At 28.4% G+C, this 115343-nt stretch carries 116 protein-coding genes, 1 pseudogene and 3 riboswitches (1 of these 120 running past the window's edge); of the genes and pseudogenes, 13 read left to right on the forward strand and 104 right to left on the reverse strand.

Annotated elements, in window-relative coordinates:
• Window positions 1-458: 458 nt before the first annotated feature.
• Window positions 459-2846 carry a heavy metal translocating P-type ATPase gene (locus Q3223_RS10920; RefSeq protein ID WP_407811973.1) on the reverse strand — a complete coding sequence of 796 codons (2388 nt, stop codon included), beginning with the start codon at window positions 2844-2846 and terminating at the stop codon, window positions 459-461.
• Between the two features lie 22 nt (window positions 2847-2868).
• Window positions 2869-3234, reverse strand: coding sequence for an ArsR/SmtB family transcription factor (locus Q3223_RS10925; protein ID WP_407811975.1), 366 nt, complete (start codon window positions 3232-3234; stop codon window positions 2869-2871).
• A 199-nt stretch (window positions 3235-3433) separates the two neighbouring features.
• Between Q3223_RS10925 and Q3223_RS10930 the strand changes: the two genes are divergently transcribed.
• Both Q3223_RS10930 and Q3223_RS10935 read left to right on the forward strand, forming a co-directional pair.
• Window positions 3434-4300, forward strand: coding sequence for a hypothetical protein (locus Q3223_RS10930; RefSeq protein ID WP_407811977.1), 867 nt, complete (start codon window positions 3434-3436; stop codon window positions 4298-4300).
• A gap of 396 nt (window positions 4301-4696) precedes the next feature.
• Window positions 4697-5488 (forward strand): EFR1 family ferrodoxin, encoded by a 792-nt coding sequence (locus Q3223_RS10935; RefSeq protein WP_407811979.1) that lies wholly within the window; start codon window positions 4697-4699, stop codon window positions 5486-5488.
• 242 nt (window positions 5489-5730) lie between these two features.
• On the opposite strand, the gene Q3223_RS10940 is transcribed toward Q3223_RS10935, so the two are convergent.
• On the reverse strand, window positions 5731-6819 hold the full coding sequence (locus Q3223_RS10940) for a hypothetical protein (protein ID WP_054275697.1): 1089 nt from the start codon (window positions 6817-6819) through the stop codon (window positions 5731-5733).
• 124 nt (window positions 6820-6943) lie between these two features.
• On the opposite strand from Q3223_RS10940, the gene Q3223_RS10945 reads away from it, so the two are divergent.
• Window positions 6944-7672 (forward strand): HAD family phosphatase, encoded by a 729-nt coding sequence (locus Q3223_RS10945; protein ID WP_054268909.1) that lies wholly within the window; start codon window positions 6944-6946, stop codon window positions 7670-7672.
• Window positions 7673-7856: 184 nt separating this feature from the next.
• On the opposite strand, the gene Q3223_RS10950 is transcribed toward Q3223_RS10945, so the two are convergent.
• From Q3223_RS10950 to Q3223_RS11040, 19 genes are all read right to left on the reverse strand, one after another.
• Window positions 7857-8354 (reverse strand): hypothetical protein, encoded by a 498-nt coding sequence (locus Q3223_RS10950; protein WP_054268915.1) that lies wholly within the window; start codon window positions 8352-8354, stop codon window positions 7857-7859.
• 10 nt (window positions 8355-8364) lie between these two features.
• Window positions 8365-8805, reverse strand: a complete 441-nt coding sequence (locus Q3223_RS10955) for a hypothetical protein (RefSeq protein ID WP_074179321.1) — start codon at window positions 8803-8805, stop codon at window positions 8365-8367.
• The gene (locus Q3223_RS10960; protein WP_407811983.1) at window positions 8795-9634 is read right to left on the reverse strand and encodes a DUF5685 family protein; all 840 of its coding nucleotides are present in this window, start codon (window positions 9632-9634) and stop codon (window positions 8795-8797) included. Before Q3223_RS10960 ends, Q3223_RS10955 begins: the two co-directional genes overlap by 11 nt.
• 217 nt (window positions 9635-9851) lie before the next feature.
• On the reverse strand, window positions 9852-11237 hold the full coding sequence (locus Q3223_RS10965; RefSeq protein WP_407811985.1) for a M20 family metallopeptidase: 1386 nt from the start codon (window positions 11235-11237) through the stop codon (window positions 9852-9854).
• 162 nt (window positions 11238-11399) lie between these two features.
• The gene (locus tag Q3223_RS10970; RefSeq protein ID WP_054268906.1) at window positions 11400-12143 is read right to left on the reverse strand and encodes a glutamine amidotransferase; all 744 of its coding nucleotides are present in this window, start codon (window positions 12141-12143) and stop codon (window positions 11400-11402) included.
• Between the two features lie 19 nt (window positions 12144-12162).
• Window positions 12163-13425, reverse strand: a complete 1263-nt coding sequence (locus Q3223_RS10975) for a M20 family metallopeptidase (protein ID WP_407811986.1) — start codon at window positions 13423-13425, stop codon at window positions 12163-12165.
• Window positions 13426-13466: 41 nt separating this feature from the next.
• Entirely contained in the window at window positions 13467-14465 is a 999-nt protein-coding gene (locus Q3223_RS10980) for an ABC transporter permease (protein WP_407811987.1), read from the reverse strand.
• Window positions 14449-15960, reverse strand: coding sequence for a sugar ABC transporter ATP-binding protein (locus Q3223_RS10985; protein ID WP_054275692.1), 1512 nt, complete (start codon window positions 15958-15960; stop codon window positions 14449-14451). Before Q3223_RS10985 ends, Q3223_RS10980 begins: the two co-directional genes overlap by 17 nt.
• A 53-nt stretch (window positions 15961-16013) precedes the next feature.
• Entirely contained in the window at window positions 16014-16976 is a 963-nt protein-coding gene (locus tag Q3223_RS10990; RefSeq protein ID WP_054268902.1) for a substrate-binding domain-containing protein, read from the reverse strand.
• A gap of 47 nt (window positions 16977-17023) precedes the next feature.
• On the reverse strand, window positions 17024-17917 hold the full coding sequence (gene rbsK, locus Q3223_RS10995; protein WP_054268901.1) for a ribokinase: 894 nt from the start codon (window positions 17915-17917) through the stop codon (window positions 17024-17026).
• 41 nt (window positions 17918-17958) lie between these two features.
• Window positions 17959-18981: a LacI family DNA-binding transcriptional regulator gene (locus Q3223_RS11000; RefSeq protein WP_223195579.1), complete on the reverse strand. Its 1023-nt coding sequence runs from the start codon at window positions 18979-18981 to the stop codon at window positions 17959-17961.
• Between the two features lie 219 nt (window positions 18982-19200).
• A complete protein-coding gene (gene bioB, locus Q3223_RS11005; RefSeq protein WP_227832621.1) occupies window positions 19201-20178 on the reverse strand; it encodes a biotin synthase BioB in 978 nt (325 codons plus the stop codon).
• A gap of 206 nt (window positions 20179-20384) precedes the next feature.
• Window positions 20385-20648: a hypothetical protein gene (locus tag Q3223_RS11010; protein WP_054275688.1), complete on the reverse strand. Its 264-nt coding sequence runs from the start codon at window positions 20646-20648 to the stop codon at window positions 20385-20387.
• Window positions 20649-20717: 69 nt separating this feature from the next.
• Window positions 20718-21791, reverse strand: a complete 1074-nt coding sequence (locus tag Q3223_RS11015; RefSeq protein ID WP_074179325.1) for a DUF362 domain-containing protein — start codon at window positions 21789-21791, stop codon at window positions 20718-20720.
• Window positions 21792-22192: 401 nt separating this feature from the next.
• A complete protein-coding gene (locus Q3223_RS11020) occupies window positions 22193-22951 on the reverse strand; it encodes an ABC transporter permease (protein WP_054268896.1) in 759 nt (252 codons plus the stop codon).
• A complete protein-coding gene (locus tag Q3223_RS11025) occupies window positions 22948-23868 on the reverse strand; it encodes an ATP-binding cassette domain-containing protein (RefSeq protein ID WP_407811988.1) in 921 nt (306 codons plus the stop codon). The genes Q3223_RS11020 and Q3223_RS11025 overlap by 4 nt, the downstream gene beginning before the upstream one ends.
• Window positions 23865-24065, reverse strand: coding sequence for a PLD nuclease N-terminal domain-containing protein (locus tag Q3223_RS11030; RefSeq protein WP_054275685.1), 201 nt, complete (start codon window positions 24063-24065; stop codon window positions 23865-23867). The genes Q3223_RS11025 and Q3223_RS11030 overlap by 4 nt, the downstream gene beginning before the upstream one ends.
• Window positions 24066-24069: 4 nt before the next feature.
• Entirely contained in the window at window positions 24070-25164 is a 1095-nt protein-coding gene (locus Q3223_RS11035; RefSeq protein ID WP_407811989.1) for a helix-turn-helix domain-containing protein, read from the reverse strand.
• A gap of 224 nt (window positions 25165-25388) precedes the next feature.
• Window positions 25389-25823: a helix-turn-helix domain-containing protein gene (locus Q3223_RS11040; RefSeq protein WP_021382863.1), complete on the reverse strand. Its 435-nt coding sequence runs from the start codon at window positions 25821-25823 to the stop codon at window positions 25389-25391.
• Window positions 25824-26134: 311 nt separating this feature from the next.
• Here Q3223_RS11040 and Q3223_RS11045 point away from each other — a divergent pair, with 311 nt between their 5' ends.
• The 4 genes from Q3223_RS11045 to Q3223_RS11060 all read left to right on the forward strand — a co-directional run bounded on the left by Q3223_RS11045 (window position 26135) and on the right by Q3223_RS11060 (window position 29185).
• The gene (locus Q3223_RS11045) at window positions 26135-26701 is read left to right on the forward strand and encodes a sugar O-acetyltransferase (RefSeq protein ID WP_021382845.1); all 567 of its coding nucleotides are present in this window, start codon (window positions 26135-26137) and stop codon (window positions 26699-26701) included.
• 221 nt (window positions 26702-26922) lie between these two features.
• On the forward strand, window positions 26923-27234 hold the full coding sequence (locus Q3223_RS11050) for a DUF6442 family protein (RefSeq protein WP_243193876.1): 312 nt from the start codon (window positions 26923-26925) through the stop codon (window positions 27232-27234).
• Between the two features lie 4 nt (window positions 27235-27238).
• Window positions 27239-27448: a helix-turn-helix transcriptional regulator gene (locus Q3223_RS11055; RefSeq protein ID WP_054268891.1), complete on the forward strand. Its 210-nt coding sequence runs from the start codon at window positions 27239-27241 to the stop codon at window positions 27446-27448.
• A 366-nt stretch (window positions 27449-27814) separates the two neighbouring features.
• Window positions 27815-29185: an MATE family efflux transporter gene (locus tag Q3223_RS11060; protein WP_243193875.1), complete on the forward strand. Its 1371-nt coding sequence runs from the start codon at window positions 27815-27817 to the stop codon at window positions 29183-29185.
• A gap of 69 nt (window positions 29186-29254) precedes the next feature.
• Here the strand turns inward: Q3223_RS11060 and Q3223_RS11065 are convergent, their stop codons facing one another.
• Both Q3223_RS11065 and Q3223_RS11070 read right to left on the reverse strand, forming a co-directional pair.
• Window positions 29255-29461: a hypothetical protein gene (locus tag Q3223_RS11065; protein WP_054268889.1), complete on the reverse strand. Its 207-nt coding sequence runs from the start codon at window positions 29459-29461 to the stop codon at window positions 29255-29257.
• 401 nt (window positions 29462-29862) lie between these two features.
• On the reverse strand, window positions 29863-30258 hold the full coding sequence (locus tag Q3223_RS11070) for a pyridoxamine 5'-phosphate oxidase family protein (protein ID WP_074179328.1): 396 nt from the start codon (window positions 30256-30258) through the stop codon (window positions 29863-29865).
• Between the two features lie 140 nt (window positions 30259-30398).
• On the opposite strand from Q3223_RS11070, the gene Q3223_RS11075 reads away from it, so the two are divergent.
• Entirely contained in the window at window positions 30399-30791 is a 393-nt protein-coding gene (locus Q3223_RS11075) for a helix-turn-helix domain-containing protein (RefSeq protein WP_243193874.1), read from the forward strand.
• 120 nt (window positions 30792-30911) lie between these two features.
• On the opposite strand, the gene Q3223_RS11080 is transcribed toward Q3223_RS11075, so the two are convergent.
• On the reverse strand, window positions 30912-31877 hold the full coding sequence (locus tag Q3223_RS11080) for an aldo/keto reductase (RefSeq protein ID WP_243193873.1): 966 nt from the start codon (window positions 31875-31877) through the stop codon (window positions 30912-30914).
• A gap of 124 nt (window positions 31878-32001) precedes the next feature.
• Between Q3223_RS11080 and Q3223_RS11085 the strand changes: the two genes are divergently transcribed.
• Window positions 32002-32610, forward strand: coding sequence for a TetR/AcrR family transcriptional regulator (locus tag Q3223_RS11085; protein WP_054275679.1), 609 nt, complete (start codon window positions 32002-32004; stop codon window positions 32608-32610).
• Window positions 32611-32735: 125 nt separating this feature from the next.
• Here the strand turns inward: Q3223_RS11085 and Q3223_RS11090 are convergent, their stop codons facing one another.
• The 66 genes from Q3223_RS11090 to purE form a co-directional block, all read right to left on the reverse strand.
• On the reverse strand, window positions 32736-33152 hold the full coding sequence (locus tag Q3223_RS11090) for a DUF3788 domain-containing protein (RefSeq protein ID WP_407811990.1): 417 nt from the start codon (window positions 33150-33152) through the stop codon (window positions 32736-32738).
• Between the two features lie 17 nt (window positions 33153-33169).
• Entirely contained in the window at window positions 33170-34078 is a 909-nt protein-coding gene (locus tag Q3223_RS11095; RefSeq protein WP_243193871.1) for a helix-turn-helix domain-containing protein, read from the reverse strand.
• Between the two features lie 185 nt (window positions 34079-34263).
• On the reverse strand, window positions 34264-35286 hold the full coding sequence (gene splB, locus Q3223_RS11100) for a spore photoproduct lyase (RefSeq protein WP_074179331.1): 1023 nt from the start codon (window positions 35284-35286) through the stop codon (window positions 34264-34266).
• A gap of 199 nt (window positions 35287-35485) precedes the next feature.
• Window positions 35486-36616 carry an iron-containing alcohol dehydrogenase gene (locus Q3223_RS11105; protein ID WP_167639674.1) on the reverse strand — a complete coding sequence of 377 codons (1131 nt, stop codon included), beginning with the start codon at window positions 36614-36616 and terminating at the stop codon, window positions 35486-35488.
• A 299-nt stretch (window positions 36617-36915) separates the two neighbouring features.
• A complete protein-coding gene (gene htpG, locus Q3223_RS11110; protein WP_219673468.1) occupies window positions 36916-38856 on the reverse strand; it encodes a molecular chaperone HtpG in 1941 nt (646 codons plus the stop codon).
• Between the two features lie 114 nt (window positions 38857-38970).
• Window positions 38971-40371: a tetratricopeptide repeat protein gene (locus tag Q3223_RS11115; protein ID WP_223195574.1), complete on the reverse strand. Its 1401-nt coding sequence runs from the start codon at window positions 40369-40371 to the stop codon at window positions 38971-38973.
• 31 nt (window positions 40372-40402) lie between these two features.
• Window positions 40403-40777, reverse strand: coding sequence for a FliM/FliN family flagellar motor switch protein (locus Q3223_RS11120; RefSeq protein WP_054275673.1), 375 nt, complete (start codon window positions 40775-40777; stop codon window positions 40403-40405).
• Between the two features lie 2 nt (window positions 40778-40779).
• Complete coding sequence (locus Q3223_RS11125; protein ID WP_054268830.1) at window positions 40780-41661, reverse strand: FliM/FliN family flagellar motor switch protein; 882 nt, start codon at window positions 41659-41661, stop codon at window positions 40780-40782.
• Between the two features lie 22 nt (window positions 41662-41683).
• Entirely contained in the window at window positions 41684-42445 is a 762-nt protein-coding gene (locus Q3223_RS11130) for a flagellar hook-basal body complex protein (protein ID WP_167639670.1), read from the reverse strand.
• A gap of 20 nt (window positions 42446-42465) precedes the next feature.
• The gene (locus tag Q3223_RS11135) at window positions 42466-43239 is read right to left on the reverse strand and encodes a flagellar hook-basal body complex protein (protein WP_054275671.1); all 774 of its coding nucleotides are present in this window, start codon (window positions 43237-43239) and stop codon (window positions 42466-42468) included.
• Between the two features lie 40 nt (window positions 43240-43279).
• Window positions 43280-43444, reverse strand: coding sequence for a hypothetical protein (locus Q3223_RS11140; RefSeq protein ID WP_054268873.1), 165 nt, complete (start codon window positions 43442-43444; stop codon window positions 43280-43282).
• A 5-nt stretch (window positions 43445-43449) separates the two neighbouring features.
• Window positions 43450-43872 carry a hypothetical protein gene (locus Q3223_RS11145; RefSeq protein ID WP_054268827.1) on the reverse strand — a complete coding sequence of 141 codons (423 nt, stop codon included), beginning with the start codon at window positions 43870-43872 and terminating at the stop codon, window positions 43450-43452.
• Between the two features lie 15 nt (window positions 43873-43887).
• A complete protein-coding gene (locus Q3223_RS11150; protein ID WP_054268826.1) occupies window positions 43888-44589 on the reverse strand; it encodes a sigma-70 family RNA polymerase sigma factor in 702 nt (233 codons plus the stop codon).
• A 14-nt stretch (window positions 44590-44603) separates the two neighbouring features.
• Window positions 44604-45494 carry a MinD/ParA family protein gene (locus Q3223_RS11155; RefSeq protein WP_223195573.1) on the reverse strand — a complete coding sequence of 297 codons (891 nt, stop codon included), beginning with the start codon at window positions 45492-45494 and terminating at the stop codon, window positions 44604-44606.
• Complete coding sequence (gene flhF / locus Q3223_RS11160) at window positions 45491-46507, reverse strand: flagellar biosynthesis protein FlhF (RefSeq protein WP_054268824.1); 1017 nt, start codon at window positions 46505-46507, stop codon at window positions 45491-45493. The genes Q3223_RS11155 and flhF overlap by 4 nt, the downstream gene beginning before the upstream one ends.
• Window positions 46482-48557: a flagellar biosynthesis protein FlhA gene (flhA, locus tag Q3223_RS11165; RefSeq protein WP_054268823.1), complete on the reverse strand. Its 2076-nt coding sequence runs from the start codon at window positions 48555-48557 to the stop codon at window positions 46482-46484. Before flhA ends, flhF begins: the two co-directional genes overlap by 26 nt.
• A gap of 8 nt (window positions 48558-48565) precedes the next feature.
• Window positions 48566-50380 (reverse strand): fused FliR family export protein/FlhB family type III secretion system protein, encoded by a 1815-nt coding sequence (locus Q3223_RS11170; protein WP_219673464.1) that lies wholly within the window; start codon window positions 50378-50380, stop codon window positions 48566-48568.
• A gap of 11 nt (window positions 50381-50391) precedes the next feature.
• A complete protein-coding gene (fliQ, locus tag Q3223_RS11175; protein WP_054275666.1) occupies window positions 50392-50661 on the reverse strand; it encodes a flagellar biosynthesis protein FliQ in 270 nt (89 codons plus the stop codon).
• Between the two features lie 12 nt (window positions 50662-50673).
• A complete protein-coding gene (fliP, locus tag Q3223_RS11180) occupies window positions 50674-51339 on the reverse strand; it encodes a flagellar type III secretion system pore protein FliP (protein ID WP_054268820.1) in 666 nt (221 codons plus the stop codon).
• Window positions 51340-51714, reverse strand: a complete 375-nt coding sequence (locus Q3223_RS11185; RefSeq protein WP_054268819.1) for a flagellar biosynthetic protein FliO — start codon at window positions 51712-51714, stop codon at window positions 51340-51342.
• A 13-nt stretch (window positions 51715-51727) separates the two neighbouring features.
• The gene (gene fliL / locus Q3223_RS11190) at window positions 51728-52171 is read right to left on the reverse strand and encodes a flagellar basal body-associated FliL family protein (RefSeq protein ID WP_219673463.1); all 444 of its coding nucleotides are present in this window, start codon (window positions 52169-52171) and stop codon (window positions 51728-51730) included.
• 11 nt (window positions 52172-52182) lie between these two features.
• Window positions 52183-52878, reverse strand: a complete 696-nt coding sequence (locus Q3223_RS11195) for an OmpA family protein (RefSeq protein WP_054275663.1) — start codon at window positions 52876-52878, stop codon at window positions 52183-52185.
• On the reverse strand, window positions 52868-53686 hold the full coding sequence (locus tag Q3223_RS11200; RefSeq protein WP_407811991.1) for a motility protein A: 819 nt from the start codon (window positions 53684-53686) through the stop codon (window positions 52868-52870). The genes Q3223_RS11195 and Q3223_RS11200 overlap by 11 nt, the downstream gene beginning before the upstream one ends.
• Entirely contained in the window at window positions 53686-53889 is a 204-nt protein-coding gene (locus Q3223_RS11205) for a flagellar FlbD family protein (RefSeq protein WP_243193862.1), read from the reverse strand. Before Q3223_RS11205 ends, Q3223_RS11200 begins: the two co-directional genes overlap by 1 nt.
• Before the next feature lie 12 nt (window positions 53890-53901).
• The gene (locus Q3223_RS11210) at window positions 53902-54891 is read right to left on the reverse strand and encodes a flagellar hook-basal body complex protein (protein ID WP_243193861.1); all 990 of its coding nucleotides are present in this window, start codon (window positions 54889-54891) and stop codon (window positions 53902-53904) included.
• 26 nt (window positions 54892-54917) lie between these two features.
• Window positions 54918-55538 carry a flagellar hook capping FlgD N-terminal domain-containing protein gene (locus Q3223_RS11215; protein ID WP_243193860.1) on the reverse strand — a complete coding sequence of 207 codons (621 nt, stop codon included), beginning with the start codon at window positions 55536-55538 and terminating at the stop codon, window positions 54918-54920.
• A 17-nt stretch (window positions 55539-55555) separates the two neighbouring features.
• The gene (locus tag Q3223_RS11220) at window positions 55556-56758 is read right to left on the reverse strand and encodes a flagellar hook-length control protein FliK (RefSeq protein ID WP_407811992.1); all 1203 of its coding nucleotides are present in this window, start codon (window positions 56756-56758) and stop codon (window positions 55556-55558) included.
• Window positions 56759-56786: 28 nt separating this feature from the next.
• Entirely contained in the window at window positions 56787-57233 is a 447-nt protein-coding gene (fliJ, locus tag Q3223_RS11225) for a flagellar export protein FliJ (RefSeq protein WP_054275660.1), read from the reverse strand.
• Window positions 57234-57264: 31 nt separating this feature from the next.
• Entirely contained in the window at window positions 57265-58584 is a 1320-nt protein-coding gene (fliI, locus tag Q3223_RS11230) for a flagellar protein export ATPase FliI (protein ID WP_407811993.1), read from the reverse strand.
• 3 nt (window positions 58585-58587) lie between these two features.
• Window positions 58588-59328 carry a FliH/SctL family protein gene (locus tag Q3223_RS11235; RefSeq protein ID WP_407811994.1) on the reverse strand — a complete coding sequence of 247 codons (741 nt, stop codon included), beginning with the start codon at window positions 59326-59328 and terminating at the stop codon, window positions 58588-58590.
• A complete protein-coding gene (gene fliG / locus Q3223_RS11240) occupies window positions 59312-60382 on the reverse strand; it encodes a flagellar motor switch protein FliG (RefSeq protein WP_407811995.1) in 1071 nt (356 codons plus the stop codon). Before fliG ends, Q3223_RS11235 begins: the two co-directional genes overlap by 17 nt.
• Before the next feature lie 12 nt (window positions 60383-60394).
• The gene (fliF, locus tag Q3223_RS11245) at window positions 60395-61945 is read right to left on the reverse strand and encodes a flagellar basal-body MS-ring/collar protein FliF (protein WP_407811996.1); all 1551 of its coding nucleotides are present in this window, start codon (window positions 61943-61945) and stop codon (window positions 60395-60397) included.
• Between the two features lie 24 nt (window positions 61946-61969).
• On the reverse strand, window positions 61970-62287 hold the full coding sequence (gene fliE, locus Q3223_RS11250) for a flagellar hook-basal body complex protein FliE (protein ID WP_407811997.1): 318 nt from the start codon (window positions 62285-62287) through the stop codon (window positions 61970-61972).
• A gap of 9 nt (window positions 62288-62296) precedes the next feature.
• Entirely contained in the window at window positions 62297-62701 is a 405-nt protein-coding gene (gene flgC / locus Q3223_RS11255) for a flagellar basal body rod protein FlgC (protein ID WP_054268806.1), read from the reverse strand.
• Window positions 62702-62708: 7 nt separating this feature from the next.
• Window positions 62709-63026, reverse strand: a complete 318-nt coding sequence (gene flgB / locus Q3223_RS11260; RefSeq protein ID WP_054268805.1) for a flagellar basal body rod protein FlgB — start codon at window positions 63024-63026, stop codon at window positions 62709-62711.
• 407 nt (window positions 63027-63433) lie between these two features.
• Window positions 63434-63524: riboswitch (cyclic di-GMP riboswitch) on the reverse strand.
• A 182-nt stretch (window positions 63525-63706) separates the two neighbouring features.
• Window positions 63707-64834 (reverse strand): radical SAM protein, encoded by a 1128-nt coding sequence (locus Q3223_RS11265; protein ID WP_284181549.1) that lies wholly within the window; start codon window positions 64832-64834, stop codon window positions 63707-63709.
• 28 nt (window positions 64835-64862) lie between these two features.
• Window positions 64863-65636, reverse strand: coding sequence for a glucose-1-phosphate cytidylyltransferase (rfbF, locus tag Q3223_RS11270; protein ID WP_407811998.1), 774 nt, complete (start codon window positions 65634-65636; stop codon window positions 64863-64865).
• Between the two features lie 100 nt (window positions 65637-65736).
• A complete protein-coding gene (locus tag Q3223_RS11275) occupies window positions 65737-66885 on the reverse strand; it encodes a class I SAM-dependent methyltransferase (RefSeq protein ID WP_407811999.1) in 1149 nt (382 codons plus the stop codon).
• Window positions 66886-66977: 92 nt separating this feature from the next.
• On the reverse strand, window positions 66978-67520 hold the full coding sequence (gene rfbC, locus Q3223_RS11280) for a dTDP-4-dehydrorhamnose 3,5-epimerase (RefSeq protein WP_407812000.1): 543 nt from the start codon (window positions 67518-67520) through the stop codon (window positions 66978-66980).
• Window positions 67521-67531: 11 nt separating this feature from the next.
• On the reverse strand, window positions 67532-68449 hold the full coding sequence (locus tag Q3223_RS11285) for an NAD-dependent epimerase/dehydratase family protein (protein ID WP_407812001.1): 918 nt from the start codon (window positions 68447-68449) through the stop codon (window positions 67532-67534).
• A gap of 77 nt (window positions 68450-68526) precedes the next feature.
• Entirely contained in the window at window positions 68527-70950 is a 2424-nt protein-coding gene (locus Q3223_RS11290) for a glycosyltransferase (RefSeq protein ID WP_407812002.1), read from the reverse strand.
• 85 nt (window positions 70951-71035) lie between these two features.
• Window positions 71036-73237 carry a glycosyltransferase gene (locus Q3223_RS11295; RefSeq protein WP_407812003.1) on the reverse strand — a complete coding sequence of 734 codons (2202 nt, stop codon included), beginning with the start codon at window positions 73235-73237 and terminating at the stop codon, window positions 71036-71038.
• Window positions 73238-73262: 25 nt separating this feature from the next.
• A complete protein-coding gene (locus tag Q3223_RS11300) occupies window positions 73263-74336 on the reverse strand; it encodes a glycosyltransferase (protein WP_407812004.1) in 1074 nt (357 codons plus the stop codon).
• Window positions 74337-74450: 114 nt separating this feature from the next.
• Window positions 74451-76589 (reverse strand): glycosyltransferase, encoded by a 2139-nt coding sequence (locus Q3223_RS11305; protein WP_407812005.1) that lies wholly within the window; start codon window positions 76587-76589, stop codon window positions 74451-74453.
• A 95-nt stretch (window positions 76590-76684) separates the two neighbouring features.
• The gene (locus Q3223_RS11310; protein ID WP_407812006.1) at window positions 76685-77557 is read right to left on the reverse strand and encodes a flagellin; all 873 of its coding nucleotides are present in this window, start codon (window positions 77555-77557) and stop codon (window positions 76685-76687) included.
• Window positions 77558-77656: 99 nt separating this feature from the next.
• Window positions 77657-77992 (reverse strand): flagellar protein FliT, encoded by a 336-nt coding sequence (locus Q3223_RS11315; protein WP_407812007.1) that lies wholly within the window; start codon window positions 77990-77992, stop codon window positions 77657-77659.
• A gap of 2 nt (window positions 77993-77994) precedes the next feature.
• On the reverse strand, window positions 77995-79512 hold the full coding sequence (gene fliD, locus Q3223_RS11320; protein WP_407812008.1) for a flagellar filament capping protein FliD: 1518 nt from the start codon (window positions 79510-79512) through the stop codon (window positions 77995-77997).
• Window positions 79513-79514: 2 nt separating this feature from the next.
• Window positions 79515-79886 carry a flagellar export chaperone FliS gene (gene fliS / locus Q3223_RS11325; RefSeq protein ID WP_407812009.1) on the reverse strand — a complete coding sequence of 124 codons (372 nt, stop codon included), beginning with the start codon at window positions 79884-79886 and terminating at the stop codon, window positions 79515-79517.
• Between the two features lie 3 nt (window positions 79887-79889).
• Window positions 79890-80282: a flagellar export chaperone FliS gene (gene fliS / locus Q3223_RS11330; protein ID WP_407812010.1), complete on the reverse strand. Its 393-nt coding sequence runs from the start codon at window positions 80280-80282 to the stop codon at window positions 79890-79892.
• 22 nt (window positions 80283-80304) lie between these two features.
• Complete coding sequence (gene csrA, locus Q3223_RS11335) at window positions 80305-80517, reverse strand: carbon storage regulator CsrA (protein WP_407812011.1); 213 nt, start codon at window positions 80515-80517, stop codon at window positions 80305-80307.
• A complete protein-coding gene (locus tag Q3223_RS11340) occupies window positions 80511-80903 on the reverse strand; it encodes a flagellar assembly protein FliW (RefSeq protein ID WP_407812012.1) in 393 nt (130 codons plus the stop codon). Before Q3223_RS11340 ends, csrA begins: the two co-directional genes overlap by 7 nt.
• A 15-nt stretch (window positions 80904-80918) precedes the next feature.
• Entirely contained in the window at window positions 80919-81854 is a 936-nt protein-coding gene (gene flgL, locus Q3223_RS11345) for a flagellar hook-associated protein FlgL (RefSeq protein WP_407812013.1), read from the reverse strand.
• A 15-nt stretch (window positions 81855-81869) separates the two neighbouring features.
• Window positions 81870-83180, reverse strand: a complete 1311-nt coding sequence (gene flgK, locus Q3223_RS11350) for a flagellar hook-associated protein FlgK (RefSeq protein ID WP_407812014.1) — start codon at window positions 83178-83180, stop codon at window positions 81870-81872.
• 17 nt (window positions 83181-83197) lie between these two features.
• Window positions 83198-83614, reverse strand: coding sequence for a flagellar protein FlgN (locus Q3223_RS11355; RefSeq protein WP_407812015.1), 417 nt, complete (start codon window positions 83612-83614; stop codon window positions 83198-83200).
• 4 nt (window positions 83615-83618) lie between these two features.
• A complete protein-coding gene (gene flgM, locus Q3223_RS11360; protein ID WP_054268788.1) occupies window positions 83619-83894 on the reverse strand; it encodes a flagellar biosynthesis anti-sigma factor FlgM in 276 nt (91 codons plus the stop codon).
• A gap of 151 nt (window positions 83895-84045) precedes the next feature.
• Complete coding sequence (locus Q3223_RS11365) at window positions 84046-84360, reverse strand: FliM/FliN family flagellar motor switch protein (RefSeq protein WP_407812017.1); 315 nt, start codon at window positions 84358-84360, stop codon at window positions 84046-84048.
• A gap of 23 nt (window positions 84361-84383) precedes the next feature.
• The gene (locus tag Q3223_RS11370) at window positions 84384-84812 is read right to left on the reverse strand and encodes a YaaR family protein (RefSeq protein ID WP_407812018.1); all 429 of its coding nucleotides are present in this window, start codon (window positions 84810-84812) and stop codon (window positions 84384-84386) included.
• Window positions 84813-84820: 8 nt separating this feature from the next.
• A complete protein-coding gene (locus Q3223_RS11375) occupies window positions 84821-85492 on the reverse strand; it encodes a lytic transglycosylase domain-containing protein (RefSeq protein WP_407812019.1) in 672 nt (223 codons plus the stop codon).
• Between the two features lie 476 nt (window positions 85493-85968).
• The gene (locus Q3223_RS11380; RefSeq protein ID WP_407812020.1) at window positions 85969-89775 is read right to left on the reverse strand and encodes a phosphoribosylformylglycinamidine synthase; all 3807 of its coding nucleotides are present in this window, start codon (window positions 89773-89775) and stop codon (window positions 85969-85971) included.
• Between the two features lie 24 nt (window positions 89776-89799).
• Window positions 89800-91050: a phosphoribosylamine--glycine ligase gene (purD, locus tag Q3223_RS11385; protein ID WP_054268784.1), complete on the reverse strand. Its 1251-nt coding sequence runs from the start codon at window positions 91048-91050 to the stop codon at window positions 89800-89802.
• A 10-nt stretch (window positions 91051-91060) separates the two neighbouring features.
• A complete protein-coding gene (gene purH, locus Q3223_RS11390; RefSeq protein WP_284181525.1) occupies window positions 91061-92593 on the reverse strand; it encodes a bifunctional phosphoribosylaminoimidazolecarboxamide formyltransferase/IMP cyclohydrolase in 1533 nt (510 codons plus the stop codon).
• Window positions 92586-93179, reverse strand: coding sequence for a phosphoribosylglycinamide formyltransferase (gene purN / locus Q3223_RS11395; RefSeq protein ID WP_284181524.1), 594 nt, complete (start codon window positions 93177-93179; stop codon window positions 92586-92588). Before purN ends, purH begins: the two co-directional genes overlap by 8 nt.
• The gene (purM, locus tag Q3223_RS11400) at window positions 93173-94249 is read right to left on the reverse strand and encodes a phosphoribosylformylglycinamidine cyclo-ligase (RefSeq protein WP_054268781.1); all 1077 of its coding nucleotides are present in this window, start codon (window positions 94247-94249) and stop codon (window positions 93173-93175) included. Before purM ends, purN begins: the two co-directional genes overlap by 7 nt.
• A complete protein-coding gene (gene purF, locus Q3223_RS11405; protein ID WP_054268780.1) occupies window positions 94243-95610 on the reverse strand; it encodes an amidophosphoribosyltransferase in 1368 nt (455 codons plus the stop codon). Before purF ends, purM begins: the two co-directional genes overlap by 7 nt.
• Before the next feature lie 11 nt (window positions 95611-95621).
• Window positions 95622-96320, reverse strand: a complete 699-nt coding sequence (gene purC / locus Q3223_RS11410) for a phosphoribosylaminoimidazolesuccinocarboxamide synthase (protein WP_054268779.1) — start codon at window positions 96318-96320, stop codon at window positions 95622-95624.
• Between the two features lie 3 nt (window positions 96321-96323).
• On the reverse strand, window positions 96324-96800 hold the full coding sequence (gene purE, locus Q3223_RS11415; RefSeq protein ID WP_003425290.1) for a 5-(carboxyamino)imidazole ribonucleotide mutase: 477 nt from the start codon (window positions 96798-96800) through the stop codon (window positions 96324-96326).
• 559 nt (window positions 96801-97359) lie between these two features.
• Between purE and Q3223_RS11420 the strand changes: the two genes are divergently transcribed.
• Together Q3223_RS11420 and Q3223_RS11425 are read left to right on the forward strand one after the other, a co-directional pair.
• Window positions 97360-97575 (forward strand): hypothetical protein, encoded by a 216-nt coding sequence (locus Q3223_RS11420; RefSeq protein ID WP_003420960.1) that lies wholly within the window; start codon window positions 97360-97362, stop codon window positions 97573-97575.
• Window positions 97576-97580: 5 nt separating this feature from the next.
• Window positions 97581-97874, forward strand: coding sequence for a spore coat protein (locus Q3223_RS11425; RefSeq protein WP_054268777.1), 294 nt, complete (start codon window positions 97581-97583; stop codon window positions 97872-97874).
• Between the two features lie 192 nt (window positions 97875-98066).
• Here the strand turns inward: Q3223_RS11425 and Q3223_RS11430 are convergent, their stop codons facing one another.
• The 10 genes from Q3223_RS11430 to Q3223_RS11475 form a co-directional block, all read right to left on the reverse strand.
• Window positions 98067-98774 carry an HAD family hydrolase gene (locus Q3223_RS11430; RefSeq protein WP_284181523.1) on the reverse strand — a complete coding sequence of 236 codons (708 nt, stop codon included), beginning with the start codon at window positions 98772-98774 and terminating at the stop codon, window positions 98067-98069.
• A gap of 87 nt (window positions 98775-98861) precedes the next feature.
• Window positions 98862-100127, reverse strand: coding sequence for a class II D-tagatose-bisphosphate aldolase non-catalytic subunit (locus Q3223_RS11435; RefSeq protein WP_284181522.1), 1266 nt, complete (start codon window positions 100125-100127; stop codon window positions 98862-98864).
• Window positions 100128-100218: 91 nt separating this feature from the next.
• Window positions 100219-100527, reverse strand: coding sequence for a PTS fructose-like transporter subunit IIB (locus Q3223_RS11440; protein ID WP_054268773.1), 309 nt, complete (start codon window positions 100525-100527; stop codon window positions 100219-100221).
• 83 nt (window positions 100528-100610) lie between these two features.
• Window positions 100611-101666 (reverse strand): PTS fructose transporter subunit EIIC, encoded by a 1056-nt coding sequence (locus Q3223_RS11445; RefSeq protein ID WP_054268772.1) that lies wholly within the window; start codon window positions 101664-101666, stop codon window positions 100611-100613.
• 1 nt (window position 101667) lies between these two features.
• On the reverse strand, window positions 101668-102120 hold the full coding sequence (locus tag Q3223_RS11450; protein ID WP_284181521.1) for a PTS sugar transporter subunit IIA: 453 nt from the start codon (window positions 102118-102120) through the stop codon (window positions 101668-101670).
• Window positions 102117-104147, reverse strand: a complete 2031-nt coding sequence (locus Q3223_RS11455; RefSeq protein ID WP_407812021.1) for a BglG family transcription antiterminator — start codon at window positions 104145-104147, stop codon at window positions 102117-102119. The genes Q3223_RS11450 and Q3223_RS11455 overlap by 4 nt, the downstream gene beginning before the upstream one ends.
• A gap of 259 nt (window positions 104148-104406) precedes the next feature.
• Entirely contained in the window at window positions 104407-106650 is a 2244-nt protein-coding gene (locus tag Q3223_RS11460; RefSeq protein ID WP_407812022.1) for an EAL domain-containing protein, read from the reverse strand.
• Window positions 106651-106997: 347 nt separating this feature from the next.
• Complete coding sequence (locus tag Q3223_RS11465; protein WP_284181519.1) at window positions 106998-107579, reverse strand: sugar O-acetyltransferase; 582 nt, start codon at window positions 107577-107579, stop codon at window positions 106998-107000.
• Window positions 107580-108068: 489 nt separating this feature from the next.
• Window positions 108069-108635, reverse strand: coding sequence for a chromate transporter (locus tag Q3223_RS11470; RefSeq protein ID WP_074178099.1), 567 nt, complete (start codon window positions 108633-108635; stop codon window positions 108069-108071).
• Entirely contained in the window at window positions 108632-109198 is a 567-nt protein-coding gene (locus Q3223_RS11475; protein WP_407812032.1) for a chromate transporter, read from the reverse strand. Before Q3223_RS11475 ends, Q3223_RS11470 begins: the two co-directional genes overlap by 4 nt.
• Window positions 109199-109314: 116 nt before the next feature.
• On the opposite strand from Q3223_RS11475, the gene Q3223_RS11480 reads away from it, so the two are divergent.
• Complete coding sequence (locus Q3223_RS11480; RefSeq protein ID WP_284181518.1) at window positions 109315-110187, forward strand: LysR family transcriptional regulator; 873 nt, start codon at window positions 109315-109317, stop codon at window positions 110185-110187.
• Window positions 110188-110339: 152 nt separating this feature from the next.
• On the opposite strand, the gene Q3223_RS11485 is transcribed toward Q3223_RS11480, so the two are convergent.
• Window positions 110340-111731: a metallophosphoesterase gene (locus Q3223_RS11485; RefSeq protein ID WP_074178101.1), complete on the reverse strand. Its 1392-nt coding sequence runs from the start codon at window positions 111729-111731 to the stop codon at window positions 110340-110342.
• Window positions 111732-112201: 470 nt separating this feature from the next.
• Window positions 112202-112298, forward strand: a riboswitch (cyclic di-GMP riboswitch).
• 53 nt (window positions 112299-112351) lie between these two features.
• On the opposite strand from Q3223_RS11485, the gene Q3223_RS11490 reads away from it, so the two are divergent.
• Window positions 112352-112528: a hypothetical protein gene (locus tag Q3223_RS11490; RefSeq protein WP_021382611.1), complete on the forward strand. Its 177-nt coding sequence runs from the start codon at window positions 112352-112354 to the stop codon at window positions 112526-112528.
• Between the two features lie 305 nt (window positions 112529-112833).
• On the opposite strand, the gene guaA is transcribed toward Q3223_RS11490, so the two are convergent.
• Together guaA and larC are read right to left on the reverse strand one after the other, a co-directional pair.
• On the reverse strand, window positions 112834-114369 hold the full coding sequence (gene guaA / locus Q3223_RS11495; RefSeq protein ID WP_054268764.1) for a glutamine-hydrolyzing GMP synthase: 1536 nt from the start codon (window positions 114367-114369) through the stop codon (window positions 112834-112836).
• Window positions 114370-114590: 221 nt separating this feature from the next.
• Window positions 114591-114692: riboswitch (purine riboswitch) on the reverse strand.
• Window positions 114693-114751: 59 nt separating this feature from the next.
• Window positions 114752-115343, reverse strand: a pseudogene (larC, locus tag Q3223_RS11500) (nickel pincer cofactor biosynthesis protein LarC); it runs 592 nt beyond the window's last position.

The following is a 115343-nucleotide window of genomic DNA, read 5'->3' on the forward strand; positions in this document are numbered from 1 at the left end:
TTCATGTTTGCCCTTTTCTTAAGGACAAGTAATACTGTATCATCTTAAAAATAATTCGTCAACACTTTTTAAAATTATTTTTTAAAACTTTTTAATTCTTTATATTACGTATTTCGCTGAATAGTAGCTATATCATAGGATTAACGACTTTTTATACAGATATTTTCTTATAAATTTATAATTATCAATCTACACATTTATAATTATTATGATTCTTATTTCTTCATATAAGCTTAGTAATATACATGAATCATCTATATATAAGTAAAAAATATATACCACATAAGACCATTAAATCAAAATAATAGATATAGGTTTATATACAAAAGAAAAAGTATCAATAGATTAAAAATAAACTTATTGATACTTCTCTTTATAATTATATATTTCATTACTGTATTACTATACGTTTTTCTATAATAGTATATATTTAAATAGTATATGTTTATATTTATACTTTATCTCATAGCCCTCATAGCATTTATTACTGCTATAAGTGCTACCCCTACATCAGCAAATATAGCTTCCCACATAGTAGCTATTCCTCCAGCTCCTAATATCATAACTATAATTTTTACTCCTAAAGCAAATATTATATTTTGCCATACTATTTTATTAGTCTTATTTGCTATCTCAATTGCTTTAGATATTTTACTAGGCTCATCCGTCATAAGAACTACATCTGCTGCTTCAATTGCTGCATCTGAACCTAGACCTCCCATTGCTATACCAACATCAGCACGAGCTAGTACTGGAGCATCATTTATTCCATCACCTACAAAGGCTATTTTTTCTTTTTCAGTTCTTCCTTCATATAAAGATTCTAATCTATCAACTTTTTCATTAGGAAGTAAATTTGAATAAACTGTATCTAATTCTAATTCTTTAGCGATATTTTTTGCTACTTTCTCATTATCTCCAGTTAACATTACAACTTCTTTTATTCCTATTGATTTTAAACTTCTTATAGCATTTTTACTATCTTCTTTTACTTCATCTGATATAACTATATAACCTCTGTATACTTTATCAACAGCAATATAGACTACTGTACCCACTTCTTTAGCTGGTGAATAGGATATATTCTCCTTCTTCATAAGTTTCTCATTACCTGCTAATATAAGTTTTCCATTATGCTTTACTCTGATTCCATAAGCTGCTATTTCCTCATAGCTATCTATTGTATCTAAATCAATTTTTTTACTGTAGTAACTTAATATAGATTTAGCTATTGGATGATTTGAGTTTACTTCTGCAATAGCTGCAAATTCTAGTAACTCTTCTTCTGATATACCTTCAGGATTTAATTTAGTTACATTAAACACACCTTTAGTAAGTGTTCCTGTTTTATCAAATACTACAGTATCTACACTTCTTAAAGCTTCTAAATAGTTACTTCCCTTAATAAGGATACCATTTTTAGATGCAAATCCAATTCCACTAAAGAAACTAAGTGGTATTGATAAAACTAGTGCACAAGGGCAAGAAACAACTAAGAATATCAACCCTCTATACACCCAATCACTAAATACCTCACCAGAGATTACAAGTGGTGGCACAAATGCTATCAATAAAGCAGCTATTACTACTACTGGAGTATAATATCTTGAAAATTTAGATATGAAGTTTTCTGTTTTTGATTTTTTAATACTAGAATTTTCAACAAGGTCAAGTATTTTTGAAACTGTTGACTCTCCAAAACTCTTTGTAACTTCAATACTCAATAAAGCATTCTTATTTATAACACCAGATAAAATTTCATCACCTTTTTCAACTTCTCTCAGTACTGATTCACCTGTAAGTGCAGAAGTATCTAGCATAGAAACTCCATCCACTACTACCCCATCTAGTGGTACTTTTTCACCAGGTTTTACTACTATTATATCTCCCACATTTACTTCTTCTGGTGAAACTACCTTAACTTCAGAATTAACTTTCAGATTTGCATAATCTGGTCTTATTTGCATAAGTGAAGTTATAGACTTTCTGGACTTACCAACTGCAACACCTTGTAAATATTCTCCTATTTTATAGAATAGCATAACCCCTACTGCTTCTGATAATTCTCCTATTAATAATGCTCCTACTGTAGCCAGAGCCATCAAGAAGTTTTCATCAAATACTCTTCCTTTTGATATGTTTCTTATTGCTCTTAAAAGTACATCGCCACCTACTATTACATAAGCAACTATAAATACTATATTACTAAATTGACTTTCATAACCTGTAGCTGTTTGATATATACCAAATATATATACAAGAGCTCCAATTATAAGTGGAATTAATTCTTTCTTATTTGTATCATTTGCACTCACTGCTTTCTCAGAAGTTCTAGGTCCTGTTTTGTCCTTAGACTCCACTTGTATATCAAGTCCTGGTTCTGTTGAATCTATTATTTCTTTTATTTTGTTTATAACACTATCTTCTTCAAAGTCATTAAGTATATTTACTGTAAGTTTTTTATTTACAAAGTTTAAATTAGAAGATTCAACTTCTTTTAATTTAGAAACTTTATTGTTAATCTCTTCTGCACAATGTGCACAGTTTAATCCTCCTAATATAAGTTCTTTTTTAATTGATGTCCTATTAGATGTATTTTCTTTAGAACTTATTTTTATATCAAGACCTGGTTCTGTTGAATCTATTATGTCTATTATCTTTTCTATAGTATTATCTTCATTGGAACTATTCTCTATATTTACTGTAAGCTTTTTATTTATAAAATTCAAATTGGAAGACTTAACTTCTTGTAACTTAGAAACTTTATTGTTAATCTCTTCTGCACAATGTGCACAATTTAATCCTCCCAATATAAATTCTTTTTTAATTATATTATTTGCTTCCATATATATTCACTCCTCTCTGTTATCATTTATAAGTCTCTCTAATATGGTTTAATCCACAATCAAATATTTGGCTTATATGACTATCATCTAATGAGTAATACACTGTCTTTCCTTCTCTTCTAAACTTTACTAATCTTGCCTGCTTTAATACTCTAAGTTGATGAGATATTGCAGAGTGAGTCATATTTAATAAACTTGCTATATCACATACACACATTTCATTTGCAAATAATGCATACAATATCTTTACTCTAGTAGTATCACCAAATACTTTAAATAACTCTGCTAAATCATATAACATTTCTTCATCTGGCATAGTCGATTTAGCTTCTGTTACTATTTCTTCATGTATTACATTACAAATACAATCATTTATCTCTTCTCTCATTTTTAATCCTCCATTATTTTAATATATGAATAACTGTTCATATGTTCATTATATTCCATCACTTCTAAATTTGCAACAATAATTTTTATTTATTTAATAACAATTAGAATGCACATATTATCACCTTTTTTAATATATATATTATTAGAATAAGTTTTTGTAAACTTTTTTATAGTTTTCTAGGAGGTGCAAGTTTAATATGAGTAACAAGAAAAAAAAGGATTTAGACAATAGTTACATGCCTTACTTAGACCCAGCTAACTATGCAGATTATATTACTAATGAAGAAATTCCCCAAGATGAATTGAGAAATGACCCACAAATTTCTAATGGTTATACAAAGATACCTAATAATCAGAATGTAAATAATATTTATCCTAACAGCGCAAATAATTATCCTAAAAGTAGTAATTCTCCAAACAACTTGCCTAACACAAATAATACATCCGGAAATATGAATTACAACACATCTGCTTCAAATAATATGCCTAATAACATGAACTATAATGCATCTAATAATATGGGTATGCCTAACAATATGTCTGGCAATATGAATAATAGCATGGGCATGCCTAACAATATGTCTGGCAATATGAATAATAACATGGGTATGCCTAACAATATGTCTGGCAATATGAATAATAATAACATGGGTATGCCTAACAATATGTCTGGCAATATGAATAATAATAACATGGGTATTCCTAACAATATGTCTGGTAATATGAATAATAACATGGGTATGCCTAACAATATGTCTGGTAATATGAATAATAACATGGGTATGCCTAACAATATGTCTGGCAATATGAATAATAACATGGGATGGAATATGAACAATAATATGGGTATTCCTAACTTCTCATGTAATCAAAATATGCCTCCTAATGTACTTATGATGATACCAGGTGTCATATGTCATAATACAATGCAAGGTATGCCTGTAGTTATGCCTAGTACTATGCCTCCTAGTATATTTCCTACTCCTTATGGTTCTAGTAATATGACTATGCAAGGAATACCACAAAATACTAATATTGAGGAATTTGATGAGGAAGAAATGTAAAATATTTTTTAAGTAATTTTAAGTAAATTGTATAAGACATCAATAATTGGCCATAATAATAAATGTATTCCTCATAATATTCCCCCAATATTATTATAGGTATAGAGAGTTGACTGAATATACTTTTATTCGGTCAACAAATATTAACATAATCTAATAAAATAAATATAAAAAAATCAGATAAAATTAAATTTTATCTGATTTTTTTGCTTGTTGGCATTTTCTTCTTTTTAAATTATCAGTAATATTTAGGTAACAACCTCTATCATGATTACTTGGATTTTTCGGTTATTTATCAACTACAATACAAATCTTTTTGGCTTTCTATTAAGTTAATTAGTTATATGTTATAATGACTCTAACAAGCTACTATTATATTTAATAGGAGGTATCACTTTGAATAAATTATGTATGTTTTACTTCTCTGGAACTGGCATGACGGAATATATAATTAATAAACTAAAGCAAGAATTTGAAAATCAACAATTTTGTGTTGAGTGTACAAAAATAGAAAATATTAAAAAATCTAAAATTCATTTGACATCATATGATATGGTAGGAATAGCTTACCCTGTACATTCTTTTAATGCACCTCAGATTGTATTAGATTTTGTAAAAACTTTGCCTAACACACACTCTATGGATACATTTATAATACATACAGCAGGTGAAGACAATCATATGAATTATGCGTCCTCAAATTTATTAATCAAAAGATTAGATGCTAAAGGTTTCAAAGTATTTTATAATAAATTGTTTGCTATGCCATCAAATTTTATGGTCAAATATGATGATACAAAAACAAGAGAGCTTATTGATAAAGCAGATAAAGAAATATATAATACTGTACATAATTTAATTAATAGAATTTCATACCTTCCAAATAGTAGCACTTTAGTAAAAACACTATCCTTTATTGGTAGGTCAGAATGGTATGGAGCTCATATCTTAGGTAAGTTTTTTTATGTCAAAAATAATTGCATACACTGTTCTAAATGCGCCAATAATTGTCCTAAACACAACATAAATATTACAAAAGATAAAGTTAAGTTTAATTGGAGTTGTTGCTTGTGTATGAGATGTATTTATAATTGTCCTGAAAATGCAATTAATATACATCAACCATTTAAATTTATCCGTTTTAATAAATGGTATGATTCTAACCTATTCACAAAAAATAGAGATTAAAAAATAAAATGTATTTAATATCTTGCAAATTAACTCGTATATATAATACATACTAAAAATTAATATTGGTAAATAATATGAGAAGAATTATAAATTTTTTTATTTTTCTAATAAACTGTATAAAATTTTAATAATTGACCACAATAATAAATGTATTCCTCATAATATTCCCCCAATATTATAGAAATTAATTTAAGCGAGATTAAATTCAGTTAATCTCGCTTAAATAATGCCCAAAAATATTATTCCAAAAAATCATCAAAATCTATTGAACCTGATTCTGCAAAATCATATAACGCATTTTGTTCAAAGAAAAAATTCTCTTCAAACTTTATATATTTACTATAGTTAGCTTGACTTATCTCATTAATATAATTGCAATCATTTTCATTATAAGTGCCAATAAAAAGTTTATTTCCCATTAAGTAATATATAGCTTTCATATCATTATTTATTATATACACATTTTCTTTAACATGGTCATTATTAAAATTAAATCTAGTAAAAAATACACCTTCATTCATATAACTTTTTAATAAAAATGGATTATCTCTATAAAATACTTTAGCAAATTCTTCAGATGAGTTTACACTATAAACACTTACAAATTCATTCTTAGAAATCTCATCAAATACCTCAAAATCATACATTGCTTCTTTATCTGTTACCAATAAAGAATTAATCTTAAAACCAGTTTCATTACATTTACTTATACAAAAAGCAATTTTGCAGATATAATATCCATCATTGTCTTCATATAAGGCTTCACTTATATACCTACCTTGACCTTTACCATTTACCACATTTTTGAGCAATGTGCCATTTATATTTGTAATATGCATATTTGCAATCTCATCACTACCAGAAAAATATTTTAAACTTTCCCTATCCCATGCTATAAATCGCATAGTCATGTAGTTTATAAATTCAACTTCTTCATCAACTCTTTTACATATTTTGTTATATAATTTTTCTATAGTTAAATTTGTTTTATAATTTTTTATAATATCAATGTACTCAACTTTATCTCCTGGCAATAACTTGTCATAGTAAAGATTTTTATTCCCAAAATGAGAGACTAAAAACAAAGATTCATCCTTTGTTAATTCAACTCTATCTGAACCAAATCCGCCCATTAATCTTTCTTCTTCCATGTAAGCTTCTTCTTGTGTTGGATTTTTTAAACTTACATAATCTGCTAAACCTAATCCCTCTGCATCTAATAGAAAATATTGACAGAAGTGATTATTTTTATCATCTATCCAATTTATTATAAGACCTAAACTACCCATAAGTCTAGAATTCGTAACCTTTGCAAAATTAAAATTCATATAATCACACCCTTTAGACTTTAAAATATTTGTTTTTTAATATATAAATTATTATACATATATTTTAACAACTTAGATACAATTTATAATATAATATAAGGAAATGATTAATTGAGGTGGTCTTATGAAAAATATAGCAGCTTTTTTTGATATAGATGGTACTCTTTATAGAGACTCTCTTATGGTTGAACATTTTAAGAAATTAATTAAATACGATATAATTGACCAAAAAAATTGGTATAAACATGCTAGAGACACTTTTATGGATTGGGATAAAAGACAAGGTAATTATGATGATTATCTATTGGAAATATGTGACCTTTATGTCGATTCATTAAAAGGATTAGATAAAACTTGTATTAATTTTACAAGTGACCAAGTAATTAAATTAAAAGCAGATAGAGTTTATAAATACACACGTTCAAGAATCGATTGGCATCTAAATCAAGGTCATATAGTCATATTCATATCTGGTAGCCCTGGATTTCTGGTTGAAAAAATGGCAAAAAAATATAATGTAACTGATTTTCTAGGAAGTGACTATGTATTTGAAAATGATATATTTACAGGAACAGTTATTCCAATGTGGGATTCTATAAGTAAGAATAATGCTATAAACGATTTTGTTGTAAAGTATGATTTAGACTTATCAAACTCATATGCTTATGGTGATACTAATGGTGATATAAATATGTTAAAAAGAGTTGGAAATCCAATTGCAATAAATCCAACAAAGGAACTTTTAGCTCAAATATCACTTGATAATGAAATTTCTAAAAATGTTGAAATAATAGTAGAAAGAAAAGATATTATTTACTCTTTATCTACAGATGTAAATATAGTAGATATTTAATTTATATTATATCTTTTAAAATAAACCATTCTATCTAATATATAAAAAGCTTTGACTAAAAATCAAAGCTTTTTATATATTAATACCAAGTATATATTAAATTTAGTTTTAAATATAAATACATATTCAGATACATTATTTATATTTATTTAAATTACAATTCCATTAAAATTAAATATAAAAATCAACTCTTATTTTTAAATAGCATCTTTCTTAGCTTATTATTGTAATAACTTATAAAAGAGCTATAAACATAGTCATATACTATAAAGGCTACTTCAAATGAACCTATAATAAAAATATTTATTGGGATATAAACTATTGTTCTTAATAAAAAATACAATATAAGTATCATTATATTTGCAAATACTAACTTCATGAAATATTCAATATATATTGCCCTATCTTTTTCTATAAGATATTTTGCAATACCATATATTCCAAATGTAAGTGAATACACAATCCATTGAGACTTACTTACCATCACTATAAATCCCAAAACTATAGAACCTATATAAAAAGCAATTCCACTCTTAAATCCCCATTCCATTATTACAATTGATACTAAAAGTGATGCTACTCCCATAATGAACAATGTATTTACAGGAATAATATTTGTAAGAGTCAACAATATCACATTTAATGCTAATAAAACTCCTCCATAAGCAACTTTTATACTCATATTTATCATCCTAACAACAAGTTATTAAATCTCCTCCAAAGCATTCACAACATGAATCTAGACACCAAAGTTTAGCACAGTTTTCACAACAATCATCACCTAGACAACAGCAACAATCATCACAACAACAGCAACATCCACCTAAATCATTACGTCTTCTTCTATTATAGTTATCAGCTCTATTGTTATATTCATTTCTATATTCTGTATAACTTCTAAGTGCCTCACTATATTCATGATTTTCTGGCTCCATAAATTTTGCTCTTTTTAAGAAGTCTTCTCCTTCTTCATAATATCCTATGTTCATTGCAGAAAAACCAGTTAGATAATACCATTCTGCACACTTGTCACTCAACGACTTTAAAAAATCATATGCTTTTCTAAATTCACTATTTTCTATAAAAGCTCTTGCTCTCATAAAATTTTCATTATTATAAGTATTACTGTACATTCTTTCCACCTCTGCTTTCTAATATATTCATATATCTTAAATAAACACCAGAATAAATTATATTTTCTATTATCCTGACATTTGTATTTAGATTTAAATTATCAATTCCTCTAGCTAAAAATCCCAATGATGTTACAATTATTTTTTTTACCTTTTGTTTTAACTCATCGTTTTTATCTACATATTCTATAAAAGGATTGTATCTTCCTTTCTTAAAATCTTCATCTAAATCTTCATATGCATCTAGTAGATATATATACTTACCTATATTAAAGCCTATCATTCTTAAGTTTCTCTCATTTTCATCTTTTTTGTAGGCAAACACTTCACCCATTATATTTCCAAATGTATTAGATACTTCATCTATATTTATATTGTTTTCCTTTTCTAACTTATTTAATTCATTTAGCTGTTGTTTTATATACTCTGCTTTTTCGCGATACTTTTCATATGCTAAGTTTAATTTGTTTTTATATATATAATATGCTAATTTATCTTTTATGCGTTTATCATCCATTAAATTATCTTCCAATTTATAATATGTTAAAAGAATATTCATACTTGCTGCATATTCTGTAATATCATTTGTAATTACCTTTTTCTTTTTAAATGGATTAACTATACATGCTTCCTCTGTATTTATAGATTCTGGCTTATATACTGAAGTTAATAAAATAATTAAAAATGTTATATCGTAATTCAGAGAAAATCTAGAGATTTCTCCATGATTTCTTTTTAAATATTTACATAGACCACAGTAATAAGCTTTATAATGGTCATATTCTCTAAATGTTAAATCCATTTTGTTTATTTTAACATATCCAAACATAAATACTCCTTTTTGTACTACTTTTTATATAAATTATATATAGTATAACACTTTTTATCAAGATTATATAATTTACAGTATTCTAAGAAACTTTAAAAATACCTTCTAATCATTGTATCTTAGATTGAAAATAATTAGAAGGTTAAGTTAAAAATAATATTAAATTATATACTTATACTAATTCATGCACATAATCTTACTTACATTAACTTGATTTTTAGATAATTGGAATATATTCGAAATTGCCTATAGTATCCTTTAATTCCTTTTTTGCTTTACCTACAATAGATTCATCAAGCATTACATCACTTATTGAACATGCTATAGCTTTAGATGCTAATAACATTGCTTTAAATCCCATATTAGAACCTGCACTAGCACAAGATTGCCATGTATGAGCAGAAATGCCAATAGGCCAAACTGAGCAAGAGCATTGTGCTGTAGGAGTTATATAACTAACATCTCCAATATCTAATGATAATGATATACAGTTATTATGAGTAAAAGTATCATCTGTAATTTCATCATGTAAAGCCATTCTAGTAATATCTTTGTTTCCACTTAATACACTAGAAACACTAATTCTTTTATCTATAGAAACTGTTTTAGCTAATTCTTCTGCAAAATAGTAGTCATTTTCATCATAATTTTGAGTTCCTATCAATTTCATATTTTGTGATAGAATATCTGTTAATATTGTATTTGGAATATAGTCATATACTCCACTTATAATATTATATTCCATACTAGTATCTGTCATCAGTGCTGCTCCTTTTGCTATATCAACCACTCTATCAAATACATCTCTTACATGTTCCATTTTCACACCTCTTATGTAATACCATACTTCTGCGAAATCTGGGACTATGTTTGGCATTTTTCCACCATTAGTAGTTACATAATGTACTCTACAACTATCAAATATATGCTCTCTTAAATAGTTACAACCTATGTTCATAAGTTCTACTGCATCAAGTGCACTTCTTCCATTATAAGGAGCTTGTGCCGCATGAGCACTAATTCCATTATATCTAAATTTTACAGAATAATTAGCAAGGGTTGGAATCCTTATTGGAGTATTTATATCAAATGGATGCCAACTAAATGCACAATCTATCCCATCAAAAAAACCTTTTTTTATCATTAATACCTTTCCTGACAAATCTTCCTCTGCGGGACACCCATAGTACTTTATAGTTCCTTTAATCTTTTTTAGTTTGATTAGTTCTTTTATCGCAACTACAGCCCCCATTGAACCTGTACCAAGTAAGTTATGTCCACATCCATGACCTGCACCACTCTCTAAAATAGGTTCTTTTGTAATGGATATTTTTTGAGATAAACCATCCAAAGCATCATATTCTCCTAAAACTGCTATAACTGGTTTACCTTCTCCATAACTAGCTACAAATCCTGTATCCATACCTTCTAATTCATCTATATTAAAATCATACTTTCTTAAATATTCTTTTTGTAAGTTTGAAGCATAATATTCTTTATATTGAAGTTCTGGATTTTCCCATATCTTATCTGATATATCCCTTAACTCTTCTTGTATCTCATCTATATATTGCATTAAAAATTTTTTATTTAAATCTTCCATATTAATTGTATAATCCTCCTTAAATCAGATACTTTATACTTAACTAATTAAAATAGCTAATTTTAAAATATATTCTACTTTATAATCATTCTATAAAATAAAACCTCTTGACTTGTAAGCTTCACTTTATCAAGTAAGAGGTTTTCAAATTTTATAAAATTTTTAACATGTTAACCAGTCTAGCATGTTAACCCATAATTTATTATAGTACTTCCAATCAGTAAATTCTTTAGGTCCCCAATGAGGTGCACAGTCAGAACTAAATATAGCAGATTTTCCTTTTCCAAACTCCCCAACTGCTACAAATGGGTCTCCTCCAATTGTTGCTAATACAGGACAATTATCTCTGGCAACTGTCTTGTTATATCCTAAAAACTTCGGCCAGTCTTTTGGAATATCTTTCAATACTGGATGCTCAGAATCGACAACTACAGGAATTATTCCTGCTGGTTTTTCTACTCTATCATCTTTATCTATCATAGTTATTGGTAATACATCTTTTATAGCAGTTTCTCCAAATCTAGCTTTTGCATCTATACCTGTAAATGACATGTATCCACCTACCATAATTAATGCTCCACCATTATTTACATACTCTTTGATTAGTTCAAGTCTATCTGGATTACTATTACAATCTATAAAAGTGCTATTAGATAGTAAGAAAGTGTTAGAACCTATATCAGACAATATTATACAATCATACTCATCTAATTCTTCTAATGTATATGGGAAACTATCTGCTGCTACATGTGCAGGCATATGAACTGTCTCATATCCTCCAGATTCTATTGCTTCTTTTAACCACTTTACAGCTTCTTCGTAGTGAGTTGTAACAAATGTATCAAACCCTTTTATATGAGTTATATTTTTTACCCAAGATTCCCCTACTATTAATACTTTTTTCATTTATATAATCCTCCTACTTTTATAAGTTTAATATTAGACTTGCATACATAAGTATACTGTCTAAATACTCATTGATTTCAACATACTCATTTATTGAATGGCATTGTTCTATTGAGCCTGGTCCCAATATTAATGTTGGTATTTCAGCTAAGTTTTTCATCAATCTTGCATCATTCCCAGCTGTCGAACCTTTTATTTCTAATTTTTTCTCTAAAACATCTTCTAGTATTTTATGTGCATTCACTACAAAATCAGAATTTTTATCCATCTCAAAACCTAATCCTGATTGATATATATTTATATTTGGCTTATTGTCTTTAAGCCACAAATCTCCATTAGACCTTGTAATTATAACATCAGTCACATCATTTACAACTTGTTCATAGCTCATTATATTTGGTAAGAAGTGCACACACAAATTAAATACACACTTATCTGGCACAGTAGAGCCTGCTGTTCCACCGTTTATTACACCCAAATTTATTGTAGGCGAAGGCAATAGTGGATGCTTATATATCATAAGCCAGTTATGTTCTAATTCTTTTATATCTTGAAGCAGTAACATAGCCTTCTCTATTGCGTTTACACCCTCCCACTTACTACCACAGTGAAGAGATACACCTTTAACCTCGACTTCAAAGAATACAAATCCCATATGTGCAATTATTAAATTCTGTTCTGATGGTTCACAAATTACACAGTAATCTCCATCAATTCCATTCATAACTGCATTTATGGTCCCATTTCCTCCACCCTCTTCATCTACTACTGACATTACCTTTACATTACCAGGTACATTTAAACCACTATCTTTTATAAGTTTTATAGCTAATAGTGATGCTATAAGCCCAGACTTCATATCCGCAGTTCCAAGACCATAAATCTTACCATCATCTTCTGTACCACAATATGGATTGTATCTCCACTTACTTATATCACCTGGTGGCATAGTATCTACATGACCATTAAATACGATTGTCTTCCCAGGTAAATTATCACTGTATTTACAAATTAAATTATATCTATCTTTATAATTGTGACCTAGATTTCCTTCTTTATAGGTATCTTTTGCTTTTTTAATTAGCTCTTCACTCATGTCTTGTCTATCTACACTAAAACCTATGTTATTTGCAAGTTTCTCAATATATTCTTGTCCCTCTTTTTCAAATCCACCTAGTATTCCATGACCAATATCTTCAGTCTTTATACTTACAAGTTCTTTTAAATAATCTATGTATTCTTGTTTTTTATTATTTAATGTATCTAAGAGAATTTTTTTCATATTTCCCCCTAAGATTTATTTTTTCATTTAAAATATAACTATTATTTAGCTTTAGCTGATTTTTTTAATTTTATATTATTTATCCATATAGCAAATAGCATTACCAACCCTTTTATAATCATTTGATTATATGAAGATACACTCAATAGATTTAGACCATTTCCTAATATTCCTATTATCCCAACACCTATACATGTACCTACTATAGAACCAGAACCACCCATCATATTAGTACCACCAAGTACAACTGCTGCTATAGCATCTAACTCTGCTCCATCTCCAACAGTTGGGGAACCTGATGCTAAACGTGATGATAATATTATTCCAGCCAATGCTGTTAGTAATCCAGCTAGTGCATATACTTTTACTATTACTTTATTTACTTTTACTCCACATAATCTAGCAGCTTCTTCATTTCCACCTACTGCATGTACATGACGTCCAAAATTGGTTCTTTTTAATAGAAAATGGCCAGCTATTACAACTATAATCATAATTATAACTGGTATTGGTATTGGCCCAACATATCCTCTACCTAACATCTTAAATGCATCTGTATTTACTGATATAGGTCTTCCACCTGTAAATACAAAGCTTGCTCCACTTATTATTGTCAACATGGCTAATGTTACAATAAATGGTGGTAGTTTTTGTGTTGAAATAATTGCACCTTTTATAACTCCTAATATTGTTCCTATTGCCAAGGCAAGTATCATACCTATCCATATAGGTGCATTATAATTTACTACTGTTGTAGCCCAAAATGTACCCACTAGAGCAATTACTGCTCCTACACTTAAATCTATTCCTCCAGTAATTATTACAAATGTCATACCTACTGCAAGTATTGCATTTATTGATATTTGTCTTCCAACGTTAATTAAATTATCTAAAGTTAAAAAATTAGATGAAGCTACACTCATTATTATAAAAATTATTACAAGTCCTATAGCTGCACTCCCTTGGTCTCTAAATGCACTTGTTAATTTTGTTAATAATGGAGATGAATTATCTTCTCTATGCTTAGTTATTGAACTCATTAATTTTACCTCCGAAAGCCAATTTTAATACATTATTTTCAACCATTTCTTCACCTTCTAAAAATCCACTTATATGACCTTCTCTCATAACCATTATCCTATCACTCATTGATATTAATTCTGGTATTTCGGAAGATATCATTATGATACTTACACCACTCTCTACTAAATCTCCCATTAGATTGTATATCTCTGCTTTAGCATTTACATCTATACCTCTAGTTGGTTCATCCATAATTAATATGTCTGGCTGTAATAAAAGCCATCTTGCTATTATAGCTTTTTGTTGATTTCCACCACTTAAACTCTGTATAACTTGATTCATATGTGGTGTTTTTATCTTTAATGCTTCTATGTATTTTTCTAGTACTTCTTTTTCTTTTTTTCTGTCTATAACTGATTTAAACTTAGATATTTTCTTTAATCCAGCCATAGTTGTATTTTCTTTTACACTCATCTGCAAAAACAATCCAGTACCTTTTCTATCTTCTGTTATTAGTCCTAATCCATTTTCAATTGCATCTGATGGTGTTTTAAATTTAATCTCTTTATTATTTAAATATATTTTCCCATAATCATATGTTCTAAGCCCAAATATAGCTTCTACTATTTCACTTCTCTTACTTCCAACTAATCCACCTATTCCAAATATTTCACCTTTTCTTATGTTAAAACTTATGTTATTGAAGACGTTGTTCTTAGTTAAATCTTCCACTCTCATAACTTCTTCTTTTATCTCTACATCTCTTTTAGGGAAAAATTGGTCTAGCTTTCTATCTATCATTAAGTTAACTAATTCTTCCTCAGATGATACTTCTTTAGTATTTAGAGTCGAAATCGTTTTCCCATCTCGCATTATAGTTATTCTGTCACAAATTTCAAAAAGCTCTTCCATTCTATGAGAGATATATATTATACTAACTCCACTACATTTTAAATCATTTATAAGTCTAAAAAGTATTTCAGTTTCTTTTTTACTTATTGAAGATGTAGGCTCATCCATTATTAATACTTTGGTTTCTGATGATAAAACTCTAGCTATTTCTACCATTTGCTTTTGAGCTATACTAAGCTCTTTAACTAGACCATTTGGATTTATATCTATTCCCATATTGTCAAAAATCTTTTTAGCCTCTTCATTCATTTTTTTATCGTTAGTTAAGACTTTGCCATTTATTTCTTTTCCCATAAAAATATTTTGTGCTACTGTCAATTCATCAAATACTGTTAATTCTTGATAGATTGCATTTATACCTATCTTCTTAGAAACATCTGGTGATATATTCTCTATTTCTTTACCTTCAAAGACAAATTTGCCAGAAGTTTTTGGATGTGCACCAGTTAAAATCTTTATCATAGTTGATTTACCAGCACCATTTTCACCCAGTAGTGCATGAACTTCACCATGAAGTAACTCAAAATTAACATTATCTAATGCTCTGACACCAGGAAATTCTTTAGCAATATTACTTAACTTCAGAATTGTATTACTCATAATGACACTCCTTTTTAAATAGGATTTCTTTCAAATAATCTCATTTTATTTTACTAATTCTTAAAGTCTTTTATATTTTCTTTATCATAAAGTAAAGCTGGTACTGGTATATTTTTTTCTACTTTTTCACCTTTTATAGCTTTTACTACTGCTTCTACAGCTAAACGTCCCATTTCCTTAGGTTGTTGTTGAATCATAGCAAGAATAGTTCCATCTGTTATTCCACTTGCTGCTTCTTCAGTTAAGTCAAATCCTACAATCTTAACATCTTTATTCTTTGCAGATTCAAGTGCCGCTTTAGCTCCTAGTACACTATTTTCAGCTGTTGCGTATATTATATCTACATCTGGATTAGATTGAATTAAGTTTTCAACTGTATTAAGAGATTCTTCTCTATCATATCCTGGTTGTGAGTTTAATATCTTAACATTTGCTGAGCCTTTTAATGCATCTTTAAATCCATCTATTCTTTGCATTTGTATTTGAGATTTTAAATCTGTTACTATTGCTATTTCTGATTTCCCACCTAATTTTTCATCTATGTACTTTTTAGTGTATTCCCCTAATTTTTTACCAGCATCATAACTAACTGTTCCTACATAACTTGTAATATTTTCAGTATTTAATACAGCATCCACTGTCACTACTGGCATTTTTTCAAATGCTCCCTCTACAGCTGGTACTATAGCTGAGTTATCTGTTCCAAGTACTATCATTCCATCCACATTTTGTTGTATAAAATCTTCTATTGCTGATGTTTGCTTTGCCACATCTTGGTCTGGGTCATTTACTATGACTTTCACGCCTAGTTCTTTAGCTTTTTCTTTGATTCCCTCATCAATATCTATAAAAAATTGATGTTGAAGAGTTATTGTAGATACTCCTATAGTTAAATCTTTCTTATCTGAGCCACTTTTATTATCTGACTTGCTTGGCCCTTCCATTGAACATCCTGTTAACATTCCTATTGCTAGTGTTCCAGCAATTCCTAAAGATAAAATTTTTCTCACTCTCATAATTAACCTCCATTTTTAATAGTTTTAAATTTGAACAAATTGGATTTCTATTTATTAATATTTAAATATTTTTCAACATCTTCTTTATAAGGCATACCAGATTGAGCTCCCAACTTTGTTACAGAAAGACCTGATACTACTACTGCATATTCCACTGCTGTATATAGATTTTTACCTTCTGTTATAGCCACTGACAATGCTCCATTAAACGTATCTCCTGCTCCTGTAGTGTCTTGGACATCAACTCTTATGCAAGATACATGCTTGATTTCCTTACCATCATAAAATCTAGCTCCATTTTTTCCTTCTGTTATTACAAGTTTATTAGGATATTTTTTTAATACTTCCTCTATCTCTTCCTCTGTATCAAAAACTATTTTATATTCATGTTCATTTGGTGTTAAGTAAGTTGCTTTTTCTATTATATCTTCATCTAATTTTATTGCAGGTGCTGGATTTACCAAAACTTTTATCTTATTTTCAAAACAGAAATTTACCACATAATTTATTGTTTCTAATGGAATCTCTAATTGTAGTAATACTATGTCTGCATTCTTTATCTCTTCTTCATTCTTTTTAATTAATTCTATGTCTACTAATTCATTAGTCCCTGGCACAACAACAATACTATTATCATTTTCACATAGTGTTATGACAGCAACACCAGAACTTTTGTGCTTATTTCTAGATACTAAGCTATAATCAACTTTATTATCTCTAAAATTTCTTATTAACTCTTCTCCTAAGCTATCCTCACCTACACATGATATCATTTTCACATTTGCTCCTAGCTTAGATGCTGAAACAGCTTGATTAGCACCTTTTCCACCAGGTGACGTAAAAAAACTATTACCTAGTACTGTTTCTCCTTTTTCTGGTCTTTTATCTACAGAACATACCATGTCCATGTTTACACTTCCTATGACAACTATGTTTCCCATTACATTACTCCTTTACATATCTATTTATGTCTCGAATGTTGCTATTTATTATCTTTCGTTGAATCTCTTATAACTAATTCTGGCTTAAAAATCAACTCATCAAATGATTCTTTTTTATCTCCTCTTAAACAATTTATCAGTATCTCACTAGCCTTGTATCCTATGTCATAAGATGGCTGTCTCACTGTTGTAAGAGAAGGACTTATTAGGCTAGATGTCTGAATATCATCAAATCCTACAACATTTACATCATTTGGTATATTTAATCCTCTTTCTTTAAGCCCTCTTATAACACCTATTGCAATCAAATCATTTGCACAAAATATTGAATCAAAATCTATTTTTTCCAGTTTTTTTATAAATTCCTGTCCCCATTCAATTTTATACTTACCTTCAAATACATAATCAGGGTTGTAACTTAAATTACACTCAATTAATGCTTTTTTGTATCCCTCTAATCTATCTACTGCTATTTCATTTTGAAGAGGACCACTTAGGTATATTATTTTCTTACTCCCAATATCTAATAAATGTTTTGTAGCTATATATCCACCTTCAAAGTTGTTTATTTTAACTATTCCTTTTAAAGTTTCTTTGTTCATACTTATTTTCTTATCAATTAATACAGTTGGTATTTTTATGTCTTTATAATTTGCCTCTTTCCAATTTGTATTTGAAGAAGCCGCAAAGATAATTCCATCTATCATTCTCTCTGATAATGTTCTTATCCCTTCATATTCTTTTTTGGCATCTTCGTCTGTATTACATAAAATTATGTTGTAACCTTCTTCATTAGCCTTGTCTTCCACTCCTCTTGATACATCTGTAAAAAATGGATTTCGGATATCTGGTATAAGAAGCCCTATAGTGTTAGTTTTTTTAGTTACTAGGCTTTGTGCTAGTTTGTTTGGTACATAATTTTTTTCTTTCATTATTTTTAAAATTTTTTCTCTTGTTGCTTGACTTATATTTTCATCTTTATTATTAATGACCTTTGACACAGTTGTTTTAGAAACACCAGCCAATTCGCCAATTTCTTTTATAGTAATACTCAAGAAGTTCACCCCCGCAATTTAGGAAACCGTTTTACTTAACCGGTTACCTAGATATTAGCACATCCTTTTTTCCTTTGCAACTATTTTATATAAATTTTGATATTTTTCTCATTTTTCATAATATTGCAATTTATAATTCAAATTTAATATTTATATTAATATACAAAAAAAAATTAATATACTTTTATAATTATTTAAAAGTACATTAATTAATTTAAGTAATCTTTATTAAAGTTCAAGTCCTTGTTCTATAATCATTTTTTTATCATTTTCAATTCCATTTCCGACAGTTGTTAAATAATCACCCACAATTGCAGAATTTACACCACCATTAAATCCAATTTTGTCATACCCTTTTAAAGATAACCTTCCACCAGCATATCTTATGTATACATTGGGAATTATGAATCTAAATACTGCTGTTGTTTTTAATATTTCCATAGGCTCTAATATATCATAATCTTCCATAGGAGTATTCTTAATAGGGTTTAAAATATTTATCGGAATTGATTTGACATTTAATTCTCGTATTTCAAAAGCCATTTGTAGTCTTTGTTCTTTACTTTCATTCATCCCTATTATTCCACCTACACATACATCTAATCCAGCCCTTTTAGCTTCTTTAATTGTTCTTATTCTGTCTTGATAAGTATGTGTTGTACATATATTATCAAAATTATCTTTAGATGTCTCGACATTATGATGATATGTAGTCACACCTACTAATTTCAGCTTTTTAGCTTGCTCATAATCTATAATACCTAGAGATGCACATAATTTTAAATTAGTATTTTCTCTTAATCCTTCATAGATATTTAAAATATCATTAAACTCTTTTCCTGTCATACCTTTACCACTTGTAACTAAAGAGAATCTATGTACTCCTTTACTTTCCATTTCTTTAGCTCTCCTTAAAATCTCATTGTACTCGAGCAATGAATATTCATCTACCCCAGTTTTATAATGGGATGATTGTGCACAAAATTTGCAGTCTTCACTACATTTGCCAGACTTAGCATTCATTATTGTACATAAATCCACTCTTCTTCCCATAAAAGCTTCTCTTATTTCATTTGCAGATTTTAATAGTATATCAAGAATATTTTTGTTATTTGTATCAAGGCTTATTAAACTAAGAGCTTCGTCATAATTTATTTCTTTTCCATCCAAAACTTTATTTTTTAATTTAATTATGTATTTTTCCATATACCCTCCTATTCGTCAACCCATATTATTTATATAGTTTACTTATTATATATAGTATTACATAGGTATCATTTATTAGTCAACCTTGTGCTATATACAAGTTTACTATTAAACAAAAAATACTGCCTTAAAATAGTATTCGTATAATATATTTATACATATCACTATTAAAGCAGTATTTTTTATTAAATATTATTCTTATTAATTTACAAAACTATCCTTGTCTTAACTCCATCCAAGCTTTCCATTGTAACAACCTCTAAACCTTCATACTCTCTAAATAGCCATTTTAAATCCTTCATAGCTTGATTAACCTGATTTTTTGTTAGATTATTTATAAAATATTCTTTTCTAGTTTCCTCATACTCTTTGCTAGTTAAAAAGTTTCTTAGAAAATTAAATGCAAATACACTTGGGATATTGTTTACATTAGCTTTCTTGCTATTTTCTTTCTCATAGTAAATTTTCATAAATGCATACTCCTTTGATACTTTTAAATTTCTCTTACAATAATTATATGCATTTAAGTCCTACTATTCTTATAATTTTATTAATTCATATTCTTTATTTCCCATTCCCATTTCACATGCATAATCTATTATTCTAGTTCCATTTACATGAGGATGCTCATGTTTGAACACATCATGACCCATTTCCTTACAAACCAAATCATAGCATGCTTGTTCAATAGCTACTGGGTCTGTTGATGCTAATATTCCTATATCATGTGCAATCGGTCTACCTGACCAAGGCACGCAATCACAAAGTGGAGTTACATTCATGACAAAAGTTATATATCCTACCTTATCTTTTTTGTTTGATACTGCTCCATAAGCGTATTCTGCCATCTTTTCAACAAACACATCTGAGTCACTTTCCCATTGTATAGTTACTGCTCTAGTTGGACAGACAGTTGGACATTCTCCACATCCATAACACACATCAGAATCTATAATTGCCTTCTTATCTACTATACTTATAGCTTTTGTAGGACAAGAATTAACACACTTTCCACAACCTATACACTTCTTCTCCTTTACTACTGGAGTAACATCAGAATGTTGCATTTGCTTTCCTGCTGCACTTGCACATCCCATAGCTAAATTTTTTAATGCTCCTCCAAAACCTGCTGCTTCATGACCTTTAAAATGACTCATTACTATCATTGCAGAAGAATTATAAATTTCGCCACCTATTTTCACACTTTCAAAATGTTTTTTATCTATTTGTACATTTTCATAATTTCTACTGTACAATCCATCTGCAATTATTACTGGCGCATTTACCACTGCATAGGCAAAACCATTTTCTATAGCTGTTGTAAGATGGTCTACAGAATTTGTTCTACTCCCTGTATATAATGTATTTGTATCTGTCAAAAATGGCTTTCCTTCACAATCTTTAATCTTATCAACCACTTGTCTAACTGCTACAGGACTCATATATGTAGTATTTCCTTTTTCTCCAAAGTGAAGTTTGATTGCTACTTGGTCATTCTTTCCTATTAAATCTTTGAATCCTGCTGTATCAAATAATCTTCTTACATTGTTTGGCACATTTTTATTTTGCGAATTTGAGTATAAGTCACAAAAATATACTTTTGACTTTTCCATATCTACACCCCTTTAAAATATTTACTTGAATTAATTTTATCACTTTTAAAGTGATTTTTTAGTATATTTTACCACAATTAAAGATTCTTATCTTTATTTAATAAAAACAATATTATTTTAACTCCTTACTACACCGTTTTAACTTTTTACTAGTTAGGCTCTATATACTATAGCATATCTTAAATAACTGATAATCACTAGATTATAATCTAGCTATTTTTTATTTTTAAACAATTTCTTAAGGTAATAATTTAATTATTATAAAATAGAATGAGTAGAAGTAAAACAAAAAAAGACTTGAAACTTAAGTTCAAGTCTTTTTTGCTTAGATATATTCTTATACATTATTAAGTTTATTTCTACACAATATATTGCTATTTATATTTATAATGAAGATATCATTAAACTGGTTTTTTATTAAATAAAATAACAGCTGATAACAGACACACTGTTGAAATAATAATTGTTACAATGATTGGAATAATAAATTCTGGAGCTGTCACTTTACCTGAAATCAAATCTATATTTTTTGATAATATGAAATTAGGCGTATAAGGTGCAATCTGCTTAGGAATAGAAATTAAACTCAAAGCAAGGGTTACTACTAATACAAGTAATACACTTGCAAATGCTGGTCTAAATAATACACATCCAAGAATTAATATAGTAATATACATAATACCAATTATCCATAAGTTAAATGCTGAAAATACAACATGATTAAGATTTGCAGTTGGCCAAAAATACATTGTATAACCATAAGTACATAAAAAACTCAACCAGAAACCAATGGTCATAATAATTACTGCAATAGAAAATTTAGATAATACTACAGATGAACGTGACAATCCTTTAGTCAACATAATGACAAGTGTTCCTTTAGAATATTCGTTTGATAAAATATTACAAAAAATAATTAGAGTTAAACTCATTCCAAGACCAGAAATATTGCTAGAAAACTGTGTCCAAGAATCTAAAGCAGTTGGTAAAGCAGTAACTTTTAAAGTTGGGGCAAAATGAGCAATTATGTCTGGCATAAATTTAGCAGAAAGAGGACTCATTATTCCAAATATTAAAAATAAAGTAATCAGACTAAATAATTTGTAATTTCTTACGTTCTCTACAAATTCTTTTTTTGTAAATGCTATGTATTCTCTCACTTTACTACCTCCAAAAATAAATTTTCAAGTGACAATTCTATTAATTCCATCTTTATTGGACAAAGATTCATTTCTGCAAGTGTAGATATGACTGTTTGTTGTATTGATTTTATATCTTTACCATGGAAAATAATTTCCATATTAGTCTCTTCTGAATCTTTAAGTAAGGATTTAATCCTACTACTAGACTTAAATACTTGGATTTCATCATTACTTGAAAACTCCAATAAAAGTCTATCTTTTCCGTGCATACTTTTTATTTCTGAAAGTGTACCACTAAGAGCAATGCTTCCGTTATTTAATATAGCAACATGGTCGCAAATTCTTTCAACATCAGACAGTATATGTGTTGAAAATATTACGGTTGTTGAGTCTTTGATTTTAAACATAATATCTAATATTTCTTTTCTACCAACAGGGTCAAGTGCGCTTGTTGGTTCATCACAAATAAGTAATTTAGGGCGTGAAAGTAATGCTTGAGCTATCCCAAGACGTTGCTTCATTCCACGAGAAAATCCACCTATTCGTTTCTTTTCATTTCCAAGTCCTACAAGTGATAACAACTCTTCACTTCTTAACTTTATTTCTTGTTTTGAAAGCCCTGTGATTTCTCCACAAAGAGAAAGATATTCAAGTGGTCTCATATAGTTATAAAACTCTGGAACATCAGGTAGATAACCTACATGGCGATTAGAACTTGTTCTTCCATAGGTCACTTTCTCACCACAAACATTTATAGTTCCACTATCTGTTTCAAGTAACCCAAGCACCATTTTCATTGTTGTAGTCTTGCCTGCACCATTCTTACCTACAAAGCCAAAAACTGACCCTTCTGGTACAGTAAGATTTAGATTATCTATTATCTTTCGATTACCAAAACTTTTTGATAACCCATTTATTGAAACAATATTCATCATTCATCACCTCTCCCTATAGTGAAATATAAAATTGGGCCTATTATACTTATAAATAACACTAAAAGAATCCATATTGCCTTATTACCAATTTTATAATTTGGATGTTTTATTATATGAATAAGTGCAGTAATTACGAGTATTAAATTTAAAATAATAATAGGAAGTAACAGTGGTAAATTTTCCATTAAATTTTCCATAATTTTATTCCTCCAATAAAGATAATTTTTCTATAAGAAATCTGTATTCTTTGTTCTCATTTAATACAGAGAACATAGGATTATTCTTAATAGCAGCAACAATACCTGCCTTTACAATTGTATCATCACGTGTAATACCTGTTCCAATCTCAGAAATCCAGCCATCGATATGATTAAAAAAGTCATCACTATGTAGCATAATTGGATATATATCACTCATTGCCAAATCTACATATCTTTGTAATGACTTAATAGCTCCTTTAGTATTTCCATGTATTAAATTCATTTGTATCTGTGTTAAATATACAGAAAACATAATGCCAGGAGATAATGCATCAAGGTCAAAAGTATCTGAAATCATTAAAATACGTCTTTCTATTTCTTCAATTTGTGATTTATCTGAGTTTTGCAGAAGTCCCACTAAATCTTGAACTAACAACGTAAGATTCTGATATGCTCCTATCTGTAACGTTTCATTAGCTTCACTAATTTGACCATTCATCATTTGTCCCTGTGCAAGGAGTATGCTTTCATTTACCATGGGAAAATTGCTATCTTGAAATAAGTCGATAACTTCTATAGGTTGATTTAACAAGATATAACAGGTTGCCTCCATACCTTTTGACTGACGACAAATTTCTATATCATCACTTGTTTCTCGTATTCGAATAAAAATTTCTAATGCTTCACTAATTAATAGTTCACGTTTTTCTTCATCTACAAGGTCATAATGATTAATTATTAAAACACCCATCTGATAAATCAAAGGAAAGCATGAATAATATTTCTTTATGGTTTCTCGTATTTCATCCATAACTTCGTCAAATGGTTTAACAGTAAAATCTTTACACAATCGCTGATATAGTTTATTAATATCTTCCTTAATCATTTGCGGTTCGTAACAAATTAATTCATCAACTGTAATGTTGAAATATGTCGCGAGTTGTGGCAAAAAAGTGATATCAGGATAGCTTTGCCCAGTTTCCCATTTAGATACAGAGGCTTTAGAGATACCTATATAATTTGCAAGTTCATCTTGTGTAATTCCTTTTTCTTTACGCTTTAAAATCAGTGTTTTTGCAATGTTTAATTCATTCATATCAACGCCTCCTTTGTATAATTATATCCTTAAATCCATGAACCTAACAAGCGATTTAAAGTTGACTTTTGATGAAAAAATCAACCATAGAGAAACAAATAAGCAGGGATCTTAGATACCTGCTTAAATATATTTTTAAATTTAATTTATATAATTTTTTATTTATCCCAATTATTTCCACATTTTTATACAAAACCACAGATGAATATATCCAAATATAGTTTTTATTTATCATGCTTTTTAAACGCCTTGTATAAAATATCTTTTAATATAAGTACATTATTCTCATTGCTCATCTTGTATTCTTTTTCAAATCTTGAATATAATTCTTCAATAGCTATTTGATACTTTTCTATCCCCTCTATATCAACATATGCTTCTAAAATAGGATACTTAGAGCTCCATGCTTTTGTCCAGTCAACATCCTTACTAATATTATCAGTTATATCTTTAGAACATAAATTACTTTCATCAATCAAGTAATCATAAGTAATATTAAATAGCTTTGATATATTTTTTATATTTTCTAAGTCTGGCTTAGCTTGCCCTAATTCCCACTTGCTAATAGTTTGTCTAGATACATTTAGTCTTTCAGCCAACAATTCTTGAGAATAATTATATTTCTTTCTTAGTTTTGTAATCTTGTCTCCTAAATTCATATATTAAGCCCCTTTCAATTTAAAATAATTATATTTCAATTATAAAGTATTAAACTCAACTGTTCTACAAAGTAAGGTTTGAAATATGTAAACTTTAGTTTACATACATAATGAAACATTCTATATAAACAATATTAATATTTAATTATAGATTTTTTGATAAAAATTAATTATTTATTCTTAAATAATAAAAAAGGCTTGTGTTGTAGTTAACTCCAAGTAGTATACTCTATTTAAGAGTTGAGTAAACATAATGAGTTTTACATAGAGATATTGTACAGTTTGTAAGTAAAATCAATAGGAGGAAATTTATGAGTAATATAGATATATTTGAGAGAGACAAATCTGGCGAAGTAATTTCAGATTCTGACCCAGATATGGATAAAATAAGATATGTAATAGAAAGGGCTAAAAAAATAACTGCTGAGCTAAATAACTCGTATCATACTAAAAAAGAAATAAGAAAATTATTTTCTAAACTTACAGGTGTTGAAGTCGATGAAAGCTTATATTTAATACCACCATTTTACACAGACTTTGGAAAAAATATAAGAGTTGGAAAGGATGTATTTATTAATCATGCCTGTACATTTATGGATAGAGGTGGCATTACGATTGAAGATGATGTACTTATTGGACCTAAAGTAAATCTTATAACAATAAATCATCCTTTAGAACCATCTAAAAGGCATTCCACTGTGTCTACACCTATAGTTATAAAGAAGAATGCTTGGTTAGGAGCAGGAGCAATGATTATGCCAGGTATTACAATAGGTGAAAATGCTGTTGTTTCAGCAGGAGCAGTAGTCACAAAAGATGTACCTCCAAATACTGTTGTTGCAGGTGTACCTGCTAAGATAATAAAGAATATATGTTAGATTATTAGATTCTAAGTTGAAGTTTAGTTGTTGGATTAATAGAATATTATTATAGTGTTTCAATAAAAAAAGACATTCTTAATTTAATTAAGTTTGTCTTTTTTTATTGATTAATATCATATTTATGCCAAGTTTTATTGTCAAAGTTCTTGACAAGTAAACTTGGCATGATATAATTAAAATACCAAGTAAACTTGGCATCTAATTAGGAGGTGTCTCATATGAATAAAGAAGAAATCTTAAGTAAGAGTCGTCAATCCAATAAAGATGAAGGATTAGAGTACATTGAAAATAAAGGTAGAAAAATAGGATATTCAATTTTCACATGTGTCTTCGCTTTCATTGTAATATTTAACGCCTTTATTGGACAAAAGAGTGATGCAGTATCTGCTTTATTTTGGACATTTGGTCTTGCTGAAAATATAGCAAAATACCAATTCACATATGAAAAAAAGAATTTGATTTTGGCTATTGGTTTCTTAATTACAACTATATTCTCATTGACTAATTTTGTTTTATCATCATTGAGGTAAGCATATGAATGAAGAATTAATATTAAAAAATCACTTAAAAATAGTAAGAACAGAGAAAAAATTATCTCAAAGTCAACTAGCTGAAATGGTTGGTGTGTCAAGAAATACTATTAGTTCAATAGAAACAGGTCAATTTAATCCAACAGCAAAATTAGCACTTATCTTATGTATAGCTCTAGATAAAAAATTTGAAGATTTATTTTACTTTGAATAAAATCTATTGTAGCCATAAAATATAAAAGAAACTGTAGTCATTATATATATTATCAACTTCCAAAATTTAAAATAAAAAGATTTATATAAATAAATAAAAGAGTAAATGATTAGATATTTATTATCTTATCACTTTACTCTTTTATTTATTTTAAAGTCTCATCCATCTCCTTAATACCTTATATTCCATATTTATTAGAGCCTCTTCTGTTTTAAAAAAAACTCAATTTTAAGTCTATATATTACCCAAATATAGCGCAATTATACAGGTACCTTAAGAAATATGTTGCAAAATTGTTAAGGTACCTGTATAATATATTTCATAAGGTGCCTTATCATTATAATTTATATTATTTAGGAGGATAACATGGAAAATGAAAAATCAAATATTAAATATTTAAAAGAAGAACCAATAAAAAAAACTATTCTTTATTTATCTATTCCTATGATGATAGGAATGTCAGCTGGAACTATTTATAATGTAATTAATGCCTACTTTATAGGATTAGTTCATGACACAGCTATGCTTAGTGCAATAACATTGGGACTCCCTATATTTACAATTCTAATGGCTTTTGGAAATATGTTTGGTGTTGGTGGCAGTACATTCATAACTAGGCTAATTGCACAAAATAATAGTGATGAAGCCAAAAAAATTGCTGGATATACTTTTTATGCAAGTATTATAACGGGTCTATTAATAGGTCTAATTGGCTACTTACTAATGAATCCTATTGTTAAATTATTAGGTTCTGATATGGCTACATTTGAATATACAAAACAATATGCGATTACACTATTTGTTGGTGGATTCTCTATTGTATTGAACTTCTCTCTTGAGCAAATTGTAAGGTCTGAAGGTGCATCAAAAGAATCTATGTATGGTATGTTTGTAAGTGTAATAGTTAGTATCATATTAGATGTTTTATTTATACTAGTTCTTAATATGCATGTGTATGGTGCTGCATTATCAATGATACTTTCTAATATTGCATCTAGTGCTTATTATGTTTGGTATTTAAATGTTAAAAGCGAGAACCTTAGAGGATTTTTACATTACATAAAAATCAGCATAAATAGCCAAGTTGAAATATATAAAGTTGGTGTATCCCAATTAATCCAATGCTCTTTCTTAATTGTGACTACACTATTATCCAATAATTACTCTATGCAATATGGAAATAACATAGTTGCTAGTTTTGGTATAGCACTTAGAATTGCTCAAATTCCAGAATTCTTTGTTATGGGTATTGTTTTAGGTGTAATGCCACTTATAGCATATAATTTCTCTAATAAGAATATACCTCGTTTAAAAGAAAGTATAAAGTATTCTGCTTTATTCATATTTGTAATCGCAGTTGTATTTTCAGGAGTTGTTTATATATTTAGAACTCAAGTAATACAAACATTCTCAGTTGATACATCAGTTATTGAAATAGGAACTTATGTATTGGTAGCTATGCTAGTATCTGCCTTATTCAATGGAGTTACATCCTTATTTATGACAATATATCAAGCATCAGGAAAAGGCATCGAAACAGGTATAATGTCTATAAGCCAAGGTGGATTGTATATACCTATAGTAATATTGCTTAACTATTTTTATGGACTTGATGGGCTAATATGGTCTATGACAGTAACAGAAATTATAACATTTTTAATAGGTGCAGTTTTATATATACCTTATAGTATAAAACTAAAAAAAGAATCAACTAAAAATAAAGTAAGTCTTATATAAGATTTACTTTATTTTTAATTTTAATGTTAGTCAATACAAATTATTTTATTATATGTAATTATTAATATATTAATCAATTTTATTAAAAATAACAGTCTTCTCTTTTAAAGAGATTTTTCCTACTTGATATCCATATTCATTTAATTCTTTTTTATATTTCAAAAACGAATGGTCTATCTCTATCCCTGCAATATCTTTTATTTCTTCAAAATTTAATTTAAATGATTGATTACCAGATTTCTTGACATATTCCCATAAAGAACTATATTTACTCACTTCATATCACTCCTTTTAAAATTATATCTTATCTATTAGTTTATATTCTATCACTATTAATTTATAACGTCATGCTACTTATTATTTATATAGAAAAATATACAAATAATAAGTAGCAATTTTTTATAATTTTCATATTTTATTCATATTTAAGAAAAATCGCTAATAGTTAAACTATTTTTTAAAGGAAGTTTACTCCATCAGAAAATAAATTTTAATTGTTCTTATTTTTATTATGTAATTATTCAACACAATATGTCATTGTTGAAATATAAATCTAATAACTAAATATTTTTACAAATTCATTACTTAAATTTTTTTATTGCATCTAAGTTAAATTTGTCATTATTTTAGTAATAACGTTTTCTTTATTTTCACTATGGATATCAATTCCATTATAATTAAAGCTCTACATCAATCTTTTTACCACTCATTGAACAGCAACTAACTTTTGCCTTATCAATAGAGAATATTTCAAACTTACCATCTCCTACAGAATACATCTGACCTAGACTTGGCATTATTTCAAGTGCCTTAGCTTGTGTTTCTTTTGATGTAACAAATACTGCTTCACCCAAAATACGTAGAGTATTAAGTTTTTGGTCTATACAACAAATCTCAAGCTTTGGATTAAAAATAAGTTGCTTAAACATATCTTTTTGATTAGATGTGCAAAATGTAAGTTTCCCATCATATTCCATAACAAATCCTAGAGGACGCACATGCGCTTGATTGTTCTCATCAACTGTTGCTAAATAATAAACTCCTGCTTTGTTCAAAAACTCTAATACTTTCATAATTTTTACACCCCTTTTAAATACTTGTATTAAGGATTATCCTTTGATATAATTTTAATATAAAATACAAAAAAAACAAGTATGCAGTTTTTTCTGATAAAGTATAAAAAAGATACTACTATAGATAAGGAGTAATTATAATGAGTTTAGATAATGAAAAAAATACAACTACAAAGATTGAAGAATTAACCTGTCCAATACGTTATGCACTAGATATCGTTGGTGGTAAATGGAAATTACCTATTATATGTATGTTGGCAGTTGATAATCCGATTAGATATAGTAGCATAAAAAGAAAACTAAATGGAATTACAAACACTATGCTAGCTCAATCATTAAAAGACTTAGAGTCTGATGGTATTATTAATCGTAAACAATATAATGAAATTCCTCCAAAAGTTGAATATACATTGACAAGTAAAGGCAAAAGTATTGTACCTATTTTACAACAATTTGCTAATTGGGGAGCTATAAATATGCAAGAAAAAAGCATATGTGGACTTAATTGTAAGGAATGTCGAAAAATAAAATAAATTGAAGTATATTAGTTTATTTAATTGATTACAAAAAGCCACTCTTTTATGAACTATACCCCTCTTAGGAGACAGTTCACATTATACAGAGTGGCTTAAAACTTAAATATGAATACTGCCCTACTTAACTACCTTGCCATTCTTAAATCTCATATTTGGAAAACTTGCACCTAAAATTTTATTCTTGTCTATGGCATTTTCAATCCTTCTTATATCTTCATCGCTCAATTTAATATCTTTAGCTTTTAGAGAATCTAATAATGTAACTCTTCTTGATGCTCCAACCAAGGTTATAATATCATCGCCTTTTGATAAAACCCATGCAAGAGCTATTTGTGGAATAGTAGCTTCTTTTTCATTTGCTATTTCTCTTAAGTTCTCTACAAGTTCAAGGTTTCTCTCTATATTCTCATCAGAGAATAAAGGTATCCACTTATATCTTTGAGCATTAGATTTTGAGCATACTCCACTTAAAAGACCATGAGCAAGAGCCCCAAAAGCGACAACCCCTACTCCTAATTCTCTAGCAGTTGGTAATATCTTTTCTTCTATATCTCTATTAAATAAAGAATATTCAGCTTCTATAAAGCTTATATGGTGAACCTTATTAGCTCTTCTTAAAATATCTTCACCAACTTGAGTAATACCTATATGTTTTATGTATCCTTCTTTTACTAAGTCAGAAATAGCTCCAATAGTCTCTTCTACTGGTATAGCCAAATCTATTCTTGCAGGTTGATAAAGGTCTATATAATCTAAATTTAATCTCTTAAGAGTCTGTGCAACGTGACTTTTTATATTAAAAGGATTGACATCAAGACCATACATTTGACCATTAGGTGCAACAAGAGCCCCTGTTTTTACAGATACAAATGCATCTTCTCTTTTTCTACCTTTAAGAGCCTCACCTATTATCATCTCACTTTGACCTGCTCCATAAAAGTCAGCTGTGTTTAACACATTGATACCACTATCTAAAGCTTCATGTATTGTGGCTATATTCTCAGCTTTATTGTCAAGGTTTACCATACCTCCGCAACCTAGTCCAATTTTATAAAGTTCTAAATTATCATTTTTGTATCTCATTGTAAGACCTCCTAATATAACACAAATATTATTTTAGTACACTCGTACTTTACTTGACATTGTAGTACGAATGTACTAAAATGTCAAATAAATGTTATTATAAATTTTTATTGGAGGATTCAATATGGCAAAACAAACAAAAGTGGATATCTTAATTAAAGCTCGTGACTTATTTAATGAATATGGCTATAACAATGTATCTATGAGAAACGTTGCTGATGCTTTAGGAATGAGTGTAGGTAACTTAACTTATTATTTTAAAAAAAAGGAAGATTTGATTGAAGAGGTAGTTGAATACAAACATAAAAACTATAAAAAAATAGACATGCCTAAATCCTTACAGGATTTAAATAATTTATTTTTAAATTCACTAAACATTCAAAATGAGAATGCATACTATTTTAAACATTATGACCAATTATCTCAAATAAGCCCTAAAATATATAGATTTCAGCTTGATTTTATAAAAGAACTTAAGCAGTTTTTAAAAGAAAGCTTCATCAATCTACAAAACTCTAATTTAGTTCAGGAATGTACTATGCCTAACCAAATAGAAAACATTATTGAATGTATTTTGACAATACTTATATATAAACCTGTTGGTACTAAAGAACTTGATGAACATGATAGTATAGAAAGTACTCTAAACTGTTTATGGAGCATTATTTTTATGTTCCTTACTGATAAAGGAAAAAATATATATTTAAGTTCTATATCAAATCAGTTTAAATAATACTTAGTAAATTCAAGTTATATAATATTATGAAAAATTAAGATACAAAAACTAATTTAATTCATATAAGTTACTAAAATTAATATAAAAACAGGATGCTCATATAAGTCATCCTGTTTTATGTATTAAGCTCTAAATTTAATCAGTTCAAGTGCATCATTCAATACAGATATATTATCTATTTGAATCATTAACCACTTACTACTATTAAAAAAATCTATCTCACTGTATATTTGTTTGATATAATCACAACAAGTATTAATAAATAAGTCAACTTCCACTCTATTACTCTCATTTACAATAACTAAAGCTTTAAAGGAACCTTCTTGTGGATATAAAGTACACAATGATTTACCCCTTTTTTTGTATTTTACATTCCAACCTCTTTGCATTGAACATTTACTATATTCAAGCTTAGGCTCTACATCATAAGTTGAAGTCAAAGCATTATTTAGATTGTCCCATAATGGATTATTGATAAACTCTTTGATTTGTTCAGGTGTTGGTTTGTTATCTTGAAAAAACATATCTTGCCAATCCATATTCATACCCCCTTCTATTATTCAATAGGTACTGGAACAGTCCAGTGCTCCATATATGCCACTTCAGGTGTAGAAGGATAATACATCTCAATCGCAAAATCAGTGGCCATTAAATTATGATTCTTCATCCATCGTTCCATAAACTTATCTGCTTTAAAAACAGCTGAATCTACCAACTCATTAAAATTTTCTGCTTCAAATCCACATACTAAATATTCTTTAGCAGGTAACTCAAAGGTACTATATCCTTCTACCAATGTACCTGGCTCCACTTCTATACCTGCCATATACATACAATTCCCTTCTTTTGCACTTCCCATATAAAGAGCAGAAAATTCATTTCCACCTGGGATTTTATTTGGTATATTGTGTTTTTGACTTCCAAGTTTCATCCATAATTCCTTTGCTATCGCAATACCAGTTGTCTCACCACCTATCAACTGGCAAATAGGTATTTCTCCTTCTATTCCAATAAAAGACCTTGGATTCCTCAATCTTCTGCGAGTTACTTCAATTACTATATCATCTGCAATAAGTGGTACACCTTCATCAACCATAATATAATTTAAAATTAATTCTGGCTTAACAAATTGATTAAGTTTTACTGGATTTGCTCTATATTCCTCTGGCGTTAATCCATATGCTTTTTTAAAAGCACGTGTAAATGTCTCATGACTTTCAAATCCAAAATTTAAAGCTACATCAAGTATACGATTCTTATATTCTGCTAAATGTTCAGAAGCTTTTGCAAGACGTCGAAGTTTTATATACTCCATCACTGTTTTATTGACTAATCTTTTAAACAGTCTTTGATAGTAAAATGGTGATAGGTTTGCTTCATTTGCCAGTTCATTAATTGAGATTCCTTCTGATAACCTTTCTTCTATTAAGTCTAATGTGATTTGAATAGATTCCCATGCATGCAAGTTATAAGTACCTCCTAATATTGTTATTAATCTTATACCTTTATATTATCAAAACTAAAAAAAATGTTCTTGATATACAGTGCCTTTTTTAATTTTTTGTATGATGATACTGAGTTTTATCACTTTTTAAGTAAATGTAAAATACATATAAACATAAAATATAGCAAATCTAATTTAAAGATTTGCTATATTATATATTTTATTAAACTATTTTCAAATACTTCATTTATTTCCTTATGAAAAAACTCTTTCATATCGTCTATTTGTTCTTTATCATATACATACTTTCCATATCCAAATTGACCATATTTAAACTTTCTATCTTCATTTTCCATTGGCAACAATGTGTCTGGATAAATTTCTAATATTCTATTTTTAGCTTTAGTAGTATATCTATGAGATATAACTTCAAATATAATTTTTCCATCAAAATCCTTTGGTAGTGCTTCTTTTATGTTTCTAATAAGGCTTCTATATTCTTCTTTCCAACCTTCATATAGAAATACAGGAGCTATTATAAAACCAATCTGATAGCCAGCTTTAGCAAGTTTTACAGCTGATTCTATTCTTTTATTAGCAGATGCTGTATAATGTTCATGTCCTTCTATAATCCTAGGAGTATTTATACTGAATCGTATTTCTGTATGATTATTATGTTTAGCATCCAATAAACTATCTACATCACTGTATTTAGTAACAAATCTAAATCTTCCTTTTTCTTCTCTTCCAAAAAACTCTATTGTTTTTTTCAATGAATTGGTATACGGCTCTACTGGAACTGGGTCTGATGTAGCTGCACCTTCAAATATAGTAACTTGTGGCTTTCTATCTTCAATATACTTCTTTGTTTGTTCAAGTATCTCATCTATATTTACAAATACCCTTATAAAGGGTTTATCACCTAGTTGTGTGTTTAAATAACAATATTCACATCTTCCCATACATCCACTGACAAGTGGTAGTTGATAATTAGCAGAAGGTTTACATGTTTGAAACTTCATGCTTTTTCTAATCCCAACTACCATGGTCTGTTTTCCACTCCTATATTGCTCGTATAGATTTTCACCTGGAATATGTTCCTTGACTCTATTTGATGATATATTAATTATCTCTACATCTTTTTTATCTTTAAATTTATCATATATGTTTTTTCCAACATCAGTATCTAAAGTTCCTTTTTCAAATATTATTCTTTTGGGATTAAACATTTATTTCACCTCTACTCAAAGTTTTTAAATGAAGATTTTTATAAAATATTACTTAGTTAATCTTCCCTTTTTTAAGCACCTTTATTTATTAGAAAGTAAAATAAAAATTTAAGATTAATTTCCTATATGTACACTACTATTTATGAGTTTCTTACTGATAATAAATGTATTTATCTAAAATTAAATGTATAATGTTAAGTTAAAGAGACTTGTAGTATATTTCTTTTATTTGTTCTTTATTAAAAGTTTTTGGATGTCTCTTAATATTTGCAGCCGATATCTTCATGCAATTATCAGTTAACCAATCTATATCTGATTTTTCAACACCTAAATCAGTTAGTTTTATATCTAAATCTATTTTTTTAAGGAAATTTCTAATTGCATCTGAACAATCTTCTGCACAAGTTCCTCCTAATATTTTTGATATATTTCCAAATCTTTCGATGTCACTATCCCATGAACTTTCTACAATGCTTGGAGTCAAAGCTGCAAGTCCTTTTCCATGCATTACATCTCTAAGACCACTTACAGGATGTTCCATACCATGTGGTAAGGCTGTCCCTGCTGTACCAATTGTCATTCCTCCAATAGTGCTTGCAAGTGTTATTTTCTCCCATGCTTCTAGGTCATCTACATTATTATATACTCTTACTAAATTTTTTGATATAAGCTCAATTCCATAAATAGCTTGTACATCTGCAAGGGAATTTCTTCCGTTAGAAAGATATGCTTCCATATTATGAGCAAGTGCATCAAATCCAACTGATGCAATTATATGTTTTGGCATTGTAACCATAAGTTCTGGGTCAATTATTGATGCCTTTGCATACATACTATTCTTTTTTATGGATTTTTTATCTTTGGTTTCTGAATTTGTAAGCACTGCAAAACAATTCCCCTCACTACCTGTACCTGATGTAGTTGGAACTAAAATTATAGGTAAAGCTTCTTCTCCTTGTCTGATTCCAAATATATATTCATTTAAATCTCCTGGATTTTTATAAGAGAAAGCTATACTCTTAGCAGCATCCATTATACTTCCTCCACCAAGACCTAAGACACAGTCACATCCAGTTGCTTTTATAATTTCTACACCTGAATATATAGTAGTTATAAGAGGATTTTGTTCTACTTTATCAAAAACTTCATATTCTATTTTAGAATCTTTTAGTAAGTCTATTGTTTTATCAAGTAATCCAGTTTTCTTTGTACTATTTTTGCCAGTTACAATTAACACCTTTTTACCATATTTAGATACTTCTTTTCCTACATCATTGATTCTACCTCTCCCAAATAATATGTTTACTGGTAAATTATAATTAAAATTCATGCCAAAACCTCCTATTTCTACTTTAGTAATAATTTTATTTTTCAACACAACGTAATTATGTATTAAAACATAAATTACAAAACAATCTTTTACTTAATTATATGTATTATTTTATACTATATCAAGTTATCTCTATTTAACCAAATTCAATTTTTAATTGTAATCTATTTAAATATTTGAAACTTTAATCAAAGATAAAAAATAAAGAAGAGTTATTTTAAGATAATTTCAATTATCTTAAAATAACTCTTCTCATAATATTAGATATTTTTTATAAATTTACTTTAATATATTTAATCTTACAATTCTATTAACATGTTCATAAGTTTATTACTTCTTTGAACAAATGAGTCTAATTCGTCTGGTTTTAATTCTTTATTAGAAAGTAAAGCTAAATCTGCTATCTGATTACAAATAAGTGCAACTTTATCTTTCTTTTCTTCATTATCTTTAAGAGAAACTAATTTTTTAATAATTGGGCTATTTTCATTTATCACAAGAGTTTTCTCTTCCTCGAAGTTCATTCCTAAATCCATTCCAGCAAATCTTGACTGCATTTCTGCCATTCTGATAGATTGTTCAGATACTAATACCATAGCTGGAGTATCCTCGTTTTTTAAGCCTTCTACAGAATAATTTTTAACTCTTTCTCCAACAGCTTCTTTAAATAGACCTTCTATCTTGGCTATTTCTTCTTTATTTTCTTCACTATCTTTATTTTCATTTTTGTCTTTTAATACATCAGAAAGGTCTGCATCTATTCTATTAAACTTAACACCATTTTCTTTATATTCCATAAATGAAATAAAGTGAGTATCTATTGATGAGTTTAATACAACAGCATTTAAATCATATTCTTTAAATAGTTTAATGTATTGTGATTGTTGTTCCTTATCACTTACATAGAATACTTTATTTTCGTGCTTGTCTTTACATTTCTCTAGATAATCTTGTAATGTTATATATTCATCATTAATAGTTTTAAATAATATACATTCTTTTACTTTTTCATAGAAACTTTCATCTTTTAAGCAACCATATTTAATAAATATTTGTATATCATCCCAAAACTTATTGTATTCTTCTCTTTCATTTTTACAAAGAGATTTTAACTTGTCAGCTACTTTTTTAATTATATGTTTAGAGATTTTACTTACATCTCTATCATTTTGTAAGAAACTTCTTGATACATTTAATGGTAAATCTGGGCAATCTATTACACCTTTTAATAGAAGTAAAAATTCTGGTATAACTTCTTTTATATTATCAGCTACAAATACTTGATTGTTGTATAATTTCACTTTTCCTTCTGTCAATTCAAACTCATTTTTTAGTTTAGGGAAGTAAAGTATACCCTTTAAGTTAAAAGGATAATCTACATTTAGATGTATCCAGAATAAAGGCTCATCAAATACATGGAATACTTTTCTGTAAAACTCTTTGTATTCATCATCAGTACAATCTTTTGGAGATTTTAGCCATAGAGGATTAGTATCATTTAAAGGCTCAATTACCTTTGCATCTATAACTTCTTCTTCTTTTCCTTCTTCCTTTTGCTTTTTAACTTTTTCTTCTGCTTCCTTAGCTTCTCTTTCTAATCTTTCAACATCTTCTAAATATATTTCTACTGGTAAGAAAGAACAATACTTATCTATTATACCCCTTACAGTAAATTCATCTAAGAATTCCTTACTATCATCATCAATAAATAATGTTATAGTAGTTCCTCTCTCATGTCTAGCATCTGATTCAGATATCTCATATTCTGTACCACCCTCAGATATCCATCTTACTGGAGTTGCTTCTTCTGTATATGAAAGTGTGTCTATTTGCACTTTTTTAGACACCATGAATGCAGAATAAAATCCTAATCCAAAGTGACCTATTATGTCATTTGATTCTTCCATCTTATCCTTATATTTGTTAAAGAAATCCTCAGCACCTGAAAAAGCAACTTGATTTATGTATTTTTTTATCTCTTCTTCAGTCATACCAATTCCATTGTCAATAAATTTAAGTGTGCCTTCCTCTTTATTTACAGATACTGTAATTTTATAATCTGATGGCTCAACTTCTGATATTTCTCCTAATGATACAAGTCTTTTGTGTTTGCTTACTGCATCACATCCATTACTTATAAGTTCTCTTATAAATATGTCTTTATCAGAATATAACCATTTTTTAATTATAGGAAAAATATTTTCTGTATGAATTGAAATACTCCCTTTTTCAAACTCCATTTTTATCCCTCCTCATTTTATAGTTAATATTTTAAATTTTTTAAAATAGTATGTCAATATATTATAAGGAAATTATTTTAAAATAAAATAATTTCTTTTTCTTATCTAATTTAATTATTCTTCTTTCAAAATTTCTTTCACTTTTGAATTATTATACATGCTATTGGGTACCTTATTAACTAATTTTTTTAATGTTAATTTAGAATTTTTTAAATCTCCTTTATTATAATACATCATACCTAAGTTATAATATGATTCATCAAAGTAGGAATCTTTTTCTGAATAATTTTCTACATACATTTTATAATATTCTTCAGCAGTATCATAGTCTTTTAATTTTTCACTAAGAATAGCAACTTGATAAGTTGCTTCTGATGTATTTCCCTTATTCTCCCCTATATCTGCAACCTTTTTATATAGTTGTATAGAAGATTTGGTTTGCTTTTCTGACTTTAATGTATTTGCCTTTGACATCAGTTCATCCTCTGTAAATAAATTAGAATCACTATTACTTTCATTTTCCACAGTATTTTCTTGGGATTTTACATCATTTTTATTAATATTTTTAGCGCTCTTGTTGGTATTTGAAGTCTTATCAGCAACCTCATTTTCTTCTCTGTTAATTTCTTTCTTATTCAAGCTAGAATCTATTGACCCTCTATCTTCAGTTCCACTATTTTTAGATATTTTATTAGTTAAATTATTCATCTTATAAGAACTATATATATTTTGTCCTATTAATAATACCCCTAATATTATTGCTATGTATATGTACTTGTTTTTTCTAATACTTTTTTTCTTATTAGAATCTGAAGTTTTCTGTTTTTTATCCTTGCTTCCTTCTTCATTCATATTTTTAGTTCCATCAATCCTAGAACTATTAATATTTTTATATACAGGCTCATTCTTATAATCATCTAAATTCGCATTGATTTTAACCTGTCTGTTAATATTATGGTATATATCTAATGTATCATTTTCTTGATTTAATAAATAATTTTCTTTATCAATAGTCTTCAATACTTCTAGACATTCATCAAATTTTATATATTCTTCTTCCTTTTCATAAAGTAAAGCAAGCAACTCATACGGTTCTATTAAGTCACTATATTGCTCAGTTATGAGTTTGAATCCTTGTATGGCTTCTTTATGCATACCTTTGTTTATCATTCTTATAAACTGATTATATCTTTCAAAGAAAATTAAAAACTCCTCAGATGTAAGCATATTTATATACTTTTCACACAGAGCAGTTTTTTCACAAATTAAACTCTTATAGAAACTTTCTACAGACTCATCAAAATTACATTTTAGTAAATTTACAAGACCTATGAGATTTAATACATCCACATCATCTGGCCTTAAATCTCTTGCTTCTTTTAAAAATTTTAATCCACTCGATATGTAATTATTGTTTATATTATCAATAGATTTATTATAGAGAGCACATGAGTCCTTTTTATTGAGTTTTAATATATCTTTTTTTATATCATTTAAGTTTAAAATAAATACCACCTCATGCCTTAAGTATTAATTAATGTTGTTTTTAAACAAGAGATTTTACCATATCCTCTTCACTTACTATACTCGTTACTTTTACACCAAAGTTCAAATCCACTACTACTACTTTTCCATAAGCTAATACTTTATTGTCTATTAATATTTCTACATCTTGGTCTGCTAAAGTATCCAGTTCAATAAGAGAACCTTTATTTAGATTCAAAATGTCTCTTAGACTCATCTTTGTTCTTCCTATAACTACAGATAACTCTAACTTAAGGTCAAGTATTCTTTGTATATTATTTTTGTTAGCTTCAGAGACATCTAGAGCTAATTCATTATCTCCATCAATTTCACTTTCAACTTTATCATTTAATAACATCTTTGCTTCTTCATCTGAAATAAGATTACTATTATCCATAACTACACCTCTTTTCTGACAGCATCGTTTATTTTCACACCTTTTTTACTTGATATAAAACCTGGTGTTGCTGTGTATGATTTTGAATTTTCTACAAATACATCTATATAATCATTTATTTTTTTATTTGTTACTATTACATCTCCAACCTCTAGTTTGAGTAAGTCTTCAATATTAATCGATACTTTTCCTATCTCTGCAATAACTGCTAACTCTATATTAGATACACTATTGTATATTTTATTAGTGAATTCGTCTGAATTATCTCCTGCATCCATATCTAAAAAGTCTACAACAGAAATACTCTCCAGCATAGCCTCTAATGCATTATATGGGAAACAAAGAGAAACACTACCAATATACTTATTATCATTTATCACCTTTAAATCTACTACACATACAGGTGCAGTTGGAGAACATAATTGAGGTAAATTAATATGTGTATGTGTATCTAATACTCGTATATTTTCAAAGCCTTCAAATAGATGCATGTTTCTTACTAAATCTTCCATAAGATGTAAGAGTACTTTCTTATCAAGTTCCGTAAGTTCTCTGTCATTGTCTTTTACAATCCCATTACCTCCAGCTGTCACGTCAATCCACATATCAGCTACACTTCTATCTATTCTAAAAGAAAAGTTTTTCATAATAGGTTCCATCGAATTTTGTACTACTATACATGAAGATGTTACCTTATCTAAAAAAGTTTGATAATTTACTTGGTCTATACTCTCAACTACCATACTAGAATTACACTTAAGTTCATAAATTATATAATTTTTATATTTTTTACAGAATTCAGCTAATAAAAAATTTAAACAAGTTAAATTTTCTCTTGAATAACTCTGAGGTTTGCCGAAATCATAATCTTTCATATCATACATGAATATTCCTCACCTTACATAATTATTTAGCTCTTAAATTATTAGCTATTTGCCACATTTCATCTGCTGTCTTTATTCCTTTTGAATTCATCTGAAATGCTCTTTGAGTGGCTATTAAGTCAACAAATTCATCTTGTAAAGAAACATTTGACCTTTCTCTATAACCCTGAACTATATCAACTTTATCAACTTGTTTAATCTGAGCTGCATCAGTTGAAACAAATAAACTATCACCTTCAGAGATAAAATTTTGAGTTCCTATAGGTTGATATAAATTGATTTTGCCTATTTTTTTATTATCTACAGCTAAATCTCCATTTCTTGCAACTGTTAAGTTTGTGTTATTTATATTTGTATTATTATAGTTATATCCTGCATCAAATTGAACATCTAATACATTTCCATTGGCATCTACAATCTTACCTAAAGCATCCACATTAAATCCACCATCTCTTGTGTATGCATATGTTCCATCTTTTCTTATTACTCTAAAAAATCCTTCTCCATCTATTGCTAAATCACTCTTACTACCTGTAGGTGCCAATGCACCTTGTTCATAATTTCTCATAGGAGCTGATGCCTTAGCTCCAGTTCCAGTCGATATATCTTTACCATTTGTAGGATATGATGGTCTGTTTAGTACTTCATCTACTAAGTCAGAGTATTCCATATTTATTTTTTTATATCCATTAGAATCATTATTTGCTATATTATTGGATATTACATCTAATTTGCTTTGATTTGCTGATAAAGCAGTTTTACTAGTATAAAACATTGTGTACATAAAAATTCACCTCCTATTATCTATCTTACTGAGCCAATCTCACTTGCTATCTTTGCCAATTTAGAGTCCATAGCTTGAATTATTTTTTGATTTGCCTCATATTCTCTTGATATTGTCATCATGTTATTAATTTCAGACACAATATCTACATTAGAAGACTCTACTGCACTCTGTATTGTAAGTGCATTATTTGCCTTTATAGCTCCTCCTCCAGAATACAAGTTATCTCCTTCTTTTTTTAATTTATTATAGTCATTAAAGTCTACCATATTAAATTTGTACATAGCATTTCCGTCCAGTGATATTGTATTATCTTTTGCTACTTCAAATTTTTTATTACCAACATTTATATGTCCTACAGCACCAGTTGCAGTATTTGTTCCAAGTACATAATATCCTTCACTAGTTATGAGGTCACCCTGATTATCTGTTCTAAAATTACCATTTCTGGTATAAAATTGATTTCCAGCTGCATCACTAACTAGAAAAAATCCCTTACCTTGGATGGCTACATCCATTTTATTATCAGTTGTTTTTATAGGACCTTGGTTAAAATTTGTGATAGTTTCATCCATAGATACACCTGGGCTTAACTTGCCTATTTCTTGCTTTTGTTTAGTTCCATTTACATAATTATTGTAACTATCTAACTGTAATTCATCAAAACTTTTAGTTAGAAGTAGTTTATTCTTATATCCATTAGTATCCATATTTGCTAAGTTATTGACAACAACATTTTGCTTTTGTTGATTAGTTATCATTGCAGAAACTGCTGTATATAATCCTCTTATCACGTTATGACCTCCTTTTTTGTAAATTATCCAACAATATTATCTATTCTAAAACCTTCATCTCACTTGCATATTTCATACCTAGCTCTCTTGCCTTTTTTTCTATCTCAGCTTTACTCATATCATTATTGCTAAAAAGCATTATACATAAAGTTGATATTAATATACCAATCCCTATTCCTAAAAGTACTTTTTTATCAAACAACAATGTTCTTATATCTTGTAACAACTCCTTATTAATGATAGCTCACCCTTTCCGATATCTAGCATTTTGCATATTTCCACATCATCATAACCCGAATTTATAAGATGTTTCACTTTAAGAGATAGCTCATTTTCTTTTTTTATTTCCTGTTTTGATTCTATAAAAATATCTGCTTTTTTTCCTGCCTCATTCTTTATTAGATTATAATTTTCATAAACTTTCATATGATTATTACTTCTTATTTCAGCAATCACTTTATCTAAAAAAAATCTTCTTTTTTCTGGCACTATCAATCTATCATTTGCCTCATATTCCTGCTCAAATATTTTATCAAAGTACCTGTTATCTTTATTTTTTGATTCCTTATGTAAATTTGCAATTATAGTTACTATTATCAAAATAGACACTACTATTAATATAATTTGTATCATCACATCAATCACCATCTATATAGAATATTTAAGTTCTTTTATTTTATTTCTTAGGTTTCTTATTGACTTTCTATGGAGTTGTGAAACTCTGGATTCTGAAACACCTAGCACTTTTCCTATCTCCTTTAAATTTAAATCTTCATAATAGTACAGTGAAAGTATTAATTTTTCCTTTTCTCTTAAATTATTAATTGCTTTAGATAGAATATCTAACTTTTCTTCTTCTTCTATTATATTTGCTGGAGTATGTTCCTCCCTATAACTTATTACATCTTGTATAGTTTCATTTGTATCTTCAAAAATTACATGGTTTAATGACACAATATTTAACATGTCTATATTACTCTCAATATCATTGAGTTCCTTTTCTGAAATATTTAATTCTTTTGCAATTTCATGTGAAGTCGGTTCTCTTAATAATTCTGCTTGTAATTTTTCTATTACTCTATTATACTTATTCACTTTTGTTAAGTTATGTTTAGAAATTGGACTTTGATTTCTGATTTCATCTAATATAGCAGATTTTATCTTTATATAGGAGTAACTAGAGAACTTTGCTCCTTTTTCAACATCAAATTTATTTATTGCATCAATCAATCCTATGACTCCACTATTTACTAAATCTTGATATTCAAAGCCTTTCCCTGGTATAAAAAACTTTCTTGCTATACTCTTTACAAGAGGCATATTCTCTTTTATTAATTCTTCTCTATTCATTAAATTACGCCTCCTTAGCTTTTAAATATACTAAACATTTTTCTTAGTAAACCTTTGTTATCAATAATATCTTCTTTTGTCTCATATTTTGATTGACTTACCATTCTCTTGGCTATAGATATAATGCATTTTGATGCAATACTTGTAGGATATTCTAAAATAAATGGTATCTGTTTTTTTACACATACACTCACTTTTTTATCCTCCATTATATATCCATACAATTCTAAATTAAGATTTAAAAATTTATCTACAACCATATTTATTCTGTTATATGTAGATTTTGCCTCTTCTAGATTAACAACTCTATTGATTATTATATTTGCACTTCTCTTTATACCAAAGTTGCTTATGGCTTTTAATAAACTGTATGCATCAGTCAATGATGTAGGTTCTGGTGTTGTTATTAAGAAAAATTCAGTACTACAATATATGAATGACAATAGACTTTTACTCATACCAGCTCCTGTGTCAATTATTATAAAATCAACATCATGAATCTGCTCTATACTATGTATAAACTTATTTCTTTGAGCTTCTGTGAAGTCTTCTATATGATTAAGAGCAGAGCCTCCAGAGATTATGTTTACACCATATTTAGTTTGTGAAATTATGTCTTCTATATTTTTTTCACCATTAATTACATCAATTATGGTTCCTTTTACATTTACACCCATTATTATATCTATATTAGACATTCCTATATCTGCATCTAATATAAGAACTTTTTTATTAAGTTTAGTCAAGCATATAGACAAATTTGTAGCTAAATTACTCTTTCCAACTCCACCTTTACCAGAAGCTATTGTAATTATCTTAGGTGTATTTCTATTCTCTGTAATAAATTCATCCATTCCTTTTTTTTCTATTGCAATTTTTCTTAAAATTTGAGCTTGGTCCATCATATACTTTCAACTCCTAATAACAATCTTATAATCTTATCTTCATTAGGTTTTATAATATCATCAGGAACATTTTGTCCTGTTGTAATATATGATATTGGTTTTTGTGCATAATTCATTATGTTAAATAATGAGCCATATGTAATTGTTTCATCTAATTTTGTAATTATTAAGCTTTTAAAGTTCACATTTCTATACGAATCTATAATCGCTTTTGTATCAGTTTCTCTTGTCGTACAATTCAAAACTAAATGTATATTATCGGTTTCAGCTTTATCTATAAGATTCTTGATTTCTAGTATTTGCATAGAATTTTTATATCCTCTACCTGTAGTATCTATTAATACAACATCACAATCTTTCATTTCATCAAGTGCCAATTCCATCTCATCAGAGCTTATTACCCCTTTAAAAGGTATATTCATTATGTCAGTATATATTTTTAACTGCTCTACAGCACCAATTCTATAGGTATCTATAGTTATTACACCTACTTTTTTATTTTCTTCAAAGACTAATTTAGCAGCTAACTTTGCTATTGTAGTTGTTTTACCTACTCCTGGAGGCCCAACTAGAGCAATTTTTCCATTTATTGTTTGATTTTCTATTTTAATCTTTTTCTTTAAACTCTCTACTAAATTTTTACTTGTATCAACTCCATTAAACTTCATTTCTTGTAAATCAGCTCTTATAAATTCTACGATTTCTTCGTTTAACTCTAAATTTAGTAAGTTCTTACATATTTTATCTATATCATTATCATTTTTATTATCAAATCCCATGTTGCTTATAATTGACTTTAATTGTTCTATCTCTCGTTTTAAATCTTTTTGTTCTATATTATCTCTCTTTTCCCATCCAACAGTTAATTCAATATCTTTCTTTGAAAAAATACCTCGTATGCCAGATTTTCTTACTTCTCTTTTATCTATTAATGTAATATTGTCACCTAATTCCATTTTGGCTAGATTCATAGCATCCTGAATTGTATCAGCTGTATACTTTTTCGTCATCATATATGCTCACCACACCTTCTGCTTTGATTTTAACATCGTTAGGTATTTCGTTTAATGATAATACAGTCAAATTAGGATATACAAGCTCAACTAACTTTCTAAATGGTGCTCTTATCTTTGGTGATACTACTATTACTGGTATATTATGATTGAAATATACATTACTCATTATACCTTGTATACTTTCAAATATTTTATTTGTGTTTTCTGGGTCAACAGCTGGATAAGTTCCATTTACAGACCTTTGTAAATTATTAGATACTAGTTCCTCTGTTTCTGGGGACAATGTAGACACTACAATTGACTTCTCTTCATCGACCAAATTTGTACAAATACTTCTAGCTAAAGCTATTCTCACGTATTCAGTAAGAAGCTCTATATCTTTAGTATTTCTAGACTGGTCTGCAAGTGTTTCAAGTATTGTAACACGGTCCTTTATATTTACTTTTTCTCTTAGCAGATTTTTAAGTACTTTTTGAACTTCACCAAGCGTCATTAAATCTGGTATTAACTCGTCAACCACAGCACTATAATTTTCTCTTGCTGCATCTATAATAGTCTTAACTTCTTGTCTTCCCAATAATTCATGTGCATTGGATTTTATTATATCTAGTAAGTGAGTTATAAGTATTGTAGATGAATCTACCACTGTATAACCTTTTAATTCTGCATCTTCTACTTTGTCACTTTCTATCCAAAGCGCTTCTATTCCAAAAGTAGGCTCAATTGTCTTTATTCCAAATATATTAAAGCCTTGATTCATAGGGTCCATACATAAAACCATATTAGGCATTATCTCATATCCGCCAACTACATTGCCTTTTATCTTTATATTGTACTGGTTTGGATTTAATTGTAAATTATCTCTTATTCTTATGGGTTGTACAACTATACCCATATCTATAGCACACTGTCTTCTTATTGATGCTATTCTCTGAAGTAAATCTCCTCCTGCTGATTCATCAGCCAAGGATATTAGACCATACCCAATTTCTACTTCTATAGCTTCTACATTTATTAAGTTTGTAACATCTTCTACTTCGTTTTTGTCTGGATTTACCATATCAGGTTTTTCAAGCTCTAAATCTTCTAAAGTATCTTTCTTTTCTCTTCCTAAAAAATAACCTGCTGCTATTGCACCTATCCCCAGTGAAAAGAATGCTGGCTTAGGTAGTCCAGGCATCATACCAAGTACAATTAAAACACACCCAGTCATCATTATTGCTTTTGGTATTGCTGTTAATTGTCTACTTACTAGTCCACCAAAATTTTCATCAGTAGAAGCTCTTGTTACAATTATACCTGCTGATGTAGATATTAATAGAGCTGGTATCTGACTTACAAGACCATCCCCTATGGTAAGCCTTACATATGTTTGTGCTGCACCCATAAGAGTCATATTCAGCATTACAGCTCCTATTACAATTCCGCCTATAATATTTATTGCTGTTACTATAAGACCTGCTATAGCATCTCCTTTTACAAACTTATTGGCACCATCCATAGAACCATAAAAGTCAGCTTCTTGTTGAAGTTCTTTTCTTCTTTTTCTAGCAGTTTTATCATCTATAACACCTGCATTTAAATCTGCATCTATACTCATCTGCTTACCTGGCATGGCATCTAACGTAAATCTAGCTGTTACTTCAGATACTCTTCCAGAACCATTAGTTATAACAACAAATTGAACAATTAATATGATTAGGAATATAATTATTCCTACTACGTAATTTCCACCTACAACAAAACTTCCAAATGCCTCTATAACTTCACCTGCATATCCTTGAGTTAGAATCAATCTAGTTGATGAAAGATTTAATCCTAATCTAAATAGTGTTGTCACAAGTAACACTGTTGGAAATATAGATAAATCAAGTACATTTGTTGTAAATAATGTCATTAATAAAATTAGCACAGATAAACTTATGTTAATTGCCAGTAAAATATCTAATATAAATGTAGGTAATGGCACTATCATCATAAGAACAATTCCTACAACACCAAAAGCCACTATTACATCCATATTTTCCTTTAGATTAAACTTATTCATTACTTATCCTACCTTTTTGGGATTTTGTATCTGTTTTTGATTTTATATACTGCTACTAATATTTCTGCAAAAGCTTGATACATGTCCTCTGGAATTTCTTGGTCTATTTCTACTTGCTTATATAACAACCTAGCTATAGGTTTATTCTCTATTATAGGGATGTCATTTCCCTTTGCTATTTCTCTTATTTTAAAGGCCAAATAGTCTGCACCTTTTGCCACTACTACTGGAGCTTGGTCCTTCCCTTTTTCATACCTTACTGCTATAGATAAATGGGTCGGATTAGTTACTATCACAGTGGCACTTGGGACTGCTTGCATAGTCCTTTGGGATGAGATTTGCCTTTGCTTTTGTTTTATCTTAGCTTTTATTTCTGGGTCTCCCTCTGCATTTTTATATTCATCTTTAACTTCTTGTTTTGTCATTCTCAGTTGCTTTTTATGACTGTATCTTTGATAAAAGTAGTCTGCAACTGCTATAGCTATCATAGCTATACAAATTTTACTCAATATGGAATATACTAAATCTTTAACTGTATACATTAAACTAGGTAGGTATATGTTACCTAGCTTTAATATATCTAAGTAATTATCTTGAAAAAATGTATACCCTATATAAGCTAATACAGATATTATTGCTGTATCTTTTATTAAAGTTGATAAGCTCCTCATAGAAAACATATTTTTAAATCCACTAATAGGATTTAATTTTGATAAATTTGGTTTCAAAGTTTCCCCAGTAAACAGAATTCCTACTTGAAATAGGTTAGCTACTATACCTAAAACTAAGAAAGGAATTGCTATTGGCAAAAATATCTTAAAAAAATCCATTAATCCTACAATAACTAATTTTTCTAGGTTTGAATAATTTATATTCATATAAAAATTCACGTTTAAAAAATAATTAAGTGAAGATTTAAGTGTATCTACTACATATGAAAATAATGTAGGAACTAATAAAGTGAATGCAAGTAGAGTCATTGCAACTGGTAATTCTCTACTTTTTGCTATATTACCCTTTTTTCTTTGTTCACCCTTTTTCTTTGGAGTAGCTTCTTCGGTCTTATCCGTTGAACCCATAAAAAACATAGGAGCCAGAGCAAAGGTTCCCTCATACATCTTTGGTATTTGACTCAGTAGATGACTTATCTGGCTAACGATTAAAGGTATTGATATGATAAATAAGGCTATACCAACCAATATTTTTAATGGCATACCAACTATCATTACATTCAGTTGGGGAACACTTCTTGATATAAGTCCTAAGATAAAATCTGCCATAAGCAGACAAAGCACGATAGGTATTGCTATTTTGAATCCAGTTATAAAGCACTGTACAAATATGTTTATTATATAGTCTATATTATTATCTACAAATGATTTTCCTATTGGAATTAACTCAAAACTATACCTTATACCTCGAATTAAAATATGATGTCCATCCATGCTAAAAAATATCATTATCGCTGTCCAGTTCATAAGATTATCAATTAAAGTTGTCTGAGTCATTGAGTTTGGGTCAAACATATTAATCATTGACAATCCCATCTGTTGGTCCATCATAGAACCAGCCATCCTGATACTATAAAAACACAGATTCGTTATATATCCAAGTATAATGCCTGTTATGGTTTCATTTATTCCATATAACGTAAACATTATAATATTATCTATATTAGCTGCATATTCAATCTGCATAGTACTTGAAATCAGTATTGATATAATGATTGCAAAGAGTGACTTAAATAAAGCAGGTGTACCAGCTGGAAATAGTATCCTCAGCGTCCCGAAAAAAGCTACTATTCTAATAAATACAAAAATCATATGTACCCTACCTACTTAGTTATAAGAGATATCATATTAAATATCTCAGAAGTAAAACTAATAAGAGTATGTAACATCCAGCTTCCACCAATAGCTACTACTAAAAGAATTGCTATCAGTTTTGGTACAAAAGTCAATGTTTGCTCCTGGATTTGAGTCGTAGCTTGAAACACACTTATTAAAAGTCCAACTATAAGAGAAACAATTAGTACTGGAGCTGCAATCATAGCTCCTGTAAACATTCCATTTTTAAGAACACTCATTATCATAAATTCACTCATACTATTTTTCTCCTATCCAAATCCCAATATCAATGTTTTTACTATCAAGTTCCATCCGTCCACCATTACAAATAATAGTAACTTAAATGGTAATGATATCATAACTGGAGGCAACATAAACATCCCCATAGACATTAGAACACTTGCAACAACAAGGTCTATTATCAAAAATGGTATGTATATTAAAAAACCTATTTGAAAAGCAGTTTTTAATTCACTTATAGCAAATGCTGGAACTACAACAGATAATGGTATATTTTCACGAGTTAATTTTTTTTCTTTTAAACCAGCTTGTTCTACAAATAAATCTAAATCTGTTTGTCTAGTTTGCTTCAATAAAAACTCTTTAATAGGTCCTTCTGCTTCCTTCATAGCTTTTTCCATAGTAATTTCTTCTTTAATATATGGTTGTAATGCCTTTTCGTTTATTTCATTTAATACTGGTCTCATTATAAATATTGTCAATACTATTGCAAGCCCTACCAAGATTTGACTTGGTATTGCCTGTTGTGCTCCTAATGCTGATTTTAGAAATGATAGACTTATAACTATTCTGACAAAGCTTGTCATCATAAACATTACAAATGGTAAAAACATTAATGCAGTTAAAAACAAAAACAATTGCATTGAACTTGTATATGGTACATCAGCCAAAGGTAATTTTGATAATAGTTCCATTTACTTATCTTCCTTTTTTGTAAATTTTCCAATATATTTACTGAAATCATATTTTGTTTTGATTCTTTCCATTTTAAAATCTTGGATTTTAAAATTTCTTTCTTTAATATCATCTTCTATTTTTGATATTTCTTCCTTGGTCAAATCTTTTATCTTATTCATACTAGACGAAGAAGATGCAACAATGCACCCTTCTTCACCTATCTTCAAAATTATTATGCTATTGTTTTTACTTATACTTACAATGTCTAATATTTTTACATATTTATCATTGTATTTTTTTAATAAACTTCCTTGGCTAATTTTTAAAGATAAGACTATCAATATTAAAATTATTGGAATACATATTAATATCTTTAATAAATAAAGTATCATGTCTTACCATCCTTTATTGCACTACTATATTTGTAAAATATATATTTTGAATTACATTCCCACCTAGGTTTGTATTTAGTGTATTTTTTATTTCTTCTTTTATGTTATTTAAATTCTCAGCGGCAAAATCATCTGCTCTTTTTGCCATAAGACAATTTATGATATTATCTCTAATTAAAGGTGTACTTTTTTCTATATCTTTATATGAAGAATCATAAGATACAGTTATTGATACTTTTAGATACCTTACACCTTCATCAGCTAGTTTCAATACCATTTCTTCTAAATCAAGATTTTCTGTCTTTATTTCATCTTTATCTGTTCCTGTTGGAATAAACGAACCTATAATCTTATTAATTTGTTTATTTCCGCCTTTACCTAATATAAAAAATCCTGCTCCTGCTGAGAAAATAATTAGTATCAAAATAATTAGAAAAATTTTTTTATTTTTGAACAAATCTCTTCCTCCTAGTCGATAGTTATAAGTATGTTAACTCTTCTATTCTCAGCTCTTCCTTTTGCTGTTTCATTTGAAACCAAAGGCTGATATTCTCCACATCCTGTTGCTGAAAACAATTTAGGGTCCATTCCCTTTTCTTCTACAAAGTATCTTACAACACTTACTGCTCTACTAGAAGATAAATCCCAATTGGATTCATGTGTACTTGATTTTACAGGTACATTATCAGTATGACCTTCTATAACTATCTTATTTTTCATCATTTTTATCATGTCATATACTTTATTGAGAGTAGCTTTACTATTAACTTTTAACTCCGAAATCCCAGAGTCAAATAGTATTGAATCATCTAACTCTAACAAAATCCCTCTACTATCATCTTTAACTGTTACGCTATTTTGTAGGTTAGAATTATTAACCTTATCTTTTAAATCTTGCTCTAAATTTGACTTATCACTTTTATCCACTAAAGTACTATCTATTGGTGATTTATCACTTGTGCTTGAACCTGTACTAAACATACTTATTCCAGAAAACTGACCTTTTAATGCATTTGATATATTTTTGAATTTTTCCATATCTACAACTGATGTCGCATACAATAATACAAAAAATGTAAGAATCAGTGTTATTGTATCAGCATAAGTAGCTAGCCATGCATCTGGATTTATGTCATCCTTCTTCTTATTTTTTTTACGCCCCATTACTCATTGCTCTTTCTGTATTTTTATTGGTTTTTGTAAACTGTAATCTCTCACTTATTGAAAGGTATGTTGATAAACGTTCTTCAACCACTATACTGCTTTCACCAGATTGTATACTTATTATTCCTTCTAGCATCATTTCTTTCATATAGACTTCTTTTTCTGTTTTTTCATCTATATTATATGCAATTGGATTTAAAGCGATATTAGCAAGTAAAGAACCATAGAATGTTGTAATTAATGCCTTTCCCATACCAGATGCTATTAAGTCTGGAGATGTAAGGTCAGATAGCATTTGTATAAGACCTATTAATGTCCCCAACATCCCAAAAGCGGGTGCAAAAGTACCCCAAGTTTTAAATATCTTAGAATACCTATTATTTGTATCTTCAATAGAAGCTATCTCTAATTCTAATATAGACCTTATCTCATTTACTTCCAGACCATCAATACATAACTCTAATCCTTTTCTCATGAATGGGTCTTGTATCTTCATTACATCACTTTCTATTGATAGAAGCCCTTCTTTTCTAGCCTTTTTAGAAAGTGCTTTAAACTGATTTAATAAATCTAATTTTGATACACTCGTTGTCTTAAATGAGTATTGAAGTGCATTTTTTATAAGTTTCATATCATCAAGAGTAAATGTAATCATTAACGCTCCAAACGACCCAAATACTGTGATTAGTATTGATGCAAAATCAAAGAAACTTTTTAGTCCTGAACTACTTCCTTTTACAGCTCCAAATAAAACTAATACTGTAGATAATATTAGTCCAATAAATGTCAGTGAATCTGTTTTTTTCATTATTTTTCGCTCCTAATATAACCTACATTTATTTTCCTTTTATATTTTATTACTTTATCTACTATCTCGTTTACAGACTCTTTTACAAGGTTTTTTTCCCCTGTTGTAAGTAAAATCCTGCTCTCTGGTACAGAGTCGATTCTTACTATAAGGTCTGAGTTTAATATGTAACTTCTTCCATTTAAATCTGTTACTCTTATCATAATATGTACCTACTATCTCTTAAGACTTATTATCTCTTGTAGGATTTCATCTGATGTTGATATTATTTTGCTGTTTGCTTGGAAAGACCTACTTGCTATTATCATTTCTGTGAATTCTTCTGCTATGTCTACATTTGAAGCTTCTATTGCTCCTTGTATTATTGTTCCTGTAGCTCCTGCTATTTGTGGGTCTCCTGAGTTTGCTGATGGCTTAAATAAGTTTCCTCCTTCAGCATCTAGTCCTGCTGGATTTTGGAATGCGTATGTTTGTACTTTTTGCATTGTTCCTTTTGTTATATCAGCTATAGGAGGAGTAGGTTGCTTACCAACTTCTGAATTTACAGGTATCTTATACACAAATTGTGTTCTCTGACCATCACTTAGTAGAAATTCTACAGTTCCATCTTTTGATATATTATACTCTAGTACATTTTGAACTGTTCCATCCTTAGGACTTATACTTTGAAGTGGTATTACAATTGGTTCATTACCTATTGGTGCTCCATCAGGTGTGAAGGTTCCTTTAGTAGCATCATATTTTCCATTCATAACTTGCCCCACTAGCATATATCCATCGCCATTTACAAGCCTTCCACCTTTAATTTCTTTTAAAGCACCATCAGCTGCTGTAAACCCTGTATCTAAATTAAAAGAACCATCTCTTGTATACATAACTGTGCCTTGCCTTGCTACTGGAAAATATCCATCTCCATCTATCATTAAATCTGATGGTCTATTAGTTGGCTGTACATTTCCTTGCGTCATATCTTTATTTATACTTGATATCTTACTACCTACACCTACTTGTCCTAAGTTTGTTCCCCCTAATGCAGCCGTTGGAGCACTTGCATATAATACAGTTTGATAAAATGAATCTGTTATTCTAGCAGAACTTTTCTTAAAAGCAGTAGTCCCTGCATTTGCTACATTGTTACCTATTACATCTAGCTTTGTTTGATTTGCTTTCATCCCACTTACACCTGAATACATTGCTTTTATCATGAATATACCTCTTTTCTAGTTTAATATTATACTTGTTCTGTAGAACTTTCTTCTTCACCTAATTCTGGAGAATTTTCTTCTTCATCTGAATTTGTATCTACTTCTCCTATTTTAAGTAATTTTTCATATTTAACATCTACAGTTTTATCACTGCCTTCTACTTTCAACTCTAAGTGTACCTCTCCATCCTTTATATATGTGGACTTTACTACACCTACAATATTTTCATCTTCTTTTTCTTCTCCAGATACCTCTACTTGTTTACCAATTAATGATGTTGCCATGCTTAATGCAGAATTTATTAGAGTAGAGTTGCTTAAAGCTAAAAGTACATCTAACTTATCATTCATAGCAGACATCTTTTCTAAAGTTGCAAACTGAGCTAATTGTGATACATACTCTGTTGGGTCTTGTGGATTCATTGGGTCTTGATTACCCATTTGTGCTACAAGTATTTTCATAAATAAATCTTTATCAGCATCGTCTCCCTGTCCTATAATTGGAGTTCCATTATCTGTTACTGTCTGATTTCCTTTACTTCTAACTTGTTTATTTGCAATATCATTAATATTTTTTTCAAGCTGGTTTAAGTTATTTGACCTATAGTTTCCTTGAGCACTTGCTAAAGCTGCTGCTACTCCGTACATACAATACTTCCCCCTTATTAAGCTAATAAATCTACTCTATCATCATCAATAATATTTTCTTTAATCTCATCTTCTATGATTACATTGTTATGTTTATTATTTGTGCCTTGTTTATTCATATTTTCTTGGTTATTTTGTCTATTCTGCTGTTCAAATGCTTTATCAAAAGTATCTGATGTATTTCTATTATCACTATGCATTTGCACGGATACATCTTTTATGTTTACATTTGTAAGTTCAAGATGTTGCTTTAAATCTGTGATATTTTTATTTATAGAGTCAAACACATCTTTATTAAAAACAGTCACAACAGCTTTCATACTCTCACTATCTTTTAGTAATTGTATATTCATGTCTCCCAACTCTTTTGGTCTTAATTTAATTGTTAGCTCTTGTATATCATTTGTTTTCATATGTTTAATAGCCTTAATCGAATCATCCATGACATTTGATTCTATATGTTTTAAATTAACATTGTCATTTTTAGTTTTGTTTATATCCATACTTTTATTTATTACTTGGCTAAAGTTTCCGCTCTTATTTCCATTAGCCCCTGCTAGTTTTTCTAAAATATCAGAACTCTCATCTCTTTGCTTATTTGAATTAAGCTTGTCCATTCTATTACTATTAAAATTGTATAAATCTACGCTTTTAGTATCTTCCTCTGTAGTTTTACTAATCACTTCAAAGTCTCCATTAGTATTATTGTCTAAAAGCTCTCTTAACTTCATAATATCTAAATTTTGCACATCATCAGATTTATTTGTATTATCCTTATTTAACTCTACATTTTGATTTACAATCTTATTCAACATATTTTTATTAAGTTTAAGTTCTTGCTTAAATTCATCTGATACATTTAACTTTTCTATATCATTTAGTATAGAGTTTATATCTTTGTCTTTCTTATCATTATTTTTTAATAGATTTATCAATTGTTGTAAAATCTCATTAATCTTACTGTAATCTTTTTCATATGTATTTTCTTCTTCTAAATGACTACTTTTATTTTCAAAATGACATTCATTATCACTCTTCTCTGATTTATCTGAGCTAACATTCTGATTACTTGTTTCTTTTCTATCTTTAATTGTTTTATTGTCTGTCGCCTTATATAAATTATCTTCAAACTTATTATTTTTTATATCTTTATCCTTAGATGAGCTTTTTTTATTCCCAATATCTTTAATAATATTATAAGAATCTGCTTGTATCTTCATACAATAATATCCTCACTTCCTACTATTCTTATAGAACTTGTCTATTTCTCAAGTAACTCATACTTGCAAATTCATCATTAGTTTTTTGTTCCTTCAGGTTTTCTTCTCTATAATACTGACCATACTTTTTTTCTTTAAGTTTTTCTAATGATTTTCTTTCTATTTGCTTGTCTATAAGCTGTTTTCTAGCTTTTTCAAGTTCGTTTGTTGACTTATCTAATTCTTCTGATAAATCCATTATAGAGTTATTTAGAGCTAACAAATAATTAATAGTTATCTTTTGATTTTGAATACTATCGTTATCTTTACTTATAGAATACTTATTATAATTACTTTCTAAGTTTTCCAAGTTATTCTCTATATCTATTTTTTTTTGTTGAATTTTAGCAAATTCCATTTTTATCTTTTCTTCATCTTTCATTTTTAAGTCTAAGACTTTCTGTAATCTAAACTTAAAGTTTTTATCCAACTTCATCACAACCTATTCAAATATTTTTTTAAATTGTTTATTCAAAGATTCTTTTCAGGTTACTTACAGTTTCATCAAAAGAACTCTTTTCATTTATTCCTTGTTTTAAAAAATTAATAATATGCTCATGATAGTAAATTGCCTCATCTATTTTTTTATTGGTACCTGAAGCATATGCACCTATATTTATCAAGTCTTCTGCTTCTCTATATTCAGATAGCATATCTCTTGCAAATGATGCTACTTTTATATCTTCTTTTGAAGCAATCTCATTCATAAGTCTACTTAAACTGTTCAAAACATCTATAGAAGGATAGTGATTCTTATTTGCCAAATCTCTAGATAAAACTATATGACCATCAAGTATCCCTCTTGTTGTATCTGCTATTGGCTCATTAAAATCATCTCCATCAACTAATACTGTATAAAATGCAGTGATAGAACCTTTATCTGATGTACCTGTTCTCTCCATAAGTTTTGGTAAAATAGCAAATACAGATGGTGTATACCCTTTTTGAGCTGGTGGCTCTCCTATTGCTATTCCTACTTCCCTTTGTGCCATAGCAAATCTAGTTACTGAGTCCATCATAAGTATTACTTTTTTTCCCTGGTCTCTAAAATACTCAGCTATTGCAGTAGCAGTAAGAGCACCTTTAAGTCTGACAAGAGGAGCTTTATCTGATGTCGCACATATAACAACAGATTTTTTCATCCCATCTTCTCCTAAATCTTTATCAATAAAATCTAGGACTTCTCTTCCTCTTTCTCCAACAAGGGCAATTACATTTACATCTGCTTTTGCATTTCTAGCAATCATACCTAGAGTTGTACTCTTACCTACTCCACTACCTGCAAATATTCCTATTCTCTGCCCTTCACCACAAGTAGTAAACGCATCTATTGCTCTTACACCAGTCTCCATTATATTTCGTATCTTTTTTCTCTTCATTGGGTCAGGAGGTTCATTATTCAAGTTATATCTATCTCCTAGAACGACTTCTGAATTATCTATAGGATTTCCAAGACCATCAAGTACTTTACCTAGTAAATTATCACTACACATAACACTTAGAGGTATACCCTTAGAAATAACTTTACAACCAGGTGATATTAATGTTAGCTCTCCTAATGCCATTAAAATTACTTCTTTGTCTTTAAAGCCTACTACTTCACAATTAACTGGTTTGTTGACTTGATTGTATATAACACATAACTCTCCAACAAAAGCTTTTATCCCTTCAACTTCTACAGTAAGCCCTATTATCTTCTTAACTCTGCCTTCTGATATAGTAAGCTCTAAATTTTCTATTTTCTTATTTATTTTGTCAAAATCTATAGATATATCAGTTCTATACATACTTTATTCACCAAGCAATTCTTCTTTTAGTTTTTCCATAGCACAATCAACACCAACTATTATTCTCCCATTTTCCTTTTGTATAATAGCATTTCCTTTATCTATACTGTCATCTGCAATAACAAATACACTTGATTTTAATGATGTCTCTTCTTTGAATAGTTCAAACTCTTTCTCTATATTATCCTTATAGAAAGAATTACATCTTACTATGAATGAACTACTTCCTTCGTAATCTTGAATAATTTGCTTTAACAAGTCACTCATAGACTCTTCATCTTCAAAATGCTTTTTTAAAACAGAGCTAGCCATATTGATAGCAAGTCTTATAATTTCTTTGTTTTTTTCCTTTATGTACTCAGTCATTTTCTCATTAGCTTGTAATAGAATTAAATCTGCCTGATTTCTTATAAAATCTGCTTCACCTTTAGCTTTTTGGATATATTCATCGTAGGATTCTCTATATCCATCCTCATATCCATTTTTTTGACCTTGGCTATATCCTTTTTCATAAGCTTGTTTTTCTATATTTTGTGCATTTGTTTTTGCTTCTTCTAATATTTCATTCTTTTTTATCTCAGCAGACTCTATAGCTTCTTTTATTACTTCATCCCTAAATCTACAATCATTCTCTTCGTTTATATTTGTTTCTCCCAGTCTAGCTTTGTCTATTATAGATAAATCTAGAATTCCTTTATATGATGCTTTTTCACTTTTAATAATTTTGTTATTCGACAAAGTCATCACCAAAATTCCTTACAATAGTTATAGCACCTTCTCTTTCAAGTTTTCTTACGCTATTTACTATTTTTTGCTGAGCACCTTCAACTTGTGCAACTTTTATTACACCAACCATCTCCATTTCTTCTTTAAGCGCTTCTGCTGCTCTAGAAGATTGATTTCTATATATAGCATCTGAAATTTCATCATCCACACCTTTTAAAGCATAAACTAAATCTTTCATAGTTACTTCTTTTAGTACTTTTTGTATGCTCATATCATCTAGTTTTACAATATCTTCAAATACAAATATATGAGATTTAATTTGGGCTGCTAAAGCTGGGTCTTTTTCTTCAACAGTATTCAAAATATTCTTTTCTGTTTTTCTATCAGAATTAAGTAATATTTGAACTAATGTAGCTATTCCACCATAATCTTTAAAATCATCACCACTTATTGAATGTAATTTATCTTCTAATGAACTTTCAATTACTTTTATAACTTCTGGAGATATTGAACCCATTGAACTTATTCTCATAGCTACCTCATTTTGTAAATCAAAATCTAAGTGAGCTAAAATTTCTGCGCCATCTTGTGGGTCCATATGTGCAAGTAAAATAGCTATAGTTTGTGCACTTTCATTTCTAAGTATTTCTAATATTTTCTTTGTATCCAATTTTATAATATGTTTAAAAGGCTTTGTACTTGTATCTATTGATATACCTTCAAGTAATTTATTTGCTTTAGAATTTCCCAAGGCATTACTTAGCAGTTCTCTTGCATATTCCAGCCCACCTTCTATAACATAATCTTTTGCTTTATTTATTTCTACAAACTCTTTTAATATTTCTCTTCTTTCTTTTGAAGCTATTGAAGAAATATTTGCAATTTCCAAACCTATTTTTTGAACCTGTTTATCTGGAAGGCTTTTTATTATATCACTAGACACAGTTGGTCCTAATGTCATTAAAAGCACAGCAGCTTTTTTTAAACCCTCACCTTCTACTTTCTCACTCTTCTCATTTTCACTTATATCACTTAAGTCAAATGCACTAACATTCGTAATTTCTGTGGACACATTCTATCCCCCTTACTCATTTAACCAAGTCTTTATTATTTCTGTTACTTGGTCTGGTTTTTCTTCTGCATACATTTTAACAGCTTCTTCTAATGTCAATTCTGGGTCATCCCCTAATAGAGGATTATCTTTCTTATCAACAGTACTAGAACTAGCACTATAAACTTCATCCTCATAATCCATATCTTCTTGTTCACTTCTCTTCTTATATATTAAGTATCCAATAGCACCTACTGCAATAACTGCCACTACTCCAATAACTGCCTTTATTATATTAGTTTTGAAGCCTTCTTTTTTAATCTCTTCCAGTTCTTGTTTAGCTTCAGCCTTTCCTTTAGGGTCAAAGACCATTGAAACAACACTAAGAGTATCTCCCCTTGCTCCATCCATGCCTATAGCATTATTAACTATATCTTCCACATCAGCTTGAACTCCTTTAGCTATTTTTCCGTCTATAGCGACAGAAGCTGTCAATCTTCTAAGTTCTCCTGGTGCAATTATAGTATGAGTTTCAATCTTACCTGTCTCATATTCAAAACTCTCATCCAAACTATCTTCTGTGTTAGTACCATTTTTATTTCCTTGATTATTCATATTAGCATCTACGCCTTGGACATTATTTGTAGCAGATTTAGATGAATTTTTTGACCTTGTTTCTTTTATTGCAACTTTATCAGGGTCAATCTTTATTTCAGTTTTTTCAGCTGTATCAAAACTTAAATCTGCATTTACTGTAGCTTTTACTTTTCCTGTACCAAATATTGGCTCTAGCATTTCCAAAATAGACTTTTCTAATTGTTTATTCAATGCTTGTTCAGATGCCTTATTTTTATCAACACTAATACCACCATTTATAGGTTGATTATTTTCATCAACTTCTTCATCATCTAAGATACCTTCTGATAATAGATTCATCTTATTATCAATAACTTGAACATTTTTCTCTGGTATATTTGTAACACTTCCTGATACAAGTGCCATAACAGATTTTATTTGATTTTTTTCTAAAGTTGTTCCTGGCTTTAACATTAAGTAAACTGCTGCACTTCCTGGAACTGCTTCTTTCTCAAACACTGATGACTCTCCAAATGTTATATGTACTCTAGTATCTTCCACTTGTGGAAAACTCTTGATTGTTTTTTCTATTTCACCTTGTATGATTCGTTGCTTCTTAATTTGAAACTCCTCATCAGTAAGTCCTATAGACGAACTATCATCCATTAATGCAAATCCTTTAGAACCACCTGTAAGACTTGGAGCTAGCTCCAGCCTCAACTTATCGACTTCTGTTCTAGGAACATAAATTGTACTTCCCTTTACCTTAGTATCTATCTTTCTAGACTCTAATTCTGCTGATATATCTGCAGCATCTTGAACATCTAGTTCTGAAAATAAGACTGCATACTTATTTTTACTTGCAGATATTGCTGTAAATACTAGCGCTAAACATATAGCAACAATCCCTATACCTAATGCTATCTTAGTTCCTTTTTTTAAAGAACCTATTTTTGTCCTAGATTTAGCAACTTGCTCCTTAATCTTATTTTTAAAACTGGCTATCATTGATTATTACTCCTGTTCAAAAGGCTAAATTTGTACTTTATTCATTTCTTGATATGCATCATGAATCTTGTTTCTAACTTCTATCAGATATTGCATAGATAGTTGTGCTTCTTGACCTTTTAACATAACTTCATGCATAGAAATATCTTCGCCTTTTATAAATTTTTCTTTCATATTATCCGCTGTCACTTGTTGAAAATTAACTTTGTCTATAGTATCTATTATTACATCTTCGAAATTCTTTTTTTCTTCTTTATTATTAAGGTTTAATGGTTTTGTTTCTCCAATCAAATTATCTAACTTTGCACCTTGCATTAAATTGTTGATTTGTGTAATTGGCATAATTTATCCCTACTTTCCTATTTCCAAAGCTTTCGATATCATAGATTTCTGAGCATTCAGTGTGTCTACGTTAGAATCATATGCTCTTGAAGCTGTTATTAAATCTGTCATTTCAACCAATATATTTACATTTGGATATTCTACATATCCATTTGGTTTCGCATCTGGATGAGATGGGTCATATACTTCTTTAAGAGGTGATTTGTCATCTTCAACAGATGTGACTTTTACTCCTAACATACCTAATTTATTATCATAGTTTTCTTCAAAGGAAACAATTTTTCTCCTATATGCTTCTCCATTTGGACCTCTTGTAGCATTTATATTAGCTACATTTGATGATATGATATCCATTTTCAAACTTTCTGCTGTTAATCCACTAGCAGATATCTCCATTCCACTGAACACACTCATCTTCTAGTTACCTCCCAGTTATTATTGATTTAGTCATTGCAATTTTGCCATTTGCAAAACCTATTAAAGCATTATATTGCAACGTTGTCATTGCTTGCTTTACTTTTTCTTCTTCTATATCCACATTATTGCCATCTACTCTTAAACCTTTTGAATTGTCTGTTTTTTCTTCTATTTTTGGCATGGCATCATTTAATGTTTCTTCAAAAGTTACATAATGTTTTTTGTAACCTTCAGTATTTATATTTGCTATATTATTTGCTATTGTTTGACTTCTTAGATTAGTTGCATCTAGTCCCATTTTTATAATGTCATATGTATTCATACTCACCCCTCCTCAAAATATATTTATTTGCTATATTTAATGATTAAAAAAATGAAGTTGCTATATTACAAAAAAAGGTAACTTTATGAAGAAAAAATTAAATACATATTAAAATTTTTTTTTATTTTCATTGGAGTTAATTGAACTTAAATTAGATTTCTTACTAAAATGATACATTATTATATTAATGTAATAGAATTGTAATAGATTTAAATGAACAAAGAAGTCATTTTTTGTAAAATAGCAACTTTTTCAGACAGTTTTTCTTTATTTTTTGTTATAATTGGTAAAATATGTTATTATATGTACTTTCTACTGTAATAAAGTAATTTTTCCATAATAAAATGACCGCCAAAAAAGCAGTCACTTCGACTAATCCTAAGTATACAAATATACTTAGGACTCTTTTTGGCAACTGGCTAGCATAGTTTGTATATACAAACCTTAGCCCCTATAGCTTTGCGTCACTAAATTTCTCTAGTTTTGCCTATTTAGTTTTAATTTAAGTATACAATAAATAACAATTTTTTTAAACATTTTTTACTTATATTTTTAATATTTCAATTAATATTCGATATTTATAGCTAAATATCTAGTATAAATTAAAAACTTGTTATTATAAAAAATAAAAACAGCTTAAAATACTTATTCTAAGCTGTTTTTATTTTTTATATAAATGTCTATAATGTAATCAAGTTAGATTCTTCTTTATCCCATTCAGGAGAGAATTTATTTCCTATTTGTATAAAAGAAGACCTTTTATTCCAATTAGCAAATGAAGATTGATAACATACCTTACATGAATCATTCATATTTATACTATTAATATTTCTTCTGCAGTCTTTATATTCCAAAGAATTCCACATTTCTTCAAAAGTTTTATATCTGTCAATATGAAACAACTTTATAGGTGTAGACATACATGAACGTACAAATCCATCTGAACCTAAGAAAAAGTCTCTCCATGTTGTAAAACAATCCTTATGTAGTTTTTCACATGCACTATCTTCACCTTGTATATGAGGTAACTTAAGAATAATATTTAACTCATCTGCTAAAACCTCTGCTTCTTCAAATACCTTTTTAACCTCATCTTGGCAATCATATAAACTCTCATCATGCATATTTTCATCAAACACAGTTAGATATACCACCTTAAGCTCTTGTAAACCTACCCTTTTAGCTAATTCAACCATTTTGGGTATCTCATACAAATTAGACTTCATTGCTGTAAAAACAAAATTCATATGTGGCCAATTTATCCCTCTTTTAATCTTCTCATCTGCTATATGTTTAATATTTTTTATTATATGATTAAAATCAGCCCCTGATCTTATATTGTCATTAATCTCTTTAGACGCCCCATCTAGACTTATAGCTATAATGTCAGTTTCTGTATTGAAGATATCATCAAATAGTTTATCCAATTTCATACCATTTGTACAAAAATATTTTCTAAGACCATTTTTCTTTGCCCAATATAAGAAATCAACGAAATTTGGATGTACTGTTGGTTCTCCCCATCCCATTAAAGTTACTTCCTCTACTTCATTTAATATATTCTCAAATTTTTCAGTCCATTTAAAATCAAAAACTGTTGCTTTGAACTCTGCTGAATTTCTTCCACACATAATACAATTTAAATTACAAGCATTCGTAAGTTCAAATACTAACCTTCTAGGTTTAGCTTCTAGATTGATAGCCTGATTATATGCCTCGCTTTCATTCAAATTGCTATTCTTTTTCTGTAACTCTGTTAAAGAGTTTGTTTGTTTTAAATCAATTGTTTTAGCTCTCAATATACTCATATTGATATACCTCTTATTTCTATGTATTTTACCATATCTTCCAAAAAGCTTTATTTTCTTTCCAAAGAGAATTAAGATTGTTCATATCTCTTTCATTATCCATACATGCCCACAGACCTTCATGCTTGTAAACTGCTATTTCTCCATTTTTAGCTAGATTTTCAAATAATCCATACTCCAAATCACACTCATCATTTTCTGTAAGATATTTTAATAGTTCTTTATTAAATACCATATATCCACCATTTATTAATCCCTTTGATGTTTGTGATTTTTCTTCAAATGATTTAAGTACATCTCCCTCTGCGATAAGTTCACCAAATCTAGCAGGAGGTCTTACTCCAGATATTGTAAGCAACTTTCCAACTTTATTATGAAAATGTATTAATTTATTTATATTTATATTTGCTAGCCCATCTCCATATGTTAATAAATTTATATCTTCTTCAAGATATCTCTCTATTTTCTTTAATCGTGCTCCTTTTTGAGATTCTATACCTGTATCAACTAATGTTACTTTCCATTCACTTTCATCATGATTATTATGAAATTCTATTGAATTACTTCCTATATTAATTGTAAAATCATTATTTCTACTATCATAATGTAAAAAATAATCTTTTATAACATTTGCTTTGTAGCCAAGACATATGATAAATTCTTTTACTCCATAATACGAATATATTTTCATTATATGCCATAATATCGGCTTCCCTCCTATTTCAACCATAGGTTTGGGAACTATACTAGTAATATCTCCAAGTCTACTACCATATCCTCCTGCTAAAATAACTACTTTCATATTAAAATGCCTCACTTAATTATAATATATAAAAATTTAAGAATAGAATTTTTTATTACAGATATATATCATAGATAAATAGAATTTCTCTAGGATAATGTTAAAACTTATATTTTTGTTCTCCATTTATTAGACTTACTTTAATCTTATGTTTATCTAATAAAGTCTTTATTTCATCCTCATAATTCCAATTCATTACTATAATCTTATCTATCTTTCTCATACATATATCTTTAAAAGAAACTATTTCATGTCCAGTTCCTGGTATAAATTTATGTTGCTTATTTTCATTTATATCAATAACACAATCAATAAATTTATGTTGTGGATCTATGTTATTCAAAAATGTAACTCCCTTAGCTCCCGCGCCCCATATTGCTACCTTACTTTTTTCTGATTCTAAGTAATGTTTCCATCTCTCCACCTGTATTCTTATATTTTCAGCATAATCAATAGCTATATTTAAAATATCATTTTTTATATTCTCGCCTCTTACCTTGCATATAGCATATAAGTATTGTCCTTCAAAGGTATAGTTTATCTCTAATATATCAAATCCACATTCCTGTAATAACAAATTTAGGGATTTTTTATTAAAATATGAACAATGCTCATAAAAAAAGTCATACAGTATATTATTTCTTAGTATCCACTCTACACATGGTGTTTCAATATAAACTATAGAGTTTGGAGAGTTTACTAGCGCTTTCTTGATTGATTTCATTATATCTTTAGGGTTTTGTATATGCTCTATGACATGTCTGATAAAAACACAATCTGCAGATATATATGTGCATGTATCATCATAATATTTTTTTTCAAACATTAAGTTCCCATCTAACATGACAGTTTCTCCTACATAACTTGGGTCAAATCCATAGCCTTTTCCTTTAGATATTTCTATAAAAGTTTTGAGAAATTCTCCTTTTCCACATCCAACTTCTATAGCTACTTTTTCACTTAAATTATATTCTTTAATTAGATATGATATTATTTCATTAATATGACTTTGAAATCTAAATGAATTATACTGTGTATTATCATAAAAATCATCATATTGTACTTTATTTGAATCAAAACTAGTATTAAAAATAAACTCACAATAACTACATAAACCTAGTATTAAATCACCTGTTATATCATTTATAGCAATGTCTCTATTGTCAAATATAAAATTTTGATGTATAGGAACATTTTTTCTACTAAGAAAAATATTAATATTTTCTGAACCACATATAGGACATCTCATAAAAATTTACCCCACTAAAATTTTGTATACTATCTAGATTATTATACTTATTTATGATTATCTTCCATATTCATTTAAAACCACATTATTTATTAATTAGATAACGTAATATATTCAGCAAATGTTGGAAGTTTATTATCTTTACTAGATATAATTGGATTAATTTTATTCCAATTTATATTCATAGAATCCCATTTTATTCCACCTTCATTATTTGGAGAATATGGAGATGATAATTTATAAATAACCATTGTATTCTCTTCTAGAACTTGATATCCATGAGCAAACCCATTTGGTATATATGCTATGTTTCTTTTTCTAGAATCTATATTAAAACAAACATGTTCACCATAAGTAGGAGAATCCTTTCTGATATCAACCGCCACATCTAGAATACTCCCTGAAACACAATAGATGATTTTGCTTTGTGCGAAAGGTTCTTTCTGAAAGTGTAAGCCTCTTATAGTTCCTTTCTTCGATGTTACAAATAAATCTTCATTGAAAAATTCCTCTATACCTAAGTTCTTAAAAGTTGGATAATGATATGGCTTTATTGTTATTCCTCTACTATCTTCAAATATATTTGGTATTATTTCAACACAATCCTTTAGTTTAGTCTTTATGATGTTATACATAATTAACCCTCCTAATAATCAGTTCTTTCTATCTCTAACATACATTTTATTCCTTCATACAAACCTATTATATCTTCATTTTCTAAAATATTTTCATTATTAATATGAACTTTCATTATCTCTCGTTTTCTATATGGTCTTTTTCCCCAATTTATATCTAATTTTTTGCCTACAACACACTGAAATATGTCCACAACTTCTTTCAATGAATATATTTCTTTTGGTAGTGCAAAAAAAGTTTTACATTCTTTGGGACTCATATTTTGTATTTTTTCCATTGCAATTAAGTATGCTTTTATAACATCTTCTATGTGAAGCAAACCCAATTCTTGCTCTCCACTAGACATATCTAATGTTTTGTTATTGAAGTATATATCCTTTAGTAAATTCATAATTTTAGGTCTTGGGTCAAAAGGCCCATATGTATCAATCAATTTTATTGTTATAATACTCATGTTTGTTGCCTCAGCATAATACTTACATATGTCTTGAAAGGCTTCTTTAGTTGCTGCATATAGATTTACAGGATTATAATTTTCACCATTATAATTTTGCCAGTGTGTCCCTGTATTTATAAAATATCTCACATTTGCCTTTGAAGCTACATCTAATACTTGAGTGGCAAATAGAATATTACTATTTATAATTTCATCTAATTGTGAAAGTAAGTGATCTCCTAAGAATAATGATGCTAAATGTATAACTATATCTGGATTTATACTATTTATAATTTCAGATAAATTAGATATCTCTCCATTAAATCTATATATATTTATATAATCTTTAAATTCATTTATTAAATTTAGATTAGAATCTGCTCTTACTATAACATGGACATCATATCCTAATTTATATAGTTTTTTTGCTAGACAAGATCCAATATATCCACTACCACCTGTCAAAAAAATTTTGTTCAATCCATTAATCATAACTAACTATATCCTTTTTCAAATTTATTAATATCAATAATAAGTTAAATAAGTATAAATTTTCATCTAATATTATATTATTTAGATACCTTTTTTATCTTCAATATATATTCGCTAATATATAGTCTCTCTCTTTGTTCTGCTGAGATATTACTGTCATCTAGTAATTCTTTAACTTTTTCTTCTATATCATTATTAAAATTATACGAGTTAAAGTTTATGCTTTCTATATACAGACCACAATTATTTAGCTCATTATTAAATATCTCTATATTAACATTTTTCGAATCCTCATTCCATGAGTTAGAAATAACATTTTTTATTCTTAAAAATTCAGTTATATCAGAATTATTTTTTAACTTCAGTATAATCTTCCCTTCGTCATTTAATACTTCATATAGGTTATTAAGCAAGTCATACATATCTTTATATGAGTTTAATATTTTTCCGACTACAATATAATCAAAATTCTTACTTCTATAATGTTTATGAAAATATTCTATGCGGTCAACAACCACATTTTCACATATAGTTTTTAAGTCTAACCAATATTTCGCCTCTTCTGAAAAAGCTGCCAGATTTACATTAGAAGCTCCTTTTTCCAATAATTTATTCTTTATTTGCAATATAGTTACACCACAGCTTGTGTCAATCCCTAAAACACTATATTCTCTATTAAATATTGTATCTGCTTTAACCATTGAAACCATTGTATAATCAAAACTAATAGCATCCACTATATCAATGTGATACTTCTCCTTAAAAAACTTTGGACCTTTTATTCTAGAGATACTATCAAAATTACTACCCTTATCTACTTTTTCCCCAATATTACATACAAATGTATCTGTGCAAGCAATTACTTTATAACCACCTCTTCTTGCTCTAAATGAAATATCAACATCTGATGTGTGGTGTACATATCCATAATCATATATACCAATAACATCTATACATTCTCTTTTGAATAATGTTGCTACTGTATATAAATCAAATATTTCATACCATTTTCTAGGATTAGAAATATTATATAACTCTGCTTTACTTTGCATATCATCCAGATCTTTATACTCTACTTCCATTTTATATTCTAAAGGCGCATGATTACAAGCAGGATGAACTATTCCTATTTTAGAATCAGATTCTGCACATTTTATCATATTTGAAAGCCAATTTGTTGTTACAACTACATCATTACATACAAAAACAATATATCTTCCACTCATTTCTCTAAATGCTGTTGAGAAAGAATATCCAACTCCAAAATTCTTAATGACCTTAATTATTTTTTTTCTAGAATAATTTATTGACTTAAAATATTCATATGTACCATCACTAGAGCCATTATCAAACAATATTAGTTCATAATCTATGTCATTAGTATATTTCAAAATACTTTCAACACATCTTTTAGTATATTTTTCTAGATTATTATATCCCAATACCCATATACTTACTAATGGGTTATCTCCTTCCTTTAATTTATTTATATTTTCTCTAACTTCATACATATTATCAAAATCTTCTAATTTCTTTGGCAGTTTTTTATGAAAATTATTATCCAAGATTACTTTTCCATATTTATCTTCAATAAATATATTATCTTTCTTATAGATTTCTTCAAATTCTATATTTATGGAATTATATACTTCAGTTATTAAATCTTTTATATGTAACTTTTCATCTCTATCAATAATATCCAAAAGATGATTGTACTCATCAATTGATTTATCCCAATCGTGATTTTTATAGTATGCATGTGCTAAATTATAATATATATCTATATTATCTTCTTTTAGCATTGATTTTGCATATTCTAATAAATTTATAGCTATATCATATTCATTCATTTGCATAGCTAGTATAGACTTCATATTAATAAATTCTATATTGTTACAAAATCTGTCGTTATAATAATATAGCGAATCTAATGCTTCTTCCAGTGAATTATTTTTTATTAATTCCTCTATACGACTTAGTACATCTACATCACTCTTAAAATATTTTATCAATGTATCTCTAATATCAATCATAAAATTTTTCATATTTATTCTTGATTTATTTATAATATTTATTGTTAATTCATTTTCTTCATACTCATATGTAAAATTATTAATTTTATCTTTCAAAGTACTATTATAATCATAAATTTGAAGACTTCGATCAAATATAGATACAATTCTCGCTTTTTTTATTTCTAATTCTGAAATTAGTCGTTTTGATAACTCCCTTAAATGTTCTTCTTCTATTATAAAAAAAATATCTGCAAACCCAATAATATTTATTATGTTTTTATATTCTGCAATTAAATCAACTTTGTTATTTAATAAATAATACTCATCTTCTGAAAATTCTTCTTTAAAACTCGAACTCTTATTATCGCAAACTTGTAAAATACGAATATTGTTACCACTTGTTTTTAAATCTCTATTAATTTGTTTTACAATATCATTAAAAATATCATTTTTAGATAATTCTCCTATTACTATATCTACAACCATATGGTTTAATTCTCCTAACATTATAATTTAATCAAATATTTTTATTCTATCTTCTAAATTAAAGGTATATTTATAGAAGTTCTATTTAAAGTAATGTCTCCAAGGAATGATAAAGTAGTAATCTATACCAATTGTAAAGTATGTTTTTATCTTCCTTTATCATATGCTCATATTTATTAGTCATTATTACAAATGCCTGTATGGCTTTTTGAGGTTGTTTTGAAATGCTATCACTTTGGACATATGTTTTAACTAGAACTTTATCCACAAATGACACTTTGTAATTTATAGCCATCCTTATTATTAAATCCCAATCTTGAAATCTAGGTAAATGTTCATCAAATTTTTGTTTTTCAAAACACTCTCTTCTTCCAAACATAGTAGATGTACCAATAAAATTACCACACATAAGTTCATATAATATTATTTCTTTATTTATATTTCTTCCAGGAAATACACCTGATAATTCATTATTATCAATATAAGAAGAACATCCTATTATATCCACACCTATATTTTCTAGATACTTAATTTGTGTTTCAAGCTTATCTGGCATCCATTCATCATCACTATCCTGAAATGCAATATATTCGCCCATACTATTTAAAATACCTGTGTTCCTAGCTACATTGGCACCTAAATTTTCATTATGTTTTATGTATCTTATCCTTTTATCATCTATATATTCTATTATTTTTTGTGTATTGTCAGAAGAATTATCATCGACTATAATCACTTCTATATTTTTATATGTCTGATTCAAAACACTATTTACAGAACGATAAATTGTTTGTTCTCTATTATAGGTTGGTATTATCACTGAAATTAATGAGTTATAATCCTGTTCACCTTTAACAAAAATATCATCATAATTATTATTTTTTTCTAATAATAAGTTTATTTTATTTATTAATTTATCCTTTTCTCTATTACTTGAAATATGTATTATTTTTCCATATATTTTTATAGCATCATCAATTCTATTAACTTGTTCATATGCATAGGCTAAGTTATAGTATATATCTAAACTTATTTCATCAGAGATGTGTAATGAATATTCTAAATTGCTTATTGCTATATCGTAATCTTTCATATTAATAGCTAAAATTGATTTTAAATTTATAAATTCTACATCATTTTTAAATCTATCATCATAATATTGAACAATTTCAAGTGCATATTCTATATTATCCTCATGTAATAAGTTTTTTATTTTCTTAATTATCACATCTTTTTTATCAGAGAATTTTAAAACAATACTTTCAAACCTATCAACAACATTTTTTACTTTAAACTTATTAACTGAATTTATACATACATTCTTTGAAGGTATCTTTATTCTTCCTTGTTGTAAGTCATTCAATATACTATATAGTTCGCTATAATTATTTTTATCAAACAACCATCCATTAATTCCATTTTTAATTATATCTTTTGGACCATCACATTTACTAGAAATTACAGGGATGCCTCTTCCCAATGCCTCTACTAAAACTAAACCAAACCCTTCTTCATCTGATGTTAAAACCAAAGCTGTCACTGATTCTATATAATCCCAGGGCTTATCTAGCCATCCATACCATTCTATGCAATCATCTATATTTAAATCTTTAGATAAGTTTTTTAATTTCTTTTCATCTGGACCATTTCCTATGATTCTCATCATCCATGGCTTATCTAACAATGAGAGAGCTTTAAACAATATATCTATTCTTTTTTGATTATTTTCAAGCCTGCCTATATACACTAATTCTAATTTTTCTTTATTTGAACTAATTATATCAAAAGAATCTATATCAACAGGATTTCCTACATAATATACTTGACCTTTAACATAAGACTTTATTTTTTCTTCTATGTGTTCAGAAATTGCCAAATGAGCATTACTATAATTAAGATTTTCTCCTCCACCATAATATTCTGGTGCACCATGAATCCAAGATATAATAGATGGTTTGCTATCTCCTAAATGCATTACTGCTATATTGCTTATTAAGCTTAATATTGGAGCATGAGTTGCAATTATAATATCAGGGATTCCAATAGTATCAATTATACGTCTATATCCTAATGCTAAACTAAATTCATCATCCTCTTCTATATTACTATTGATACCATAAATATACATTTCTGGTATAGTATTTTTCCATTCTATATATTTGGGTTCATAAGCTTGAAACACTCTCACTCTATACCCCTTATTTATTAACTCATTGCTGATAGATGTTATAACCTCTTCCAATCCACCTCTACCATTCGCATAAGCTAAAACTATATCTATAATCATATTTCAGTACTCCTTATCAAGTTAATTATAAGTCAAATGTTTCTTCCATTTTATCCAAAATAATATTTGTAGAATAGCAATGAACTGATTGTCTAGCATTCTTTTGCATTTCACATAATTCATAATAGGATAAATTTAATAATTGTGTAATTTCTTCATAAAATGACTCTGAATTACACACCTTTGCTAAATATCCATTGTATCCATATTTTATAATTTCCTCTATTCCCCCACATTCAGTGGCCACAACTGGTATACCTCTACTTAATGCTTCTAAAATAACCATCGGAAATGCCTCATGTTCTGAACTAAGTAATAATGCTTTTTTATAATTTATATGTTTCCATGGATTTCTTACATATCCTTTCATCTTAACTTTATCATTAAGGTCTAATTCATTTATTATACATTCTATATATTTTTTATCTGGTCCATCTCCATAAATATCTAAAGTCCATTCAGTATCTAATTTAGAAAGAGAGGTAAATAGTATATCAAATCTCTTTGTATAATTTTCTAACCTTCCAATATAAACAAAATTATTTTCAAGTGATATATCAAGCATATCTACATTTATATCTATAGGATTTGGAATAGAATAAATATATTTCTTATTAATTAATCTCTCTAGTTCATATGTTAAGTTAGTAGAAATAGACCAATGTATATCTGCATGCTTTAAATACTTAGATGAATTTCCGAATAATTCCAAGGAGCTATGCATCCAAGAAATTACTTTTACATCTTCATACCCAACAACCAATCTAGAATATAAAACAGTTATTGGCATGTGAGTTCCTATTATTATATCTGGCTTACCTAAATCTATTAAAATTCTGTTTATTCCTTTTACTTTTGATAATATTGAATCAAGATCATTTCTATTCTTACAGTCTTCATAATTATTATAATAATAGACATTATGTAGATTAAGTTCCCATATATCATCATCACTTCTATTTGGTAGCAAAACTACTACAATATATCCCCTTTTCTCTAATTCATTCACAACTTTAGTTACTACTGTCTCGACTCCTCCTTGGCCACTCAAGTGTTCAAGAACAAAAAATATTTTTTTTATCTTAGACAAACTATACATATTTCCTCCAAATACACTAAAATATATACTTTAGTTTTTGCATATATTAATTTATAATTAACATTATTAAAGTGAGAAAATGCAATTACCTTTTTAATACTTATAATGTAACTATTAGTTTTCATAACTACTCACTTCTTTTAAATACTTTATATTATACATAATATCATCATTACTTATATCCAATGAAAGTGCTTTTTTTAAATAAAATTCTGCCTCTGAATACTCTCCAGACATTATATGTATTATTCCTTTTATATTCAATATTTCAGAATCCTCTCTAAATGACTGCAAATAATTGTCAATTAAATCTCTTGCTTCAATTAAATTTCCTTTTTCTATAACTTGCTTTATACTATTTATAAAATCTACTTTTAGTACATTAAGTTCTATATTTTGATTTAATTCATATTCAAAATCTTTTATTATAAGTTTTATAATTCTATGGTAATATGGATATTCATTCAATAATTCTTTTAATTTTCTTAAATAAATTATTTTATCACTATCCTTATAGTCTATAATACTATTAAATTCTATAACAAATTTGTCCATTTCATTAGATAGATATGTTAATAAATCTGCATAATCCAAATTTGCATATATATATTTTATATATATACTAGAATACATAATATAGATATAAAACAACTCTTTATATTTATCATCAGTTAAAATGTTATTTTCCAAAATTATTTTAGTAAATACTCTGTATACTTTTACTTCATCTATCTCAAAAGTATTCTTTTGTCTTAAAATATACTTATATAATTTCAAGCTAAATTCTTTATCATTCATAACGCAATATCTTACATATCTCTCAACCCATCTGTAATCCATATTCAAGAATATATCCAATAAATCTATATTATTTAAACATGCAATATTTACAATAGGTGCATATATATCATTTTTTCCTTTTTCTAAAATATATTTACATTCATCTAAAGATATTTGATTTAATAATCTTATATTATTAAATCTTCCATATGTCCCTTCTATGGAACCTAGTATTTTATAAATATCACTTTTTTCATTTTCTCTTACATTCTTCAAAAAAATTTCTAAACTATTATAAAAGCTATTTTTTTCAATTACTGATTTTTTTAACTTATCATAATACTTATTTATCAAATTAAATTTATTTAATTTATAAAGTGACATAAACAAGCTAAAATAGATGTCTTTTCTTTTTTCTTCATCTATAATATTTTCAAACTCTTTTATCACTAAATCATATTTTTCAAGATTATAATAGATTTTTATTAGAGTTATAGTTGCATTATCTTTCAGACTTACAGTATCTGTATCTGAAAATAGACTATTAGATTGAGTACTCATTTCATAATTGTCAACTAAGTAGATATATCTTTTATATGAATCTAGAGCATACTCATACTTACCTAAGCCAACTTGGGCTTGAGCTAAGTAGTAATATATATCTATATTATTTAAATCTTTCTCTATATATTTTAAACATAATTTTTCACATTTTTTATTTTTTCCCAAAAATAAATATACTTTTGCTAAATTAGATGTTAAATAGCCTGGCATTAATCCTATATTCTTATACGAAACTACACTTTTTTCTAAATAAAATAATGCATCTTGATAATTTTCTAATATAATAAAATTCTTGCCAAGTTGATAATTTGTATATGGATTTTCATTATTTTCGCTTAACTGTTGAAATAGAAGTTTTTCATTTCTTTTAACTTTGTTTAATCTGACTTCTTCATCTTCAAACATATACCCATAATGATCAAATTGAGCTACATTATGAAATACAGGTTCTTTATATAATGGCTGCTCATGAACTTTGCCAATAAATTTAAAATCATTATTTTTAAATAACCTTAATACAGATCCATATCCGTAAGAATCTTTTTCCATAGAATATATATTTTTTAATTGTATTGATGCTGAATTAAAAGTTTTATGTAAATCACTATCAAAAAAATCAATTAGTTTTGTACAATCTGTTAGTATCTCATCAGCATCTAATACAAAAACCCAATCCCCTTTAGAATATAATATAGACTTATTCCTCATACTAGAAAAATCATCATCCCATTTGTGAAAATAAACATTTTTAGTATAATTTCTTGCTATATTGATAGTATTATCAGTTGATCCAGTATCTATTATTATAAGTTCACTATCTATTGAATCCATTAGTATTTTTAGAGAGTCTAACATCTTTGTTAATATCTTTTCTTCATTTTTGACAATCATTACTATACTCAACAACATAATTATCTTCCTTTCAGTATACCTTTATCATAAAATTATAAAAAGCAAAGCACTGCTTTGCTCTTTATAATTTATAATTAAAATATTTATAAACTTTATCCTAATAATTGTAATACTCCTTGTGGTTGCTGATTGGCTTGAGCAAGCATCGATTGTGACGCTTGTACTAATATGTTCATTTTAGATAATGTAACCATTTCTGAAGCAACATCTGTATCTCTTATTCTTGATTCTGCTGCTGTAACATTTTCTATAGTATTATTTAAATTGTTTTGAGTTGATTCTAATCTATTTTGTTGTGCTCCTAGCTTTGCTCTTGATGTATTTACTTCTTTTAATGCTACATCTAAACTAGATGCCATTTGTTTAGCTGCATCTGTTCCTGATGAACCAGCAGTCTTCATATTGCCAATTGTTGTACTTGTTATATTTGCCTTACTCATTACATTAGAAGTGTTAACCAACTCTACAGTTATTTCATTGTTATTATTACTTGTTCCAGATACATTTGTTCCATAATTAGCTCCAACTTGTAATCTTACATTTGAAGAACTTCCATCTAATAATTTCTTTCCATTAAATTCAGTTGAACTTGAAATTCTTTCAATTTCATCTTTTAATTGAGATAATTCATCTGCTATCTTTTGTCTTTCTTCATCAGTGTTAGTTTCATTTGCAGATTGTATTGATAAAGTTCTCATTCTTTGTAATATATTTCCAGTTTCTTCTAATGCACCTTCTGCTGTTTGTACAACAGATATACCATCTTGAACGTTTCTTCCTGCTTGGTCTAAACCTTTAATTTGAGCTCTCATTTTTTCAGATATTGCAAGACCAGCAGCATCATCAGCAGCTCTTTTTATTCTAACTCCAGAAGATAACTTCTCCATAGACTTACTTTGGGAACTTACGTTTCTTCCCATTTGATTGTTTGCTATTAAAGCACTTACATTTGTATTAACTCTCATTAATTTACCCTCCTTAGTATAATTGACATCCTTGTCATTTCTACTTTCAATTTTTAATTAATCTTTCACATATGTAATCGGACAAGTTAATTAATAACTTTATACTTTTTTATTAAAAATATTTATTTTTTCTCTATTTAGCTTAGAATACATTGTGTTTACTTGCTTTGTTAACTTATATTCATGTAGCTCTTTTTTAACTTCTAATAAATTTCTTTGTAAAGTATTTTGTATTTTGCTATCAATATCAATTAGCTTCATATCGCTGTAAATACTTATGAATTTTTCTTTATCATTTTTATCCACACTATTTATAATTTTTTGTCTATCATCTAACTTATTGCTTATGTATTGATACTCTTCTTTATCAATAAGGTTTATAATCTGTAAAGATATCTCTTTGTATAAATCCAGTTTATCTTCTAGTATTCCCATTATTAATTACCTTGTGAAAAATAGTTCATTTGAGAACTATATTGATTTAACAAAGATTCTAAAGCTGAATATTTTGCATAAAGTCTTTTCTCTTTATCATTCATTTTTTCAACCAATCTATTTATATTTTTTTCTTGCTCCGCAATCTGCTTAGAATATATATTTTCGCTGGCAGAAGCTGTTTTTTCTATACCAGCCTTCTCTGCAAATTTAGAACCTGAGCTTCCTGAATATTCATATATTATATCTTTTAACTTTTCAAACATACCTTTATCATCACTATTTGAAGAATATCCAGCTAAAATTTTATATACTTTATCACTATCTTCTATAATAGCTTTTGAAAAAACATCTTCCTTAAATGCTATTTGTCCTTTTTTATTATAATTCTCAGATTCATTAATACCTATCTTTCTTAAAGCATCAATATATTTTGCATCTCCAAAAAACATAGATTGAATATCTTCCACAAACGCTCTTAATTCATCATCATTTCTAAGTATACCTTCTTTGGCTTTTTTGTCCCATTTTTCTATTTCCTCAGTTGTCATGTCTTCTTTTTGAGCTTCTGTAAGAGGAGGATAATCTTTTGACTTTTTAGTTGTTACTAATCCATATACTTTATCCATCAATTTATTGTAATCCTCTACAAATGCTTTCATATTTTTAGTTGCTTCTTCGGTATCAGTCACAGAAACTAATTTAGATGTTCCTTTTGAATTCACATTGTAGGAAATATTATCTATTGCAAATGAATTTGATTCCTTATTTATATGTACTATTCTCCCATTTTCATCAGTTATATCAGCTTCTAAATTTTTCCCCTGTGTTGATGCAACTTTATTACCAGCAGAATCAGTTGTAAATGTAATGCTATTATCATTAGCTATTTGTTGAGCTAAATTATCATTCCCACTTACTTTTAAATTAAGTTCTGATGATGTCCCAGTTTGTTTTCTAGAAATCATTAATTCACCTGTCAATTCACTATATGAAGCTCTTATATCTTTATCTTCACAAAGAGCATTTATTTTACTAACAATAGTACTTGTAGTATCCTGCTCAGAAATAGGTATATTTACATCTCCAATAGTTAATGAACTTGCCCCACTAGCATTTGGAGGAAACTGTTTAACAATAGGAGTACTTGCATTTAATTTAATTGTCACCTTTGCTGGTTCTGCCATTTGTGATACAGCAAACTGATAATTTATTTTATTTGCACCAGCTGACCCACTTGCAACTATAACACTCTCATCAGAACTTTTTATACTTAGAGATGAATATGCATTTTTACTTATTATATTACTTTTAGAATCGAGCCCAAAATACTTATCATACATATCTTTTGATTCTTTGATAATATCTCTGTATATTTCTTGCTTCCATTTTACTATTTGTTGAGCTTGCTTAGCTTTGTCGACCTTTTCTTTGTCTTTGGTCATACTTGCTTCTATTATCCCTTCCATATCAAAATTTCCTGAAAGACCTGTAACTCTTATAGGACTTATATTTGACATACTCATTCCTCCTGTCTGTTATTTCTTGATTTATTATTAACCTCATACCACACATCTCTAATCTGCTGTATTATTGGTAATATTTCATCTATTATTTTTATATCATTTGTTATATTTGCTTTTGATAATTCATGTCTTATAAAATCATAAACATTATACATATCTTTTGCCCATTGGCCTACATTTTGATCTAATGTGACCATCAATTCAGCAAATATATTTTGTACTCTTATAAGCTCTTTATATGATTTTTGCATATCTTTATCTATTATTGCCTTTTTTGATATTTTTGTAGATTCTATAGCTCCGTCTAAAAGCACTAATAATAGCTCTTCTTGAGAAAGTTTATTTAATTCGTCTAAATTTAATTTCATTGCTTATCCTCTATTTCTTTCTTCTTTACTTTTTTTATCAGCTTCATGCCATGTATCTTTAATTTGCTCTATTACAGGAAGCACATTATCTATTATTTGAACATCTTTTCTTATATTCGCTCTTGATAACTCATATCTCACAAAATCATAAACTCTATACATATCTTTTGCCCATTGACCTGCATTTTGATTTAATGTTACCATCAATTCTGTAAATATATCTTGTACCCTTACAAGTTCTTTATGTGCTCTTTGCATATTCTTTTCCACAATAGATATCCTTGCTATCTTTGTATATTTTACTGCTCCATCTACGAGCATCAATAACAATTGTTCTTTTGATGCCATAAATACTGAATTTTGCTTATAATAATTATAAGGATTTTCTCCATACATAAATTGCGTCCTCCAAATATTTTTATTTTAAATTATTCAAAATCTCTATATTTTTCTTTGTAGCTTTTATATTTTCATCTTTTATCTTTTCATAAATTTCTTTTCTTAATATTCCCACATTATCTGGTGCTGATATAGCCAATTTAATATTTTTCCCATCAACACCTACTACCTTTACCTCAATATTATCTCCTACAAGTATTGCCTCTCCTTTTTTTCTAGAAATCACTAACATCCATCATCACCTCTTAATAATGGATGTCTTATGCTATACTTTTCATCTTCTAAAATTATTTGCATTCCATAATTATTTTTTACATTTATTACTATAGGAGCCTTCATGTTCACAGTTGATTCTTTTAAAGTTAGACCCAGAGTTATTATATTAAATATTAGAATATCATTGGGAGATTCTACTTCAAGCTTTTCTATTATATCTTGATTTAGAACTATCTCATATTCCTCAATAATCTCAAATGCTGATACAACAATAAATCCTATACAATTTTCTTCAATAGAATTAAATTCTTTTAAAGTATTATTATTTTTTATATCTAAAAGTTCGTATTCTTTTAAATTTTCGAACCCTAGTATTCCTTTTTTTAATGTAACTTTCATCATATCTGCGTTATTTTACTATATGTAATCTAATATAGATACATTAAATAACTTTCCTCCTGTTTGTAGTGAAGCTTGATAAGTCAATTCTGCGGCCTTTAATTGAACAAGCTTTTCTCCATAATCTATCTCTTCATTTTGTGATAGAATATCCTTTAATTGTATCAAACTATCATCATTTTTTTCCTTCATAGCCTCTACTGTATTTGCTTTTGTACCATATATAGACCTAACATTTACTGTATTTTCTATTAGTTTCTCCATATCACCTAAACAAGTTGTTGTTAGCTCTTTTATAGCATCTGCATCTGGATTTGCTAATTTTTTTGATATATTATTTAATTCTTTAAAGGGATCTGACTGTGTTGGGTCAAATCCAAGACTACTCAATTTAACATTATAATCTACACTTATTCCTTGAGCTATATCCATACTTAAGGAATCTTTTAATTTAGTAAGATCTAGACTAGAATTAAACTTTAAACTAACTGAACCATCAGCATTATCTACACACTCAACAGGTGGAATACCTGTATTTGAACCTGAAAATATGTACTTTCCTTCATGTGTTGCATTTAAAGCATTTGCAATTTCTTTCATTTTTTCATTGGTTGAATTGCTAAGAGTTTTTAGTTCATCCTCTGAATATGCTCCATCACCACTTGCCACCAAAGTTTTCTTTATATCTGATAACAATTTTCCAAGTTGATCTAATGAAGTATCAGTAGTTTCTAACCAATTTCCTGTATCATTACAGTTTTCAATATAAGTCTCCATAGTTTTTATTTCGCTCTTTGAATTCAATATTTTTATTGCTTTATATGGATTATCCGATAGTTTGTTTATTTCTTTTGTTGTATTAACTTGTCTATTAACCTTGTCTAGTCTTTGTAGATTATCTTGTAGTGAGTTTAGATAACTGCTAGACATCATACCTGTGCTAACTCTCATCATAACTTCCTCCTTCTTTTAAATTATTCCATTTATTACAACATCCAGTAGTTGCACAGCTGTAGACATAACTTTTGCACTTGCTTGATATGAACGTTGTACTTTTATAAGCTCTGTCATTTCTTCATCCAAAGATACACCTGAAACACTCATTCGTGAACTATCAATATTATTTATAATTTTACGTTGATTCAATTCATCTTGATTTACCTTTTTAGAATCTAAACCTACTACTTCTGCAAAAGCTTTATAGTGATCACTTATTGTACTTACTTTTCCACCAACTGCCCCAATATCTATCTTTTCATCTTTTAGCTTAGCAATCTTTGAAGCCTCATCAGCAGTAAGCTTTAATTCATTTGGATTACTCTTTATAGCTGGATTTACCTTTATGATATCTTCACCATCTACATTTGAAGTTATAAAAAAATCTGTTACTGTTATTCCAGCAGATGTATTATAAACATCATTTATCTGTTTAGCTAATCCATCAGACACATCTTTTAAATCACTTTTATATGTATCAATTTTGCCATGCATTTCAAACAATCCTTGTAAAGTTCCTGATACACCTGTTTTCCAAGTTCCATCTGGGTTTTTTAATTCGTTAAGTTCTAATTTCCCATCTGCAAGCATATTTTTAACATCACTATTTTCAAGGTCTAATTTAAAACTCAAATCATCCAATATTCTATCTCTTTCATCAAGTAAATCATTTGGGGTAGAGCCAGAACCAGATATAACATCAATAGATTTATTCAAATCTTCAAGACTCTTTAACATGTCATTTATCTGTTTTATCTCAGAGTCTATGTTATCATCTATATCACCTTTTAATTTGTCAAGCTTCTTATAGCTTTCGCTTATTAAGGTTGCTAAATTTGATGCATTTTCTACCACGAGACTTTTTTTACTATCACTATTTATATCCTTCGCTAATGATTCCCAACCTTTAAAAAAGTCATCTATACCTGCAGATATACCATAATCTGATGGTTCATTTATTATAGTCTCTATAGTATTATAATAGTCATACTTTGAAACTGTTTTACCATACTTATGAGCCTCTGCTCTAAATTGATAATCATAAAAACTATTTCTAGCCCTTGTTACATCTGTTACATGTACACCTGTGCCCAACTGACCTCGCCCAATTGCATTATTCAAGCTAGGCATATACATTGGGCTATTTGTAGCAAATTCTGTCCTCTGCCTAGAATAACCTTCTGTATCTAGATTACTTATATTATGAGAAATTGTCTGTATTGCCTTTTGATGAGCATTCATACCTGAATTAGCTGTATTTAAAATGGAAAATAATCCCGCCATATTTTTCCTCCCAATATCTATTTTCTAATATTTCCATAAGAATTATAAGTTGTAGTTTGTTTATCAACTGGTTTTATAAAATTAATCATTTTCTTAGTAAAAATAAGTTCCTTCTTTATTAAGGAATCATTTGACTCTTGTTGATTCTTAGCCAAAGCAATAATATGCTTTAACTCTGTATATATTTCTTTTAAATATTCATCATTACTATTTTCAACAACTTCACTCATTGGAACATCATCATTAAAAAGTTGTCTTCTCTTTATCTCTATAGATGCAAGTTCTCTACTGATATCTTCTAATTTAGGATTTAACCTATTTAGATTTTCTATATCTTTTACAACTATATAATCAAATTGTTCTTTTAATAACTCCATCATATTACTAAGTATCTTTTTTTCTTCATATATTATAACTTTTAAGTCTGTAATCATGGCTTTATCCTCGCATATCCTCTATCATTTTTTTAGCAATTTCTTCTGGTTTTATTTTGTAAGTTCCACTTTCCAATGCATTTTTTATTTCATCTATTTTTTTATTTCTAATAGTCTCATCATTCATATTTGATACGCTCGCCATTTCCTTTGCAAATTTAGATAGTTCTATCTTGTCTGTTTTATTAGTTTTTTGAACTTCTTGCACTTTTTTTACATCAGATGTATTCTTTAAATAATTATTTATTACAATATTTGAACTCACATTTTTAATATCCATAGTTTCACCTCCAAAATTACATCCTTATATTTTAGTTATCGCTCAGAAAATAAAAACATTTATATAATTCAAATATATTTTAAAATTTTTATAAAAATATCCCCTTAGCTAAACTCATACAGAATAACTTAAAGGGATACTATTTAAAATGTTAATTTATATCTGAATCTTCTATTTTAGACAATCTTATAGATAATTTCTCATTTGTAATAATACTTTCTCCATAAGCAAATAATCTATCATTTGCATATATATCTAATTTCTCATCTACATTCTTATTTAGTTTTATTATAGACCCTTCTTTTAAACCTAATATATTTTTTATTGTTTCTGTTGTTTTTCCTATAGAAACAGATACATTTACTTTTGCATTAAAAACATTTTGATTTTCTTCTATAACTCCAGTCTTTTCTTCTATTAGTTGTCCAAAATTCAATTCATATATATCCTCTTTTTTACTATTCATAAAGCTTTTCTCCTTGTGTAATCTTATCTATACATGTCTATCAATAATCCTTGTATCATATCAACAGTAGAAACAATATCTATATTTTCTTTTTCTTCACTAAGTAACTCACTGGTCATCTTTTCAAGTTTATTATCAACAATCTTTACATTCTTATAATACTGATGCTCCCAAAAACTACTATTTTTATCAAGTGAATACATGTTATCTACGACAGATTTTAGATATTCTTTTACAGCATTTTTATACCTACTAATATCTCCATAATTTTGAGTAAGTACAAGCCTTTCTCCAGCCCTTTTTACACTTTCTAGATTCTTTTTTATATCCTCTAATGAAGAAGATTGTTTTACAAAGTTTAGACTATCAGAAAATTTATTATTTTCCTTTGTTTTCTTTACCTCTATATTTCTACTTGGACCTATATTTAGCTTATCTATATTTATACCCATAATAAAGCCTACCCTCTATAATATTTCATAACTTTGGGAATATAATTTTGCGTTTCTTTTGGCATTTTATACAAGTCAGAAATTGATTCTACCCCTCTACTTTTCATCCTTCCAGGACCACCATTATATGCCATCAGTCCCATTTCTATACTACCTCCAAACATATCAATATATTCCTTAATGTGTCTAGTTCCAGCATCTATATTCTGCTCTATATTAAAAGGGTCTGTAACACCCAAATCTCTACAATTTTCTGGGATAAGTTGCATAAGACCCTTAGCACCAGCAGAGGAAACAGTATTTGGATTAAAATCCGATTCAACTTTAATTATTGCTTTTATAAGGTTTGCATCCACATTATATTTTTTTGATGCTTGTTCTACAGCATTTTCAATTCTTGACTTTGTACTTTTATCTTTTGTATCAACTTCTACAGACTTACTAATTGTATTATTTGCTGCATTATCAAGTTCATTAAATAACTTTTCAGAATTAGATAATGAATCATAACTATTAAAAGATGTTTGTTGATTATTTTGTGATAATGCTTTTAACAGTGTCATCATAATCATATCAAATCCAGATGAATTATTATATCCACAATTACATTGACTTGTAGTATTACTACTAGACAGTTGTGTTAATGCCAGTATATTAATTAGCGAACTTATATCGTTCAATATAAAACTCCCCTTTCTAAATTTTATAGACTTAAAAGTTAAACATATAAAACCCAAACTACTCGAGTTCATATAATCCTCTCTCCAATAGTTTTATATAAAATTTATTAAAACCTTAGATTTATTTAGTCATATTATTATTATCGGATAAACAAAAGAAATATTTATATTTTACATAATATCTTATTATATTTTCTGTAAACAATATACCTATTAACTTATAACCATTCTTTTTCTAATTGTGTATTAGAACCTGTTATTAATATTTTCATTAATCATGTTTACCTCCAATAAATATTCAATTCTGCTTAATAATTAATTATAACATAGCTTATATTTTGACTTGAGTAGAATGTATTATTTTTATATAAATAAAAAAGAGATGTAATATTGAATGATTATAATCATATTATTACATCTCTTTAAGTTTAAATATCCAAAATATAAATTGTAATTACCAATTAGATATCAAGACCTTATCTAAAATACTTAACTCCAGATTCAAATATCTTTTGGTCTTTTTCACCTATGATATTCTTATATACTGCCTCACCAATTCTCTCAGAATGTCCCATCTTACCAAACACTCTACCATCAACACTAGTTATACCTTCAACAGCATAGAATGAACCATTTGGATTAAATTCAATATCATAAGTAGCTTCGTTATTAAAATCAACATACTGAGTTGCCACTTGTCCATTAGCAATTAATTCTCTCATAACCTCTTCACTAGCAACAAACTTACCTTCTCCATGAGAAACTGCTATATTATGAATATCACCAACATTAGTTTGAGCTAACCAAGGAGATTTATTAGAAGAAATTCTAGTTCTAGCAATCTTAGCCTGATGACGACCAATATTATTGTAAGTAAGTGTTGGTGCATTTTCACTTTGAACTCTTATTTCTCCATAAGGAACTAATCCTAATTTGATTAATACTTGGAATCCATTACAGATACCTAGCATTAGACCATCTTTTTTAGTTAAAAACTCATTTATAGCTTCTTGTACTCTAGGATTTCTAAATACAGTAGCTATAAATTTACCAGAACCATCTGGCTCATCACCTGCACTAAATCCACCTGGTAACATTATTATTTGAGAAGATTTTATCTCATTCACTATTGTATCTATAGAATCTTCTATATCTTTATAAGTTAAATTCTTAAATACTCTTATATTTGCATTAGCTCCTGCTCTTTCAAATGCTCTTGCAGAGTCATATTCACAGTTTGTTCCAGGGAATGCTGGTATAAATACTCTTGGAGTAGCTATACTTAATGATGATTTCTTAGCTTCTCCTTGTGATATATAACTTATAGTCTCTATTTTTGATTTTACTTCTTCTGCTTTAGTTGGGAATATAGGCTCTAAAGTACTACAATGTGCTTTATATAATTCATCTAATGAAAGTTCTTCACCTTTGATGAATAAACTAGCTTCTTTAACTGTACTTCCAAGCACTATGTAATTATATCCATCTAACACATTTAAATCATCATTCGCTAATTCAAGTACTATATTTCCATAACTAGCCTCAAATAATTTATCATCTGTAAGTGCCTTTTCAGCTTCTTCACTAAACTTAAATCCTACTTTATTACCAAAAGACATTTTACTTATTGCTTCACCTACACCTGCAAATCCTAATGCATATGTTGATAAAACTTTATTTCCATGTATAAGTTCTCTTACTTTATCCAAGTTTTTCTTTAATTCTTCAAAATCTATAACATCATTTTCTGATTTATTTACACATAACATTACTACTTTTGAGTCTGCTTTTTTAAATTCTGGAGATACTACTTTTCTAGCATCTACTGTATCAACAGCAAATGAAACCAATGTTGGCGGAACTTCAATATCTTTAAATGTACCAGACATACTATCTTTTCCACCTATAGCAGGTATCTCAAATTTACTTTGTGCATAGAATGCTCCTAAAAGTGCTGAGAATGGTTTACCCCATTTTTCTGGATTGTTACCAAGTTTCTCAAAATACTCTTGGAATGTAAGTCTTGTCGTACTGTAATTTCCTCCAATAGCAACCAATTTACACACAGATTCTACTACTGCATATAAAGCTCCATGGAATGGACTCCATTTTCCTACCTTTGGATTGTATCCATAAGTCATTATTGTAGAAGTATTAGTTTCTCCACCAAGTACTGGTATCTTAGCAACCATACCTTGAGTTGGAGTAGCTTGATACTTTCCACCAAATGGCATAAGTACTGTATTACCACCAATTGTATTATCAAACATCTCGACTAATCCTTTTTGAGAACAAACATTAAGGTCAGATAATACTTTTGTAAATTTATCTTTCATACTTGCACACTTAACATCTTTCACTATTTCATTAGAGCTAAAGAATGTGCTTTCTTCATCTACTTTAGTAACATGGACATCAGTAGTTTGTTTTACTCCATTTGTATCCAAAAACTCTCTATTTATATCTACAATTGCTTTTCCATTCCAGAACATTCTTAAATATCCTGTATCAGTTACTGTAGCTACATGTGTAGCTTCTAAGTTTTCTTCTACTGCTAATTGTATAAATTTATCTTTATTTTCTTTTTTTATAGCCACAGCCATACGCTCTTGTGATTCTGAAATTGAAAGTTCAGTTCCATCAAGCCCATCGTATTTTTTAGGCACTAAATCTAAGTTTATGTCCAAACTATCAGCAATTTCACCTATAGCAACGCAAACTCCACCTGCTCCAAAGTCATTACATCTTTTTATCATTTGAGCAACTTCTTTATTTCTAAAGAATCTTTGTATTTTTCTTTCGTTAGGAGCATCTCCTTTTTGAACTTCTGCACTACAAGTTAAGATTGATTCTTCACTATGTTCTTTAGATGAACCAGTTGCTCCTCCACAACCATCTCTTCCTGTTTTTCCTCCAAGAAGAACTATCACATCTCCTGCTTCTGGTCTTTCTCTTACTACATTTTCTTTTGGTGCTGCTGCTATAACTGCACCTATTTCCATTCTCTTTGCAACGAAATTTTCATCGTATACTTCTGCAACTTGTCCCGTTGTAAGACCTATCTGGTTACCATATGAACTATAACCATGAGCAGCTTCTGTAGTAATTTTTCTCTGCATAAGTTTTCCAGGTAAAGTATCCTCTAAAGTTGTTCTTGGGTCAGCACTTCCTGTAACACGCATTGCTTGGTAAACATAACTTCTTCCTGATAATGGGTCTCTTATAGCTCCACCTAGGCAAGTAGCTGCTCCTCCAAATGGCTCTATTTCAGTTGGATGGTTATGAGTTTCATTTTTAAACATTACTAAATATTTTTCCATCTTACCATCAACTTCAACATCTACATTTATACTACATGCATTTATCTCTTCACTTTCATCTAAATCATTTAATTTTCCATTTTTCTTTAATTCTTTTACTGCAACTGTAGCTATATCCATCAAACATATATCTTTATGTCTGTTCACATACACATTGTCTCTTGAGTTAAGATACATTTGATACGCTTCTTTTACTATATCATTAAACTTACCATCTTCTATTTTTACATTTTCTATTTCAGTCATAAAAGTAGTGTGTCTACAATGATCAGACCAGTAAGTATCTAGAACTTTTATTTCTGTTATAGTTGGATTTCTTTTTTCTGTATCTTTAAAATATTTTTGAACGTGTTGTAAGTCTCCTAAAGTCATTGCTAATCCTTTTTCACTTACAAATATTTTTAATCCATCTTCATCTAAATCTATAAATCCATCTAATACTTCAACTGTTGTTGGTATTTCAGTTTCCATTTTTAATGTTTCTGGTTTTTCTAAAGATGCTTCTCTACTATCTACTGGATTTATACAGTAATCTTTTATTTTAGAAAACTCTTCATCAGTTACTTGACCTGATAATATATAAACCTTTGCTGTATTAATAGCAGGTCTTACACCTTGATTTACGATTTGGATACATTGAGCTGCCCAATCACCTCTTTGGTCATATTGACCAGGAAGAAATTCTATCGCAAATACTCTTTCACCATTTAACTCTGGTATTTCTTCATAATATACTACATCTAGATTTGGTTCAGAAAATATTGTTTTTGCTGCATTTTCATAAACTTCTTCTGATATTCCCTCTACATCATATCTATTTAATATTCTTAAATTTTCTATATTGCTTATGTGTAAACTTTCCAACAAGTCTTTTTTTAAAGCTTTAGCCTCAAGGTCAAAACCTTCTCTTTTTTCAACTAATACTCTTCTAACCATTGAGTCTTTATTTTCAGTATTCAACATACCTTATCCTCCATTTTAGAAAAATTATCTTCCTATGTCTGTTCTATAGTGCATTCCTTCAAAGTTTATTTTCTTTATATTCTCATAAACTTTTTCTGCTGCGTCCTTAACTGTAGTTGATTTTGCAGTTATACCAATTACTCTTCCTCCATTAGTAACTAAATTACCATCAAGCATCTTAGTACCACTGTGGAATACTACTATATCATCATCCAGGTTTTCAAGACCAGTTATAATTTTTCCTTTTTCATAACTGTCTGGATACCCTCCTGATGTAAGCATAACACATACTGCTTCATCATCACTATAATTTATTTCTATATCTTTTAATTTATTATCCAATATAGCTTCCATTATCTCATGTAAATCTGTTTCTAATCTAAATAAAACAGATTGTGTCTCAGGGTCTCCAAATCTTACATTGTATTCAAGTACTTTCTCTCCATCTTCAGTTATCATAAGACCAACAAATAAAATACCTTTAAAGTTAAGACCATCTTTTTTGAATCCTTCTAAAGTTTTTTCTAATACTGTCTCTTTTACTTTATTTGCTAATTCTTCTGTATATATTTCACTAGGAGAAAAAGTTCCCATCCCACCAGTATTTGGTCCTTGTTCATAATTATTTACTTTCTTATGGTCTTTTGCGCTTGCCATAGGAACTATTGTGTCATTGTCTACAAATGCCAAGATTGAAGTTTCTATTCCTTTTAAGAACTCTTCAAGTACTATTTTATCTCCAGCAGCTCCAAACTTCTTATCTGACATCATTTCTTTTAAAGTTGCTATAGCATCTTCTCTATTTTCAGGTATTACAACACCTTTTCCAGCAGCTAATCCGTCCGCTTTTATTACTACTGGATATCCAAAGCTATCTATTTCTGATATAGCTTCTTCTAAGTTTGTATATTCTTTATATTTTGCAGTAGGTATGTTATGTTTTATCATAAAATCTTTTGAAAAAGCTTTACTTCCTTCAAGTTGAGCACATTTTTTATTAGGCCCAAAAACTCTTAGACCTTCCTTTTCAAACTCATCTACTATACCCATAACTAGTGGTACTTCTGGTCCTACTATTGTAAGACCTATTTCATTTTCTTTTGCAAATTTTAAAAGTTCTTCTATATTAGTATCACTTATATTTACACATTCTGCTACATTTGCAATTCCTGCATTACCTGGCGCGCAATAAACTTTTTCTACATTCTTTTCTTTGCTTAGTTTCCAGCATATAGCATGCTCTCTTCCGCCACCGCCTACAACCAATATCTTCATAATATCCTCCTTAGTGTTTGAAGTGTCTTATTCCTGTAAATACCATAACCATATCATACTTATCACAAGCTTCTATTGAATCTTTATCCTTTATAGAACCACCTGGTTGAACTACTGCTGATATTCCATATTCATGAGCTAATGTTACACAATCATCAAATGGGAAAAATGCATCTGATGCTAAAACAGCTCCTGTAAAGTCTTTATCTTTGTTATTTTCAAGAGCATTTTTTAATGCCCAAATTCTTGATGTTTGTCCACAACCTAAAGCTAAAGTTTGACCGTTTTTTACTATTGCAATTGCATTTGATTTCATATTTTTTACTACTCTCATACCAAATTCCATATCCTTAAGTTGTTCATCTGTTGGCTTTGCTTTTGTTACATTTTCACTTTTTTCTGCTAAAGTACTATTTCTATCTTGTATTAATAATTTTCCATCTAAATATTTCATTTCGTATGGTTGTAAACTATCTTCTATCTTAGCTAATTTTAATATTCTTAAATTTTTCTTTTGTTTAAGTACTTCTAAAGCTTCTGGCTCAAAATCATATGCTACTACTATCTCTAAGAATATTTCATTTAATTTCTCTGCTGTAGCTTTGTCTACAGTAGAAGTTATTCCTACTATTCCACCAAATATTGAAACTTTATCTGCTTCATAACATTTTGTATATGCTTCAAAAGCATCTTTACCTAATCCCACTCCACATGAATTAGCATGTTTTATAGCTACTGAAACTACTTCTTCACTATCTTTAAATTCTCTCATTACTTCTAAACATCCATGTAAATCGTTTAAGTTGTTAAAAGAAAGTTCTTTACCGCCTAATTGCTCATAGTTTAAGATTGGATTTTTTGCATTTGATTGTGAATATAAGAAACCATTTTGATGTGGATTTTCTCCATATCTTAAAGTTTGTTCTTTTTGGAAAGTTAAATTTAATATGTCAGGATATGTATCTCCAACTTCTCCAGCAAAATAACTAGATATTAACGCATCATATCTTCCTGTAGTTGAGAAAGCTTTATATGATAATTTTTTTCTATCTTCTAATGTCATTGTGTCTGTTTTTAATTTTTCTATTATAGAATCATAATCTTTTATATCTACTACTACTATTACATCTTTATAGTTTTTAGCAGCAGAACGTATCATAGATGGTCCACCAATATCTATGTTTTCTATCATTTCATCATGACTTTTTCCAGCCTTTAAAGTTCCTTCAAAATCATATAAATTTACAGCTACTAAATCTATTGAATGTATTTTGTGTTCATTTACAGTTTCCACATGAGAATCTTTGTCTCTTTTGTAAAGTATCCCACCATGTATATATGGATTTAATGTTTTTACTCTTCCATCTAATATTTCTGGGAAGTTTGTAACATCTTCAACTTGCATTACATTAACGCCATTTTCCTTTAATGTTTTAAAAGTATTTCCTGTAGATATAATTTCATAATCTAGCTTGTTTAACTCTTTAGCAAATTCTACTACACCTGTCTTGTCAGTTACACTTATTAAAGCTCTCTTACTCATTTATAAACACTCTCCTACCTTGAAGTTTTAATTTATTTTCACAAAAAAGACTTAAACTTTCTATTAAAATCCTATGTTCAACTTCTAACACTCTTTTTGCAAGTGTCTTTGCATCATCATCTTGATTCACCTTAACTACATCTTGCATTATAATTGGTCCAGTATCAGCACCTTCATCAACAAAATGAACTGTAGCACCAGTTACTTTAGCACCATAATCTATAACACCTTGATGAACTCTTTCTCCATAGAATCCAGCTCCACAGAATGAAGGAATTAATGATGGATGTATGTTTATCATTTTGTTTCTAAACTCATTAACCAGCTTTGGGCTGATTATTTTTAAATAACCAGCCAAAACTACTAAATCTATTTTATTTTCTTTAAGAATTTCTATTATCTTGTCTTCATTAGTTTCACAAATTGCCTTTATGTTATGATTTTTAGCTCTCTCTAAACCATAAGCATCTTGCTTACTTGAGATAACTACTTTAACCTGACCTTTTATTTTTCTAGACTCAGTTCCATCTATAACTGCTTGTAAATTTGTTCCTCCACCAGATATTAAAACTCCTATATTTAACATAATTCTACACCTTCATGACTATCTACTACTTCACCAATTATATATGCTTTATCTTCTAATAACTCACTGTATTTTTTATCTACATAAGCAGCATTGTCATTTTCTCTATTGTTTATAAAGTCTACAACATTGTTAGCATCTTCTTTATTTACTATTAAAACTAGTCCAATACCCATGTTGAAACTTTTATGAAGTTCTCTCTCATCAACAGCATTAAAACCTTCTATCATTTTAAATATAGGAGGCTTCTCCCAAGATTTTTTATTAATATCTAATCCTAATCCTTTAGGTATAACTCTTGTTATATTTTCTATAAGCCCTCCACCAGTTATGTGAGCTATAGCTTTTATATCATGTTTAGCTAATACATCTAAAGCTAATTTAACATATATTTTAGTTGGTGTTAAAAGCGCTTCCCCAACTGTCATTCCTAGTTCTTCAACATATTGTTCCATTTTATAGTTGTAAGTTTCTAAAAATATCTTTCTTATAAAAGAAAAACCATTACTGTGTACTCCACTTGAAGATATACCAACTAATACATCTCCTGATTTAACACTATTTCCAGAAACAATCTTTTCTTTGTCTGCTATACCTACAGAGAACCCTGCTAAATCATAATCATCATCTCCATACATACCAGGCATCTCAGCAGTTTCTCCACCAATTAGTGCGCAACCAGACATTTTACAACCATCTGCAATTCCACCAACTATTTTTTCTATATGCTCAGGAATTAATTTCCCAAGAGCTATATAATCAAGGAAAAATAATGGCTTTGCTCCTTGACAAATCAAATCATTTACACACATTGCAACTAAATCTATTCCAACAGTATCATGCTTGTCCATCATTTGAGCTATTTTTAACTTAGTCCCAACACCATCTGTAGATGCAAGCAAAACTGGTTCTTTCATTCCTACAAAATCTTTTAAACTGTATAATCCACTAAAGTTACCTAAATCTCCAACTACATTTCCATCATAAGTTCCTTTTATTTTACCTTTTATAAGGTCTACTGCTCTATTTCCTTCATCTATATCTACACCTGATTCTTTATATGTTAGCATGAAAATAATTCCTCCTTATCAATTTTCTTAACTGGGTATTCTCCATCAAAACAAGCTTTGCAGAAAGTAGACTTATGTTCTGCTGCATCTAACATTCCTTCTATATCTAGGAATTTTAGACTATCACATCCAATATATTCTCTCATTTCTTCTACATTGTTACTTGATGCAATTAATTTAGAACGATTTGGAGTATCTATTCCATAGTAACAAGAGTAAGCTACTGGAGGAGATGTTATTCTAAGATGAATTTCTTTTGCTCCTGCTTCTCTTAAAGATTTTACTAACTGTTTAGATGTAGTTCCTCTTACAATTGAGTCATCTACTAAAATTATAGATTTTCCTTTTATTATTGTTGAAAGAGGGTTTAATTTTATTTTTACTGCTATTTCTCTTTCTTCTTGTGTAGGTTTTATAAACGTTCTTCCTACATATCTATTTTTAACTAAGCCTTCACTTATTTTTAATCCACTAGCATTTGCATAACCAATAGCTCCTGGCCAACCTGAATCTGGAACTGGAACTACCATATCTGCATTTACATTTTCATTTTGAGCTAATCTTTCACCACATTTAATTCTAAATTCATATGCATTTACATTGTCTATAGTTGCATCGTTTCTTGCAAAGTATATGTGTTCAAATATACAACTCTTCTTAACTGGCTTATAATTTTCTGAATAAAAATATGATTTTAATTCTCCATCTTTAACTATTATTATTTCTCCTGGCTCTACATCTCTTATAACTTCTCCGCCAAGTATATCTATTGCACAATTTTCTGATGCAAATATATATTCATCACCCTTTTTACCAAGTACAAGAGGTCTGAATCCATGTGGGTCTCTAACTGCAACCAATTCTTCCTGACTCATTATTACAAGAGCATATGCACCTTTGATATAATCCATAGTCATTTTTAAACTTTCTACTATATCACCTTTGTAATATCTTGCAAGTATATATAAAATCACTTCTGTATCTGAATTAGTTTGGAACATATATCCATCTTCTTCTAACATGTCTTTTAAATAATTTGCATTAACTAAATTTCCATTATGAGCTATGGCTAATTGTCTTTTTCTACAGCTTCCAACTAAAGGTTGGCAATTAGAAACATGACTCCCTCCAGCTGTTGAATATCTAACATGTCCAATACCTATATTTCCTTTTAACTTAGATAGTTCACTTTCTTTAAAAACATCTCCAACTAATCCCATATCTTTTTTGTACTTAATTTCTCCATCATCTAAAAGAGCTAAACCACAGCTTTCTTGCCCTCTGTGTTGCATAGAATATAAAGAATAATATAGTTCTTTAGTTACATCTTTATTAGAGTAAATCCCTAAAACTCCACACATACATTTGCCTCCTATTTATTATTCATTCTTGAAAGTACTTCCGTATAACCTTCTACAAGGTCTCCAAGGTCTTTTCTAAATCTGTCCTTATCTAGCTTTTCATTTGTATTTACATCCCAAAGTCTACAAGTGTCTGGTGATACTTCGTCTGCCAATATTATGTTTCCTTCTGAATCTTTACCAAATTCTATTTTAAAGTCAACTAACTTTAGGTTTAATTTTAAGAAAAATGCTTTTAGTAGTTCATTTATTTTTAAAGTTTCTTCTCTTAAGAATTTTAATTCTTCTCTAGTTGCTAATTTCATTGCTACTGCATAATCGTCATTTAACATTGGGTCACCATAAGCATCATTTTTATAGCTTATTTCAAAGATTGGCTCATCGAAAACTTCACCTTCTTCAAGACCAACTCTTTTGCAAATAGAACCAGCAGCGATATTTCTCACTATTACTTCTAATGGTAAAATCTCTACTTTTTTAACTAGCATCTCTCTATCTGATAAACTTTTTATAAAGTGTGTATTTATATTATTTTCTTTTAACATTTCAAAGATTATTGTTGATATCTTATTGTTTAATATCCCTTTTGAAGATATTTCTGCTTTTTTCTCTCCATTAAATGCTGTTGCATCATCTTTATAGTAAACAACATATTCATTTTCATTATCTGTAGAGTATACTTGTTTTGCTTTTCCTTCATATAATAACATCTGCTACCCCCTTAAATTCTTGTCGTCTTCTAGCACCTTTTGTGCCATCTCTTCTCTATATGATTTCAAATCCTCTTTTAATTTTGGGTATTTTAAAGTCATTATTTGTAATGCCAATAAAGCTGCATTTAGACCTAAATCTATTGTAACTGTTGCAACTGGTATTCCTTTTGGCATTTGAACTATTGATAAAAGTGAGTCTAGTCCATCCATAGTTGATGATTTAATAGGTAATCCTATTACAGGAATTAATGTTTGTGATGCTATTACTCCTGGTAAATGTGCTGCTTTTCCTGCTGCTGCTATTATTACATCAGTATCATCTTCTATTTCTTTTAGGAATATTGAAAGTTGTTCTGGTGTTCTATGAGCAGATAATGCTCTTGCTACAACTTCTATTCCATATTTTTCAAGCAGTTTTATCCCTTCTTCTAATTTTGGATAATCTGATTTTGAACCCATAACTACTGCTACTTTCATTAGACTTCCCCTCTCCGTTTATAAGTTATTTTACACTCTAAATCATTCGTATAATTATACGAATTATATATATTAAATTTTATATTAATATACATATATTATCAACTCTTTTTTGAAATTTTTTAAAAAAAATATTACTTGTGTTTTTTTCGTTCGCCATGTATCGAACTTTATTTATGTTTTTTTGTTAAAATAAAAATTAGGTTCTCTTAAATAAGTTTCAAATATATATAAACATAAATTTTTATATTAAATTTTAAGAATATATTTTAATAGGATAAATAAAATAGATAAATTAACAGCAAGATTAATCTTTGAACAAAAATTCATATCTACTCTTGAAAAAGTACATACAAATAATTTTTGTCTAAATGAATACTTATATAATTTATCTTAAATATATTTAATGATAACTCTACTATGAGATTTTATTAGTATGTAATTTTACTAGAATTTAATATAAAGAAAATATAAAACATTGTAAAAAAGTGTTATGGTTATTTTGTTGAAAATTAAGACATACTATTAAAGCGTAAATTACAATATAGGAGATGATTAAATGAGAATACTTTCAGAAACTGAAAAAATATCTTTAGCAGCCGTTATAAAAATGGAATCTGATGGATTACTTATGCAAAGAGCAATCAATATGTTAATATCCGATGAAGACCTAAAAAGACAATCAGAATCTAGTATATTAGCAACAGAAGGAAGAATTAAAGCTATACAACAATTTATAGTTGAAAATGAAATACTAATTTCTGAGGAGGTATAGACAATATGAGAAATATGATAGAAAATCTAATTAAAAACAATACTTATATAGACGATAAAGTAATAATATTAAGCATGCTTTCATCTGCTAAAGCAGCTGCTAATATGTATCTTAATTCTGCATTAACAAGCAGTACACCTGAATTGAGAGCTATATATTCAGCTTCACTAACTCAAATGGTTGAAGGCCATACAGCACTTACAGAGTTAAGTATTAATAAAGGATGGGTTAAACCATATGATAAACCTATTCAACAGTTAACATGTAGCTATAAGGAATCCCAAAATGTTATTGATTAAGCCAAACAAAACATATTTCTAATTATTTTATTTTAATTAGATAATTAAAAGGGGATATTTAAATTTTTATTTTAAGATATCCCCTTTTTCTAAATAATCTATTTTTTAATAAAAAATAGATTACCCACAATTTAAATATATAATTTTACATAGCTACTCTTAACTATTTTATGCAATTCTATCACTAACATTTTATTTACTACATATTTTTATAAGCAAAAACAATAGAGACTTATATTCTGAGATTATAAAATCAGGCTTATAAAACAATTCTTCTACTCCATGACTTCTATGATTCATCCAAATACTCTTCCAGCCAGCTTTTTTAGAACCTACTACATCATTTTTATAAGAATCACCTACATAATATGTATTTTCTCTATCTAAATTCATAACATTCTCAGCCATTCTAAAGATATTGATATCTGGCTTAGAAAAACCAACTTCACTAGAAATAAAAATATGATTTTTGTCGACCCAGTTTTCAACATTCAACTGCTTTAACTTCATTCTTTGATGTGCTGATGGTCCATTCGTTATGATTCCTATATTAATATTTCTCTCTTTAGAAAAATTCAAAACTTGCTCAATTTCTGGTATTAAAGTAATTCGTGATTGCTGATATATATACTCATCTTGAAAATTTTGGGCATCCTTTTCTTTAATAGGATTTCCTAATTCTTCAAAAGCCTTCATTATTCTATATACATGCATTTTCTCAATTGGCATCTCTCCACTCTCAGTCAAATGGAACACTTCATCACTATACTTTCTACTGCTTATATATAAATCTTCAACAGAAATACCTTTTACTGAAGAAAATATCTTATCATATGCAATATAAAAAGGTTTCAATTGATTGTATAAAGTATCATCTACATCAAAAATTAAATTAATCAAAATACTAGTCCTCCCAAATTTAGTAGTGGTAAGTATAATTATATCTATAAATACCTAGTATAACAATACTTGCCACTATAAGTCCTATTATTTATTCAAAATTCTTGTAGTAACACCTTTTAAATTATAACATTCTGCATACTCACGTAAAGGGCGCTTAATGTGGTCTACAACAAATCTTTGACCATCAATATTATTTTTACTTAAATTACTATAAAGTACTTCTATCTCTCTTTTAACACTATCATTGTTGAATGTATAGTGACCTGCAATATCTAATATCTCATTAGATAAAACTTCATCTTTAAATATTTCTTCAATAGTTAAATCTTTCTGTTCTCCCATTACCCACTTTCTCCAACGTCCACATTCAATAGCATCTACAAGAAGAACATCTCTAATATTTGAAGTTTTTTCAATTAATCCTTCTTCCTTTAGTTTTCTTTCAACTTCTGCTAACTTTAAGTATGCTCTCGTCTCTTCAGTTCCATATTGAGGAGCAACATTTGTTGCAATAATTTGAGATGGTATATGTTCTAATAAAGTCACATCATCCAAATAATCTCCATTATGTTCTTTTAATCCTACTCCATACTTTTTAGCCATTTGAGCTAAATCATAAGCATTCTTAAAATTAAAAGTACCTACTTGTTCTGTTTTTCTAGTTAGAGTCCCTGTCTGACCAACTATAAATGTTGGCATTGGTAAATCTCTCTTTTCAAGTTCAACTTTTAATTTAGTTATAAATGTCTCATATGTATCAGTTGAAGTTAATCCTCCATTTGTTTCCTCTGTCCCAACTTCATATCCTATTTCTGGCATATTGAGTCTTTTTCTTTCATTCTCACAATATTCAATCAATTCTACAGTTCTTTCTAGTACTATATCTAATGGAATTACCTTTCCCATTTCAAATGGGTCTTTTGTAGGGTCAATCATTAGTAAATCAAAACCTGCCTCAATATCAGCTAAATAAGATTTTTTTCCTAATTCCATAGCTTTATCAACATGCAAATGGTCGTTTCTTTCTTTATCTCTTTGCCATGGTCCTCCATGGTCTCTGCATAAGTAATATAGACCATCAAATCCAACTTTATCAGCTATTTGCTTAATATCCTTTGTAAAAGTTTTTTGATTCCAACCATTTACATAACCACCACCTAGTTCATCTGCATCTACTTGATTTCTACTGGCAATAAACATTAAAGGAAAATCATTATCTTTTGCTAGTTCAAAACTCGCTTGTAACAAGTTTGGTGACATAGGCCCAATCCCTAAAAGTGTTGCACTTTCCCCCTCTTCTTGTAAGTCTAGTAGTCGTTGTACGACAGTTTTTATTGGTAACTTTTTCATGACTATATCTCCTTTTATTCTATTTTTTAGATGTATTTAATAGTAATACTATTAAATACATCTTCTTGTTATATGTAAAATAAATTAAACTCTATTGAAAAGTATCTTTTATCTTTTTGATTAATGCATCAGATTTTTTAATTATGTCAGACACACTCATTCTTACAACTTTTTTTCCTTTAAATCTATCCATATTTCTAATTTCAACATCATTAGTTAGTATTACACAAGCTGCTTCCTTAATTTCTTTAGGTGATAATTCATTATCTATTCCAGAACTCCCTTGAGTCTCAACCTTTATTTCTATATCAAATTTCTTTGCTGACAATTCAAGAGATTCAGCTGACATATAAGTGTGTGCTACACCACTAGGGCAAGATGTTACTGCTACAATTTTCATATTCTTATCTCCTTTAAAGTTATAATTTTGTATGATTATTTTTTATAATAAATTTTATATAAATTAATAGTATTTATATACCTCTATAATTCTTCAAATACTAGTTCAATAGAATCCTCTATATCTTCTTCGACTTCTTCATCTTCTTTTACATCTTTCTTCACTAATTTCATCAATATCGCAACAGCAACTGCTCCAGTTAATACAGAAGCTATATATCCCAACCTGTTATCGACAACTGGGAGTACTATCAAACCACCCCAAGGTGCATGATTTAAACACCCTAATAAGAAAGCCATAATGTTTCCAATAATAGACCCAGCCATAATACAAGGAATTACTCTAACAGGGTCTGCTGTTGCAAATGGAATAGCTCCTTCTGTAATTCCAACACAACCCATTAATAGAGAAGCTTTTCCTGAGTCTCTTTCTTCCTTACTAAATTTTTTTGGGAACAATAATGTTGCTAATCCTAACCCTATTGGAGGTATACAGATTGCCACACCAACTCCCCCCATTAAATATGGAAGTGTGTCAACTTGAGTTTGGGCAAAGGTTGCAGCAACTTTGTTTATAGGACCACCCATATCTGAAGCTATCATTCCTCCTAAGATTCCACCTAAAGGAATTTTAGAAACACCAGACATTCCATTTAACCAATTAGTCATCCATGTCATAAAAGAAGCTATAGGCTCTCCAATTAAAAATACAATTATACCTCCTGTAATCAATGTACCAAGCAAAGGATAAATAAATATTGAACCTAAAGTTCTCATTGTTGGAGCTAATTTAATTTTCTTTAATTGTAAAACAACAAATCCCGCTATAAATCCTGCTATGATACCACCTATAAAACCAGCATTTACTTCTTTTGCTAAATATGCACCTATCATTCCTGGAGCCAATCCTGGCTTATCTGCCATACTAAATGCTATATATCCACCTAATATAGGAATAAATAAAGCTAGACCAGCAGCTCCAATTTGATTCAGTTTAGCTAACCATCCAGTTTCTGGGACAGCGGCTTGTCCACTTAAAGTAACTGATAATGCAAATAGTATTCCCCCAGCAACTACAAATGGAATCATATACGATGTTGCTGTCATAAGATGTTTCTGTAAAAACTTTAAAATCCTCATTTTAATCTTCCTCCCCTATTTTTTCTTTTATAAGATTATAGACTGTTTGTTCATCTGAATTTCTAATTTTATTTCTAAAGCTCTCATGCATCAATAAACGTGCGAGTCTTGACAAAATCTTTAAATGTAGATTATTTTCATTGTCTTTTGTTACAGATATCAGAAATATTAAATCCACTTTTTCGCCTTCTTCTGTCCATACGATAGGGGTATCAAGCTTTCCTATAGTAATACAAGAACTTTTAACTCCTATACTTTGGCTATGAGGAAGACCTATTCCATGTCCAATATAAGTCGATAATGTTTCCTCTCTCTTTAAAACATCTTCTAAAAATTGATTTTTATCTTTTAGATAACCCTCTTTTGATACTGCATCTACTAATGATACAATGGCTTCTTCTTTTGAATTAGCATGTATTTTAAATGAACATTTTACATTGACTAATTTACTCATACAGTGACCTCCTTTTCGTATCTATGAATTAAACTTTCTGCTTCTTCTTTTGTCTTCGCTCCCTCTAACATAGTAATAAAATTAGTCTTATAAACCATTTTAGTTAAATTAATTATTGCAGGAATTTGCTCCTTTTTATCTCTACTTGCTAGACAAAATATAATTTTGACTTTTTTATCTCCAAAATTAATTGCTTCTTTACATATCAATAAACTTATGGAACTTACTTTAACTAATGAATTATCATTCCCATGTAACAGAGCAAACTCATTATCTTTTATAGCATAAAAGCCCACATTTTTTAAAATATCTATAATATTGTCAGCATACTTTTCTGATACGAAATCACAATCAGCAAGTATATTTGAACTAATCTCTACAGCATCTTCCCATTTTAACTTTTCATCAATTATACTTATAGTATCGATTCCTATTAAATCCCCTAAGTTAAGTTGTCTAGATAATATTCTCTCATCACTGTATCCAAGCTCTTGCCATATAATACTCAATACTCTTTTTTGTGCATCTTCTTCTAAAAAATCCAACCTTTTTTTTATTGACATATAATTAGTTAATACATTCTTCCTTTTTATTCCTTTTTCTTCAAGCTTTAAATAATCCTCTTCTTGTAAAAATGGATTTAGCTCAATAATTGTTTTAGGTAAATCTACTATTATCTTTGATGTTGTTACAATAAAATCAATACTTTCCCATTCTTTATAATCTTGTAACTTATATGATGGAATACTATCCACTATATTTATCTGGTAATCATTTATTAAAGTATCCTTTAACATAGCAATTACGCCATAACCAAATCCACAAACTAACAATATATTTTTATAATTATTTCTCTCATTTCTATGTATGCTTCCTAAAAAGTGTATTGCTAAAAGTATTATTTCGTTTTCATTCTTTATTTGATTTAATACTCTATTTTTTTGAATAGAAGCCTTAGTAGCCTCTAGTACGTACTGGTATTTGTCTGGTATGACATGAAATAATTCTTCATAAATCTGTATATTCTGTTTGATTCTCTCTATCAATGGAGCAATATGATTAAGTAATCCTTTATAAAGAATCATATCTTCCTTAAAGTCACTTTCCAATATCTCTGACATATTGTAAATTAAGTCTTGAACTATCATTTCTGTACTAATCAAATCCATATCTTCATTTAAACTTGCATATTTATTTGTAAAAAATACAAAACTCTTTAACAACAAAATTTGTTCTTTAGTTAAATTTTTTTGTATTATTTGTTCAAATTCTTGGTCAAACTTATTTTCAAAATATGGTTCACTTAAAGAAGAAGATTCTAAAGGATGTTTTTCATCTGAATGTATATACCATGTAAAAAGGAAAATATTTGACACATACCATGTAAAAGATTCATCGTTTAAAGTCCATCCCATTTGCAATAATAAATTTGTAGACCAATTATATATATCACTCAAAGAAATACCTTTAAATATTTTTTCAATTATATTTACTATATACTTCTCAAATACACTTAAATCAGATTTTTCCTTGCCAAAAAGATAGGAATATAATTTTAATATATTCAATCGCTGTTTATATATAGTATCTTCATCCCCACTTATCTTGAAAGCTTTATCATAAGTAATAATTATTTGATTTCTTTCCAGTTCACTCGACAAAACATTAAGATCATTTTTAATTGAACTTCTAGAAACTTGAAATTCTTTACTCAATTTTTCTAAATTTAAGTTATCTATTTTAAACATTGATATAATCTTCATAATGGATACTCGTTCAGTTAAAGAAAATACATATTCATTATTATCTATTAATACTACTTGGAAGTTATCAGGAATAATTAATACACCTTTATTCATCTTTTGTATTACAGGTTTGTTCAATGACTGTAAAACAATATTTAAATTATTTATATCATATCTAACCTTTCTTTCTTCTATATTTAGTTGTTTACTAATCTCCTTATAACTTGTCTTATTTTTTCCTTTTAGAAAATTCATAATGATTAACATTCTTCCACTTATCATATTTTCCCTCCTTTCAAAATAATTAGAGTTATCAATATTGCAAATTTTATATTATTCTGTATATTTTCATTCTTTTGTGTCTAAAGAAGTAACTATCTTTCTATATTCAGAATAATACAATAGGGCTTTGACTACAACTTACAATATTTGAAAATTGTTTTTACAAAATTTGTAGCTACATTTTTTTAGTAAATACACAAATAAAAAAGACAAGTTATATTTTTAATTATATAACCTGTCTAAATTTTTTATTTTATATTTAATCATTAGATATTCTTAAAGTTTTTATTTTATTATTTTCATATGTGAACTTTTCAAACTCAGATATTAATAGTGGTTTAGAGAAAACATAACCTTGGATATAATCACATCCTACATTTTGTAGAAACTCTACTTGCTCTAATTCTTCAATTCCTTCAGCAATTACCTTCATACCAAGTCTTCTACTAAGTTCAATAATAGACTCAATAACCACCTTACCACGTTCTATATTGTTTTTACTGATAAAGAATGAACGGTCGAGTTTAATTATATCAACTTTAAAATCCTTTAATATCCCTAATGATGAATATCCAAATCCAAAATCATCTATAGAACACTTAAATCCTTTAGAATGAATATCCTTTATTACATCTATAGCTTCTGGATTTTCTAAGAAGATAGATTCTGTAAGTTCTAAATCTATTAAATGTGTTGGTACATCATATTTATTACATATAAGCTCATATTTTTCCAAAAACGACTTATCCTTTAAATGTTGTCTAGATACATTAACAGAAATTATCAACACTTCTTTACCTTCTTTTATCCATTTAGAAATCAATTTACAGGTTTCTTCAAGTATATATAAATCTAACTTACATATAAATCCACTTTTCTCAAAAAGGGGAATGAAATCATTTGGATAAATTATGCCTTTTTCTGAATTTCTCCAGCGCGTAAGAGACTCTGCTCCACTAACTTTACCATTTTTTATATCAATTTTTGGTTGTAAACATATAAAAAATTCTTTATCTTCAAGGGCTTTTTCCATTAGATTTGAAATTTCCTTTTCAGATATTAATCGCTTTCTTTCTATATCACTATAAAAAGAAAAATCACTTTGATGAGCTTTGTTGAAGCTTTTTCTTGCTGTATTTGCATAGTCTTGTATTGTGATTAAATCTTCATTACGATTTTCAATTGTGTAAATACCTACTGATATTCTTAAAAAGTACGGATTTTCTCTGTTTTCATTAAAATAATTTATATCAGCTTCTATTTTATACAATAACTCTAGAACTTCTAACACTGGTCTATTTTTAATAAACAAATAGAAAAGGTCTGCATCATGACGACATACAAATTCTTCATTTTTAGTAATATTTTTAGATAAAACAGTATAAATATGTTTGAGTGTCATATTTCCTTTATCACTACCAAAGCAATCATTTATTAACTTAAATTCCTTTATATTTATCGCAATCATCATATAGGTACTATCTGGTGATTCTGAAATTAAAGGTTTGACTAACATGCCAAACTTGGTTTGGTTAATGCCATTCGTTATATTATCTAAATACGCAATATTTTCTATTTGATTTACATATTTTTTTCTTATTATATATAAAAGCCCTGTTATAATTCCAATAATACATGTAACTATAAATGTCATTATTATTGTAAAAGAGTTTAACTTATTAAGTTCACCAAGTACAGCTTCTTCAGGTACTACAAGAACAAAATACCAATCATTTAGGCCTTTTGTAATTGGATAATAAGTTAATAAACACTTTATATTTTTTGATGAAGTTATTACAGTATGTCCTGACTTTTCATTTTTAAAATCATTAAGCATCTTTTGAACCCAAGGCTCATCCATAGAATCTTTATATTTGTAACTAAGGTCTTTTATTAATTCACTATTTTCGCCTATAAAAAGTGGGTTTCCCTTACTGTTAATAATCTCAATAGTTCCTTCCCCATTAAAATTCTCTATGTTAAGGATATAATTCATACTTTCTTTATCAGAGACACCTATTAAAAGACTAGACACCTCATTCTTATCATCAAATATTGGCACAGTGTAGAGCACAGCCCCTAGCGACTCTATTACCTCTGAATATTCTTTACCTTCCATTCCTTTTTTATATGAAACAGTATTCTTTAAGTCAAACTTTTTTCCACTTAAAAACTCTGTCTTCCCTTCTAAATCAATTATTCCAATATCATAATACTTATAACTAGTCTTTCTTTTAGATAAATACTCATAACGACTATCACCCTTATATTGTTTAATAAAATCTGCCATTATTCTTAAATCAGATAAGATAAATTTTATTTTAGAATCAACATTCATTACAATTTGTGTAGATACATCTTTTAAATAGTTCTCCGCTTGTTTATTAGATATATTATGCAGTTTTATGGTATTGAAAATAGTAATTACAAGGATTGAAATAATAAGTAGATATAAAATTATAGACAGAAACAAACTATTTTTCTTATACCTTGATAATTTCATTTTTTGTCCTCCAAGTTATAAATCTATTTTTTAAATGTATATTGAAACCTACGAAATTCACTGCTACTAATTCATTCACACTATATTATATTATTCTATTTCTTAATATTCAAGAATACTACTTTAATATTTCATTAATAAATTGTAAATAATAACTTTATTAATCAATCATATGAGATATAATCTTTTATGTGCATAAATATAATAAATACAATGTCTAACATCTTATTAATTAAATTTACTAGACACTATTATCTATTAATAAAAAAACTATCCCTAATTTTGAGATAGCTCTTCATTTTAATAATACCTTTGATGTTTACTAAATAGATATATTATAATAGTTCTCATTTATTTTCTCTAATAACATGGCATGGATTCCCATAAGCTATGGTATTGGATGGTATTGACTTCGTCACAACACTTCCTGCACCAATAGTTACATTATCTCCTATCGTTACACCTGGTAAAATAATACTTCCTCCACCAATCCAAACATCATTCCCAATTTTAACTGGAGCAGTTATAGTTTTACAAAATTTAAATCCATCATCAGTTCTTTCTCCAAATCTATCTTTAGCATTTGTTGGATGAAAAGCTGTATATATTTGCACATTAGGGGCAATTAACGCATTATCACCTATTATGATTTCATTATCATCTAAAAAAGTACAATTCATATTTACTTCACAATTATTACCAAAATAAATATTATTTCCATAGTCAACATAAAAAGGTGCAGTAATCCATATCTTCTGTCCTCTTTTCCCCAAAAGCTCAGTTAAAATACGTTCTTTATTAATATTGTCATCTGATTTCAAATTATTATACTCTCTAGTTAAATCTTTTGCCTTATGCCATTGATACAACAATTCTTTATCTCCACAATCATACAATTCTCCTGCTAACATCTTTTCGCGTTCTGTCATTTCATCCTCCTACAATATTTAAGTATTTTAATCAGACATAATATTTAATATTATCCCATGTATATCAGTACAATAAAAAAGTAAATACAAAGATAGTAAGTAACTATAACCTCTACCTAAATTAACTCTATACTATATATTCACTACACAAATATAACACAAACTATATTTGTATTACAATTCACCACTGTATTGCTTCTTTATTTATATTTGAATTTTAGTACCTAAATTAAACAGTACTTATTGTCCCATTAAAAATTTAAATTTACCCTTGAATCTGACACCATGTTAGGGTATATCATGCATTCAGAGAGGTGAATAATATATGATAATAAACCTTCTATCTATTTAAAATGTAAATATCTTCGCTTTTGACTTTTCAGAAACAGGAAAAAGTGGTGGAAATGAAAAAGATTTAAATTACATTGTTACATATATACGAGAACTCACCCAAACACTAAACTTGTATATTGTGTTTGAGTGATGACATTACAAATAAAAAAATATCCCCACTATACCACTTATTAGCATGATTATGATAGGATTGATTTTCCATTTACGCACTATCAATAACATAACACAAAATATCATTAATGCAACCCAATTTAATTTATTAAATATAGAGTTGATATCTAATGTATTTGTCCCAAATAATGCAAGTATTATAATTGTAGCTGCGGCTGAAATAATTAAACCTAATGATGCTGACTTTAGACCATTTAACACTTCAAATATGTAAGTAGAATTCTGGTGCTTTTGAAAAAAATTATATAAAAATAGAGATATCACTACTCCACACAATACACAACCTAAGGTAGCCGCAATAGCTCCACATAGACCTCCAATTTGAAGTCCAACAAAAGTAGAAGTATTAACAGCTAATGGACCTGGTGTCATCTGTGAAATAGTTATAATGTCTGTAAACATCTTTTCGCTTATCCATTCAGTTTGACTTACTACTTGCTCTTGAATTAAAGGTATGATTGCATAACCACCACCAATACTAAGCAATCCTATTTTTAAAAATATGAGAAATAAGTTCCAAATTATATTCATTTATTTTTCCTCTTCTTGCAGAATACTCTCACTATACACACACAGCAGCAAACAAATAATATGAGAGCTACATTTATACCCATAATGAAATTTGCAAAGAAAGTGACAGGTATCATAACTGATAAAAATATAGATTTTTCTTTTAGTATCATAGAACACATGTCAACAATCAAATCCACGATTAGTGCAGCAACACCAGCCTGCATTCCTTTTAATACTGCGTTAACGATTGCATTGGATATAAAAGTTGTATAAAATATTGATACTAATCCAAGAATAGCTAGTGGGGGTATTATAGCAGATATACAACTAATGATAGCACCTAAAGTACCTGCTACTCGATAACCTGACAAAGCAGATAAATTGATTGCAATTGCTCCAGGAGTTGATTGTGCAACTGCCGCCATACCCATCAAATCATCCTCTGTAAAGTATTGCTTCTGTTTTACAAAATAACGTCTAACCATAGGTACAACTACATACCCCCCTCCAAAAGTGAATGTACTAATGAATAAATTGATAGTTAGAAGCCAAAAATATGGTTTTTCACTTTTCTTCAAAATCTATCTCCTTCTTTCTTCCTTCTCTTATTTAGTATATCTCTTGCCCTGCAATCTGTAAAATGATAGAATTTAATAGAATCAATTAATTTTATTCATGTCTAGTGAGGATATTTATTATGAACATAAGATATTTAGAGATTTTAGAAGCAATTGAGCAAACAGGAACATTCACAGGTGCTGCAAAAAAATTACATATTACACAATCTGCAGTATCTCATGCTATAGCTGAACTTGAACAACAGGCTGGCACGGCACTATTTGATAGATTTCCAAGAGGAGTATGTTTGACTAGTTGTGGTATTTCTCTTTTAGAAGAAGCACGCAGTATACTAACCGCTTGTCGCAATTTAGATAAGAGAATTAGCCATTTAGAGGAAAGTACACCCATAAATATTGTATCTAGCATTACAATTGCTTCTTTTTTACTTCCACCAATCTTAAGTCGATTGAAGAATTCATTTCCATCTCTTAAAGCGAATGTACGTGTTGAAAGTGCTAATTCAGCTATGGACATTTTAAAAAGTGGAGAAGCCGATATAGCTTTTTGGGAAGGTATAGAACCACAAGGGGCATTTCGCACAATTCTATTAGGCTCCTATAAATTATGTGTTGCATGTGCTCCAACTTTTCCTTTATCAGAACAGGTACTATCTCTACACCAATTATGCACATTTCCATTGTTGTTGCGTGAAAAAGGAAGTGCTATTCGTGATACTTTAGATAGTGTATTATCTCTTTCCAACCAAAAAGCTTATCCCGTTTGGGAAAGTGTTAATTCTTTTGCACTTATTAAAGCCGCAGAGGCAGGATTGGGTATAACCATTTTACCAGAAAATTTATTATCAGATTCTCTATTACATAATAAATTACGATTGATTAAATTAAATGGTACAGATATGGAAAATAAAATGTTAGCAATCTTACATAAAGATAAAAATATCACACAACCTTTGAAAATAATATTAGACAATATAACCAATATACTTTAGTTTAAAGATTTAATTTCTTAACATCAATTTTTGTTAAATGAAAAAAGTGTGTACTATTCTTTGATATTGTGATATTTTAATTATCATCATTATCTAGAATAAATACACACTTTATTTTAGACATCATCTAAACTGAAATAAGATGATAGTCTCTATTGTATATGTTTTAAATTAATAATATATTCTTTTTTACCTCTCTCAACTCTAAACTTATCATTTTTGTTAGGATAAATAGTCACAACATTATCTTTATACTCTGATTCATCATATTTTATATTAAGTGGCATAACTTCAGATTCTGCACATAGATAGGTAACAGGCTTATCTTTGTTCATTACAACAATCTGTACCATGCCATCACCCTTTGGAGATGATATATTCCTCCATTTATATCCTACTGTTTTATATATATCCTCTGCGGATGTCCCAGATTTAAAAACATATATTTTATCCCATTCAGGAGTCGTTACTTCTGATAATCTTATCTCGCTCTTATCTTTACTGACTTTATTAACTGAAGAAATGAACTCTCCAAATTTTTCATCTTCTTGATTTTTTTCAAATTTAACTAATTTACTAGCTTTATCAACCACATTCCATTTGTCATTATTTTTCTCTAATTTAAAATTAATCTTAGAAATACATTCTCCATGTTTCCCTGGTTCAGTAACTATAACATTTTCCCCTGATTCATTTTTATAATCATGCTGCTCAATTTGAACATGATTATGTCCAGCAACTATAGCATCAATTCCATCAACTTGTTGCGCTAAGTCTTGTATTCTATTTCCTGGGTTTCTAGGTTTTTTAGGTTTTTCACCTGTATGTGCAACAGCTACTATGATGTCAGGTTTCTCTTTTTTCATTATATTAACCCATTTTTTAGCATCTTCTACCAAATCATTCATATACAGTTCACCATTATATCCTTCTTGGTCTTTTAACTCTAATGATTTAGTATCTACAAGCGCTCCATCTTTCCATTGTTTTCTCTCACCAACTTCTTTTATAGTAAGCCCTAAAATCCCAAGCTTTACATTTCCTTCAGGCGTATTAATATTTTTTATTATGTATGGTTTCGTATAATTTTCTCCATTTTTCTTATACGTATTTGCTGATAATATATTTATCTTTTGTTTTTCAAAATCAGATATCATATTATCTAAATAGAATTTATTATTAGATATGAATTCATGATTACCAAGAACTGCAACATCATAACCTACTTCTTTCATATCTTTTGAAATAGGTGTTTCAATATAACTTTCAGAACCTCCATCATTATTTTTTTGTCTAGCGCTAAAATAATCATTCATACTGCTACCTGATACTTCCCCACTATCAAAAAAATCTCCAGCATCTACTAAAGTTAGATTTTTATCTTTTTCTCTTTCTTCTTTTACATAAGAAGTTAATTCATAAGGTATCACACCATGTAAATCAGTAGTCGCTAACACATTTATTTCTGTTGTTTTCTTTGAGGCACACCCAGACATAAGTGCTGCAAATAGAAAAGTAACTACTATAATTGTTTTATTTTTCATAATCCCTCCATATTCTAAAATATTCATTTTAATATACTAACTACCAAGTTATTCTATAGTATTAATATTAATACATTATGTACAGAAATCATATTTATTTTCATATACATAAAATGTTAAAAAATAAAAAACTTGATAACTTAATATCCAATCTCCTTTATCTTATCTTACTTAATATCGTTTTCAACATTATCCAATCGTTGCTAATAAGTATAATTTATATGCTTATCACTGTCAAGTTTAGCTCATCTCCTCTACAATATATCCCAAAATTACCTAATTTCTATCTACTTAATTTATTAACTACTTCTATTTACTCTAATTTATGCCATCTTCTCAATTTAACTTAATCAACACGTCTAGTCCATTTTTTGAAGTAAAATAACATTAATATGCATAAATTTATTCAATTTTCAAATAATCATGTTGAATAATAACTAATTCTGTTGTATTATTGTAGTTGTAGAATAAAACTAAATCGGCAAAGCTAGAGAAATTTAGTGACGCAAAGCTATAGGGACTAAGACTTATAAAATCAATTATAAGTTATGTCAGCCAGTTGCCAAAAAGATATATTCTTTTTGTTTTTCATGAAAGTTTTTTAGGGGGATAAATATATTATGTTTGGAGATAAAATGGATAGATGTACACATATATTGACTGCTTATATTGGTAGTCCATATGATTATTGTGATTTTATAGATACACAACTAGATGATTTTATACTAGAGTACGGAGAAAATGTGGTAGAATCTTGCCTACATCAGGTGATGATATTGGTAAGTAAGTATAATTAGGTAGGTTTTATTTTCTAGAAAGACCTTTTTAGTTTTATCTACATTTAAATAATCTTATAGTAAAAAATTTTAATATCATATATTAGTTCTACTACAATTAAACTTGGTCAATATCGAAAAAAATCTGGACAAATTTATTATAAATTAAGTAGTGATGAAATCGAAGAAATAATAAAAGGATTTGAAAATCTATTATTTAAATAAATTTGATTAATATAGATAAACAAGTCTAGGTAAGTTTATTATTAGATAAATTTAAAAAGCTATAAACCTTGTAATTACAAAGTTTATAGCTTTTTTATTTATTATTCCCACTCGATAGTCCCTGGTGGTTTAGAGGTTATATCATAAACTACTCTATTTACTCCATCAACTTCATTTATTATTCTATTAGAAATTCTTTCTAATACATCATAAGGCATCTTATACCAGTCAGAAGTCATTCCATCAGAAGAAGTAACTGCTCTTAAACCAACTAGATAAGCATATGTTCTTTCATCTCCCATAACTCCAACAGTTTTAACATCTGGTAATGTTGCAAAAGCTTGCCATATTTCTCTATATAGACCTGCTTTTCTAAGCTCGTCCATATAAACAGCATCAGCTTCTCTTAAGATGTCACATTTTTCTTTAGTTACATCACCTATAACTCTTATTCCTAAACCTGGCCCTGGGAAAGGATGTCTAAAGATTAATCCTTCTTCTATACCAAGCTCTAATCCTATTTTTCTAACTTCATCTTTAAATAACTCTCTTAATGGTTCTACAATTTCTTGGAAGTCTACATCTTCTGGAATTCCACCAACATTGTGATGAGATTTTATTGTAGCAGCATTTCCATGTCCACTTTCTATAACATCTGGATAGATTGTCCCTTGAACTAAGAAATCCATTTTTCCTAATTTATTTGATTCTTCTTCAAATACTCTTATAAATTCTTCACCTATTATTTTTCTCTTAGCTTCTGGCTCAGACACTCCTTTTAACTTAGATAAGAATCTATCTTCTGCATTAACTCTTATTAGATTTATATCAAATTTTTCTCTAAATATTCTTTCTACATCATTTCCTTCATTTTTTCTAAGTAATCCATGGTCAACAAATATACAAGTTAAATTGTCCCCAATTGCTCTATGAATAAGAACTGCAGCAACAGAAGAATCAACTCCTCCACTTAAAGCACATAAAGCTTTTTTATCACCTATTTTTTCTTTTAATTCTTTTATCTTATCTTCTATAAATGAATCTGTAGTCCAGTCTCCTTTTACCTTACAAATATTATATAAGAAATTTGTAAGTATCTTATCGCCTTCTAAACAGTGTTCTACTTCTGGATGGAATTGAACTCCATATAAATTTCGTTCTACATTTTCCATAGCCGCTACTGGACAATCGTTAGTATTTGCAACTATATTAAATCCTTCTGGAACTTTTTCTATTAAATCTGTATGACTCATCCATACACTATTTGTAGTTATACCTTCAAATAATGATGATTTTCCATAAGTTATAGCCGTTTTTCCATACTCTTTTTCTTGTTTATTACCTTTTCTTACAACTCCGCCTAACACATGAGACATTATTTGAATACCATAGCATATTCCAAGTATTGGAACTCCTAGTTCAAATATTTCTTTTGATATTGTTGGTGAATCTTCTAAATATGCGCTATTTGGTCCACCTGTAAATATTATCCCTTTAGGATTTTTTTCTTTTATTCTTTCTATGCTTGCAGTACATGGAAGTATTTCACAATATACGTTGTTTTCTCTAACTCTTCTAGCTATCAACTGATTATATTGTCCTCCAAAATCTATTACAAGTACTAATTCATGTTTCATAAATTTACATCTCTCCTTGTATAATATAGTTTTTATATATTTATTTTAACACAATACAGTCTAAATTATATTAAATCTTTTTACACAAAAAACCTGTATAGTAACTTCCATAATTTCTAACAAAAGTGAAATTACTATACAGGCTTCCAAAATGCCCTTTATCTTATAGCCAACACATAGGGAGTATAACTCAGCCTACACATTTACTTAACTAGGTCTTTTGGTATAATAATTTCACTCATAGTCAAGATATTTACGGTATCTTGGTAGAGACTCTCAGACCATATTTCTGAGCATATACGAGTGAGTTTATATTTTATATATTTTTTTCTGTTTGCTTTTATTTAATAAAGCTGAGTATTAATTTATCAAAATTTATTGCTTATGTCAATAAGTTTTCACTAAATTCTTCTTTTATTCTAAAATTTATATCAGCAAACACTTTTTTTATAGGAATATCTTCATTTTTTGCTATAGTTTTACATTCATTGTATTCTGGAGTAGCCTTTATTAGTTTATCTTTATAATATCCTAATTTTACTGTAACTACTCCATATTTTGTATCCAATTTTACAAATTTTCTATCTAGAATTTCTCTATTGTAGGAATTATATCGCACTCCAAATGTGCTAGTTTCTAAAAGTAATATTTTAATAAATTTTTCTAAATCTGATTCATTACATAAAATTGATACTTTTGTTGCAGGTCTATTCTTCTTCATATAAATGCTCTCTGTATAAATATCTAATGCTTTCTCATTTAATACTTTTTCATACAAATAAGAATAGATTTCTGAAGACATATCATCAATGTTTGCACTAATTTCATAAATTAATTCTTCTTTTTTTTTTCACCTAATACAGTTCTCAACATATTTGGTACTTCAAATTTCTTATGACCTATACCATATCCAATTTGTTTTGGAGAAAATTCAAACTCATCTACAAACTCATCACATAAAACTTTTATGATTG

Source organism: Clostridioides sp. GD02367, assembly GCF_045900275.1.
GTDB classification, from domain to species: Bacteria; Bacillota; Clostridia; order Peptostreptococcales; family Peptostreptococcaceae; genus Clostridioides; species Clostridioides difficile_A.

Bases quoted from the DNA above. Each gene is read 5' to 3' on its own strand.
- Q3223_RS10970 (WP_054268906.1), bottom strand. From the start codon at position 12,143: ATGAAAAAAGTATTAATAGTAGGGGAATCTTGGGTAAAAAATATAACT.
- Q3223_RS11145 (WP_054268827.1), bottom strand. From the start codon at position 43,872: ATGATACAAATTATATTAATAGTAGTGTCTATTTTGATAATAGTAACT.
- Q3223_RS11490 (WP_021382611.1), top strand. From the start codon at position 112,352: ATGTTTGGAGATAAAATGGATAGATGTACACATATATTGACTGCTTAT.
- Q3223_RS11200 (WP_407811991.1), bottom strand. From the start codon at position 53,686: ATGAAAAAAACAGATTCACTGACATTTATTGGACTAATATTATCTACA.
- rfbF (WP_407811998.1), bottom strand. From the start codon at position 65,636: ATGAAAGTAGTTATTTTAGCAGGAGGATATGGTAGTAGACTTGGAGAT.
- fliQ (WP_054275666.1), bottom strand. From the start codon at position 50,661: ATGAGTGAATTTATGATAATGAGTGTTCTTAAAAATGGAATGTTTACA.
- flhF (WP_054268824.1), bottom strand. From the start codon at position 46,507: ATGATGACGAAAAAGTATACAGCTGATACAATTCAGGATGCTATGAAT.
- Q3223_RS11480 (WP_284181518.1), top strand. From the start codon at position 109,315: ATGAACATAAGATATTTAGAGATTTTAGAAGCAATTGAGCAAACAGGA.
- Q3223_RS11015 (WP_074179325.1), bottom strand. From the start codon at position 21,791: ATGGAAAAGTCAAAAGTATATTTTTGTGACTTATACTCAAATTCGCAA.
- fliD (WP_407812008.1), bottom strand. From the start codon at position 79,512: ATGTCAAATATAAGTCCTATAAGAGTTACAGGTCTTTCAGGAAATTTT.
- Q3223_RS11055 (WP_054268891.1), top strand. From the start codon at position 27,239: ATGAATGAAGAATTAATATTAAAAAATCACTTAAAAATAGTAAGAACA.
- Q3223_RS11010 (WP_054275688.1), bottom strand. From the start codon at position 20,648: ATGAAAATTTACTATGAGAAAGAAAATAGCAAGAAAGCTAATGTAAAC.
- purF (WP_054268780.1), bottom strand. From the start codon at position 95,610: ATGTGTGGAGTTTTAGGGATTTACTCTAATAAAGATGTAACTAAAGAA.
- Q3223_RS11340 (WP_407812012.1), bottom strand. From the start codon at position 80,903: ATGATGAAAGTTACATTAAAAAAAGGAATACTAGGGTTCGAAAATTTA.
- fliI (WP_407811993.1), bottom strand. From the start codon at position 58,584: ATGTATAGAACTGATATATCTATAGATTTTGACAAAATAAATAAGAAA.
- flhA (WP_054268823.1), bottom strand. From the start codon at position 48,557: ATGAATAAGTTTAATCTAAAGGAAAATATGGATGTAATAGTGGCTTTT.
- Q3223_RS11275 (WP_407811999.1), bottom strand. From the start codon at position 66,885: ATGAGATGTCCTATATGTGGTTCAGAAAATATTAATATTTTTCTTAGT.
- Q3223_RS11210 (WP_243193861.1), bottom strand. From the start codon at position 54,891: ATGATAAAAGCAATGTATTCAGGTGTAAGTGGGATGAAAGCAAATCAA.
- Q3223_RS11435 (WP_284181522.1), bottom strand. From the start codon at position 100,127: ATGAAAAAGTTACCAATAAAAACTGTCGTACAACGACTACTAGACTTA.
- Q3223_RS11440 (WP_054268773.1), bottom strand. From the start codon at position 100,527: ATGAAAATTGTAGCAGTAACATCTTGCCCTAGTGGTGTAGCACACACT.
- Q3223_RS11285 (WP_407812001.1), bottom strand. From the start codon at position 68,449: ATGATTAATGGATTGAACAAAATTTTTTTGACAGGTGGTAGTGGATAT.
- Q3223_RS11090 (WP_407811990.1), bottom strand. From the start codon at position 33,152: ATGGATTGGCAAGATATGTTTTTTCAAGATAACAAACCAACACCTGAA.
- Q3223_RS11295 (WP_407812003.1), bottom strand. From the start codon at position 73,237: ATGATTATAGATATAGTTTTAGCTTATGCGAATGGTAGAGGTGGATTG.
- guaA (WP_054268764.1), bottom strand. From the start codon at position 114,369: ATGAAACATGAATTAGTACTTGTAATAGATTTTGGAGGACAATATAAT.
- Q3223_RS11455 (WP_407812021.1), bottom strand. From the start codon at position 104,147: ATGATAAGTGGAAGAATGTTAATCATTATGAATTTTCTAAAAGGAAAA.
- Q3223_RS10940 (WP_054275697.1), bottom strand. From the start codon at position 6,819: ATGAATTTTAATTTTGCAAAGGTTACGAATTCTAGACTTATGGGTAGT.
- fliS (WP_407812009.1), bottom strand. From the start codon at position 79,886: ATGAAATTAAATTTAGACGAATTAAATAAACTTTCTCAAGAAGAGCTA.
- Q3223_RS11080 (WP_243193873.1), bottom strand. From the start codon at position 31,877: ATGAGATACAAAAATGATAATTTAGAACTTTATAAAATTGGACTAGGT.
- fliP (WP_054268820.1), bottom strand. From the start codon at position 51,339: ATGGAACTATTATCAAAATTACCTTTGGCTGATGTACCATATACAAGT.
- purN (WP_284181524.1), bottom strand. From the start codon at position 93,179: ATGTTAAATATAGGAGTTTTAATATCTGGTGGAGGAACAAATTTACAA.
- Q3223_RS10985 (WP_054275692.1), bottom strand. From the start codon at position 15,960: ATGAGTAATACAATTCTGAAGTTAAGTAATATTGCTAAAGAATTTCCT.
- rbsK (WP_054268901.1), bottom strand. From the start codon at position 17,917: ATGGGAAACATAGTTGTCATAGGAAGTGTAAACATGGACATGGTATGT.
- Q3223_RS11170 (WP_219673464.1), bottom strand. From the start codon at position 50,380: ATGATTTTTGTATTTATTAGAATAGTAGCTTTTTTCGGGACGCTGAGG.
- Q3223_RS11040 (WP_021382863.1), bottom strand. From the start codon at position 25,823: ATGAATTTAGGAGACAAGATTACAAAACTAAGAAAGAAATATAATTAT.
- Q3223_RS11120 (WP_054275673.1), bottom strand. From the start codon at position 40,777: ATGGATAATAGTAATCTTATTTCAGATGAAGAAGCAAAGATGTTATTA.
- Q3223_RS11035 (WP_407811989.1), bottom strand. From the start codon at position 25,164: ATGAATGAATTAAACATTGCAAAAACACTGATTTTAAAGCGTAAAGAA.
- flgC (WP_054268806.1), bottom strand. From the start codon at position 62,701: ATGAGTGTGTTCAGTGGAATGGAGATATCTGCTAGTGGATTAACAGCA.
- Q3223_RS10980 (WP_407811987.1), bottom strand. From the start codon at position 14,465: ATGAGTTCAATAACTAAGCATAGAGAAGATAATTCATCTCCATTATTA.
- Q3223_RS11220 (WP_407811992.1), bottom strand. From the start codon at position 56,758: ATGAAGATACAAGCAGATTCTTATAATATTATTAAAGATATTGGGAAT.
- Q3223_RS11085 (WP_054275679.1), top strand. From the start codon at position 32,002: ATGGCAAAACAAACAAAAGTGGATATCTTAATTAAAGCTCGTGACTTA.
- Q3223_RS10990 (WP_054268902.1), bottom strand. From the start codon at position 16,976: ATGAGAGTGAGAAAAATTTTATCTTTAGGAATTGCTGGAACACTAGCA.
- Q3223_RS11060 (WP_243193875.1), top strand. From the start codon at position 27,815: ATGGAAAATGAAAAATCAAATATTAAATATTTAAAAGAAGAACCAATA.
- Q3223_RS11195 (WP_054275663.1), bottom strand. From the start codon at position 52,878: ATGGGGCGTAAAAAAAATAAGAAGAAGGATGACATAAATCCAGATGCA.
- Q3223_RS11465 (WP_284181519.1), bottom strand. From the start codon at position 107,579: ATGACAGAACGCGAAAAGATGTTAGCAGGAGAATTGTATGATTGTGGA.
- Q3223_RS11300 (WP_407812004.1), bottom strand. From the start codon at position 74,336: ATGTATAGTTTGTCTAAGATAAAAAAAATATTTTTTGTTCTTGAACAC.
- Q3223_RS11485 (WP_074178101.1), bottom strand. From the start codon at position 111,731: ATGAAAAATAAAACAATTATAGTAGTTACTTTTCTATTTGCAGCACTT.
- Q3223_RS11045 (WP_021382845.1), top strand. From the start codon at position 26,135: ATGAGTAATATAGATATATTTGAGAGAGACAAATCTGGCGAAGTAATT.
- Q3223_RS10930 (WP_407811977.1), top strand. From the start codon at position 3,434: ATGAGTAACAAGAAAAAAAAGGATTTAGACAATAGTTACATGCCTTAC.
- Q3223_RS11305 (WP_407812005.1), bottom strand. From the start codon at position 76,589: ATGTTGTTGAGTATAGTAATGATTGTCAAAAATGAAGAAAAGATATTA.
- Q3223_RS11130 (WP_167639670.1), bottom strand. From the start codon at position 42,445: ATGTACACAATGTTTTATACTAGTAAAACTGCTTTATCAGCAAATCAA.
- Q3223_RS11355 (WP_407812015.1), bottom strand. From the start codon at position 83,614: ATGATTACAGACTTAAAAGTTATAATATATGAAGAAAAAAAGATACTT.
- fliF (WP_407811996.1), bottom strand. From the start codon at position 61,945: ATGATAGCCAGTTTTAAAAATAAGATTAAGGAGCAAGTTGCTAAATCT.
- Q3223_RS11235 (WP_407811994.1), bottom strand. From the start codon at position 59,328: ATGACTTTGTCGAATAACAAAATTATTAAAAGTGAAAAAGCATCATAT.
- Q3223_RS10945 (WP_054268909.1), top strand. From the start codon at position 6,944: ATGAAAAATATAGCAGCTTTTTTTGATATAGATGGTACTCTTTATAGA.
- Q3223_RS11265 (WP_284181549.1), bottom strand. From the start codon at position 64,834: ATGAGTATATTGAGAGCTAAAACAATTGATTTAAAACAAACAAACTCT.
- Q3223_RS10975 (WP_407811986.1), bottom strand. From the start codon at position 13,425: ATGAAAAAAATTCTCTTAGATACATTAAATAATAAAAAACAAGAATAC.
- Q3223_RS10920 (WP_407811973.1), bottom strand. From the start codon at position 2,846: ATGGAAGCAAATAATATAATTAAAAAAGAATTTATATTGGGAGGATTA.
- rfbC (WP_407812000.1), bottom strand. From the start codon at position 67,520: ATGTATAACATCATAAAGACTAAACTAAAGGATTGTGTTGAAATAATA.
- Q3223_RS10965 (WP_407811985.1), bottom strand. From the start codon at position 11,237: ATGGAAGATTTAAATAAAAAATTTTTAATGCAATATATAGATGAGATA.
- fliE (WP_407811997.1), bottom strand. From the start codon at position 62,287: ATGCCAATTACACAAATCAACAATTTAATGCAAGGTGCAAAGTTAGAT.
- purE (WP_003425290.1), bottom strand. From the start codon at position 96,800: ATGAAAGTAGCAGTAGTTATGGGTTCAAAATCAGATTATCCAAAATTA.
- Q3223_RS11215 (WP_243193860.1), bottom strand. From the start codon at position 55,538: ATGTACGGAGTAGCAGCAGCTTTAGCAAGTGCTCAAGGAAACTATAGG.
- splB (WP_074179331.1), bottom strand. From the start codon at position 35,286: ATGTTTAATCCCAAAAGAATAATATTTGAAAAAGGAACTTTAGATACT.
- Q3223_RS11315 (WP_407812007.1), bottom strand. From the start codon at position 77,992: ATGGGAATACTAGAAGATAAACTGGATTTATACAAAGAGATATCTTTA.
- Q3223_RS11470 (WP_074178099.1), bottom strand. From the start codon at position 108,635: ATGAATATAATTTGGAACTTATTTCTCATATTTTTAAAAATAGGATTG.
- Q3223_RS11075 (WP_243193874.1), top strand. From the start codon at position 30,399: ATGAGTTTAGATAATGAAAAAAATACAACTACAAAGATTGAAGAATTA.
- Q3223_RS10960 (WP_407811983.1), bottom strand. From the start codon at position 9,634: ATGTTTGGATATGTTAAAATAAACAAAATGGATTTAACATTTAGAGAA.
- Q3223_RS11105 (WP_167639674.1), bottom strand. From the start codon at position 36,616: ATGAATTTTAATTATAATTTACCAGTAAACATATTATTTGGGAGAGGT.
- Q3223_RS11030 (WP_054275685.1), bottom strand. From the start codon at position 24,065: ATGGAAAATTTAATGGAAAATTTACCACTGTTACTTCCTATTATTATT.
- Q3223_RS11155 (WP_223195573.1), bottom strand. From the start codon at position 45,494: ATGATGGACCAAGCTCAAATTTTAAGAAAAATTGCAATAGAAAAAAAA.
- bioB (WP_227832621.1), bottom strand. From the start codon at position 20,178: ATGGAAAAATACATAATTAAATTAAAAAATAAAGTTTTGGATGGAAAA.
- purM (WP_054268781.1), bottom strand. From the start codon at position 94,249: ATGCTAACATATAAAGAATCAGGTGTAGATATAGATGAAGGAAATAGA.
- Q3223_RS11150 (WP_054268826.1), bottom strand. From the start codon at position 44,589: ATGAATAGAGAAGAATTAATAAAAGAGAATATGCCTCTTGTAAAGAGT.
- purD (WP_054268784.1), bottom strand. From the start codon at position 91,050: ATGAAGATATTGGTTGTAGGCGGTGGCGGAAGAGAGCATGCTATATGC.
- Q3223_RS11185 (WP_054268819.1), bottom strand. From the start codon at position 51,714: ATGATACTTTATTTATTAAAGATATTAATATGTATTCCAATAATTTTA.
- Q3223_RS11420 (WP_003420960.1), top strand. From the start codon at position 97,360: ATGAGAATACTTTCAGAAACTGAAAAAATATCTTTAGCAGCCGTTATA.
- Q3223_RS10925 (WP_407811975.1), bottom strand. From the start codon at position 3,234: ATGAGAGAAGAGATAAATGATTGTATTTGTAATGTAATACATGAAGAA.
- Q3223_RS11070 (WP_074179328.1), bottom strand. From the start codon at position 30,258: ATGAAAGTATTAGAGTTTTTGAACAAAGCAGGAGTTTATTATTTAGCA.
- fliS (WP_407812010.1), bottom strand. From the start codon at position 80,282: ATGTATGGAGAAAATCCTTATAATTATTATAAGCAAAATTCAGTATTT.
- Q3223_RS10950 (WP_054268915.1), bottom strand. From the start codon at position 8,354: ATGAGTATAAAAGTTGCTTATGGAGGAGTTTTATTAGCATTAAATGTG.
- htpG (WP_219673468.1), bottom strand. From the start codon at position 38,856: ATGGAGTTTGAAAAAGGGAGTATTTCAATTCATACAGAAAATATTTTT.
- flgM (WP_054268788.1), bottom strand. From the start codon at position 83,894: ATGGATATTAAAAATGTGAGTTCAAATATTGTAATAAATAATTATTTA.
- Q3223_RS11310 (WP_407812006.1), bottom strand. From the start codon at position 77,557: ATGAGAGTTAATACAAATGTAAGTGCTTTAATAGCAAACAATCAAATG.
- Q3223_RS11205 (WP_243193862.1), bottom strand. From the start codon at position 53,889: ATGATAAGAGTAACAGATTTAAATGGAAGAAGTTACATATTAAACTCA.
- flgL (WP_407812013.1), bottom strand. From the start codon at position 81,854: ATGATGAGAGTTAGCACAGGTATGATGTCTAGCAGTTATCTAAACTCA.
- purH (WP_284181525.1), bottom strand. From the start codon at position 92,593: ATGAGTAAGAGAGCTTTAATAAGTGTAACTGACAAGACAGGTGTAGTA.
- Q3223_RS11380 (WP_407812020.1), bottom strand. From the start codon at position 89,775: ATGTTGAATACTGAAAATAAAGACTCAATGGTTAGAAGAGTATTAGTT.
- Q3223_RS11125 (WP_054268830.1), bottom strand. From the start codon at position 41,661: ATGTATGATATGAAAGATTATGATTTCGGCAAACCTCAGAGTTATTCA.
- purC (WP_054268779.1), bottom strand. From the start codon at position 96,320: ATGTTATTATATGAAGGAAAAGCAAAACAAGTATACTCTACAGATAAT.
- Q3223_RS11445 (WP_054268772.1), bottom strand. From the start codon at position 101,666: ATGAGGATTTTAAAGTTTTTACAGAAACATCTTATGACAGCAACATCG.
- Q3223_RS11450 (WP_284181521.1), bottom strand. From the start codon at position 102,120: ATGAGTAAATTAGTCAATGTAAAATGTTCATTTAAAATACATGCTAAT.
- Q3223_RS11425 (WP_054268777.1), top strand. From the start codon at position 97,581: ATGAGAAATATGATAGAAAATCTAATTAAAAACAATACTTATATAGAC.
- Q3223_RS11290 (WP_407812002.1), bottom strand. From the start codon at position 70,950: ATGGTTGTAGATATAGTAATAGGAGAATTATCTAAAAATGATATTTTT.
- Q3223_RS11365 (WP_407812017.1), bottom strand. From the start codon at position 84,360: ATGAATAGTAAAAAAGAGGATATATATGAATTGAATTTTGGACAACTA.
- Q3223_RS11050 (WP_243193876.1), top strand. From the start codon at position 26,923: ATGAATAAAGAAGAAATCTTAAGTAAGAGTCGTCAATCCAATAAAGAT.
- flgB (WP_054268805.1), bottom strand. From the start codon at position 63,026: ATGAATACATATGACATTATAAAAATGGGACTAGATGCAACTAATCTA.
- csrA (WP_407812011.1), bottom strand. From the start codon at position 80,517: ATGTTAGTGATTTCTAGAAAAAAAGGAGAGGCAATACTTGTAGGAGAT.
- Q3223_RS10955 (WP_074179321.1), bottom strand. From the start codon at position 8,805: ATGTACAGTAATACTTATAATAATGAAAATTTTATGAGAGCAAGAGCT.
- Q3223_RS11460 (WP_407812022.1), bottom strand. From the start codon at position 106,650: ATGAAATTATCAAGGTATAAGAAAAATAGTTTGTTTCTGTCTATAATT.
- fliJ (WP_054275660.1), bottom strand. From the start codon at position 57,233: ATGAAGTTGGATAAAAACTTTAAGTTTAGATTACAGAAAGTCTTAGAC.
- Q3223_RS11025 (WP_407811988.1), bottom strand. From the start codon at position 23,868: ATGATGAATATTGTTTCAATAAATGGGTTATCAAAAAGTTTTGGTAAT.
- Q3223_RS11370 (WP_407812018.1), bottom strand. From the start codon at position 84,812: ATGGGTATAAATATAGATAAGCTAAATATAGGTCCAAGTAGAAATATA.
- flgK (WP_407812014.1), bottom strand. From the start codon at position 83,180: ATGGCGGGATTATTTTCCATTTTAAATACAGCTAATTCAGGTATGAAT.